This is a genomic window from Streptomyces sp. NPDC051913, assembly GCF_044593635.1.
In the GTDB taxonomy this organism is placed as follows: Bacteria; Actinomycetota; Actinomycetes; order Streptomycetales; family Streptomycetaceae; genus Streptomyces.
Map to the genome: position 1 here is coordinate 390,456 of NZ_JBIUCI010000003.1, position 113,024 is coordinate 503,479.

The window sequence follows — 113,024 nt, forward strand, 5'->3', positions numbered from 1 at the left end:
TAGACGTCGTCCGCGGCCAGCGCCGAGATGCCCTGGAGGATCGCCAGCACCCCGTTGACCAGCATCAGCACACCGGCGAAGACGAGCCCGCCGGTGGCCCACTCCCCGCCGGGGCGGCCAGGCGGCGGCGCGGGTTCGGTCTGCTGGTGGCCCTGGTCCCACACGGGCGGCGTGGTGGGCGTGCTGGGCGGTGTCCTGTGCGGCTGCTGGGTCATGTCCGTACCCCGTCTCTCGCGCGGGTCCGCGCATCGGTGTCGGTGATGCTTCGACCATCCGCGCGAGAAGGGGGCGGCGCCCACGGGGGCTGAGCCGTTCGGGTGACGGCCCGCATGCGACGGCGGGCGCGAGGACCTTCACTGGAGGACATGACCGGTCACCGGACCCACCGCGCCCCCCTCACGACCGTCGCGCTGCTCACCGCGCTGACGGCCCTGACCGCCCTGACGGGCTGCTCCGACGACGACACGCCCTCCTCCGTGGCGAGCAAGGCGGCGTCCATCGCCTCCCAGGCCACGGAGGTGTTCGCGTCGGCCACGGCGGAGGCGGGGCAGAAGTTCGACGACGTCAAGAACGGCGTCGACGTCAAGGACGACGTGACCCTGGGCACCCCCGCGACCGGCTCCGACGGCCGCGCCACGGTCGAGGTCACCGTCGAGAACACCGCCGACTCGCGGAAGTCCTTCCTGGTGCAGGTGAACCTCAAGAACGGCGACGGCGACCTGGCCGACGCCGTCGCGGTCACCGTGAGCGACGTACCGGCGGGCGGCTCGAAGAAGGCCACCGCCCGCGGCAACCGCGACCTGTCCGGCGAGGTGAAGGCCGAGGTCGCGCGGGCCGTCCGCTACTGAGCACGCCCTCGGGAACGGCTCAGGCCATCCAGAAGAAGACCGCCGTCATCCGCTTCTCCTCCAGCGCCGTACCGCAGTAACCGGTCGCACTGTGCACGAGGTTGGCGTTGTAGAGCAGCAGCCGGTTGAAGCGATGCGGGACGCGTACGTCCTCCTCGAAGGCGTCCGCCGCCACGAACCGGGTGCCGAGCGCCTCGACGAGGTTGTTGTGCGGGGCCTGCACGACATTGCCGCCGAGCCGGCCGCCGGGCAGGGACTGGCGGTAGAAGCTGGTCCCGCAGTCCTTGGGGACGTTCGGGTTGAGGTAGAGCACCGCCGCGTACCGGCACAGGGCGCGCGAGTCGGTGTGCGGGCGGGGCGTGCTCTCGCCCTCGCCGACGACCTGGACGCAGTTGTGGTTGAGGGTGCCGCCGCCGGGCGCCGACTGCACCCACAGCTCCTTGGCGCCGGTGGCCTGCCGCACCAGCCGCTCGACCCGGGCCAGCTCGCCCGGCTCCAGGCCGGGCATGGCCCGCAGCCCCGGCCAGCTCTCCGGCCGGTGCGGGTAGCCCTCGACCCAGTCGTCCTTGGCGAGGCACCGCTCCCGTACGGCGTGCGCGTCGGGCAGGACGTCGTCCAGGACCCAGTAGTCGCGGCCCTTGGTGGGCTTGCGGTACGGGAGAACGGGCAAGGTCCGGGAGGGCTGTGGGGGCATGCGCCGAATGTAGGGCCGGGCCGGTTATCGACTCGCCCGCGAATCGGTCCGGAGTCTGCCGCGAACTGGTCAACCGACGGTCAACCGGTGTACGGAATACGGGAGATCAAACACCGGATTGTCCGTATTCCGGAGCCAAAGACTCAGTAATGCGCCAGTAACGCCCGCTGCCTAAGGTCGTTTCCTCGGCCCTGTTCCGAACATTGGCCAGCAGCAGGGCAGGGTCATGCCCCTCGGGACGGGAGCCGCCGTATCCCTCCTGTGGGGGGTAGGGATACACCCGGGGGTCCCGTGCGCCGATGAGGTTGCTCTTCGAGCAAGTAATGCGGGACCCCCACACCTCACTCCCGACCACGAATCCGGCCGCGATCTCGCCGGAACAGGAAGCCGGGCTAGAGTGCCGCCCTCATGAGCAGCGGAAATACGGGAACAGCGGACGGCACGGGCCGGCGTACGACGCCGCCCGGGCTGCGGCTGCACCTGCTCGGCGGCTTCCGTGCCGAACGCGAGGGCGGCGCCCCCGTCGCCGACCGCTGGCCCCGCCCCAGCGCCCGCCGACTCGTCGAGCTGCTCGCCGTCTCCCCGGGCCGTACCCGGCACCGGGAGGAGATCATCGAGATGTGCTGGCCGGAAACGGCCGGCACCCCCGCCGCCCTCGGCAGCCTCCGCGTCGCCCTGCACGCCGCCCGCCGCGCCCTGGAACCCGAGCTGCCCCCGCGCGCGACCTCGGCCTACCTGGTCTCCGAGGGCGCGCTGCTGCGACTGCCGACGGAGACGGTGTGGATCGACGCCGACCACGCCGAAACCCTCGCCGAACAGGCCCTCCACACCACCGACCACCATCCACCACCCAGCACCCCCACCGACCGCCCGCCGCACACCGAAACCCCGGCCAGGCCGACACCCCGCACCGCACACACTCCGCGGGCAGAGAGCCTCGCCGCACGCACACCGCACTCCAGGGGCCGCACCGAACCGGGACCGCACGGCCGGCGCACCACCGCACGGCCACCACACAGCGGGACCACCGACCAGCCATCCCCTGCCGCCCCCTCCGCCGACCAAGCACCCCACACCGGAAACCCCGCCGACCGAACACCCCACACCGGACACCCCACCGAACCCGCGCCACACGCCGGAAACACCCCCAAGCAGGCGCCCCCTGCCAGACCCCCCGCCGAGCAGGCACAGCCTGCCGGAAGCGTCGCCGAGCGGACGTTCTACGCCGGCACCGGCGCCGAGCGGACGCCGTGGGCCGGGAGCACCGTCGAGTTGGCGCGGGCGCTGGAGGCGTTCAGGGGTGAGTTGTTGCCCGAGCACCGGTACACCCCCTGGGTGCAGGCCCGTCGTGAGCGGCTGGACGCGTTGCGGGACTCCGTGCGGCTCGCGCTCGCCGAGGCCTGGCTGGCCGACGGTGAGACCGAGCGGGCCGCGGCCGTCGCGCGGGCCGTGCTGGCCGACAGCGCGGCCGAGGAGCGCGCCCACCGGGTGCTCATCGGCGCCTCGCTCCGCCAGGGCATGCGCCGCCGTGCCCTCGCCCAGTACCACCAGTGCCGGCGCGCCCTGGACGCCGAGTGGGGCGTGCTGCCGGGCCCCGAGACGGAGGCCCTGCACCGCGCGGCCCTCGGCACGGACACGCCCTCGGTGCGACACCACCCGGCCCCCGTGCGGCCCACGCCCCCGCCCGCGGTCCTGCGCTCCCTCTCGGAGGCGCCGTTCGTGGGCCGCCGGGCGGAGCTGGAACGGCTCCTCAACCCCGCCCGGCCCGCCCTGTCGGTGGTCGGGGGCGAGGCCGGCATCGGCAAGACCCGGCTGGCCGCGGAGGCGGCACGACGGGCGGCGGCGAACGGCGCGGCCGTGCTGTGGGGCGCGGGCCACGACGAGGGGCCGCAGGCGCCGTACGGGCTGTTCGTGGAAGCCCTGGAAGGCTGGCTCGCGGGGCGCTCCACGACGGACCGGGCCAGGATCGGCGCGGAGTATCCCGAGCTGGCGGCGCTGCTGCCGGCGCTGGGGCAGGTCGGTCCCGGACCGGGGCGGGCCGGTGGCCCGGAGTACGAGCGGGAACGTATCTTCTCGGCGGTCTCGGGGCTCCTGACGATCGCGGCGGCCCCGGGGACCGCGGGCGGTGCCGGTGCCCTGGTCGTCCTCGACGACGTCCACGCGGCGGACCTGGCCTCCCTGCGGCTGCTGGCCCGCCTGGCCCGTCGTACGCCCTCCCCCTCGGCGCCCCGGCTGCGGTTCCTGGCGACGTACCGGCCCGAGGACCTGCCGGAGACCGACCCGCGTCGCGCTCTGCTCGACACCCTGGTCCGGCAGGGCACGGCCCACCGGCTACGGCTGCGGCGGCTCGGCCGCGGGGAGTGTCTGGCGCTCGCGGCGGGGGCGATGCCGGCGGCGCCGGACACCCAGGCGGCTCTGCACCGGGTGTGGGAGCTGTCGCTGGGCCACCCCCTGTTCGCCCTGGAGCTGGCCAAAGCCCCCGCGCAGTCGCCGGCCGGGCCCGAGGACCTCACCGCGCCGGAGGGCATCCGGCTCCTGGTCGACGCCCGGCTGTCCCGGTTGAGCCCCGCGGCTCGACGGGTGATCGAGGTGGTGGCGGTGGCCTCGGGCGGCGTGGCGACACTCGCGGAGGTGGAGGAACTGGCGGAGGCGGGAGCACCGGGATCCGCGACCGTGACGCCCTCCACCGGCGTCGTCGACGGTATCGAGGCCGCTCTCGCCGCTGCCGTGCTGGAGGAGCGGAGTGTGCCCGCCGACGGGGTCGCCGTCCCCGGCCTGGGGTTCCGGCATCCGCTGATACGGCTGGTGTGCCGGGAGGGGCTCTCGCAGGCGCGACGGCGTCAACTGCACGCCGCGTACGCCGAGTCGCTGCTGCGTCGGCGGCCCGGTGCCGTGGACGCGGTGGCCGCGCATCTCGCGGGCGCCGACGATCCGCGGGCCGCCGACCATCTGCACCGGGCGGCACGCCGGGCCGCGGCGGTCGGCGCCGACGACAGCGCCGACCACTACTACGGCGAACTGACCGCCCGTCTCGACGCGGTGGCCGTGGAGGCCGCCCGTATCCGCCTCGACCACGCGGCCGTACTGCGCCGCATGGCCCGCCACGAGGACGCCGTACGGGTGCTCCGCGAGGCCCTGACCGACCTGCGCCGCCACGGCACCCCCGCCGAACAGGCCGCCGCGGCCGCCCAGTTGGCGGAGTGCCTGGCGAGGACGGGGGCCCCGCGGGAGGGTCTCCGCCTCCTGGACACCCACCGCCCGCCCCAGGACGCGCCCCCGCGCGTCCACGCGGCCCACCACCTGGCCCGCGGCCTCCTGTGCTTCGTGACCGGCGACTACGAAGGTTCCCTGACAGCGGCGAGGACGGCGGAGCGGACGGCCGCGACCGCCGACGGCGAAGCCGGGGCGTCGGCCCACCTCGCCCGCGCCCTCGCCCAGCAGTCCACGTCCCTCGCCCTCACCGGCCGCCTCCCCCAGGCCCGTGCCGCCGCCGACGCCGCCCTCCCGCACGCCGAGGCCCACGGCGACCCCCGCCTCCTCGCCGCCGTCCTGTCCATCCTGCGCGAGCACGCCCGCCGATCCGGCCGTCTGCACGAGGCCGTGGCGACCGGCCGCCGCGCCCTGGACCTCGCCGACCGCTGCGGCGACCCCGAGGCCGCCGCCTTCGAACGGGCCAACCTCGCCGAAGTCCACCTCCTGCTCGGCGAGTTCACCGAGGCCGCCGCCCTGGCCACGGAGGCGGTCGACGAGGCCCAGGCGCACGCCGGCTGGTGTCTGCCGTACGCGCTGACCGCCCTCGCCCGCGTCCAGCTGCGCGGCGGCCCCCGCCGCCCGGGTCTGCCCGGCACCAGAGAGCTGCTGACCCGCGCCGCGCACTGTCTGACCCGCCGCCCCGACCGCCAGGCCGAGTACGAGGTCCGCACCGCCCAGGCCGAGTTGGCCCTGCGCGACGTACGCCCCGACCGCGCTCTCACCCTGCTGTCCGAGGTGTCCGGCACCGGCGTCCCCGTGCTCGCCGCCTGGGCCCACCTCACGGCCGGCGAACCGGCGCGCGCCGCCCAGGTCGCGGCGGCGGAGGCCGCACGGGCCGCCGGTGCGGGCGAGGCGGTCACCGAGTGCGAGGCCCGTACCGCCCAGGCCGCGGCGCTCGCGCTCCTGGGCCGCACCGAGGAGGCCGCCGGCTGCGCGACCCGGGTCCGTGAGCTCGCCGAGACGCTGCCGTACCCGACGGTGCTGCGGCGGGTGGCCTACGCGAAGCCGTAGCGCCGCCTCCCGCCGGCCGCGCTCAGCGTCGCTCGCCCACCACCACGTAGATCTGTTCGCTCACCGCGGCGACCCCGTTGTAGGACGCCGTCGCCTGGAGCCGTCCCGGGCCGGACGGCAGCGCGGTGGCCGGCGCGCAGGACCATGTGCCGTCCGGACCCGCCGTCGCCGTGCACACCTCGGTCCCCAGGTCAGGGCCCTGCCCGGTCACGCCCGCGTCCTGCGTGTCCTCGTACCGGACGGTGATCTGCGCGCCCGGGTAGGCCGTGCCCCCCGCCCCCGGCCGGGCGCCGAGCGCGACACCCGAGGCGGGCCGGGTCAGGGTCGGCTCGGGCAGGCCGACGGTGACCGCGCAGCTCCCCCGTTCCTTGCGGGTGCCCCGTACGTCGGTGAGCCGTACCGCGCAGCCCTCCAGCCGGGTGCCGGGCACGGCGTCGGCGGGCACGGCCAGCACGAAGGGGAACGAACGGCCGTGCCAGGGCCGGCCCTCGACCGCTCCGGTCCAGGTGTACGACGCGCTGTCGCGGTCGGTGTCGACGGTGCCGCGGTAGCCGGACACCGCCAGGGGCGTGTCGGTCACCTCGGCGCCCTCGGGCGCGGTCAGGGTCAGCCGGGACCCGGGGCCGAGCTGGTCCCCCTCGTACCCGGCGATCTGCACGATGCCCGCCCGGCCGGGCAGGATCGTGACGTCGCCCCACAGTTCACGGCCGTGGGCGGCGCCGGGTGTGATCGCGCCGAGGGCGGTGAGCGCGACCGCCGCGACCGCCGGGGCGAGGGTGTTCCTGAACCTGCTCATGGTGTGCGGCTCCCTGTCGAGACGAGATCGGTCGGTCGGTGCCACCCCTGGCTGCGATTGTCGCGGTCCGTCGCCGCCGGGAACGCGCGCTGTGCGGCCGTATGGCGGAAGCCGTCGCCTGATTGATGGGGGCCGTCGCGTGTTCGTCGTGGCCCCGGTCACAGCGTGAACAACCGTGGCCCCTCGTCCGTACACAGGGTCGTACGACCCCCGACCGGACAGGAGCCACGGTGCGCTTTTCGCGGAACGCGACGGGAACGCTCTTCGTGGGCGGTGCGCTCAGCCTGACGATCGTCGCGCTCGCCTACCCCACGATGCTCGGATTCAACCAGGTGTCCACGGCCCAGGACCGCGTCATCGCCCAGACGCAGTGGGGGCCGTTGACCGAGCAGGACCGGGACTTCGTGGTGAAGGTGCGGGCGGCGGGACTGTGGGAGTACCCGCTGGGCAAGATCGCGCAGGAGAAGGGCACGACCCCCGAGGTCAAGGAGGCCGGCCGGCACCTCATCGACGGGCACGCCGCCCTCGACGCCGCCTGCCGCAAGATCGCCCCGATGCTGAACGTCACCCTGCCGAACGTGGCGAGCCCGCAGCAGCAGGGCTTCGTGAACACCATCGACTCCAGCTCCGGCCGGGAGTTCGACTCGAACTTCGCCAACATCCTGCGCATCACCCACGGTTCGATCTTCAACACGATCGCGAAGGTCCGCTCCACCACCAAGAACTCGCTGGTGCGCTCGCTGGCGGACATGGCAAACAACACGGTCCTGGACCACATCACGGTCATGGAGAAGACCGGCTTCGTCAACTTCGACCAGGCCCTCTTCCAGCAGACCACCCCGCCCAAGCTGCCCGCCACCGACCTGACCCCGCCGGCCCCCCAGCCCGGCGCCCCCATGGTCGTCCTGAGCCCGCCGGCGAGCCCGACGTCCACCCCGATCGCCATCCCGGGCGAGGCCGCGGGCGCGGGCACGACCCCGAGCCCGACGATCGGCTGACCGTTCCAGCCGGGCCCTTCTAGGCCAGCCACACCGTGGTGTCCGGTCCCAGCAGCCCGTCCTCCAACGGGCCGCTGGTGACCAGCACTTCACTCTCCGGCAGCGCGACCGCCGTCTGCGACAGGTTCGTCACGCACCGCCAGCCGCCGTGCCGGGCGAAGTCCAGCACGCCGGCCGGGCTGTCGTCGGTCCAGGTCAGCTCCTCCCCCTCCAGCAGCTTGCGGCGCAGCTTCAGGGCCGTGCGGTACAGCTCCAGGGTCGAGCCCTCGACGCCTTCCTGCGCCTCGACGGCGTAGGCCGCGAAGCTCTCCGGCTGCGGCAGCCAGGCGCCGCCCGCGCCGAAGCCGTACGAGGGCCCGGTCCGGGTCCACGGCAGCGGCACCCGGCAGCCGTCGCGGCCCTTGCGGACCCGCCCCGTCTGCTCCCACACGGGGTCCTGGAGCACCTCGACGGGCAGCTCGGCGACCTCGGGCAGGCCGAGTTCCTCACCCTGGTAGACGTACGACGACCCCGGCAGCGCCAGCATCAGCAGCGTCGCGGCGCGAGCCCGGCGCAACCCTTGGGCGGTGTCGATCCCGGGGGCGTGGCCGCCGGACAGCAGCCAGGCGTTCTCGTCGGTGCCGGGCGGGAGCAGCAGGCGGGAGGCGTGGCGTACGACGTCGTGGTTGGAGAGCACCCAGGTGGCGGAGGCGCCCGCCTCGCGGGCGCCGGCGAGGGAGTCGGTGATGACCCGGCGCAGCGCGTCGGCGTCCCACGGTGTCTGGAGGTACTCGAAGTTGAAGGCCTGGCCCAGTTCCTCAGGTCGGGCGTACAGCGCGCGCCTCGTCGCGCTCGGCACCCAGGCCTCGGCGACGGCCATGCGGGGCGGGCGGTAGGCGTCGAGGACGGTCCTCCAGTCGCGGTAGATCTCGTGGACCTCGTCGCGGTCGAAGAAGGGGTGGGTGCCGGGCGGGAACTCGGCGAGCGCGTCCTCGCCGCCGAGTGCGGCGGCGCCCAGGTCGCGCAGGGGCTCGGCGAGGTCCTTGGCGAGCGCGTGGGCGACGTCGACCCTGAAGCCGTCCACGCCCCGGTCGGACCAGAAGCGCAGGGTGGTGCGGAAGTCGGCGCGGACCTCGTCGTTGTCCCAGTCGAAGTCGGGCTGCTCGGGCGTGAACAGATGCAGGTACCACTGCCCGTCGGGGACGCGTTTCCAGGCGCTGCCGCCGAAGACCGACTGCCAGTCGGTGGGCGGGAGTTCGCCGTGCGCGCCGCGTCCGTCGCGGAAGACGTAGCGGGCGCGGGCGGCGGAGCCGGGTCCGGCGGCGAGGGCCTCCTGGAACCACACGTGCCGGTGCGAGCTGTGGTTGGGGACGAGGTCGACGATGAGCTTGAGCCCGAGGCGGTGGGCCTCGGCGGCCAGCGCGTCGAAGTCGTCGAGGGTGCCCAGGCGGGGATCGACGTCCCGGTAGTCGGCGACGTCATAGCCGCCGTCGGCGAGTTCGCTCGGATAGAAGGGGCTCAGCCACAGGGCGTCGACACCGAGGGCGGCGAGGTGGGTGAGGCGTTGGGTGATGCCCTTCAGGTCCCCGAGGCCGTCACCGTCGGCGTCGGCGAAGCTGCGGGGGTAGACCTGGTAGATGACGGCCTGTCGCCACCAGTTCGGGTCCTTGGGGGAGAGGTCGGAGGTCAAGCGGAGCTCCTGGCTGTTCCGTGCGGGCGGAAAAGGCGAACAAAGGGGAATCTGTCCACACAGGTGGAAGGGCGAACCTCGGCCATGGGCGGAGTCTTCCGTTCCCCGTGTGGCGAAATTGTGATGACGGTTGAACAGGGCTTGCATTCCCGCAGGTTGACAGTGTTCCGGGCCGAGATCCACGATGGCCGCACACTGTGGCGCATGTGACCTATGAGCCCAGTGTTTTCTGAGTTTTCTCAGTGCTCTTCTGACCACTCCACCCTGATGGGATCCGCATGTCCATAGCGAGACGTGTCACCGTGCGCCGCCTGCTGGGGACGGGCGCCGCGACGCTCGCCATCTGCGCCTTCACCGCCTCCGTCGCCTCCGCCACCGACTGCCCCGGCGGCAAGGGCTGGGACGACGGCGGCAGCTACAAGCCCGGCACGGGCGCCGGCACCGAGACCGGCACCGAGCTGTGCGAGTTCTCCCTCGACGGCAAGAACTTCTTCCCCTCCGTCAAGGTCGACGACCAGAACCTCAAGCCGACCGACGACGGCAAGGTCCACGTCACGGTCCGCACCGCCGGCAACGCGTCCACCTGCACGGCCTCGCTCGCCTCCTACCGTGCCCACGGTCCGACCTTCGCCACCTCCGGCGAGCAGGTCTTCCACGACTTCGACACCGTGACCGTCAAGGCCGGCCAGAGCGACTCCCTCGACATCGCCATCCCCGACCAGGGCTGCTACGCCCAGATCGACCTCTACCGGGGCAACACGAAGTTCGACGGCAAGCTCGACGCCAACGACGGCTTCCAGCACGGCGACCTGCCCAAGGGCCCGGACCACCCGGTCATCAAGGACAAGCTGATCGCGGCCTGGAACGGCGGCACGAAGGACTGCACCTCGCAGCCGTCCCCGACGCCGACCCCGACCCCGACGGCCTCGGAGTCCACCCCGGCCGAGGAGACCACCCCGCCGGCGTCCGAGTCCGAGACCCCGACCCCCTCCGCCTCGGAGACGCCTTCGGAGTCCGCCTCCGAGCCGGCCCCGTCCGCCTCGGAGTCCTCGACCGCCCCGGCCGCCACCCCGAACGGCGGCGGCGACGACCTCGCCGAGACCGGCGCCAGCAGCAACACCCCGATCATCGCGGGCGGCGCGGCGGCGCTGCTGCTGGGCGGCGGCGCGATCGTCCTCGCCACGCGGCGCCGGAAGGCCACGCGCGCGTAAGCGGTGCTTGAACGGATGCCGGGTGGGCCAGGGGACGGCCCGCCCGGCATTTTCCGTTTCCGCGCCCGGCACCGGAAAACCGTTCGCCGCTCACCCGGCCCCCTGTTACGGTCCCCCCATGAAGCGCGCCAACCCGTCTTCCACGACGACGCCGGACATGGTCCCGGCGCGCTGACACCTGAGCTGACGCGAACCCCGGGGCGAGTGCCCCGGGGTTTTTCGCTGTACGGGGCCCGCCCTCTCGTCCCCACCGGAGAGGAACCCGCCATGCACGACCACCGCCGACTCGGCCGCGAACTCGACCTGTTCGACACCGACCCCCTCATGGGCGCCGGGCTGCCCTACTGGCTTCCGGACGGCGCCGTGGTACGGCACACCCTGGAGGAGTACGTCAGAGAGGCCGAGCGGGCCGCCGGCTACCGGCACGTGTACTCGCCGGTGCTCGGGAAACGGGAGCTGTACGAGATCTCGGGGCACTGGTCGCACTACAGCGAGGACATGTTCCCGCCCATGCAGCTGGGCAGCGAGGAGGTCGTGCTGCGGCCCAGCCTCTGTCCGCACCACGCCCTCATCTACCGGTCGCGATCCCACTCGTACCGCGAACTCCCGCTACGCATGGCTGAGTTGGGCGGCATGTACCGCTCCGAGCTCTCCGGCGTCCTCGGCGGTCTCACCCGCGTCCGGTCCATCCAGCTCAACGACGCCCATGTCTTCTGCACCCTCGACCAGGCCGTCGAGGAGGCCCGCGCCGCCCTCGCCCTCATCCGCCGCGCCTACGCCGACCTCGGCATCCGCGCCGCCAAGTACCGGCTGTCCCTGCCGGGCGAGGGCAACAAGTACGTGGCCGACCCGGAGCTGTGGCGGCGGGCCACCGCGCTCCTCGAAGAGGTGCTGGAGGGGGTGGACTACGAGGCCGTGAAGGGCGAGGCCGCCTTCTACGGGCCGAAGATCGACGTGCAGATCGTCGACCCCGCAGGACGCGAGTCCACCCTCTCCACCGTCCAGATCGACTTCCACCAGCCCGAACGCTTCGACCTGCACTACATCGGCCCCGACGGCGCCAAGCACCGCCCGGTCATGGTGCACCGCAGCATCATCGGCAGCGTGGAGCGCGCCGTCGCACATCTCGTCGAGGAACACGGCGGGGCGTTCCCAGTGTGGCTCGCGCCCGTGCAGCTGGTCGTCCTGCCGGTGGCGCAGGAGCAGTACGCGCAGGCCGCAGGGGTCGTACGGCGCGCTCTCGACCTCGGGCTACGGGCCGAGCTCGCCGGACCCGAGCAGGGCACCCTCGGCGCCCGCGTCCGAGAGGCGCGGCTCGTGCCGTACGTCGCGGTGGTCGGGGCGCGGGAGGCCGACGGCGATCTGGCCGCCGTACGACTCAGGGACGGGCGGCGGCCGGGTGCCGTACCGGTGGACGAACTCCTGGCGAGGGCCGGGGCCGTCGCTCGGACTCGCGGCGCCGAACTGTGGGCGGCTGCGTAAGGTCGGGCACACGACGGAAGGAGTCCCCGTGACCGCCCAGCCCATTCCCGTGATCATCGACTGCGACACCGGGGTCGACGACGCGCTCGCCCTGCTGTTCGCCGTGCGCCACCCGGGCCTCGACGTGCGGGCGATCACCTGCGTGGCCGGGAACACCGACGTGGACGGGGTCGTACGCAACACACTGACCGTGCTGGAGACGGCCGGAGCCGGGGACATCCCGGTCGCGCGGGGCGCCGAGCGGCCGTTGATCGAGCCGGTGCGCACGGCCTCGCACGTCCACGGACAGGACGGCATGGGCGACCTCGGGCTGCCCGCGCCGACCCGGCGCCCGGTCGACCTCGACGCGGTCGCCCTGCTGCGGCGGGAGATCCTCGCCTCGCCGCGGCCGGTGACCCTGATCCCCACCGCCCCCCTGACGAACATCGCGCTGCTGCTGCGCACCCACCCCGAGGTGACCCGCAACATCGAGCGGATCGTGTTCATGGGCGGCGCGGTGGAGGTCGGCAACGCCACGCCGGTCGCCGAGTTCAACGTGTGGCACGACCCGGAGGCCGCCGCGATCCTGCTCACCGCCGGGGTGCCGATCACCATGTACGGCCTGGACGTCTTCCGTCAGGTCATCGTGCCCGCCGCGGACGTCCAGCGGCTGCGCGGCAGTTCCGACCCCCGGCTGCGGCTGGCCGGCGAGCTGCTCGCCCACCGCGACCCGGCCACGTCCGGCGATCCCACGCCGACGGGCGGCCTCGGGGACGCGGGGGCGGTGTGCGCGGTCGCCGACCCCGGCGGCATCACCACCGGCCTCCTGCCTGTCGAGGTCTCCCTCGCCCCCGGCCCGACCCGCGGCCAGACCATCGTCGACCGGCGCCCGCGGCCCGGGGAGGCCGAGATCCACGAGGGCGAGCGTGAACTCCGCATGGTGGACGTGGCGTTGGCCGTCGATGTCGAGCGGTACGTGAAGCTGTGGCTGTCGGTGGTGGAGGGCGGCTGAGCGTACGGCGCCGAGCTGCCGGAGGAACTGCTGGGCGCGAGCCGCGTAACCCATACAGCCCGGACCGGTGGTGGCCTCCCACCCGCGATGCTCCCGTTGAGGCATGACCCGCCGCGCCCTCCTCGCCGTCGCCCTCGTCCTCCCCCTCGCCGCCACCGCCTGCTCGGCCATCCGGACGGAGAAGGCGGCCCCGGCCACCACCTCCGCCAGTCCCTCCGGCTCCCCCACCAGGACCACCGCACCCCCCACCCCCGCCTCCGCGCCCGCCCTCACCCCCTCCCAGGCGCAGGCCGCGCTCATCACCTACACGGACCTGGGGGAGCCCTGGGCCCCCACCGCGGGCGCCGCGACCTGGCGGGACGGGCTGCTCAAGGCCACCACCAAAAAGCCCGACTGCCAGAAGCTGCTCGACGCCCTCTACTCCGAGCGGCTCTTCGGCACGAGCGCCCATGTGCGGGCCGCGACCGGGCTCGACGACACCTGGGACGACGCCCAGCTGCACCACCAGGTCGTCGCGGTGCGGCCCACCGACGCCGACCGGACGATGGCCTGGCTGAAGACCCTGCCCAAGAAGTGCGGGACGTTCACCGCGGCGACCGGCACCGGCGTCGTGCAGAACGCGGCCGTGGTCGACGGCCGGCTGCCGGGGATCGGGGACGCCCGGCAGGCCCTGCGGACGACGCTGACCAGCCAGAACGCGGACGGCGAGGAGACCACGCTCACCCTCGACGTGGCCGCCGTGCGCATCGGCGACGACGCGCTGCTCCTCACCAACGGCGGTCTCGGCGACGTCTACGCCGAGATCACCCAGGCGGTCGCCGAACTCGCCGCCAAGCGTCTGACGGACGTACGCAAGCAGGCCCGCGTGCAGGTGTGAACCGGCGGACGCGCGGCGGGGCGGCGCTCCCCGCGTCGGTCAGTCGCCGTCGAACCTCGTCATGCCGACGGCCTGGTAGACCTCGTCATAGCCACGGACCCGTCCCTGCGTCGCACACGACGTCCATCCCGTGCAGGAGCCGCCCGCACCTCCCCGACCGGGGCGCCTCCCGCCGCCCCGTCACCCGCGCCCCCAGGCCGGTCGGCTCACCGCTTCTCGTACGGGTCCGCCGGCTGCTTCACGCGGACGACCGTCGCGGCGTCCAGCACCGGCGGCCACGCCGAGTCGGTGCCCAGCCCGCCCTCGGGGTGCCAGGTGCCGGTGACGGTGACCCAGGTGTCCGCGGGCAGCGGGTCGGCGTCGCGGATCTCGACCTTGCTGGTGGTGGCGTCGGCGGCGCAGCAGGAGACGAGGAGGCGGGTGACGTACCAGGTGCCGTCGTCACCGTGGGTGACGAACCCGGTCAGCCGCACCGTGCGGCCCTTCAGCGACCGCCCGCTGTCGTAGACGGCCCGGGAGGCGAACTCGCCCACGGTCAGCTCCACCGGGTCCCCGGCGGGCAGCGCCGGGAACGTCCCGACCCCCTGCGCGGCGCGCTGCGCGGCCTCGCGTTCGGCGCTGTAGGAGCCGAGGGCGGGCGGCGGGAAGAGGAGCAGGGCGAGCGCGGGGAGGACGAGCAGCCAAGCGGTACGGGGACCGTGGCCCCCATGGCCGCCCTCGTCCCCATGGCCGCCCTCGTCCCCATGGCCGTCCTCGCGCCCGTGCCCGGTTCGTCGTACGACGGCCATGGCGATGCCCAGCAGGACCAGCGCGGCCCCGGAGACCACCAGGTACGGGCGCAGCCCCGCCCGCACATAGCGCAGATACAGCTCGCCGAACGCCGAGATCCGCAGGATCGCCGCGCCGACCAGGATCAGCAGCAGCGCGGAACCGTACCGCCTCACAGCAGCCACCACCCCACGAGCACGCTGCTCAGGACGGCGACCACCCAGGTCACCGCGGAGAACCTGACCGCGAAGGCCCGCCCGAACGTGCCCGCCTGCAAGGCGATCAGCTTCAGGTCGACCATCGGGCCGACCACCATGAACGCGAGGCGCGCGGTGGGCGAGAAGCCGCTGAGGGAGGCGGCCACGAAGGCGTCCGCCTCGCTGCACACGCACAGGACGACCGCGAGAACGGCCAGCAGCGGCACCGAGAGCCAGGCAGAGCCGGTGAACAGGTCGAGCACGGACCGCGGTACGGCGATGTTGAAGGTCGCCGCGGCCCCCGCGCCGAGCACGAGGAAACCGCCGGCGTGCAGGAAGTCGTGTTCCAGCCCGGCTCCGAAGGCGCGCAGGCCCTTGCCGGAAGGGGCGGCGGGCTTGGGCAGCCGCAGCCACTCCTCCCGCCCGAACCGGGCCCACAGCCAGCCCATCACCACGGCCGTCGCGAGCGAGGCGACGAGCCGGCCGAGGACCATACCGGGCTGGGCCGGGAAGGCGAGGGAGGTGGCGACGAGCACCACGGGGTTGATCGCGGGCGCGGAGAGCAGGAAGGCGAGGGCGGCGGCCGGGGCGACCCCGCGGCGCATCAGGCTTCCGGCCACCGGCACGGACGCGCACTCGCACCCCGGCAGCACCACCCCCGCCGCGCCCGCGAGCGGTACGGCGAGGGCCTGGTTGCGGGGCAGCAGCCGGGTGAAGACCCGCTCCGGCACGAACGCCCCGATGGCCGCGGAGACGACGGTGCCCAGCAGCAGGAACGGCACCCCCTGCACGGTGATCGCGGTGAACACCGTCCACCAGGCGGCGACCGGCGGGGTGTAGAGGTCCAGGGCGAGGGTCGGGCCGAGGACGGAGGCGACGGTCGCGATGGCGAGGAGCGCGGCCCCGCCGACGACGGCGTACACGAGCGCGCGTACGGCGATCCGCAGCCCGTCGGCGGCCATGTTCCGCTGGTTCTCCACACCTGCCCTCTCGTCCTCGCGCAGGCTAACCGGCGGGTCCTGTGCGCAGGATCGGGACGGTCATAGAGGAGGCTGTGCGGGTGCCGGGCCCAGGGTCGTGGTGCCCGGGGCCGTGCGGTGGCCGAGGCCCGTGCGGTAGGCGTCCAGGGCCGCCTCCACCCTGCCCTCGCGGCGGAGCAGATCGCCCAGCAGACGGCACAGGTCGGCCAGGTCGCCGGCGGCGCCCGCGCGTTCCAGCAGGCTCAGGGCGCGGACGTAGTGCTCCTCGGCGGTCTCCGGGTCGCGGGCGTCCTCGGCAATGATGCCGAGCAGCCGGTGCGCGGCGGCGGAGTGGACGGCGCCGCGTTCCGAGGACAGGTCGCCGAGGACGTCGTGGAGGAGGGCCGCGGCTTCGTCGGACTTGCCGCGGCGGTGCAGTACGTCGGCCAGCTCGACGGCGGCCTGACTGGAGTAGAGGGCGGCGCGCTTGGCGGACAGCATGGCGAGCGCCTGTCTCAACTCGCTTTCCGCGCGCTCCAGTTCACCGTTCTGTGCGCAGACGTAGCCGCGCATCCAGTGGCAGTTGGCCAGTTCCGTACGGAGTTGGAGGCCGCGGTAGAGCTCGGCGGCCTTGGCGAGGGAGGCGTCGGCCTCGGCGACGCGGCCCTCGGCGATGAGGGTGCGGGCGACCGAGCGGTGCATCCGGGCGACCAGGGCCGGATCGCCGGCCTGCGGGGCGAGGGCGAGGGCGAGTTCGGCGGCCTGGGCGGCACGGGCGTGGGCGCCCATGTCCATGTACGGGCCGATGATGCTGGCGTACAGGAGCAGAAGGGCGTCGGGGTCGTGGAGGCCGCCGCGGTTGAGTTCGTCGAGGGTGGACTCCAGCAGGTAGACGGCGTAGCGGAGTTCACCGGCCAGGTAGTGGGCGAGGGCGCGGCCGCGCAGGGCGGGCACCCGGGCGGGCAGCGGGGCGTCGGCGAGGACCAGTTCGGCCCGCTCGAAGTACTGCCGCCCCTCGATGAGTTCACCGCTCTCCACGGCCGACTCGCCGAGCCCGATCAGGGCGTCGTAGCGCGCCTCGGCGAGCTGGAGCTCCTCGGCCTCGGCGAGCAGTGCGGCGTAACTGCGGGCCGCCTCCTCGGTGTCACCGGTGGCGAGGGTGCGCTGGGCCTCGATGAGCCGCAGCCGCAGATCGGTGACGAGGCGGGCGGGGCGGCCGGTGGCCAGCTCGTCGAAGCCGACGCCGAGCCGGTCGGCGAGATGGCGCAGCGCCTGGTCGGAGGGGCGTACCCGGCCCGACTCCAGGGTGGAGACGTAGGCGGCGGTGTAGGCGGGCTCGGCCAGCTGCCGCTGGGTCAGCCCGCGTTCGACCCTGAGGTGCTGCACCCTGCGCCCGATGGTCTCCGGGTCGTCACGGTCGGACATGGGCCAACTCCCCCTGTGCCTCTTGCCGTTCGGCTCCGCCGGGCTCTAGGTTAAACGGCGTATTAAGCCTGCTTAATAGGCAGTACGTAAATAGGCGGGGGAAAGCCGTAACCGCTGTCGTCACCGTCGTCACTGCGAGGTCGTCGTGCTCGAACGCAGCACCAGCACCACCGAGCGTTACGCAAGGGGCGTCATAGCCGCCGTGGTCGCCGTGGCGGCCCTGGTCCTGGCGGCGAACGCAGGGCCGGCCCGGGCGTCGGAGGACCACCGGGCCGACCAGGTCGGCCAGGTCCAGCAGCTCCAGCGGGACTAGTTCCCGGTCAGAGCTGGAACTCCGCCGGGTTCAGGTTCAGCGCCGTGCACGCCTCGCGCAGGACCATCTGCTCGGCCTGCGAGAAGTGGCCGTCGGCGCCCGCGATGACGATGCCGGTCTGGACGACCGCGCGCGCCTCGGCCGGCTTCTTGGCAGCCTTGGCGATGTCCTGGAGCGCCTCGGACTTGCCCTGCGCGAAGTTGCGGGTGAGCTGCTCCACATGCTTGTGGAAACGGGTGCGCAGCTGCTCCGGCGGGAAGTTCTGCAGCACCTCGTTGCTGAGGATCATGGACTCCATCTGCTGCATCTCGGACGCGTCCACCTGACCGTCCGCCGCCGCGACCAGCGCGCACATCGCCATGCTCGCGTCCCGGTAGGCGCCGCTCTTCAGCTCGGTCTTGATCGAGCCGAGCTGGGTCTTGAACAGACCGACCAGCTGGGCGCGCGAGCCGCCGCCGTGAGAGCCCCCGCGCGAACCGCTGCCGTGTCCACCGCTCGTGCCGTGTCCGCCGCCCTGCACCTGCTGCTGCAAGCCCTTGGCCTGGTCCTTGAGCCGGTCGAACAGTGCCATTGACGTCACCTCGGTACTCGTCTGAGTGATCTCATCCGCACAACGCCCCTGCCCCGGTAAAGGTTCCATCAAGCCGGGGCGTCAGCGATCGCCGCACACCTCCCGGTACGGCACGTCCGGCACGTACGTCGTCCACCGCGCCCGCGTCAGCCCCGCGCCGCCCGCCCGTGCGCACACCGTCCGCGCCGCCCGCTCCGGATCGACGACGTACCGCTGGAGCGGGACGTGCGGGCTCCCGGCGTACAGCGTCCCGCCGTCGGCCGCGAAGGCCAGGGACTCGATCCGCTCCCCCGGTGTGGTCAGCGGTCCGCCCAGCGGCTGCCGGCTCGGCACGTCCCACAGCTGTACGCCGCCCGCGTCGCCGCCGACCGTGAGCGTGCGGCCGTCGTGGCTGAACGCGAGGGCCGTGACCGCCTCGGGGGTGTCGCCGCGCGGCGCCGGGAAGACGTTGCGCAGGATGCCCGCCCGGTGCTCGACCGCCCCGTCCCACAGCGCGACCCGCCCGGTCTGGTCACCCACGGCCGGCAGGGCGCCGTCGGCGCTGAAGGCGAGGGCGCCGATCTGGTCGCCCTGGACGAGGTTGCGGCCGGTGCTCCTCCCGCCGGAGGCGACGCGGTTGTCGCCGACCAGGAGCCGCCCGTCGGGGCTGACGGCCAGATGGCTGCTGGTCAGCCCGCGCACCGAGGACACCCGGCGATCAGCGAGGTGCCGATGAGCGGCAACCGCGTCGAGATCGTCTACCACAAGGACGGCTCCAGCACCCACGCCTTCCGCTTCGCCAAGTGGGGCGAGGTCCCGCGGGTCTACGGCAACGGCACGTGGGACGAGCCCGCCCTGGTCGACATGAACATGATGGACGACACCCCGCGCAACGCCCTGTGGAACACCAACGCGAAGGACCACAACTACTGGGGCCGGGCCAACTTCCCGCTGACCGGCAACCTCCAGGACAACATCAACAAGGCCCGCGAGGCCGACTCGGCCGCCAAGAACGCCATCCCGGCGTTCTGAGACACGGCCCCTCCCACGGCGGCCGTCGACGCGCACTCCCCCCTCTGCGTCGGCGGCCGCCTCGACGTCGCCCGCCATGACCGCGCCCCTTCAAGGCGCTGCTTGAGGACGCCGGTCGGCATACGCTGCCCCGCATGACCTCCGTCGCCGCTCGTACCGCGCTGGATCTGACCGCCGATCTCGGGCTTCCCGATCTGGAGGAGCTCTATCGGGATCTGCACCGCCACCCCGAGCTGTCGTTCCAGGAGCACCGGACGGCCGCCCGCCTCGCCGAGCGGCTCAGGGCGGCCGGGTACGACACCGTCGAGGGGATCGGCGGCACCGGTGTCACGGGAGTGCTGCGCAACGGGGACGGGCCCGTCGTGCTGCTGCGGGCCGACATGGACGCGCTGCCGGTGCGGGAGGAGACCGGGCTGCCGTACGCCTCGCAGACCGACGGCGTGATGCACGCGTGCGGGCACGATCTGCACGTGACCTGGCTGGCGGGCGCGGCCCGGGCGCTGGCCGCCGGGCGGGACGCCTGGAACGGGACCCTGGTCGTCGTCGGGCAGCCCGCCGAGGAGACCGGCAGCGGGGCGGCGGCGATGGTCGCGGACGGGCTCCACGCGCGCGTACCCCGCCCCGACGTGCTGCTCGGGCAGCACGCGGCACCGGGACCGCTGGGGCTCTATCCACACGTCCCCGGGCTCATCCTGTCCGCCACCACCGACGTCGAGATCGTCGTCCACGGGCGGGGCGGGCACGGGTCACGGCCGGAGACGACCGTCGACCCGGTGGTGACGGCCGCGTACCTCGTCACCCGGCTCCAGAGCGTCGTCAGCCGGGAGATCGCCCCGCGCGAGTCGGCCGTGCTGACCGTCGGCCGCATCGAGGCGGGCAGCGCGCCGAACATCATCCCGTCCACCGCCCGGATCTCCCTCAACCTGCGCACCCGGTCCGAGGCCGTCCGGGACCGGATGCTCGCCGCGATCCGCCGTATCGCCGAGGGCGAGTGCCATGCCGCGGGCTGCCCGCGCGAACCGGAGGTGACGCTCGGCGGCTCCTTCCCCGCGACCGTCAACGACGCCGAGGCCGACCGGCGGGTGGCCGCCGTGCACCGCGAGGTCTTCGGCGACGGCACGGTGTTCGACCCGGGCCCGGCGATGGGCAGCGAGGACTTCTCCCTGCTGGCCGCGGACGGGCAGCCGTACGCCTACTGGTTCGTGACGACGACCCCGGCCGCGACCTGGGACGCGGCGCCCGGCGGCGACGACCTGTTCGCGAAGCTCGACGCGGTCCCCAGCAACCACAGCCCGCACTTCGCGCCGGACCTGTCGGTGGTGGGACCGGGGGTGCGGGCCCTCGTCGCGGGCGCCCTGGCCCACATGTGACCCCTGTGCCGTCGTTGTCCGTGGCATGACTTACTCTTCGCTCACTCGCCACACGCGACGCACAGGTCCCGCACGTGACCTGCCGCGTGCGGCCTCCACATTCGTTCCGGGGGGTTCGAAACCCAAGTGCGTATGCGCTCCCTCTCGGCCGCCACCACACTGGCGGTCCTCTTCAGCTCGGCGGCCCTCACCGCCACTCCGGCGTTCGCCGACTCCGTCAGGCCCGTCTCGGCGATCGAGGACGCGTCCGACACGGTCGTGGACGGCACCCATCAGCGGGTGTTCATCAGCGACCCGTCCACCAACCAGATCGCCGTCACCGACGGCACCGGTGCCGTCGTCGGCACCCTCACCGGTCTGCCCCAGGTCCGCGACCTGACGCTCAGCCCGGACGACAGCACGCTGTACGCCGCGGTCTACGGCGCCGACAAGATCGTCGCGTTCGACACGGCGACCCTCGCGCGGACCGCCGAGTACGCGACCGGCGCCGGGACCATCCCCTCCCATGTCGCCTACGCCGACGGCAAGTTGTGGTTCGGCTACGGCGACCAGTGGGACTCCGGGCTCGGCGTGGTCGACCTGACCGCCGAGACGCCCACGGTCACCCTCGACCTCTCGGCGGGCCACGACTACGCCAGCCCGCCGGTGCTGCTCGCCGACCCGGACAACCCGGGCACCCTCGTCGCCCTAGACGCGGGCATCAGCTCCGGTCCTGTCATCGTCTACGACATCGCCTCCGGTACGCCGGTGATCCGCGTCCAGGACGACAAGGGCGGCTTCCCGCACGACGCGGCCCTCACACCGGACGGACAGAACCTGATCACGGCCGGCAGCGGCCTCGTCGAGTACCGCCTCTCCGACCTGGCCACGGTGCGCACGTTCCCGATCGCCTCCCAGCCGGAGTCGGTCAGCGTCGCCCCGGACGGCACGGTCGCCGCCACCGTCCTCGACACGGACGACGCCGGTGACACGTACGTCTTCGCCACGGACGAGAACCGGCCGGCCAACGTGCGCAACCTGACGAGCGAATGGATGCCGCGCGGCCACCTCACCAACTGGTCGGCGGACGGCAGCAAGCTGTTCCTCGTCACCGACACCTACTACACGCCCCAGTTCCGCGTCATCGACGAGCCCCGCAAGTACGCGGCGACGCTCAAGGTCAACGCCCCCGCCTCCGCGCCCCGGGCCAAGACCCTGACGGTGACCGGCACACTCACCGCCAACCTGGCCCTGCCCGCCGGCACGCCGGTCACGGTCACCCGCACCGACCTGGAGTCGCCGAACGGCAAGTCCCTCGGCACCAAGTCCCTCGGCACGGGCGGCAAGTTCAGCTTCACGGACGTCCCGCCGGCCGGCGCCAAGGTGAAGTACACGGTGACGTACGCGGGCGACGCCACGCACACCGCGGCCACCGCCTCCGACACCGTGGACGTCTCGCGCGCCACCCCGACCCTGACGCTGAACAACAACGGCAAGGTCTACTCGTACGGCCAGGACGTGAAGTTCACCGCGCACCTCGGTGCGACGTACAAGAACCGCACGGTCGAGATCTGGGCCAACCCGTACGGCGCGGACAAGCCCAACACGCTGGTGAAGACCGGCACCGTCAACTCCGACGGCAACCTGTCCGTCGTCGTGGACCTCAAGCGCAAGACCGAGCTGACCGCGAAGTTCGCGGGCGACGCCCGCTACGCGCCGAAGTCGACGCAGAGCACGGTCGGCGCCAAGGTGTCGATCTCCACGTCGGTCAGCGGCGCCTACAAGTCCAAGTACACCTGGAACCACACGTATTTGTTCTTCCGCCAGTCCAAGGACCCGGTCGTCACCGCGACGCTGCCGCCGTACGGGGGCCGCAAGCAGCTCCTCCAGGTCCAGTACTGGTCGGGCACCAGCTGGGTGACGACGTACCGCGAGTACTTCAAGCTCGACTCGGCCGGCAAGTCCGCCGTGCAGCTCACCGGCACCCCGCCCAAGGGCGTCCGCTTCCGGGTCCGCAACTCCTATGTCAGCGGCTCGGGCGACAGCGTCAACACCACGACGTACGGCGGCTGGAAGTACTTCACCTTCACGAGCTGAGCGTCTGCAACTGACTGAGGTGCTTGTGCACATGGTCCAGGGCGCCCTCCCGGCGCCCTGGCACCCGTGCCCTCAACTCCGCCAGCGCGGGCCCCAGTTCGCGGGCCCGCACCGGGTCGTCGATACGGCCCCACTGGTGGTGGGCGCGGTCGGCGGCGGACTCCACGGCGGGCGCGTCCGGCGCCTGCCCGGCCCCGAGCCGCGTGGTGGCCACCGCCAGCCACGCCCGGCAGCTGCGCACCGGGTCCCCGGCGAACATCGCGAGATCGGCCCGCACCTCACTCCAGTGCAGCGCCTCCTCGGAGGCGGGGCCATGTGCCCGTACGGCGTTCAGCTCGTGGTGCGCGGCGAGCGCGTCGGCGTCGCCGTGGCGCCGGGCGGCGACGGCGGCCGAGATCAAGGCGTGCGGGTCGCCGGCCTCGGGGCCCTGCGCGCTCAGGACGTAGCCGACGCTCTCCTGCGGGAGGCGGCTGAGCGCCTGCTGGTGCAACTGGTCCAGCGGCGGCCGGTGCCCACTCCTCAGGATCGTCGCGACCGCCTTCATGTACGCGGGCGTGCCCAGGCTCCGCCGGGACGGCGGCGGCGCGATCCGCCCGTACACCGCGTTGTTGCGGCCGGTCTCCAGCGGGTTGGCCCGCAGCCACTCCCATGTCTCCGTGTCGGCGTGCAGATCGAGGACGAAGGCGGTCGCGCCGGCCGGGCGCAGCCGCAGCTCGTCCTTGAACCAGTGCCAGGGGAACCCGTTGTAGCGGACCGTCGCCGGGGTGGTGCGGGCGAGGGCGAGATGCGGCAGCCGCTGTCGGCGGTCCAGTTGGAGCTGGCCGGTGACGAAGACGGTGAGCGGTCCCGGGGCCGCGGCGGCGGCGCGCAGCCGGGTCAGCACGGCCTGCGGCTCCAACGGGTCCGCGAGCTCGACCACGTTGGCGGTGTCCGCGCCGGACAGCACGGCGGGCGGCACGGCCGCGAGGACGGGCAGGACGGACGCGGCGTCCACCAGACAGCCCTTGCCCGCCGGTGCGACGGCCAGCAGCAGCACGGTTCCGGGCATCGGTCCCTCCCCATCCCCCGTCGATCACGTACGGCAGCACCGTAACCGCTGCGGCTGCAAAGGTGGGCCTCAGGACTGCGAACGTCCCTTTCGGACGGTTCCGGTTCGGCCGGTTCCGGTTCGGCCGGTTCCGGTTCGGCCGGTTCCGGTCCCGCTCGTCGCCGGCGGCGAGCGGCGGACCGCGAACACCGTGGTGTCGTCGGCGAGATGCCCGCCGCTGTGCCGCAGCGTGCCGTCGCGGACATGGGCGACCAGGCGGCGGGGCTCGGAGACCCGCGGATCGGCGGCGACGGCGTCGGCGACCTCGGCGGCGAGCGGATAGAACCGGCCCTGGGCGTCCCGGGCCTCGGTGACCCCGTCGGTGGTGATCAGCAGCGTCTCGGCGGGGCCGAGGGGGACGCGCTGTACGGGCGGCGGCCCGTCGTCGGAGAGTTCGCCGAGGCCGAGCGGCAGTCCATGGCCGGCCGGCAGGTGCCGTACGCCGTCGGGGCCCACGACCAGCGGGGGCTCGTGGCCGAAGACGACGACGTCCACCACGTCCCGTTCGTCGTCGGGGAAACCGATCAGGACGGCGGTGGCGAAGCGGTCGCCGTCGTCGCGGCCGAGGGCGGTGAGATGCCGGCCGTGGCGCAGGATGCGGATCTCCAGGCGCTCGGCCACCGTGCCGAGTTCCTCGTGGTACGCCGCCTCGCGGAAGGTGCCGAGCAGGGCCGCCGCCGCCTCCACCGCGCCGAGCCCCTTGCCCTGGACGTCGCCGACGAGGACCCGGGTGCCGTGCGGGCCCTGCTGGACGTCGTAGAAGTCGCCGCCGACCCGGGCCTCCACGTCGGCGGCCAGATAGACGGCCGCGTGGTCGAGGCCGCCCCAGTCCGGGGGCAGGGGGCGCAGCACGGTGCGGCGGGTGGTGTCGGCGATGTCCCGCATGTGCAGCAGACGCCGCTCGCCGCGGACCCGGACCGCGCAGGCCAGGACGGCGAGGACACCGCCGACGCCGACCAGGATGAAGTCGGGCAGGGAGCTCTCGTACCGGCTGGGGTAGGACGTGTCCGCGAAGAAGTAGGTCACGAGCGCCAGCACGGCGAAGGCCGCGGTGCCCCACACCCCGCAGATCGCGGCGGCGATACCGGGGACCAGCACCACCCAGGAGATCATCCGGAACTCGCCGGCCGTGTTGAAGTCGATCGCCGTGATCGCGACGAGCACCAGCAGCGGCGGCACCCAGGCGACGCTGTGCCCCCGGATCCGCAGCAGCTGGTGGCGGCGCCGGACGTCGTACTCCCCGCCGGGCCGGGACAGCCGGACGACCGGCCCCCGCCGCCGCCCTCTCATCGGCCTAGGGCCTGTCCGGCGGATCGTGCCGCAGACGCGGGGTCCGGCATGCCCGTCGCGCCGAGCCCCGCTCACCGGCGCCACATGCGGTGGCGCCGGTTTCCTGCGGCCTGATCCGCCGGACAGGCCCTCGCCCGTGCTTCATGCACGTCAGCGAAGCACGGGGCGACCGGGCCCGCACTCCGACTTGCCAGGCCCCTCTCCCAGGTGTGCTCTGGTAGGCGGGGGCGAGGAGAGAGGAGTCCTCTCATGGCTCATGCGGCACCCGCGTCCGGCGGCCCGGTCCGAATGGCCGGCGGTTCGCCCGATGTCTTCAGCCCACAGGTCCACCTGGCGGCGCGGTACGGGATTCCCGTCGTCCTGGGGCTCGTCTACGGCTACTGGGCCGCCGCCAACCGGCGCGGCGGCGGCGAGATCACCGGCTGGAACATCCTGTTCGGCTTTGTGACGGCGCTGGCGTTCATCGTGCTGTGCATCGCGGTGGCGACGTTCGCCCCGCTGCTCAAGCGCGAACTGCACTCGCTGGTGAAGTCCGCGTTCGCGGGCGCGGCGGTCGGCTTCCTCTACAGCCAGACCGGCGAGAGCGTGCTGCGGTCCGCGGCGCTCGGACTGGTGGTCACGGCGGGCGTCTTCGCCGTGTTCTTCTACCGCTACTACACGCGCGAGGACGGCGAGGGCAACCGCATCCGCTGACGCCTCGGCGAGCTCGGCAGAAGGGCCCGGCAGCAGCTGCCGGGCCCTTCTGTCTCCCTCTCTCTCATCACCCGCCCGGGGCGAGTACCGAGGACCCGGTCACACTCCAGCTGAAGGAGCCGGAGAAGGTCCAGGTCCCGGAAGCGGACACGCTCCAGGAGTCGTTCTCGTACGGGTCGTCCCAGTTGGTCCAGGAGCCGTCCTTCCACTGGGGACACGGATCGGAGCAGCTCGGCACCCCTTGCCCTCCGGTGTCGACGAACTCGGCGCTCGCCCATCCCTGGGCGCCGACGAGCCAGTACCAGTAAGGGTTGCCGTTGACCCTCTGCCCCTGGACCTTGCAGTCCACGCGGTCCTGGCTCCAGGGTGAGAGCTGGTCCACGACGGGCGAGTGTGTGGTGGGCGCGGCTCTCACATTGAGGTCGACGCCGGAGACGATGGTGCCCCAGATCGGACCGCCGGATCCGCCGCCTCCGCCATGTCCGTCGGCGTAGGTCGGCGGGGTGGCGGCTGCGGCCGTGGTGCCCGCTCCCGCGGCGACGAGAGTGCCGCCGGTGAGCAGGGCCGCGGCCAGGGTCCGCAGGGCCGGAGTGGTGCGCATGAATCGGCCTCCTTCTCCCCAGAACCAGGAAACACCCGTTCGGGTGAACCCTCCACCGGAGAGCGGGAGGGCTTGGGGGGACCGGGGTGTGACGCCGTACGCCCGGATGGAGTCACCCCGCTCGCGGCGGCGTCGCCCGCGCCGTTGCCTGAAGAGGTGCGTCCACGTCTTCGCAACGCCCTCTCGGCCACGCTCATCGCCCTGGCCTGTCTGCTCGTGCCGTTCAGTGTGGTGTCGGCCTGGGCGGCGTACTGGGTGACCGTCGAGCTGGCCCAGGTCAGACGTCAACTCACCGACGCCTATGTGCCGTTCGACCTCGCCGGTTTCTGGCTGCCCGTCAGCGCGCTGGTCCTCGCCGCCGCCGGCATCGCGGTCGCCGCCTGCCGACGCCGCGCGGTGACGGCGACCTCGCTGGGCACGGCGCTCGGCGGCGCGCTGCTCGGGCTCGCGGTCGCCCTCGGCCGCCGGATGACCCTCGCCGACCTGCCCGACGACGACCATCGCGGCGCCGCCGGCGTCATCTACGACGCCCTCACGGCCACCCTGCGCACGGTCTCCTGGCTGCTGGTCGCCCTCGGTCTCACGGCGGCCTGCGCGACCTGGCTCACCGCCCGCTACGCGCGACGTCGGCGAGTGTCCGCAGCGCCCGTCGCAGATCCGGCACCGCGGCCGACGCCAGGCCGAGCCTGACCGCGTCCGGCGTCCGGTGCGGGTCCACGGCGAACGCGGGCCCCGGTGTCACGGCGATCCCGTGCGCCGCCGCGGCGGCCGTGAAGGTGTCGGCCCGCCACGGTGCGGGCAGCTCCCACCAGGCGTAATACACCTGCGGATGGGCCCGTACGGCGAACCCGTCGAGCTCCTCGCCGACGATCCGCTGCCGCAGCGCCGCGTCCGCCCGCTTCGCCTCGACGAGCCGCTCCACCACCCCGGCCGCCATGAGCCGCACGGCCGCCTCCAGCGCGAACCGGCCCGCGCTCCACCCGCCGGACCGGATCGCGGCGGCGACCGCGTCGACCCGGTGCTCCGGTACGACCGCGAACCCGACGGTGAGCCCCGGCGCGACCCGCTTGGACAGGCTGTCGACGACGTGGGTGAGGGCGGGGGCATGGGCGGCGAGCGGGGTGGGGGCGTCGGGGTGCAGGAAGGACCAGATGCGGTCCTCCACGACGGGCAGGCCCAAGTCGCCGACGACCCGCGCGAGTTGCCGCCGCCGCTCGTCGCTCATGGTCAGGGACGTCGGGTTGTGGAGCGTCGGCTGGAGGTAGAGGGCGGACAGCGGGGCCGTGCGGTGGACGGCGAGGACGGACTCGGGCAGCGGCCCGTCCGTGTCGGCGGCCAGCGGCACCAGGACGACGCCGAGCCGGGCGGCGATCTCCTTGACCAGGGGGTAGGTGAGCGGCTCGACGCCGATCCGGCCGCCGGGCCGGACGAGGGAGGCGAGGGTGGCGGCGATGGCCTGGCGGGCGTTGCCGGTGAACAGCACGCGGTGGGGTTCGGGGCGCGGGCCGGTGGGCGCGAGGAGGCTCGCCACGGCCTCCCGCGCGGGCGCGGTGCCGGTCGCCGCGGCCGGGAGCAGCGCCTCGGCGAGGACGTCAGGCCGCAGCAGGGGCGCGAGAAGCGGGGCGAGCAACTCGGACTGCCCGTCCGCGACCGGGTAGTTGAGCTCCATGTTCACCGGCGCGGCACCCGCCCGCTCGATGAGGGCACGGCCGCTGGGGTCGCTCGGGGCGGCCCGCACGAAGGTGCCGCGGCCGACCTCCCCCACGACCAGGCCCCGCCGTACGAGTTCGGCGTACACGCGTCCCGCCGTCGACCCGGCGATCCCGCGCCGTCGCGCGAACTGGCGTTGCGGCATGAGGCGTTGGCCGGGCTTGAGCCGTCCGGCGGTGATGTCGTCGGCCAGCCGGTCGGCGATGGCCCGATAGTCGTCCACACTTCCCCCACTTGCGCTTGCTGCCGTACCACTCGCGATTGCACCGAGGGCAAAGATCTTATTGCACCGAGGTGGGGGAGCGTCCTAGGGTCGGGATCATGACCGATCCCGCGCCTCTGGTGCTGATCCACGGCCACCCCTTCGACCACACCATGTGGGCCCCGCAGATCGAGGCGTTCTCCGGCGGTCGCCGGGTGATCGCCCCCGACCTGCGCGGCTATGGCACCTCCCCGGTCCTCCCCGGGGTGAGCGGGTTCCCCGAATTCGCCCGCGACATCGCGGCGCTGCTGGACGAACTGCGGGTCCCGGCCGCCGTACTGGCGGGCCTGTCGATGGGCGGCCAGGTCGTCATGGACTTCCACCGCCAGTTCCCGGACCGGGTCCGCGGCCTGGTCCTCGCCGACACGTTCACGGCACCCGAGACCCCCGACGGGGTCGCAGCCCGCAACGCGACGGCGGACCGGCTGCTGCGCGAGGGCCTGGACGGATACGCCGAGGAGGTGCTGGAGAAGATGGTCGCCCCGTACGCGACCGCGGAGGTCAAGGCCCACGTCCACCGCATGATGACGGCGACCTCCCCCGAGGGCGCCGCGGCGGCCCTGCGGGCCCGGGCGCTGCGCCCCGACTACCGCGACCTGCTGACCCGGGTGAAGGTCCCGGCGCTGGTCGTGGTCGGCACGGACGACGAGTACACCCCGGTCTCCGACGCCGAGGCGATGCACGCGGCACTCGCCGACTCCGAGCTGCTGGTGGTCTCCGGGGCGGCCCATATGCCGAACCTGGAACGACCTGAGGAGTTCAACGCGGCGCTGGCGACGTTCCTGACACGGATCGACGGCCGATCGTAGTCTCGGGTCCGTGACGTACCAGTCCATCACGGGGGAAACCGATGTACGCGCGATGCCGGAGAAGCGGAGCGGCAGACGGGCCGGGATCTGGCTCGGCGGGCTGCTGTTCGCCGCCGTGAGCGTGGTCGTCGGATGCCGTACCGCCGACACGGACGCCCTCACCCCCGTACCCCAGTTGCTGGCCTTCCTGCCGTGGCTGCTGGTACCGACGGGGCTGGGACTGCTGCTCGCGCTGCTCGCGCGGTGGTGGGTGGGCCTCGTCTGGGGAGTGGCGCTGCTCGGCCTGCTGGCGTGGTTCATCGAGCCGTACGGGAAGATCAGCGAGCCCGACGGCAGGGTGCTCGCCTCGCTCCGCGTCCTCACCTCCAACGTCGAGTTCGGGCGTGGCACGGGCGCCCTGGTGGACGTCGTGCGCCGGGAGAAGCCGGACGTCGTGTTCGTCCAGGAGTGCGAGTACACCTGCGAGGCGGAGCTGAAGCGGACCCTCGGGGTCGCCTACCCGAACCGGTCGACCGTGCCGGGCGCGGGCTCCGACGGCTCGGAGATCCTCAGCCGCTACCCGCTCGCCGCGGCCGCCCCGGTGCCCGGCACGATGGGGATGCCGGGAGCCGTGGCGGACGTGGACGGACACGCCGTACGGCTCCAACTCGCCCATCCGATGCCGCCGTTGCCGGGTCAGGTGGACCTGTGGAAACGGGAGCTGAGGTCGCTGCGGGAGTTCGCGGCACGGCACGCGGACGCACCTCTGCTTCTCGCCGGTGACTTCAACGCCTCCCAGGACCATGCCGCGTTCCGCCGCGTCCTCGACGCCGGTCTCCACGATGCCGCGCGTCTGGCCGGCCACCCCCGCACCCCGAGCTGGCCGGCCCGCACCGCCCCGACGCTGGGCGCGCAGATCGACCACGTCCTGGTGTCGGCGGACTTCTCCTGTGAGCGCGCCCGTTTCCTGGACCTGGCCGACACCGACCACCGGGCGCTGCTGGTGGAGCTGGACCTGCACCAGGGCGGATGACGTGTAATAGGCCCATGTCCAGAGAGTTCCCCATCGGCCTCACCCCTCCCGACTGGCTGGTCAGGAACCTCCGGTCCCAGCCCGCCCCCATCAACTGGGCGGCCGTGGCCCGCGCCTCGATCGCGATGACCCTGCCGCTGGCCGTCGGCCTGGCCATGGGCAAGGTGGAGTACGGCGCCCTGGCCTCCATGGGCGCCCTGTCCGGCGTCATCGGCGACACGGCGGACGCGTACCGCATGCGCATCCTCAACATCGCCATCCCGCAGCTGTTCGGGGCGGTGGGCGTGACGGTGGGCTCCCTGGTGTTCGGCGAGGGATGGCTGGCGGTGGCCGTGGTGACGCTGGTCGCCCTGCTCTCCGGGATGATCTCGACGATCGGCGCGGTGGCGTCGGTGTCAGGGCTCCTGCTGCTGCTCAACTCCGTCGTCGGAGCGGGGCTGCCGATGCCGGGCGAGTGGTGGCTGGCACCGCTGCTGATGACGGGCGGCGGCCTCCTGGTCCTCGCCCTGGCGCTGCTGGCCTGGCCGCTGCGGTCCGGCGTACCGGAACGGGCGGCGGTGGCGGCCACGTACCGCACGGTCGCGACACTGATGGCGGCCTGCGGCAGGGAGGAGTACGACGAGGCCCGGCACACCGTCACCCAGTCCCTGAACCAGTCGTACGACCTCATCCTCGCCCGGCGCGCCCGCCATCACGGCCGAAGCCCCGACCTGACCCGTCTGCTGGCGCAACTGAACGCGATCACGCCGGTGGTGGAGGCGGCCCCGGCGGCGCACGTCACGGGCGAACCGCTCCCGCCGGAGGTCCCCGAAGCGGTGCGCCACCTGGCGTCAGCCGTGGAGACGGGCTACCAGGGCCCGATAGCCCTCCACCTGCCCACCCCCACCTCGGAGACCACCCGCGCGGTGGACCACGCCCTGCGCCACGCGGCGGAGGTGGTCAGGACCCCGGACGTCGACCCCGCCGGCCTCGACGACCGCCTCGGCCGCCCGGCGGCGCTGCGCGTCCGCGCGGCGCGCGCGACCCGCAACGTGGCGCTGTCGGCGGCGTCCTGGCGCTACGGCCTGCGCCTGGCCCTGTGCATCGGCGTGGCCCAGGTCCTGGTGTCGATCCTCCCGGTACCCCGCTCGTACTGGGTGGCCCTGACCATCACGTTCGTCCTGAAACCGGACTTCGGCTCGGTCTTCTCCCGTGCGCTGCTCCGCGCGCTCGGCACGGTGGCGGGCCTGGTGATCGCGGCGGCGGTCCTGGCGGAGGTGCCGAGGGGCTGGTGGGACATCCCGGTGATGCTGCTGCTGGCCCCCCTGATCCCCGCGCTCACCCCCCGGGGCTACGGCTACCAGACAGCCGCGATCACCCCGGTGATCCTGCTCCTCTCGGACATCCTGAACCACCAGGGCACCGCCCTCCTCATGCCCCGCCTCCTGGACTCCCTGATGGGCTGCGGCATCGCCCTGATCGCGGGTTACCTGCTCTGGCCGGAGAGCTGGCACACCCGCGTCGGCGACCGCCTGGCGAAGGCGGTGGACGACACGGCGACGTACGTCGAATCAGCCTTCGGCGGCGACCCGACGGATCCCCCGTCCCGAGCCCGCATGCGCCGCGGCCTCTACCGCGACCTCTCGGTCATCCGCACAGAGTTCCAACGCGCTCTGACCGAGCCACCCCCCACCGGCCGCCGCGCGGCGGCGTGGTGGCCGCTGGTGGTGGCGGTGGAACGCATCGTGGACGCGACGACAGCGGCCCGCGTCCGCACCAAACACGGCGCACCCCTCCCGTCGGAGGCGGAGGTGACCCAAGTGGTGCTGCAACTGCGCGATTTGGCGGAAGGAGTCCGGAAAGCAGAAACCCTCTACGCAGTCCGCACAGACCTGACGGGCCCCTCGGGAAGCGTCCTCGAACCCCTCCGCCAGGAACTGGCAGCGGCTCGGGCCATCGCTTCGCCGCGGTGAGGGGGCCGGGCCCCTGAATCAGCCGAAGAACGATGCGCTGCATGGTGCGAGGCGTAAGTTCCATGCACGCCACAACCCCTGTCACGTACGCATCGCCCGAGTCGGACGCGTCCGGCCCCACAGGTCTGCGTTGAAGACGCCGGCCCCACACACAAGGGTGCGGCCGCCCTGTGCAGGAGGGCGGCCGCACCTGTGGGGGGTGGGGTCAGGTCGGGTGGGTTACTTCTGGAGGGACTTTTCCATCGCCGCGGCCAGGCCGTTGGCCCAGAGCTGGTTGACTCTGGAGCGTTCCGTGGCGTTCGGCTGGGCATTGGTGCAGGACGTGCCCGGGCCGCCGCCGGACATGAGTTCGCTGCACGGGCCGGAGTAGTGGTCGGGGAGGCCGAGGACGTGGCCGGTTTCGTGGGCCGTGACGCGGGTGGAGTTGTACTGCTGGTTCTGGGCGTAGTCGAGGAAGATGTAGCCGCTGCCGTGGCCGTCCGTGGAGGCGTAGGAGCCTCGGGAGTCGTTGCCCTCGCGGTAGGTGAAGTCGGCTGACGACGACGTGCCCGACTGGAGTTTCACGTTCGACACCGCGCTGTTCCATATCTGCGTGCTGCGCGCTATCTGGGTGCTGAACGTCGGGGCGCGGGAGGCGTCGTAGATCACCGTCACGGCTGCCGTGCTGGTCGGGTTCGCGGCGCGCTTCTCCGCGACCGAGGCCAGGACCGCCTGGAAGAAGGCGTCCGTCGTGTCCGTCGACGTGGCCTTCGCCGTGAAACCGGCCGTCGTCGGCGCTGCTGACGCCGACGGAACTGACATACCCAGCGCGGCTGTTGTGAGGACGGCCGCGAGGGCGTACGTGTGCTTGCGCATCGAGGACTCCTTGGTGGGGGGTGAGTCGTCGATGTGAGTCTCGGGGGGCGTGCGGCGGTTGGGATGATGGCAATCGGTGATAGGGCCGGGCTATCGGCAACCTCTGGTGAAAGCTGTGACTCCGCTTTACGCTCCCTGGGCATGGAGCTCGAGGTGAGGCATCTCCGTGCGCTGTGCGCCATAGCCGACACCGGCAGTCTGCACCGCGCGGCGAGACAACTGGGTGTCGCACAGCCCTCGTTGAGCACGCAGTTGAGACGCATCGAGGAAGGGCTGGGCGGGGCGCTGTTCTGGCGGGAGCGTAGTGGGTGCCGGCCGACCCCGCTCGGGCGGCTCGTGCTCAGCCGGGCCCGGCCGCTCGTCGCCGAACTGCGCTCACTGGTCGCCGAGGCGCGGGCCGCCGCCGCGGGAGGGCCACAGCTGCGGGTCGGGTCCACCGCCAGCCGTGCGCTCGCCGGGTGGCTGCGACGGCTGCGGGGACGGGGGCAGGAGCCGACCCTGCACATGGACGTCTCACCCAACGCCCTGCTCCGCATGGTCGCCGACGGGCAGCTGGACGTCGTGTTCGTGCACGAGGTGGAGGGTTCGCCGCTGCGCATCCCGGAGGGGCTGCGGTTGCGGGTGCTGGTGGAGCGGGAACCGCAGTTCGTGTCGCTGCCCGCCGATCATCCGGCGGTCGCGAAGGCCGATGTCGCCCTCGCCGACCTGGCGCACGATCGCTGGATGATCGACCCGACCGTCGACGGCGAATGGGACGCCGTGCAGCGGATGTTCCGGGTGGCCGGAATCAACCCCCGCGTGCTGTACGGGGATTACCACACCGCCGCCGCCCTGGTGGCCACCGGCGAGGTCGTCACCGTGTGCCAGCCGTCCTGTCTGCCCCGCCCCGAGATGGCCGTACGGCGCCTCGACGGCGACCCGCTCGGGGTGCGGCTGCTGCTCGCCGCCCGTACGGAGACGGACCTCGACGGGGTGCATCCCGCGCTGGAGGAGGCGTACTGGGAGGCCGCGCGGGAGGCGCCGGCGTACCGGGAGTGGCTGGAACGGTCCGCTGTCCCGGCCCCAGCCACCCCGATGACCGGCTGACTCAGACGCCGATGTCCTCGCCGTCCTTGCGCCACACGGCGACGACCGCCGGGCGCACGATCTTCCCCGGGCCGTCGGGCCAGGTGCTGGCCGGGTTCTCCACCGTCGCACCGGTGATCTCGCCCGGGTGCTGCACGGCGACCAGGACGCGGCGGTCCTGGATGACCGGGCCGCAGGTCTCCGCGCCGGTCGGCATGGTCAGGAACTGCTTCAGCTCACCGCGCCGGTCCCCCTTGGTCGCGACGCCGAACAGGCCGTCGTGGGAGCCGAGCTGGTTGCCGTCGGTGGAGATCCAGAGGTTGCCGTACGGGTCGAAGGCCACGTTGTCCGGGCAGGAGATCGGGCTGACCCGGTCCTTGGGGAACCCGGCGAAGTAGGTGGCGGGGTCGGTCGGGTCGCCCGCGACCAGGAAGAGCGACCAGGCGAACGCGTCGCTCTCCGGGCGGTTGCGGCGCTCGGTCAGCTCCAGGATGTGCCCGTGCTTGTTGGCGCTGCGCGGGTTGGCCTCGTCGGCCGCCGGGTAGCCGGTGAGGCCGCGGTTGGTGTTGTTGGTGAGGGCGACGTAGACCTTGCCGGAGACCGGGTTGGGCTGGATGTCCTCGGGGCGGTCCATTTTCGTGGCGCCGGCCTTGTCACCGGCGAGACGCGTGAACACGAAGACCTCGTCGGCGGTCATGCCGTCCACATGCGAGACGGCGCCCTTGGCGGTCGCGGTGGCCAGCGGGATCCACACGCCGCTGCCGTCGAACTCGCCGTCGGCCGGGAGCTTGCCGGTGCCGTCGATCTCGATGGTCGGGGAGTCACCGGTCAGCTTGGCGACGTACAGCGTCCCCTCGTCGAGAAGGGAGAGGTTGTGCTCACGGACGGCGCGCGAGGTCCCCTTCTTCACCCGCTTGCTGCTGACGAACTTGTAGAAGTAGTCGAAGCGCTCGTCGTCGCCGGAGTAGACGACGGGGCGTCCGTCGGCGGTCAGCCGGACCGTCGCGGCCTCGTGCTTGAAGCGGCCGAGGGCGGTGTGCTTGCGCGGGGTGGACGTGGGGTCGTACGGGTCGAACTCGACGACGTACCCGAAGCGGTGCACCTCGTTGGGCTCCTGGGCGACGTCGAAGCGCTTGTCGAACCGCTCCCACTTGCGCTCGCTCGCGCCGGTGCCGATGCCGTACCGCTTGTCCGTGGCGCGGCCGCTGTTGGCGAAGTACTGGTTGAAGTTCTCCTCGCCGTGCAGCGTCGTGCCCCAGGGGGTGGTCCCGCCGGAGCAGTTGTTCAGCGTGCCCAGCACCTTGGTGCCGGTCGGGTCGGCGGAGGTCTTCAGGAGGTCCGAGCCGGCGGCGGGGCCGGTGAGCCGGAACTCGGTGGTGGCGGTGACGCGCCGGTTGAGGGGGTGGCGGGGGACGGCGGTGAGCTTGCCGCTCTTCCGGTCCTCCTCGACGACGACCGCCGACAGTCCGTGCGCGGCCCAGGCGATCTCGACCTGCTCGCGGGTGGGGTTGGCGGCGTCGTAACCACGGAACATGAGCACCTCGTCGGTGTACTCGTGGTTGGCGACGAGGAGCTGCTTGCCGTGGCCGAGCGGGAGCAGGGCGAGGAAGTCGTTGTTGTACCCGAACTGGCCGGCCTGCGCGGCGGCCGTCTGCTTCTCCGGGTCGAAGGCGGGCGCGCCCCGCAGAATGGGCTCGCCCCAGCGGATGACGACGTTCTGCGCGTAACCGTCGGGGACGGTCACGGCGTCGGCGGTGTTGGGGGCGACGGGGGTGTAGCGCAGACCGCGGGCCGCCTTGCTGCCGCGACCCGGCCTGTACGAGGTGGCCGGCGCCGTGCCGGTCGCGGCGTGGGCCTGCGGGGCGGCGGCGACGCTCGCGCCGGCCGCGGCGGCCACGGTGACGACGGCGGCGGTCCGCATCATGGAGCGGCGGCTGAGGGCGCCGGCGATGACGTCACCGACGTACTCGTTGCCACTGGTGTTGGGCACCTCGTGGAAACAGGCGTTGCCGCACCGGTAGAGGCAGGTCATGGCGGAACGGCCGCCCTGGTGTCCGTCGGACGACGGCGTACTGATCAACGGCAGCGGTATACGCACTTTGTCTTCCCCTTGCTTCCCCATGGACTCCCCTTGAATCCGCGCCTCGGACGCTAGGGGGGTGGGGGTGCGGGAGCGGGGACTGGTGGTGAACGCGCGGTGAATCCGGAGTTGCCGGGTGGGAGTTGGGGGTGGGTTGCGCAGTAAGACCGAATACGGGCCTTGACTGGAGCGGCCTCCGGTGCCCTCCCCGGCCCAAGATCTCCCTCCGGGGCCGCTAACCTTACGTGTCCGTCCTGGCCAGGGATTTACGGGCATCAACTCATGCGAAGGGTTGCGCACATGGGCATTCTCACTCTCCTGCGGAACGCGTTCGGCCGGTCACGCAAGGGGCGTACCGCCGAGGCAGAGGGTGCGGAGGGGACGCAGCCGACAGCTCAGCCGACGGTGCCCTCCCCGTCCCCCGAGCCGGAGCCGTCCCGGGTGTCGGCGGAGGTTCCGGAGCAGCGTGCGTCGGCAGCGACGTCCGCTTCGACGTCCGCTTCGACGTCGCTCTCGACCAAGGACGAGCACGATCTGGTCTCGGCGGCCTTCGACAACGTCTCGGTGCCTAAGCCGGCGGCGCCGGCGGTTGCCGGGGAGACGGTGGCTGAGGCGGAGACCGAGGCGGCGGAGGCTGAGACTGCGCCGATCGCGGAAGCCGAGGAGACGGTGGCTGAGGTCGTTGAGGCTGAGGCCGAGCCGGTGGGCGTGGTGGCGGAGCCCGCGGCTGAGGTCGAGGGCGCGACCGTGACGGAGGCGGAGACCGTCGAAGAGGCCACCCCCGCCGAGGAGACCACGGCCGCCGCCCAGGAACCCGCGGCGGAGGAGACGCCCGCCGCGGAAACCACGCCTGAGCCGGTCGCCGAGGCGGAGGCGGTCGCGGAGACCGTCAGCGAGCCGGTCGCGGAGACCGTCGCCGAACCGGTCGCGGAGATCCAGCCGGAGCCCGAGGCCGAGCCGGTCGCCGAAGCCGAGCCCGTCGCGGAGACCGAGCCGGAGCCGGAGGCCGCCCCCGCCGACGAGCCCACGGCCGTCCAGGAGACCGGCACGGAGGAGGCGCCCGCCGCCGAGGAGCCGGAGCCGGTCGCGGAGACCGAGCCGGAGACCACGCCGGAACCGGAGCCGATCACCGGGGACGCCCCCGAGCCGGTCGCCGAGGTCACTCCCACCCCCGAGCCGGAGAGCAAGCCCGCCCCGGAGCCGGTGGCCGAAAGCACCCCGGAGCCCGAAGCCGCCGCCGAGGCCGAAACAGCCCCCGCCTCCACCCCCGAACCCACCCCGATCGCCGCAGCCGCCGACGGCGAGGCCGCCCCGCAGGGGCCACCCGCAGTCGACGACGAAAGCGGCACGGACGGTGCGGGTGGGAACACCTCGGACGCCGACGGCGAAGCCGAGGCCGACGCGGACGCGGTCAGCACCGCCCTCGCCAAGGCCGGCCTCACCACCGCCCGCGCCAGGACCTACCTCGTCCTCGACCGCTCCGCGAGCATGCGCGCGTACTACAAGGACGGCTCCGCCCAGGCCCTCGCCGACCAGACTCTCGCCCTCGCCACCCGCCTCACCCCGGCGGACAGCGACCCCTCGGTCCACGTCGTCTTCTTCTCCACGGAAGTGGACGGCACGATCGACCTCACCCCCGCCTCCCCCAAGGACGCGATCGACGAGGCGCACGCCGGCCTCGGCCGCATGGGCCGCACCAGCTACCACGCAGCCGTGGAAGCCGTACTCGCCCACTACGACAAGACGACCACCCCCGACGCGAACGCCCCCGCCCTCGTCGTCTTCCAGACCGACGGCGCCCCCGACGCGAAGACCCCCGCCACCCAGGCCCTGACCGAGGCCGCGAAGAGCCACCCCTCCGTGTTCTTCTCCTTCGTCGCGTTCGGCGAGCACGAGAACAAGGCCTTCGACTACCTCCGCAAGCTGAAGACCGACAACACGGCCTTCTTCCACGCGGGCCCCACCCCCAAGGAGCTCACGGACGCGGAGCTCTACGACGGCGTACTGATCGACTGGCGCCCGTAACAACACTCGTAGCAACACCCGTGCCGCCCGCTTCTCACCCCGTAATACGGGAAGCGGGCGGCATACACATGTCGGCTACGATTTCAAGGTTCGAAAACCCGAAACAGAACCGACCTGGGAGCAGCCCCCGATGGCTCGACACCTCATCACCAGCGCCCTTCCCTACATCAACGGGATCAAGCACCTGGGCAACATGGTGGGGTCCATGCTCCCGGCGGACGTGTACTCCCGGTACCTCCGCCAGCGCGGCCACGACGTCCTCTACATCTGCGCCACCGACGAGCACGGCACCCCGGCGGAGCTCGCCGCGAAGGAGGCCGGACTCAGCGTCGCCGAGTTCTGCGCGCAGGCGCACGACGCCCAGAAGGCGGTCTACGACGGCTTCGCACTCGCGTTCGACTACTTCGGTCGCAGCTCCAGCGAGCAGAACGTCGAGATCACCCAGCACTTCGCCCGCCGCCTCAACGAGAACGGGTTCATCGAGGAGCGGGCGATCCGCCAGGTGTACAGCCCCACCGACGGCCGCTTCCTCCCGGACCGCTATGTCGAGGGCACCTGCCCCCACTGCGGCTACGACAAGGCCCGCGGCGACCAGTGCGAGAACTGCACCCGGGTCCTCGACCCCACCGACCTGATCAACCCGCGCTCCGCGATCTCCGGCTCCACCGATCTGGAGGTCCGTGAGACCAAGCACCTCTTCCTCCTCCAGTCGAAGCTCCAGCACGAGGTCGAGGAGTGGGTCTCCCGGCACGAGGCCGAGTGGCCGCAGCTGGCCTCCTCCATCGCCCGCAAGTGGCTGACCGAGGGCCTGCACGACCGTGCCATCACCCGTGACCTGGACTGGGGCGTCCCCGTCCCCGCCGACACCTGGCCGGAGCTGGCGGCCGAGGGCAAGGTCTTCTACGTGTGGTTCGACGCCCCGATCGAGTACATCGGCGCGACGAAGGAGTGGTCCGACCTGGACCCGGAGAACCGGGACTGGAAGTCGTGGTGGTACGAGGCGGACGACGCGGTTCGCTACACGGAATTCATGGCCAAGGACAACGTCCCCTTCCACACGGTCATGTTCCCGGCGACCGAACTCGGCGTCCGTGAGCCCTGGAAGAAGGTCGACTACGTCAAGGCCTTCAACTGGCTGACGTACTACGGCGGCAAGTTCTCCACCTCCCAGAAGCGGGGCGTCTTCACCGACCAGGCCCTGGAGATCCTCCCGGCCGACTACTGGCGTTACTTCCTCATCGCCAACGCCCCGGAGTCGGACGACTCGTCCTTCACCTGGGAGCACTTCACCGCCACGGTCAACAAGGACCTCGCCGACACCCTCGGCAACTTCGTCAACCGCGTCCTGTCCTTCTCCCGCAAGCGCTTCGGCGACGACGTCCCCGAGGGCGGCACCCCGGGCGAGGCGGAGGCGAAGCTGGGCGAGGAGATCGCCCGCCTCCTCGGCGAGTACGAGACCCAGATGGAGGCCCTCCAGTTCCGCAAGGCCGCGGCGGCGCTGCGCGCCCTGTGGTCGGCCGGCAACTCCTACCTGGAGGAGAAGGCCCCCTGGCTGGAGATCAAGACCGACAAGGACGGCGCCGCGCTCACGCTGCGCACGGCGATGAACCTGATCCACCTCTACTCGGTGGTCTCGGAGCCCTTCATCCCGGCCACGTCCGCGGCCATGCGCCAGGCCTTCTCCCTCGCCGACGACACCGCGACCTGGGTGTCGCAGGAGGAGGCGAAGGCCCTGACCTCCGTCCCGGCCGGCACCCCCTTCACCGTCCCCCCGGTCCTCTTCGCCAAGCTCACGGACGAGGACCTGGAGACGTACAAGGAGCGCTTCGGCGGCACGGCGGAGTAAGCGGGTACCCAGCGGACGGGGGCCGGGAACGTGCTGAAGATCTTCCTCTGTCACTCCTCGGGGGACAAAGAAGACGTACGACGCCTGCGGAGGCAACTGCTGTCCGCGGGCTTCCAGCCCTGGCTCGACGAGGAGGACATCCTCCCGGGCCAGGACTGGGACCGTGAGATCCGCCGTGCGATCCGCGCCTCCGACCTGGTCCTGGTCTGCCTCTCACGGGCTTCGGTCACCAAGACCGGATACGTCCAGAAGGAGATCGGCCTCGTCCTCGACTTCGCCGACCACCAGCCCGAGGGCACGATCTACGTCATCCCGGCCCGCCTGGAGGACTGCGAGGTCCCGGAGCGGTTGCAGAGGTGGCACCGGGTGGATCTGTTCACGGAGGACGGTTTCGGGAGGCTGCTGCGGTCGCTGGCGCTGGTCAGGGGCACCTCCGTCGGCATCCGGTACGACGGGGTCTATGCGCATCCGGATGGGGCGGACTCAGCGTTCACGCAGATGCTCAGGTTCTTCGCAGACGGCACTGTGCGGGGTGTGACGGTCGCCTATCCCCTCGAAAAGGCCCTGACATGGTTCAACCGGCCCCATCCGAGCCCGGGTACAGGGCGATATCAGATCGACGGCGACCGCGTCACGCTCGCGACCACGAACATCTACGGCACGGTCGAACGGAACGGCACCATCCGCGAAGAGGGTGCGGAGCTGCACCTCCACACCCTCAGCCGCATCAACGGCCATCAGTCCGACGGCGTATGGCGGTTCCTACCCCTTCAGCTCACGAAGTGAGAACGCCCGCCCCCGCCGTCTTCCCCAGCGACGTCGGCAGGTTGGTCACCGCCGAGCCCGACTCCAGCCCCGCCGTCAGCGTCGGCGTCCAGTTGACGGTCGTCTTCAGGTCCTTCGACGACGCGGCGTTGTAAGCAGCCACCAGGTCCGTCACCGTGCCGTTGACGAGGTTGCCGCTGCCCTTGATCGAGCCCGTGCCGTCGCCGCTGAGGAGCTTGGCGACCTTCACGCTCGACGGGACCTTCCAGTAGTTGTTCTCGGCCACGACCTGGGCCTTCGCCCGCGAGTTGATGCTGTACTGCACCGCGTATCCGTTCAGCGGCGTGACGTCGTAGTAGTTGTTGTAGATGTGGATCTGGCCGACCCGGGAGAGCGGGGCGCGCTGGACGATGCCCTTGTAGACGTTGTGGTGGAGGGTGACGCGCAGCTTGCCGGCCGGCTCGCTGTCGCTGCTGCCGATCAGGGTCGTCTTGTCGTGGTTGGAGAAGACGTTGCGGGAGATCGTCACCAGGTCCGAGCTCTTCGTGACGTCCAGCTCGCCGTCGTGGATCTGGTACTCGCGGCCGTAGTACTCGGGGTTCGCCGAGTCCAGGTGCGGGGTGTCGGTGAACGTGTTGTGGTCGGCCCAGACATGGGTCGCCCCGCGCAGGGTCACCGCGTCGTAGTTGGAATTCCAGTTGCCGTCGTCGCCGTCGGTCGGGTCCCACTGCGGGAAGCAGTCCTCGGTGGCGGCGAAGGTGAGGTTGCGGACGATGACGTTGTCGACGTTCTGGATCTGGAGCATGGCGCCGCTCAGACCGGGGTTCGAGCCCGGGACGCCGACGATCGTCGTGTTCGCCGGGACCTTGAGGACGACGTTCTTGGCCTGCTTGGTCTGGGCGGCGGCGCGGGCCTTCTCCTGGGTGCCGGAGGGGAGCTTGGAGCGGCCGTAGGTCGAGGGGTCGTACGCCTTCAGGTACGAGGTGAGGGAGTAGCCGGTGCCCGAGGCGTAGTCGGCGCAGGTCAGCTTCTTGCCGGCGTCGTCGGTGTTGGCGTCGATCGTGCCCTTGACCTTGATGATCCGGGGGGTGGTGTCCGACGCCGAGCCCAGCGCCTTCACCAGCTGGGCGTGGGTGGAGACGGTGAAGGTGTGCGCGGCGTCGGCCTTCGTGCCGCCGGTCGTGCCGGTGCCGGAGGACGCCCAGCCGTCCTTCGCGGCGAGCGTCTGGTGGTACAGGTCGGCGGCGGCGGTGGTCCCGGCGTTCGCGTTCATCACTACGACACCGGCGCCGACGCCCGCGGCCACGGCGGCGGCGGTGACGACGAGGGTGCGCCGCTTGCGCAGGGAACGGCGGTGGGAAGGAGCAACCACAGGTGAGTCCTTACGTACTTGGGGGGGTACTTCCGACTGTTCTGTGGTCGTGGAGATCCAAAAGGTTGCCGTAAAACTTTGGGTCGGTCGGTGATCAAGTTGTGGCCAGGGGGCGGAACTTGCCAGGAAACATACGTATGGTTTGCGCCATGGCAGTACCTGGGATCATCCCGATCGCCTACGAGCCGCACGGCCGTACCGAGGCCATCGGGCTTTACACGGAGGGGCAGTTCCTGGGGTCGGTCACCTACGCCTTCCCCAAGGGCTTCCGGCCGGACGACGGCTGGGAGGAGCAGAAGCGCCTCTACTCCGTGCTGCACACCTTCGACGCCGAGGGCGGTTACCGCGACTCGGAGATCTGGTGTGCCGGGACCTGGGCCGAACAGCAGCGGGACGGCTCCGTGCTGGCGCGCGCCCGGGCCCATCTGGCGACGCGGCTGCGCAGCCTGCCCCGGCGGACCTACACCGACATCGCGATACGGCCCTTCGAACTCGTCGTGGACGGCGTGCTGTTCGGGCTCGTCACCGGGGAGGAGGACGGGGAGGGGTGGGCCGAGCTGTATCCCGACCGGCTGGGCTTCGGGGCGCCCTGGGACGGGAGTTACGACGCGTGACGATCACTATTCCTCCACATGTTCTAGGCAGGGGCCCCGGCAACGCGCTATACATGCCCGAAGATCACTAGTGGGGGGTTTCATCCATGGCACTTTTCGGCAACGCGCACACCATCGACCCGGGCCAGGCGGCCTCGGACTTCGCCAAGCTGCTGGGCGCGGGTGAGGGCGTGCAGGCGGCGTACCAGCTGGTGCGCGACGTCATCATGTTCACCGACCGTCGGCTGATCCTGGTCGACAAGCAGGGCATCACCGGCAAGAAGGTCGAGTACCACTCCGTCCCGTACCGCAGCATCACGCACTTCGCGGTGGAGACGGCCGGCACCTTCGACCTCGACGCCGAGCTGAAGATCTGGGTCTCGGGCCAGTCGGTGCCGATCCAGAAGACGTTCACCAAGGGCGTCGACATCTACGAGGTGCAGGCGATCCTCACGCAGTACGTCGCGCGCTGACATCCGGCTCGCGTGTCCCGACGCCCCCGAAGTCCTCTTCGGGGGCGTCGGCATGTACCCGGGTGAGGTCGGGTCAGGGGCACCGCGGCGACTTTAGGAAGTCTTGGTAATATCCGGCCACTTGTGCGAGGGCAGGGGCTCTCGCAGGGGAGGGAACCTCACGTGGGCAGACACGCCCTGAGACGGGGCGGCCTGGCCGCTGCCGTCTCCTCGCTCGCGGTCGCCGTCGCGGCCGCATCCGTGGTCGTCCTGTCGGAGGGCGGCGATTCCGCGGAGGCGGCCGAGGCCGCCGGCACCACCACGGTCACCCTGACCGACCCCAGCAGCACCACACCGCGCACCGACCGCCCGTACGTCGACGGCGACACCGGCTTCCTGCACCGGCAGACCGGCCGGAACGGGCTGCTGTGGACCGACTTCGCGACCGGCGCGACCGTCACGGTCGAGAACGCCGACGGCGTCTACACGCCGGGCACCGGCTGCACCGTCATCGGCTCGGAGTGCCGTACGGCCTGGTACGGCGTGGACGCCGACCTGGTCGCCCTGCCGGCCACGGCCACCGACGCGTACGCCACCCTCTGGGACCCGGCGACGGCCACCTCGAAGAAGGTGAGCTGGAACAGCTCGCTCCAGTACGGCCAGGGCTACTACCGGGCGCTGGCCGGCGACACGATCGTCACCACCAACTCCCTGATCGACCGGGTCGACGGCGAGTGGCGCACCCGCAAGGTCACCGGCGACACGGTGAACATCCAGTCCGAGGGCGTCCTCGCGGCCGACGCCTCCGGGCTGCTCGTGCAGAACAGCACCTTCGGCTCGCTCCACTACATCGACCTCGCGTCGGCCGTGAGCACCCAGGCCTTCGAGAGCGGCACCAGCAACGCGACGTACCTGATGAGCGGGGACCGTGTCGGCTGGTACTACAACGGCACCGCCGAACTGCACCTGAAGTCCCGCACCGACCTCACCGCCGCCGAGCAGGTGATCACCCTGCCCGCCAACCCCGGCGCCCTCGACGGCGACCCGGTCCTGGTCGGCGACTGGCTGGTGCTGCCGCTGTCCTCCAGCGCGCTCGGCTCGAAGCTGATCGCGGTGAACATCACCGACCCCACCCAGCAGCGGACGCTGCTGGAGAGCGCCGGCGCGTACACGCTGGCCGCCGGTGACGGCACCGCGCTGGTCAGCGGCGGCACCGACGCCACCGACTGGTGGGTGCGGCGGGTGAGCCTGGCCGAGGACGGCACGCCCGCCCTGGAGAAGGTGTCGCAGGCCCCGGCGCTGGAGAACGCCAAGACCGGCATCGCGCTCAGCCGCGGCAGCCTGCGCGTCGCCGAGTCCGACCGCACGACGTCCGTGCGCGAGCTGTCCACCAACGGCTCCACCGCGCTGAAGGCGTACGACGCCACCGCCGACGCCTCCTACAACTCCATGGCCGTCTGCCCGTACGCCGACACCACCTGCGCGCCGCTGTGGGGGAACGTCAACGGCGAGGACGTCTACCTCGACACCAACGGCGGCACCGACGAGGGCGAGGGCCTGGGCGACGACCGGCTGGTCGCGATCGGCGGCCACGAACTGGACTTCGGCGGCCGGGACGGCGCGATCGTGGACGTCTCCGACGACTACGCCGTCTACGACTCCGGCGGTACGTCGCCGGTGCAGTACGTCGGCGAGTTCGGCCAGGGCGAGAGGCTCAAGCGGTCCGTGCGGGCCGCGGCCCTCAACGGCTCCACCCTCTGGAGCGCCACCTCCACCGCCGGCAAGCTCACCTCGTACAGCATTCCGCTGGCGAAGACGCTCTCCACGGTGACCGTGCCGGGCCTGGCCTGCGTGCCGAGCGAGCTCCAGGCGGCGGGCCGCTGGGTGTACTGGGCGTGCGGCACGGACTCGGCGGGCGTGTACGACACGAAGGCCGCCACGGCGACCGCGGTCGCCCCCGGTGACGTGCTCCTCGGGGACGGCTTCACGGTCCGCCACGACCACGCCGCCCGCACCCTGGTGCTCACCGAGGCGGCCACCGGCACCACCCGCACGGTCGCCTCCGGCCTGCCCGACAACGGCCTGACCGTGGACCGGCGCTACCGCTGGACCGTGGACGAGTACTCGGGCCTGGTGGCCTGGTTCGACGAGTACGAGCGCACCCATGTCGCCACCGCGGGCGTCACCCCGTCCGCGCTGACGGTCTTCGAGACGCAGACCGGCGACTACGTCTCCTCCGGGACGAAGTTCGAGGGACTGTGGCTGCTGTCCCGCCCGGTCAGCTCCTGGTCGGTGACCTTCACCTCGGTCCAGAGCGGCGCGAAGGGCAAGGTCACCACCACCGTCAAGGGCGCCGGGGCCAAGGCGTGGGTGACGACCAACTGGTACGGCACCACGGTGACCGGGGACCGCTTCCCGAACGGTGCCTTCACCTGGACCCTGAAGGGGACCGCGCTCGGCACCTCGACCGAGGTCACGGCGGCCACCGGCAAGGGCTTCCTCCAGAACGGGGCGGCGGTCCGGCGCGACTTCGTCAGCCCCGACGGCCCCGACGGCCGCGGCGATCTGCTCACCCTCAACTCCTCCGGCGGCCTGACCTTCCAGTCCGGCACCGGCACCGGCAAGTTCGGCGACAAGTACACGGGCACCGGCTGGGCCACGTCCGTCAAGGCGATCCCGTTCGGCGACCTGAGCGGCGACCGCTGCAACGACGTCCTGGTCCGCTACAGCTCCGGCGCACTGCGCCTGTACAAGCCGGGCTGCGGCAAGGCGGTCAAGCCCTCGACCTCCTACACCACGCTCGCGACCAGCGGCTGGACGCAGTACGACGTGCTGACCTCGCCCGGCGACATCAGCGGTGACGGCCGCCCGGACCTGATCACCCGCAACGCGTCGACGGGAACCGTGTACCTCTACAAGGGCACCGACACCGGCAAGCTGTCGTCGCGCGTCAAGCTCTACGACAACTGGAAGGGCTACAAGAAGATCGTCGGCGCCGGCGACCTCAACGGCGACGGCATCGGCGACCTCCTCGCCCAGGACAAGTCCAACGTCCTGTACCGCTACGACGGCAAGGGCGACGGCACCTTCAAGGCCCGCGTGAAGCTCTTCACCGACTGGGGCGGCTCGTACAACGTCGTGGTCGGCGTCGGCGACATCACCGACGACGGCAAGCCGGACATCGTGTCCCGCGACACGAGCGGCAACCTGTACCGCAACAGCGGTGACGGGAAGGGGTCGTTCGGGGCTCGGGTGAAGATCGCGACCGGGTTCGGCGGGTACAAGTCGCTGTCGTAGGACGGTGGTTCGTGCATAAAAGCGCCCGGGGCCCTGTGGTCCCGGGCGCTTTCACATCGCGGCCACCGGCGTTGCCGCCGCCCACCAGGGGGCGCTGTACCAGCCCCCGGGCAGCCGGCGCCCGGCCACCTCGCCACCGGCGTAGTAGTAGGGCGTCGCGTCCTGCCAGCGGTTGGAGACGACGTAGGTGACCGTCGCGACGACCACCCGCCCGTCCCGCGCCGTCACGGCGGGGGTGCCGAGGCCCGGCAGCACCGGCCCGGGGTCGAGGCGCAGGGCGGTACGGGCGGCGCGGACGTAGTGCAGGCCTTCCAGGGCGGTGTGCCCCACCTGCGCGTACCGGCCGTCCACGAGCTGCTCCCGGGCCGCCCGGCAGCGTTCGGCGGCGTCGGCGAGGGCCTGCGCGGCGGCGCGGTCGCCTCCGGCATCGAGTCCGGCCAGGCTTCCGCCGAGCCGGTCGAGCAGTCGCTCGGCGGCAACGCGCCCCTCATGCCGCGGGGGGTCGGGGGACCGCGGTGCCTCGGCGGGGTCCGGATCACGCCGCCGCCGCTGCGCGACGACCGCGAACACCGCTCCGACGATCAGCAACAGTGCGAGCGGCACGGCGACAACCATCGCTACCTCCAGGCTTCCGGTGAGTACGTACGTCTCCATCAGACCCACGGCCGCTGTGCGCAGCCGTCGGGACGCCTGTACGGCTCCTGTGAGCCCGCCATGATCGACAACCTTGGCGGGTGCAGCTGGCTGGCCCAGAAGATGAAATGCGGGTGAACAGGCGAAGGGGCCCGGAACCGTGTGGCGGTTCCGGGCCCCTTCTGTGTGGTGCCGGTGTGGACTAGGACCAGCCCGGGTCGGTGACCGTCGCGGTCGCCACGGTGGTCGTCTGCGCGTCGGCGCCGGAGTCGCTCGCACCGAGGACGGCGATCAGGGCGGCGGCGGTGACGGCGACGATCGTGGCGAGCATGCGGCGCATTTGGTTCCCCCAAGTATTGGTGTTTTAGCGGGAGTTGGGCCGTTCCGGGCGGTTCGGCGTGACTCCATACTGGGGTTCGAGTGATCCTCGAGTCGCGTGTTTTCCGTGGCACGAAACGATCTGGCACATGTGTGCCAGCGGGCGGTCCGGACGGCCCGACGTGCGAACACGGGATCTTCACACTTTCCCGGGGTGATCTCGGTGAACCGCCACGAGCATGATCACGTCATGCTGCTGACCTGCGCGTCCATCCCCCGGACAGGCTTGTGGTGGGACCCCGCGGAGCGGCACAATCCCTCCGCATGACTTGACCCACGGAGTGGCCGCGCCGGGGCTGGGACGAGCCCGTTCCCCAGGTGCCGCCAGCGTTGTCGGGACCCGCTGCCCCTCCGTGACACGAAGCTGGGGGGCTTGCGTGCTGGTTTCTCTCGGACTGACCGAGCAGTCCGACCGTCTGTACCGCGCCATTCTCAGACGGCCGGACCTGGCCGTCGCGGATGCCGCCAAGGAACTCGGCGTCACCGAGGACGTAGTGCGCGAGGAGCTGGAGGAACTGACCCGTCTCTCCCTGCTCACCCCCACCTGGCGCCGGGACGGCCGACTGCGGGTGGTCGCCCCCAAGGCGGCCCTCGACTCCCTGCTCGCCCACCAGCAGGCCGAGATCGTCGAGCGGCAGCGCGCCCTCGCCGAGAGCCAGGCCGCCGCCGACGCACTGCTGACCCAGTACGCCGAGCTCCACCCCGAGGAACCCGAGCACGAGGCGGAACGATTCCTCGGGGTCGAGGCGGTCCGCGCCAAGATCACCGAGCTGACCGCCGACGTCCGCACGGAGATCATCAGCTTCCACCCCGGCGGCCCGCAGCCCGCGGCCCAGTTCGAGGCCAGCGAACCGATCACCACCGGGCTCCTCGACCGCGGCGTCACGGTCAAGGGCGTCTACCAGGACTCCATCCGCAACGACCAGGTCAGCGTCGAACACGCCCGCTGGCTCACCGAGCGCAGCGGCGAACTGCGCACCGTCCCCGCCCTGCCGATGCGGATGATCATCCTGGACCGGCAGAAGGCCCTGGTGCCGATCGACCCGGACGACAGCTCCCTCGGCGCGGTCCTGCTGCGCGAGCCCGGCGCGGTCGCCGCGTTCTGCGCCCTCTTCGACGCCGTGTGGGACACCGCCACCCCGTTCGGCGAACCGGCCCGCCGCAGCCTCGACGACCCCGGCTCCCAGCCCCGCGAACTGCTCCGCCTGCTCGCCCAGGGCTACACCGACGAGGCCGCCGCCCGCCGCCTCGGCATCTCACTGCGCAGCGAACGGCGCCTGATCTCCGAGCTGATGGAGAAACTGGACGCGCAGAGCCGCTTCCAGCTGGGCCAGCGAGCCGTCGAACACGGGTTGCTGTAGGGGGACTTCAGCGGGGGCGGCGGGCTGCCGACGCCGACCGCGGCACAGGGACTCCGGCGCGGCCAACGGGGCTACCGACACCGACCGCGGCACAGGGACTCCGGCGCAGCCAACGGGGCTACCGACGCCGACCGCGGCACAGGGACTCCGGCGCAGCCAACGGGGCTGCCGACACCGACCGCGGCACAGGGACTTCGACGCGGGCAACGGGGCTGCCGACACCGACCGCGGCACAGGGACTTCGGCGCGGGCAGCGGGCTGTCCGGCGCGGGCTGTTCCAGGGGATGCGGCTGGGGACCTCAGCAGGGGCGGCGGGCTGTCCCGGACGGGCTGCTGCGGAGCGACTTCGGCAGGCGCAGCGGGCTGTCCGACGCGGGATGGTGGCATACGGACTTCAGCAGGCGCAGGCGATGCCGCTGACCGGGGCCGTCAGCGGGTCGATCGCCTGCCGGCGGACGCCGGCCGCGTCCTGGACCTCGAAGCCCTCGCGGGACCAGTACTCGAAGCCGCCCAGCATCTCCTTGACCGGGTGGCCGAGGCCCGCGAAGGCGTACGCGGCACGGGTGGCCCCGTTGCAGCCCGGCCCCCAGCAGTAGGTGACGACCATCGCCCCGGCCGGCACCAGCTCGGCGGCCCGCTCGGCGATGTCGTCGGTCGGCAGATGGACGGCCCCCGGGATGTGTCCCTGCTCCCACGCCTCGGCGCTGCGCGTGTCGATCAGCACGAACCCCTTCGCGCCGGACTCGATGTCGGCGTGCACGTCGGAGGCGTCGGCCTCGAAGGACAGCCGTCCACGGAAGTGGGCGAGCGCCTCGGCGGGGTCAGCGGCGGGAACGCGCAGCACCTTCGAGGGGGCGGCGGTGGTGGTCGTGGTCATGGGAGGTCTCCTTGGATCGGTTCGTGAGGGTGTGGACGGCGGCACAGGCGACGGCCGTGAGGATGGCCGCGGTCGCGGTGCCGGGAAGCAGGAGCAGGACGGCGGTGCCGCCGCCCGCGAGATGGGCGAGGGTGAGGGTGACGAGGGCGAGGGTGGCGGCAGCCGCGGCACCCTCCGCCTGCGGACGGCTGGTCAGTTCGTGCCAACGGGTTCCGGTGGCCTGGAGGTTGGTGCGGCAGTAGAGGGCGAGCGTGAGGGCACTGAGCGCGGCGAGGGGTGCCAGGGGGAGGTCGGCGAGGGGAGCGGGCGGGCGCAGGAGTACGGCGTACAGGGCGGCGGCGGCCGTGACGCCGAGCAGCGTTCCGGTCAGGCCCGCCCGGCCCGGCACCGAGCCTTCGACGCCGACCCAGCCGAAGAGCAGCGGGAGCAGCGCCCACCAGGACGCGGTGGCGTCGGGGACCCCGCCCAGCGCCCACCATCCCCCGGCCGCCGCCAGCACCGCCGCCAGCCGCAGCCGGCGTACCGGTGTCGACAGCGGGCGGGGGCGATAGGTGGCCCAGGTGGCGGCGGCGAGCAGAACGGCGACCGACCACGCGTACGCGTCACCCCACCGCCGGGCCGCGAACTCCCCGGCCGTCAGGGCGACCGCGGCCTGCCCGGTGGCGAACCCGGCGAAGTACAGGCCGGTGACGGCCCGTGCGGCCCCGAACCCCAGTCGCCGCCGCACGAAGCCGACCGCGCCGCCCTGCGCGGTACCCCCCGCCCAGGCGACCAGCAGGCACCAGGCGGCCACCACGAGCGCGACCACCGCGGAGTACCCGACCGGGACGGGGGCGAGGGCGGCGGGCAGCAGCAGGGCACCGGCGCCGAGGACGGCGGCGAGGGTGCGGACCGCGGCCGCCGTCACGTCCTTCATGACAGCTCGTGGAAGAACAGCGGTGCCGCGTCCGGCAGTTGGGTGCCCGCCGGGACCAACCGGGCTTCGAGGCGGTCCCACTGGGGCATCTGCGTCGTCATGTCCACCGGCACGCCCAGCTGTCCGGCGAGGTGGGCGGACCAGCCCGGCATCAGGGGGGCCGAGGTGACCGCGACCGCCGCGAGGAGTTCGAGGTGGGCGACGAGGCGGGCGGCGTACTCCTCGCGGGGGCCCGCGGCGCGTACGAGGGACAGCTGGCGCAGGTCGTCCACGGCACGGTCGACGACCACGGCCAGTTCGGCGGCGGCCTTCTGCGGGGAGAAGGTCTCCGCACCGAGCGCGGCGGCGATACGGTCCGGCAGTTCGGCGCGGTCCTCGTCGAGGAAGGTGACGGAGAGGGGCGTGGCGGGGACCGTCGACTGGAAGTCCTGGGAGAGCAGGTCGAGGACGGTGTCCGTCCAGCGCTCGATGCCACCGGCGAGGACCGTGCTGACGGTGTCGGCGAACTCCTTCATGGAGAAGTTGTTCTGCTCCCGCTCGGGGCCGGTCAGGGCGAGGTGGAAGCGCAGCGCGTCGGCGTTGACGCGGCGCAGGAACTCGCCGCCCCAGATGGCGTGGCCGCGGCTGGTGGAGAACTTGTCGCCCTCCAGCCGGTAGAACTCGTTGATCACGACCTGGGAGGGCAGCGTCAGCGTGCCCTGGGCGAGCAGGAGGGCCGGCCACAGGACGGCGTGGGAGAAGGAGCAGTCGAAGCCGATGAAGTTGATGATCCTCGTGTCGGGGTTCGTCCACAGGCGCTCCCACTCGCCCTTGTCGCCGTGCGCCTCCGACAGCCGGGCGGTGGCGGCGGCGTAGCCGAAGATGCCGCTGAACCAGGTGTCGAGGATGTGTCCCTCCCAGCCCTCCAGCGGGACCGGGATGCCGTAGTCGGCCTCGCGGGAGATCGGGGTGTCGGGGAGCGTCCGCTCGAACAGGCCGTCCAGGTAGGAGATCAGGCGCGGGCGCCATTCCGCCTTCGACTGGGCTTCCGTGTAGTAGGCCTGGAGGCGGTCGCGGTAGTCGTCGAGCGGGAAGACGATCCGGCGCAGGGTGGTCAGGCCCGGCTCCTGCCAGCAGGACGTGCACTTGGGGTTGGCGACGCCGGCCGGGTCCTGGGCGAGACCGCAGGCCTCGCAGTAGATGCCGTCGGAGGGGTCGGCGCAGAACTGGCACTCGCCGCGCACCTCGGCCTCGTACAGATAGCGGTCGCAGGGCTCGCAGCGGAAGACGGGCAGCTCCTCGACCTTCAGCGCGCCCGCGTTCCACAGCTCAAGGAAGAAGCGCTGGACGAACTCGGTGTGCGTGGAGTCGGTCAGCGGGCGGGTGAACCAGTCGTGGTGCATGGAGCCCAGCGACAGCGTCTGCTCCATGCGGTCGCCGAACAGCTTGGCCGTCGGGTACGCGGTGGAGCCGATCTCGGCGGCGCGGCGCGGGACGTAGCAGGAGTGCTCGTCGGAGTAGCCGACGTAACGGACGTCGTTGCCGCGCTGGCGGAGGTGCCGGCTGAGGATGTCGGCGCCGAGGAACGGGCCGGAGAGATGGCCGAGGTGGAGGTCGCCGTTGGGGTTGGGCGGGGCGCTGGTGACGACGTACGAGGTCATGGTCGTGAAGTCCTTAGAAGGCTTAGGAGGCGAGCTGGTTGAGGGCGGGCTCCGGGACGGCGCCGGTGTCGAGCGCCGGGAGCACCTCGCAGGTCGGGGCCACCACGCGGCTGTGCGGCGGGAGGTCGTCCAGGACGATGGCGTGGGCGCCGACGCGGGAGTCGGAGCCGACGGTGACCGGGCCCAGCACGCTGGCGCCGGTGCCGATGATCACGCGGTCGCCGACGACGGGGTGGCGGCGGGATCCTGCCGGGCGCCGCAGGTCCTTCCACCAGCCGACCGAGCCGAGCGTCACCTGGTGGTACAGCATCACGTCGTCGCCGATGCGGACGGTCTCGCCGATGACGACGGCGGTGCCGTGGTCGACGAAGAAGCGGCGGCCGATCCGCGCCCCCGGGTGGATCTCGATGCCGCTCACCGCGCGGGCCAGCAGCGACAGGGCGCGGGCGGTGAAGCGGTGCCCGCGCCGCCAGAGGCGGTGCGCGATCCGGTACGTCCACAGGGCGTGGATGTGCGGGTAGAGCAGCACCTCGGCGCGGGAGGAGGCGGCGGGGTCCTTGGCGAGGACGGTGGCGATGTCCTCGGCGAGCAGCGCCCGCAGTCGCGGCCCTGGCTCACATGTGGTCATACGGCGCCTCCGGTCTGACCGGCCGGCCCGCGAGGAACCGCTGCGGCCGGTAGGGCTCCAGGAGTTCCTGGACCGCCTTGCCGGGTACGGCACCGCCGTCGATGATCTCCCGCGCGGCGAGCTCCGCGACGGCGGGCGCCATCTTGAAGCCGCCGCCGCTGAAGCCGAGGGCGAGGTAGAGCCCGTCGGGCCCGGCGGCGCCCACGACGGGGCGCTTGTCCGGCGTGTAGCCGTCGAGGCCTGAGCGGGTGCCGGCCAGCGGGGCCGTGGCGGCCTGCGGGACCCGGACCGCGATCGCGTTGATCGCCGCCTCCAGTTCGGCCTGCGTCAGCGGCTCCACGTCCCGGCCCAGCTCGGTGTCGGGCTTGCTGGGCACACCGAAGTAGAAGCGGTCCAGGCCGTCGGGCCGGAAGTAGGAGCCGGTGGTGTCGTCGATGCAGGTGGGCACCGAGGCCCGCGAGCCGCGCCGCCCGGCACCCGGCAGCTCGGCCTGCGCGAGGCCGATCCGGCGGGCGGTCACCGGGATGTGGACGCCGAGGTACTCGGCGGGAGCGGACCCCCAGGCGCCGCCCGCGAGGACGACCAGCGGGGAGTCGATACGGCCGATGGAGGTGAGGACGCCGGTGACGACACCGGCGTGCTCCAGGACCTTCATCGCCCGGATGCCCTCGGACGGGGAGACCCCGAGCCGGTAGGCGGCGGCCAGCAGCGCCCCGGAGGCCATCATCGGGTCGGCGTAGCCGCCCTCGGGCTCGTAGGCGGCCAGCGCGATGTTCTCGGTGCTGAGCCCGGGATAGATCTCCTTCAGCTCGCCCGGCTCGACGATCTCGACGCGCCGGTGCCCGGCGGCGTCCGTCGTCGCGTCGGCGTTCTGCCGCAGGTCCTCGGCGTGGTTGTCACCGACGATCATCACGAACCCGGTGCGCCGGTAGCCGCAGTCCCCGCCGATGACATCGGCCCACTGCTCGAAGACCGGCAGGGAGCGTGCGGCCAGCCGTGTGTCGGCGACGGACGTGTGGTGCAGCCGCAGCAGACCGCCCGAACGGGACGTGGCGCCCTGGGCGTTGACCCGGCCCTGGTCGCACAGCACGATCCGGCCGAGCCCGGCCAGCGCGAGCTGGTGCGCGATGGCCGCGCCGATCACCCCGCCGCCGACGACCACGGCGTCGGCGTGCGCGTGCACGATGGGACTCATCAGACGGACACCCCTGCCACCACACGGGAGTTGACCGGGCCGGACGGGTCGTCGATCTCGAACACCGAGGCCCACTTGGCGCGTTCGCGGGCGACCGCCTCGGCGCCGCCCCACCAGATGGTGACGAACCGCAGCCGGGTCTCGCCGTCGTTGGTCAGGTCGTGGTCCTGGTACGGCGTGATGAACACCGTCTCCCCGGCCCGCACCCGGCGCGTCTCCTCGCCGATGCGCATGACGCCGCTGCCCTCGGTGATGAAGAACATCTCGTTCTCGTCGTGATGGTGCGCGGTGGACGTCTCACCGGGCGCCACGTCCACCCAGGCGCCGCCCCAGAAGGGCTCCTCGACCGCGCCGGGCCAGGGGAAGATGCGTCGGCCACTGACGTTGTACGGCTCCTCGAAGACCATGTCCTCCTCGTGCGCGGTGAACACGTGCATCAAGCTCTTCTTCTGCTCGCTCATGGGGTCCCCCCGTTCATGCGGCGACGGGCTGCCGCAGTCGGCTGCGCAGGTCGCGGTGGATGGTGTCGGCCTTGGCGGCCATCTGGCTGAAGGAGGTGGCGGAGCCGATGCCGTGCCGCCACTCGGTGAGGCCGTCGAGGTAGAGACCCACCTCGCAGTCGTCGGTGGTCTCGGCGCGATAGGCGCGGGTCACCTCCGGCCGCCCCTGCGCGTCCACCTTCAAGTAGGGCTTGAACGCCTCCAGTTGACGGGGGAAGGCAGGCTCGCGGTAGCCGGTGCAGACGATGACGGCGTCGGCCTCGATGACGCCGCGCTCCCCGGTGAAGACCTCTTCGGTCTCCAGGCGTACGGCGTCCCCGACGACGGAGACCTCCCGGACATCGGTCCGCCGGTGCATGTGCAGCCGCTGCCGCCCGGTGAGCCGGTCCTGGTAGACCGCCTGGTACAGCCCGGTCGAGACGTCCGGGTCCACGGCGGCGTAGTTGGTGGCCCGAGCCTGGTTCAGGGCACGCTCGCGCTCGTCGTCGCCGAGGGCGTAGAAGTAGTCGGTCTCGTCGGGGAAGTACACCTCGTTGCTGAAGTGGCCCAGCTCGTACATCCGGAAGCCGGCGTGCCGGACCAGGGAGTGGATGTGGGCGTCGGGGTTCTGCCCGGCGAGATGCAGCACGATCTCACCGGCGGTCTGCCCGGCGCCGATGACGGCGACACGGTCCAGGGAGCCGAGGGCGGCGAGCTTGGGCAGCAACTGGGAGGCGTGGAACACCCGTTCGCCGAGCGCCCCCCGGAACACCTCGGGGACGTAGGCCACATGCCCGGTGGCGAGGGCGATGTTGCGCCCCTCGACGCGGTGCACGGACCCGTCGCGAGGATCACGCGAGACGACCCGGGCACTGAGCACCCGCCCGCCGTCCCCCACCACGGGCTCCACCGCGAGCACCTCACGGTGGTAGTCGACCCGGCCGCGCACCTGCCCGGCCGCCCACTGCACGTAATCCGACCACTCCAGGCGGCTCGGGTAGCCGCCCATCAGCGTGAACGGGTAGAAGCGGCCGGTCTGGTGGATGTAGCTCGGGAACCCGAAGCGGGAGCGCGGGTCACGGGGTGTGGCGAAGTCGCGCAGGAAGTGGTGCTGGATGTCGGTGCCGGGCAGAACGAGGTTGGGCTGCCAGGCGGAGTCGCCGGCCTTCTCCAGGTAACGGGCGCTGAGCACACCCCCGTTGGCGTCGTCGTGGTCCTCGACGGCGGCGGCGAGGGCGATCCCGGAGGGCCCGAACCCGGCGACGACCAGGTCATGGACGTCGTGAGCGCTCATCGGAGGGCCTCCTCGGCGGCGGTGAGGGCCTCGCGCAGGATGCGTCCGGCGATGTCGATCTCCTGCTCGGAGCAGTTCAGGGGCGGCAGCATGCGCACGACGCAGTCGTCACGCCCGCCGAGTTCGAGGATCAGCCCACGGCTGACGGCCTCCCACTGCACCCGCTTGGCGAGCTCGCTGGCGGGCTGCCCGGTGACGGGGTCGTTGAGCTCGACACCGGTCATCAGCCCGAGCCCGCGCACATCGGCGACGTACGGGCTCACGCCTCGCAGCCCCTGGAGATGAACCATCAACTGCTCGGCCCGGGCACGGACGTTCTCCAGCACCCGGTCCCGCGCGACGACCTTGAGGGTGGCCACGGCGGCGGCGAAGGCGGGCTGGTTGCCGCGGAAGGTGCCGCTGTGGGCGCCCGGCGCCCAGGCGTCCAGCTTCTCGTCGTAGAGGATCACGGAGGCCGGCAGCCCCATGCCGCTGAGCGCCTTGGAGGCGCACACCACATCGGGCTCGATGCCGTACTGCTCGAAGGCGAACCAGGTACCGGTACGCCCGCACCCGCTCTGCACCTCGTCGACGATCATCGGAATCCCGAGCCGCCTGGTGACCTCACGCACCCGCCGCACGAACTCCACGTCGGCCGGAATGACGCCGCCCTCGCCCTGCACCAGCTCCATGATCACGGCGGCGGGAAGGGTGATGCCGCCGTTGACGTCGGTGAGGGCACGCTCCAGGAAGGTGGCGCAGTTGACCTCGCAGTTCTCCCGCTTCAGCCCCAGCGGGCAGCTGTGGCAGTTGGAGTACGGGAAGAAGTGCACGCCAGGCATCCGGCCACGCACCGGTTCCTTCTGCTCGACGAGCCCGGTGACGCTCATCGCGGCCATGGTCGCGCCGTGGAACCCGCCCTGGAAGGTGATGATCTCCTCACGCCCGGTGGCGGTCTTGCACAGCTTCAGCGCCGCGTCCACGGCGTTGGCGCCGGTCGGCCCACAGAAGTGGATCTTCGTCCGCTCCCGCATCGGCGCCGGCAGCATCCCGATGGTCAGCGAGGTGAACTCGTCCTTGATGGGGGTGGGGAAATCCAGCCCGTGCACGAACTCGTCGAGCTGGCGGTGGGCGGCGGCGAGAGGTTCGGGGTGATTGTGTCCGAGGGAGAGCACCCCGGCCCCGGAGAGAAAGTCCAGGAAGACGTTTCCGTCGAGATCTTCCACATAGCTCCCCTTGCCACGTCGTATGGCTATGGGAAGTTTTCGCGGATAGGAGCGTGAGTTGGACTCGCGGGCGGCCTGCCGGTCGAGCAGCTCGGCACTGAGGGGCCCGGGGAGGGTGCCGGAGACGTAGGGACCGGGGTACCCGGGGGAGGTGGGGGCGGCGTGATCAATGGTTGCGGTCATGGAGGGTAGTGCCTTCCAAGGGGTAAGGGAGACGCCTGTCTTTTAGGGGCACGGGGCTGTGTCGATTTGCGGCTCCGCCGCGTGGGCGCGACCAGCCACAACGGACTGGCAGCGACACTCAGGCCGCAGCCAGAACGGCGCTCCGGTCGTTACTCGAAAGCACCGCACTCAACGAGTCCGTCAACGTCGCCGCCCGAAGAGACAGCAAGCTGAACGACCCGGCGTCACCGATCCCATGGCTCGACTCGCACAGCCCGTTCAGGAACAGCGGCGGCGTCCCGTCCGCCACAGCCTTGAGCGCGTAATCGACACCCACCTCAAGCCGCCCGTCCGCCTCCTTGGCGAACAGCCCGGCCAGCCCGGCCATAAGAGGCGGGCACAACTCCTCGTGCGCCCCCGGCCCCATGTTCCGGAACCCGGTGGCCAGCACGGCGAAGTCGACCGAGTCCGTCACCGTCTCCCCGGTGTTGCGCTCCAGGAAGTCGATGTTCACCCGCCCGTCCGCCTCGGCCACCGACACGGCCTGCAGGTTGCCGCGCACGAACAGCCGCTGGTCCCCGTCGAGCTCCTGCTCGTAGATCTCCAGGTACAGCTCACGCAGCACGTCGATGTCGGCGGACGAGTAGTTCGTCGGGTGCATGAACGCGTCGAGGGCCTTCTTGCCGTCCCGCGAGGCACGGAAGTAGTAGTCGGTGAACTCGGGGAAGTACCCCTCCTCGCTGAACGGGCTGGTGTCCTTCTGTCGCAGCGAGTGCGACCGCGTGTAGGTGGTCACCCGAGCCCGCGGGAAGCGCCGCCCGAGGTCCAGCGCCAGCTCCACCGCACTCTGGCTGCCGCCGATGACCGCGACAGAGGCCGGCTCACCGGAAGCCGTCAGCGAGGCGAGCTTCGGCAGGTACTGGGTCAGATGGAACACCCGCTCGCCGCGGAGCGAGTCGTACGGCGCCGGGATGTAAGGCGTCCGCCCGGGACCCATCACCAGCGTGCGGCCGAGGTACCGCTGCCCCGACATGGTCGTCACCTCATACAGCCGCTCCCCGTTCTCCTCCACGACCTGGAGGCCCTCGGCCCGCTGGTTGCAGTCGACGAGGTGGGAGAAGAAGCCGGCGGCCCAGCGGATGTACCCGGCGTACTCCTTGCGCAGCGGGAACTCCGAGGGGAGGTTCAGGTGGCGCAGCAGCCGGCCCTGCTCGTGCAGGTAGTTGAGGAAGCTGTAGCGGGAGCGCGGGTTGCGCAGGGTCACCAGGTCGCGGCTGGGGTGGTTCTGGATGTCGGAGCCGTCCAGGAGCATCCCCGGCTGCCACTCCGGGCTCGGGCGGGCCTCCAGGAAGCGTGCGGTCAGCGGGGAGTTCCGCTCCTCCAGGGCGATGGCGAGGGCGAGGTTGGCGGGCCCGAAGCCGATGCCGAGGATGTCGTACACGGGAGTGGTGCTCATCGCTGGGTGCTCCTTGCGGTCACGGTCGTGAAGGTCGGGTTGCCGTCGAAGTCGATGCGCAGACCGCCGATGCGGTCGGCCGCGTACACGCGCTGGTCGGTGCGGTACCAGAGGGGGACGAGGGCGAGGTCGCGGATCGCGATCCGGTCGGCCCGCCGCCAGGCGTCGACGCGTTCGGCGGGGTCGGTGGCGGCGCGGGCGCGGGCCACCAGGGCGTCGAACTCGGCGTCCACGTACCGCCCTTCGTTGTCGCCGTGGGCGGTGCCCTCGGCGTCGGGCGCGGTGCACGAGGAGTGCAGCAGCGGGAAGAGCATGTTGTCGGGGGTGGGGTAGTCACAGGCCCAGCCGGCCCGGCACAGCCCCGCCGCCGCCACCGACGTACGGTGGTCGACGAGGCCGCGCGCGTCGGTGCGCAGCAACTCGACCTGCCAGCCGTGGACCTGCTCCAGCCCCTTGGCGAGGGCGATGACCCAGTCGTCGTGCCCGGCACCGGTGTTGTAGGCGAGGTCGACCCGCGTACCGGGACCGAGTCCCGCTCGCGCGGCTGCTTCCCGCGCCTTCTGCGGGTCGTACGCCGTCCAGTCCTCCTCCCCCATCTCCCCGCGCGGTGTGTGCGCCTTGCCGAACCACGGCGACAGCAGCGAGTGCGCGGCCGTACGGCTGCCGTGGAAGTAGGTGTCGATGAGGCCCTGCCGGTCGATGGCGGCCGACACAGCGCGCCGCGCCTCGACGGAGTCCATCGGCGCCTGGTGACAGAACGGAATGAGGTAGAAGAGCCCGGCGCCCTCCTGCTCCAGGTAGCCGGCCCGCTGAGCCGCCTCCCGCGTCTTCGCCGGGGGAATCCGGGCGTAGTCGTAGGTACCGTCCACGAACCGGGCGTACTCGTCGTCCAGGGCGGTGACCGGGTCGAGGATGTCGAAGTGGATCTCCTCGATCTCCGGAGCCGGTCCGAACCACCGCTCGTTGCGCCGCAGCCGGATCGACTCGCCGTGCCGCCAGGGTCCGTCCATCACGAAAGGTCCGTTGCCGACGGGGAGATCGTTGTACGACGCCTCCAGCGCGGCCGGCGTCCAGGACGGCACCGGGAAGAAGATCGGCTGGAGCGTCTTGAGGTCGAACTGGACGTCGGGCTCGGCGAGTTCGACGACCAGCGTGGCGTCGTCCACGGCCGTGAAGTCCCGTACGCCGGCCAGATGGTAGGCGGTCTCGGTGTTGGCCTCCGGGTCGAGGGCCCGGCGCCAGCCGCGCACGAAGCTGTGCGCGGTGACCGGCTCACCGTCGCTGAAGACGGTGTCGGTGCGCAGCCGGAACGTCCAGGTGGTGGCCGTCGGGTCGGACTCCCACGCGGTCGCCGTGGCCGGGATCAGCTCCCCGGCCTCGTCCAGGGCCAGCAGGCCGGTGAACAGCGCCTTGCAGACCTGGATGCCCTCGCCCTCCTGGGCCTTGTAGGGGTCGATGGCGGTGGGCTCGGTGATGCCCGCACGGAAGATCACGCGGCGCCCCTGACGACGGGCGGCACCATCACGACGTCGAGCTGCTCGTCAAGGTCGGCCGCGATCCGCTCCACCCGGTCGACGTCCTCCACGCCTCGGTAGGGCGCGGCGACGGCGAGCGAGCCGGCGATCTCGTACCAGCCCTCGGGGGCGCGGCGCAGCCGGTCGCCGGGCTTGGAGGCGGGGATGTAGGAGCGGAAGTAGGGGGAGTGGTAGGCGTCGCCGGGGTTGTTGCGGACCAGCGTGCCGGTCCGGTAGGCGAACTTGATGCAGGTCGCGGCGCGGGGGGTGGCGGCGCGGCGGACCTCGCCGTCGAGCACGGCGGCCCGCTTCTCGGCGTCGTCACCGGCGAGCACGGCCTTGGCGTAGAGCCGTACGGCGTCGATGCCGTGCACCTCGCGCAGGTTGCGGTAGTTCTGGCCGCCGCTCATGCGGGTGGCGAACTCCACGACCCGGTAACGGCCCTGGGCGTCCTGCCGGAACTCGGCGTTGAACAGGCAGTTCCTGACCCCGAGTCCGGCGACGATGCCCTCGGCGACCGCGACCAGGCCCGGCTCCTCCTCCGGAGTGCGGAAGGGCAGGGTGTAGAAGTCCTCCTCGAAGTAGGGGCCGGGCATCTGCATCTTGTTGGTGACGCCGACGAGGTGGAACGCGCCGTCGACGACCACGCCGTCGAGGGTGACCTCCTTGCCGGGCAGGAACTCCTCGATGAGGGCGATCTCGGGGCCGTCGCTCGGGAAGTAGCCGCCCCACTCCTCGGCGAGGCGCGCCACGTCGGTGAGCGCCCGCTCCAGCTCGTCGCGGTCACGGACCAGGCTGACGCCGATGCTCGCGGCGAGGGCGCTGGGCTTGACGATGAAGGGGAAGGAGAAGTCCTCGGCGGCCTTGAGGCCCGTCTCCACGCCGGTCACTCCGGCGAACTGCGGTGCGGGCAGGCCGTGTTCGGTGAGGAAATTGCGCTGGAGCTGCTTGTCGCGGGAGATCGCGTCGGCCTCGGGGCGCGGCCAGGAGTGGCCGAGCAGCTGGTTGGCGCGGGAGGTGACGGCGATGTCGCTGTCGTAGAAGGTGATCGCCGTGTCGATGCCCAGCCTGCCGGCCTCCTCGGCGCAGAAGCGGGCCATCGACTCGCCCTCCAGCTCCTCCGGGATCGGCACCACGGAGGCGAAACGGCCGTCGTCGGCGGCCTGCTTGACGCCGGTGGCCAGGTGGATCTCCAGACCCATCCGCTCCAGCGTCTCGATGTGCTCGCGGTGCCACGCGTAGGTGTTCCGCATGATCAGCAGGATCTTGTTGCTCATGCCGCGACCTTCTGCTCCAACTCGACGGTGACTACGGTGACTTGCTCCAGCAGGGCCTCGGCGGTGGCGATCGCCGCCGTGGTGTCCGGGCCGGTGGTGAGGACCTGGCCCGCGCGGTCCCAGTTGCCGCGCAGCTCGCCCAGGACGTCGCCGGGCTTGACGGTGGTCTCGACGTCGATGACGTCGGCCAGCTCCTTGGCCTCCTCGGCGCCCTGCACCTCGACGACCGTGCCGGGGCGGGCGGACAGGAAGCGGGTGGCGGCGGAGCGCTCCGGCACCGGGCGGGCGTCCAGGACCGGGATCAGCTCGAACTGCCAGGCCACGATCCACTCTTCGATGTCGATGCCGTAGGCGGCGTTGAGCAGGTCGAAGATGCGGTCGCCGCCCATGCGGTTGTGGCTCTCGATGATCTTCGGGCCGGTGGGGGTGAGACGCAGCTCGGTGTGGGCGGCGCCGTCGGTGAGGCCGAGGGCGTCCAGGAAGCGGGCGACCGTGTCCTCGACGCTGCGCTCCTGCTCGGGGGTGAGGCGGGCCGGCAGGGCGTGCCCGAATTCGATGAACCCGTTCTCGCCACCGGTCAGCTTCTCCGTGATCGCGAGGACGATGTGCCGGCCCGCGAAGGAGAAGGACTCCACGCTGAACTCCGGCCCGGAGATGTACTGCTCGACCAGGAAGCGCTCGATGTGGAAGAAGTTCCCCCACTGAAGGTCGGTGCGGGCCCGCAGCGCCTCCACGTTCGCCCACGCGGCGGCGGCCTGCTCGGGGCCGTCGATGCGCTCGACACCGAGGCTGGCGGTGGCGTCGGCCGGCTTGAGCACGAACGGGTAGCCGTGCTCGGCACCGAAGGCGACGAGGTCCTCCGCGCTCGTGACCTCGGCGGCGGCGACCGACAGGTCCCGGGTGCCCTCCGAGGCGGCCAGCAGATCGCGCATCGCCCGCTTGTCGTGCAGGAGTTCGGCGGTGCGCTCGGTGGTGCCGCCCAGGCCCAGGTGGTCGCTGATCCGCGCGGCCGGCACCAGACCGGGCTCGGTGATCGACACGACCCGGGTGAAGCCGTACGCGACATGCGCGGCCTCGATCAGCGGGCGGGTGGTCTCCCAGTCGGTGTAGTCGGCGATGATCACGGCCTCGGCGAGCTTGGCCGCCTCCGGCACGAAGTGGTCCTGGTGCTGGATCAGCACGAAGCGGATACCGAGGGCGGCCGCCTTGCGCAGCGTCTGGATCCGGCCGCCCACGACGAGAAGCGTGTGGTCACCGGTGGACCGCGAGGTCGTTGATTGCTGGGTCATGCCGAGAACTCTGTGTCATGAATTCCCGTGGGAAAATACTTTCCGGGTGGCACAAGAATGCCCGGCACAAAAGACGCAGCAGACCTTCGGAAAAGGGTCGCTGGCACTTTCGTGCCACGCACTTTGGTGCCCGCCCGATTCCCTTCCCCGGCCGTCTCCCGGCCGGGAACATCGAGGTCATGCGGCCAATGTACGAGCCCCGCACCCGGGCATTCCTCATCGTTCTCAGCACCATGGCGTTTCTGCTCACGCTCGTCGGCGCGGGGCTGAAGATCACCCTCCAGACCTATTTCGTGGCGGAGACCGACAGCTACGGCTACGCGACCGGCGCGCTCGACCAGCTGACCACGTTCTTCGCCGTCGTCATCGCGGCGCTGTGCGGGGTGCTCGCCTCCGTGCTGGTGGCGGCGCGCCGCGTCCCCCAGCCGGCCGAGACCGCATCCGACCTTCCCTCCTGAACAAGGCAGTTGGCGTCCGCCTGCTGACCGAATCCCCAAGGCCCCCAAGGAGAGCCCCTCATGGCGGACACCGCCCCCCTGCACCGACGCCTGCGCCAACTGCCCCGCAGCGCCTGGGTGATCTTCGCGGGGATGTTCCTGATCAAGTTCGGGAACTTCCTCAACGTCTTCCTCGTGCTCTTCCTGGTCGCCCAGGGCTTCTCCGCCGCCCAGGCGGGCCTCGCGCTGGCCGTGGTCGGTCTCGGCACGTTCGTGGGCAACATGATCGGCGGCACGGTCGCCGACAGGTTCGGCCGGCGCAGCGCCATCGCCGTGTCGATGTTCGGCTCGGCGGCGGCCACCGCCGCGGTGCCCTTCACCGACGGCCTCGTCACCACCACCGCGCTGGTCGGCCTGGTCGGTGTCTTCGCCCAGCTCTACCGCCCGGCGGCCGGCGCCCTGCTCGTCGACGTCGTCGAGGGCGAGCAGCGGGTGATGGCCTTCGCGGTGCTGCGGCTCGCCGTCAACGTCGGCATGGCGGTCGGCCCGCTCGTCGGCGGTCTGCTCAGTGCGGCCTCGTACACGTACCTGTTCGCGGGCGACGCCATGTTCTCCTTCGCCTTCGGCACCCTGGCCCTGCTGCTCCTGCCCGCCGGCCGACCCCCGAAGGCGGCGGTCACCGTCTCCGAGGCGACCGGCAAGGGCGGCTACCGCGAGGTCTTCACCGACCGCCCCTACGTCCTGTTCCTGCTCTCGATGGTCGCCGCCACCTTCGTCTACGGCCAGGCCACCGCGACCCTCCCGCTGCACGTCACCGACGCCGGCCTGTCCAACACGGCCTACGGTCTCCTCCTCGGCCTCAACGCCCTGCTCTGCGTGGTCATCGAGCTGCCCCTGACCAAGCACACCGAGCGCCGCGACCCGCGCCGCGTCATCGCCCTCGGCCTGCTGCTGCTCGGCGCGGGCATGGGCCTGACCGGTGCCGTGAGCGCCGTGTGGCTGCTGGCCCTGACGGTCGTCGTGTGGACCGTCGCCGAGACGATCTACACCCCGATCGCCAACGCCTACCCGGCCGAGTTCTCCCCGGCCCACCTCCGTGGCCGCTACCAGGGCGCCGAGGGCCTCGCCCACACCCTCGGCGGCACCCTCGGCCCGGCCGTCGGCGGTCTGCTCTACGGCATCAACGCCCCGCTGCACTGGATCGTCTGCGCCGCCGTCGCCGCCCTCGGCGCGGCCCTGGTCCTCGGCGCCAAGCCCGGCGTACGGCAGACCGAGGCACCGGCGGCCGAGACGCCGGAGCCCGTGGCCGCCGCCAACTGACCTTCTTCCTCCGCCACTTCACACCTGAGAGACCTCAATGACCATCACCAGCACCGAAGTCCCCCGCATCGACATCCCCTCCGCCACCAAGGAACCGGCCGCCTACGTCACCGCGCTCCTCGAAGTCGCCGCCGAGCGCGACCCGTTCGATGTCCTCGCCAAGACCCCGGTATGGGCCGCCCGGCTCTTCGCCGACCTGCCGACCGAGCTCGCCGAGACGGTCCCGGAGGAGGGGGAGTGGCCGGCCGCGTTCACCGTCGGGCACCTCTTCGACGTCGACATCGTCTACGGCTTCCGCTGGCGCCTGGTCGCCACCGAGGACGCCCCGGTCTACCCCGGCTACGACGAGGAGAAGTGGGCCCCGCTGCCCCGCCTCCCGTTCCGTCAGATGCTCGACGCCTGGACCGGCCTGCGCGCCTCCAACGTGGCCCTCCTCGCGGCCCTCACCCCCGAGGACTGGCAGCGCACCGGCCACCACGGTGAGCAGGGCGGCGAGACCATGGAGGTCATGATCAAGAAGGTCGTCGGCCACGACATCGCCCACATCAACCAGATCTACCGCGCGATCCGCCTGGTCCGTGAGGCGGCGGGCCTGGACGTGGCGGAGCTGGACGCGACGTACCTGGCGCTGGGCCTGTAGGCCTGCCGCGTACGACGAAGGGCGCCCGGGACCTGACCGTCCCGGGCGCCCTCGCTCATGCCCCGTGTCACATCGTGGTGTTGTCGTTCTCCGCGTCCGGGTCGACGCCCATCGTGATCGATCCGACGACGCCCCCCGCGATGTTCTTCTTGTTGTACTTCAGCTTGAGGAGACCGCCCGTGGTGCCGCTCTGGTCGTAGATGGTGTCCTCGGTGAGCGTGGTGCGGGTGGTGGTGCTGGTGGAGTACGGCTCGACCTCGGCGGAGGCGAGCACGGACTCCTCGGAGAAGAAGAACTGGCCGGTGTGGCAGGTGTTGCCGCCCTCGTACCCGGCGTCCGTCCACTCGCCGTTGACATGCACCTTGGTGTGGATGTGCACACAGCGGCCCTGGTACCAGCCCGGGAAGATGGTCCTGAAGGTGACCTTGCCGTGCTTGTCCGTCTTCCAGGTGCCCCGCAGATAGCGCTCGTCGTCGGTGGGCTCCTGGTGGATGGAGCCACCGGTGCCGCCGGAGGGCGCCCCGGACGGCGGCTCACCGGTGGGCGTGGCACCGTCGGTGGGGGCGTCGGTGGGGGCGCCGCTGGGGATGCCGCCACCGCCCGTGGACATGCTCTCGTACCCGGAGTAGATGCCCAGCGCGTCGCAGTGCCAGATGTCGACGGCGGCGTTCGCGATCGGCTTGCAGGTCTCGGCGTCGATCACCTTGAGGTCCAGGACGAGCGGGATGCCCTCCTTGTCCTCGGTGATGTCCCGGCGAAGCTTGTCGGCGTCGATGTAGTACGGCCCCTCGGTGGTCTCCGAGGTGAGCTTGTAGCAGGCCTCCGCACTGGAACTGCTGCTCGCGGAGGCGGTGGTGCCCGTCGCGTCGTCCGCGAAGGCGCCTGATACGAGGGTCGCGCCCGCGCCCACGGCCACGGCGGCACCCGCCCCCGCCACGACCACCTTGCGGCGCGTCAGATCCTTTTTGTGCTTCGGTTCGTTGCTCTGCAGGTTTCCCGTCATGGGCGACGAACGTAGGTAAGAAAGCTGGGAGGGCCACTGGTGAGAGCTGTGACCCTCCCACAGGAACTCACGAACCGTCGTTGGTCGCCTCGGGATCCACACCGACCGTGATCGAGCCGCGCACGCCCTTGGCGATGTGGTCCTTGCGATAGCGCAGCTTCAGCAGACCGCCCGCGGTGCCGGTGCCGTCGTAGATCGTGTCCTCGTCGAGCGTGGTGCGTTCGGCGGCGTTGGAGGCGTACGGCTCCACGGCCGCCGAGGCGAGCACCGACTCCTCGTCGAAGAAGAACTGGCCGGTGTGGCAGGTGTTGCCGCCCTCGTACCCGGCGTCCGTCCACTCGCCGTTGACATGCACCTTGACGTGGATGTGCACCGTACGGCCTCGGTACCAGCCCGGGAAGACGGTCTTGAAGGTGACGTGTCCGTGCTTGTCCGTCCGCCAGGTGCCGCGCAGATAGCGGGTGTCGTCGGTGGGCTCCTGATGGCCGCCGCCACCGCCCGGGGGAGGGCCGGTGGGGACGTCCGTGGGAGTGCCGGTCGGCGAGTCGGTCGGCGCCGGTCCACCCCCGCCACCCCCGTTGCCCATCCCCTCGTACCCGGAGTACACGCCCACCGCGTCGCAGTGCCAGATGTCCACGGCCGCGTCGCGGACCGGTCGGCAGGTCTCGTTGTCGATCACTTTGAGGGCGAGGAGCAGCGGGATGCCCTCCCGGTCCTCGGTGACGTCCCGGCGGATCTTGTCCGCGTCGATGTAGTACGGCCCCTCGGTGGTCTCCGAGGTGAGCTTGTAGCAGGCCTCGGCCGCCACCCGCTCCTCACCCGCGGACGCGTTGACGGCGAAGGCGCCGCCCACCCCCACCGCGGTCACCGTGGCACCGCCGGCCGCCAGGACCGTACGACGCCTCAACTGGCCTGTTTCATCGGCTTTCTGATGTCCCGTCATGCCACGGGACGCTAGAGCCGGGAAAACCTGAGAGAACATCGGAATGAGCTGTGAATCGTGGTGCGCAAGGGAAAGGGCTCGAAACCGACGCCGGTTTCGAGCCCTCCTACCCCAACTGCCTTACTTGGGCTGCGCCTTACTTCGGCTGCGGCTTGCGCACCGACAGGTGCAGCTCCTTCAGCCGCGCCTCCTCCAGCTCCGTCGGCGCGCCCATCATCAGGTCCTGGGCGTTGCCGTTGAGCGGGAAGGCGATGGTCTCGCGGATGTTGGGCTCGTCCGCCAGCAGCATCACGATGCGGTCGACGCCCGGGGCGATGCCGCCGTGCGGCGGGGCGCCGAAGCGGAACGCGCGCAGCATGCCCGCGAACTTCTCCTCGACCGTGTCACGGTCGTAGCCCGCGATCTCGAAGGCCTTCAGCATGATCTCGGGCTCGTGGTTCCGGATCGCGCCGGAGGACAGCTCCACACCGTTGCAGACGATGTCGTACTGCCAGCCGAGGATGTCCAGCGGGTCCTGGGTCTCCAGGGCCTCAAGACCACCCTGCGGCATCGAGAACGGGTTGTGCGAGAAGTCGATCGCGCCGGTGTCCTCGTCCTTCTCGTACATCGGGAAGTCGACGATCCAGCAGAACCGGAAGACGTTCTCCTCGAAGTGCCCGGCACGCTTGGCGGCCTCGACCCGCACCGCGCCCATGATCTTCGAGACCTCGTCGAACTCGCCCGCGCCGAAGAACACCGCGTGCCCGGCGGCCAGCGACAGGCGCTTGGTCAGCTCGGCGACGTTCTCCTCGGTGAGGAACTTGGCGATCGGCCCGGACAGCGAACCGTCCTCGGCCACGCGCACCCAGGCCAGGCCCTTGGCGCCCTGCGAGACGGCGAAGTCACCGAGCTGGTCGAAGAACTTCCGCGGCTGTGCGGACACGTCCGGCACGGCCAGCGCACGCACGTGCTTACCGGCGAAGGCCTTGAACTCCGAGCCCTCGAAGACATCGGTGATGTCGACGAGCTCCAGCTGGGCCCGCAGGTCCGGCTTGTCGGAGCCGTACTTCAGCATCGCCTCACGGAACGGGATCCGCGGGAACGGAGAGGTGACATGACGCCCGTTGCCGAACTCCTCGAACAGCTCGGTCATGAGCTTCTCGATCGGCTGGAAGACGTCCTCCTGCTCGACGAAGCTCATCTCGACGTCGAGCTGGTAGAACTCGCCCGGCGAACGGTCCGCACGCGCGTCCTCGTCACGGAAACAGGGCGCGATCTGGAAGTAGCGGTCGAAGCCCGAGATCATCAGCAGCTGCTTGAACTGCTGCGGCGCCTGGGGGAGCGCGTAGAACTTGCCCGGGTTCAGACGGGACGGCACGACGAAGTCGCGCGCACCCTCGGGAGAGGTCGCCGACAGGATCGGCGTGGCCATCTCGTTGAACCCGAGAGCCACCATCTTGGAGCGGATCGAGGCGATCACCGACGACCGCAGCATGATGTTCTTGTGCATCCGCTCGCGGCGCAGGTCCAGGAAGCGGTACTCAAGACGCCGCTCCTCGTTGACCCCGTCCTCGGCGTTGATCGTGAACGGCAGCGGGGCGGCGGCGCCGAGCAGCTCGACCTCGCTCACCTCGACCTCGATCTCACCGGTGGGCAGATCCGGGTTCACGTTCTCGGTTCCACGTGAAACAACGCGGCCGTCGATCCGTACCGTCGACTCCTTGGAGACCTTGTCCAGGGCCTCGTAGGCGTCCGTGCCCGGGCGGGCGACCAGCTGCGTGATGCCGTAGTGATCGCGCAGATCGATGAAGAGGATGCCACCCAGGTCGCGCCGATTGTGCAGCCAGCCACTCAGCCGGACGTCGGTGCCGACGTCAGAGGAGCGGAGCTCGCCGCAGGTGTGGGACCTGTACCGATGCATCGTCGTTCATCGTCCTTACAGTGTGGGCGTGTGCCGAGGGTCACTCCCCGACAGGAACGGGCCATGGTGCCCGGACCTCCCAAGGGTACCGGCCACCCCAAGATCGGCTCTCCACCCTTTACGTCGTATGCATGCATGGGCCATCAGTGGCACGGTGCGATCACCTCTTCTTACAGTGGGGCAATGCGCACTGGTGAGCCCCTGCCCGCCGTGGGGGAGGTACTCGCCGCCCTCGCTACCGGCCTGTGGCACTGGGACACCGCGACGGGCCTGGTCACCGTGGACGCCGAGGCCGCCCGGCTGCTCGGGCTGCGGGCCGAGGCGACCACCCTCACCGAGGTCCAGGCACGCGCCCGGATGCACCCCGTGGACTGGAACGAGATCACCGGGGTCATCCAGCTCGCCGTCGCCGAGGGCACCCTCGCCGAGGTCCGCATCCGGATCATGGACGAGCAGAACCGGGTCGTCCGGGTCGTCCGCAGCCGTTCCAAGCCGTCCTACGACCCCGAGCGCCGCGCCTTCGTCCTGATCGGCGCGATGCAGGAGGTCACCGAACCCTCACCGACCACCGCGGCGGCCCGCAGCAGCACCGCGGTCACCGGCGACTGGCGTCGCTCCCGAGAGGCGTTCCTGCTGGACGCGGGCCGCGCCCTGGCCGAGGCCCGCTCGACGGAAGAGGTCCTGCGCGTCGCCGCCGGCCTCTCCATGCCCGGCTTCTCCCCCGACGGCCTGGCCGTCTTCGGCGTCGAGGGCGACCGTCTGAAGATCATCGGCCACCACGGCCAGCAGCCCGGCGACGAGGACCCCTTCACGCACATGTCCCTGGCGACGGACTACCCGGCGGCGGAAGTGGTCCGCACCGGCCGAGCGGTCTACCTCTCCACCCCCGAACGCTATCGAGACCGCTACCCGGTCACCTGGCCGCTCGCCGCCCACTTCGGCCGCCAGTCCTGGGCGTTCCTGCCGCTCACGGTCGCCGGCCGCACGATGGGCGCCTGGATGGCCGCCTTCGCCTACCCGGTGGCCTTCACCCCCGACGAACGCTCGGTCCTGACCACCGTCGCCCGCATGCTCGCCCAGGCCCTCTCCCGAGCCGAGGCCGCGGAATCCGCCCGCGAGCTCACCGACGGCCTCCAACGCTCCATGCTCCCCAAACTGGGCCCCGAGATACCCGGCATGAGCGTCGCCGCCCGCTACGTCCCCACCGGCGGCGGCCTCCAGGTCGGCGGCGACTGGTACGACATGATCCCGCTCCCGAACGGCCGCCTGGCCCTCGTCATCGGCGACGTCCAGGGCCACGACGTCCGCGCGGCGGGCCTGATGGGCCAGCTCCGCATCGCCCTGCGCGCCTACGCCTCCGAGGGCCACCGCCCCGACGCTGTCCTCTCCCGCGCCTCCCGCTTTCTGCACGGCATGACGTACGACGACGACCAGAACCCCGGCGACCTGCGCTTCGCGACCTGCCTCTACGCCGAGGTCGACCCCAAGACCGGCGCCCTCGACATCGCCCGCGCCGGCCACCCCGACCCGGCGATCCGCATGGCCGACGGCACGGTCATGACCCGCCGCACCGACGGCGGCCTCCCCCTCGGCATCGACCCGGACGCCGACTACCCGACCACCCGGCTCACCCTCGAACCCGGCGAGACGATGATGGTCTGCACCGACGGCCTCCTGGAAACCGGCGGACACGACCTCGACACGGGCTGGCAGCGCGTCCGCACCATCCTCGAAGCCCACCGGGGCGACGACCTGGAAGAACTCGCCGACGCCCTGGTCCAGGCGGTCCACGGCCCCTCCTCCCACCACACCCCGGGCCCCCTGGCCGACCGGCGCGAGGACGACATAGCGGTCCTGCTGCTGCACCGCGAGGGAGACGGCTGCGGCTGCGGCGACACCGTCCCCGTGCCCCAGGTCCGCCGCACGATGCTCTCGGTGGCCCAGGCGGAACCGGAACGCGTGGCCGTGGCCCGCGAACAGCTGCGCGACCTCCTCCACGACTGGCCCTCCCCGGACCAGGTCGACTCCGCGGTCCTGCTCCTCTCCGAGATGCTGACCAACGTCCTCGTCCACACGGACGCCGACGCGCTGCTCCTCGCGGAGATCCACGGCGCAGGCCCCGGCGCCCGCCGCCTGCGCATCGAGGTCACCGACACCAGCGACGACCTCCCCCACAAACGCCGCCCCGGCGAACTCGCCTCCTCCGGCCGCGGCCTGATGCTCATCGAACTCCTCGCGGACGCCTGGGGAGTGGACCCGCGGGGCGAGGGCAAGAGCATCTGGTTCGAGCTCTACGAGTCGGCGACCGGCGAGTCCTCCGCGCCCTCGTAACGCTCCCGCAGCTCGTGCGCGATCCCGAACGCGGCGGCGGTGAGCGGCACGGCGAGCAGCATCCCGAGCACCCCGGAGACGGACGCCCCGGCGGTGATGGCGACCATCACCGCCGCCGGATGCATCTGCACGGTCCGACTCTGGATCACGGGTTGCAACACATGCCCTTCGAGCACCTGCACGGCCAGCACGACCCCCAGCGCCCACAGCGCGATGACGAACCCACGATCAGCCAGCGCGACGAGGACGGCGACAGCTCCCGAGATGAAGGCGCCGAGATAGGGGATGTAGGCCCCGACGAACACGAGCGCCCCCAGCCCCACGGCCCCCGGAACATCCAGGATCAACAGTCCGACGCCGATACAGGTGGCGTCGATGAGAGCGATGATCGTGGTCCCTCGCATGAACCCCTCCACCGCCTCGAAGGCCCGCCGCGCCATGGCCTCGACGAGATCACCGGCCGAGGAGGGCACCAGCGCCCGCAACGCACCGACGGCCAGATAGGAGTCCCGCAGAAAAAAGAAGACAAGAAACAGCGCGAGAACAGCCATGGCAAGGGCCTCCCCCACCACACTGACCCCACTGATGACCCCGGAAGCGGCGGTCCCCCCGAACTTCCCGAGCAGGTCCTTGGCGTTGGACGCCAGATCGTCCAACGAGGTCCCGGCAGCCCCGAAGTGATCCGCGATCCCCTGGGCCGCGTCCTTCAACGAGGCGACGATCTCATCCCCGGTATCGATCAGCGCGGCGACGACGATGTACACGGCCCCACCGACAACCCCGACAACCGCCACACAGGTGAGCCCGGCCGCCGGCGACCGCCCCACCCCGACCTTGATGAGCCACCGGTGAAGCGGCCCGAGCAACGCGGTCCCGAGCAACGCCAGCAGCACGGGCACGACAGCGGTCCTGAACTCCGCACAGAGCCGAATCCCGACGTAGCCGACCCCGGCGACGAGAAGCGCCACGGCACACCAGGCGGCGATGCGGCGGACAGGGGCGGGAAGCAGCGCTGTTGACGGTTCCTGCATGCTCCCATCTGGCCATACGTCAGTTCCGGTGTCGCGCAGGCTCAGCCGAACGAGGCCGGCGGAGCGGCGGGCTGGACCCCGGACGAAGTCGACACCACACATCCTGGCCCTCACCCCGTAGGGCTGATCACTTTTCGCAATCGGCTGCGACACTCCGTAGTGATCACTTAGCGTTCGCGACAACAAACAACCCCGGCCGGGTGTTCGCAGCACCCGCCGGGGTCTCACCACAAGATCGAACGGACCGATCTGATGGATATCAGCGACTCTAATGCCGCCCTGCCCGCTCCCGCACACCTGAGCGCTCCCAGCAGGCCAGGAATCGTCACCGGAATGGCGATTCACGCCGGGATCTACGTGCGCCAGTCAGAACGTCGCGCCACCGGCAGCGAAGCCAGCACCGCCGCACAGCGCGCAGAGTGCCTCGGGGCCATGGAGCTGTGGGACGTTCCACCAGCGCACATCGAGGTCTACGAGGACCTGGGCATGAGCGCCTTCAAGGACGTCAAACGCCCCGCATACGAACGCTTGCTGCGCGATGTCCGAGCAGGCCGCATCAACGTGATCGTGGTGCACTACATGTCGCGGCTCAGTCGCAAAACCGCCACGGAGACGATCGACGAGCTCCGTCCTCTTCTCATGAACCGGGTTCGCGTCGTCAGCGTCGGCGAGCGTCGCGAGTTCCACGCCGACAACCAACTCGCCCTCACGGAACTGCTGTTCAAGCTCCAGGCCAGCCACGACGAAAGCCTGAACAAGAGCAACGCGATCCGGGCCGCCAAGGCACTGGAGGCCAGCTTGGGCGGCTACACGGGCAAGGCCCCCTTCGGCTTCACTCTCGTCCACGAGACGCGCAGGTCAGCCGGTGGAAGGCCGGTCAACGTCAAAGTCCTTACCCCTGATGCGGAGCACGAGGCACCGATCGTCCGCCGCATGGTGGAGATCGTCGAGGAGTGGGTCGCCAGGGGCGACAAGTCCGGCTCCTGCTGGAAACTCGCCCGCCGGCTCGAAGCCGAAGGGCACCTGACACGCGGTAGGAGGACTGCACAGCAACACGCGGACGCCCCCTGGGACGCGGCCACCACCAAGCGCATCCTGATCGACCCGCGTATCGCCGGCTTCGCTTGTGAAAGCGTGTATGGCAAGCGTCGGGACGGCACACTGAGCAGAAGGATCGCCGAGTATCGGATCATCCGTGACGACAGCGGCAACCCCATTCCGGCGTACGAGCCGATCGTCAGTCCTGAACGGTGGTACCGCGTTCAGAGGTGGTTCACCGACCGGCACCCCGGCGGCGAGGGCTGGCAGGGCCGCCCCTCAGGGATCCTGTCCGCGATGAAACTCCTTTACTGCGAGTGCGGCGCCTCCATGACGCACGGCGGAACAGGCGCCAAGAAGCACTACCGATGCCGCCGCCGGACCGCGAAGCCGGACCAGCACATGGGAGAGGTGACCATCGGGGCGAAGGGGATCGAGGAGTACCTGGCCCGCCGGATTCTCGCCATGCTCACGGCTCCTCAAGGCAATGAAGGGGCCGCAACGGTTCTCGCCAACGCGTCGGCGCGCTATGCGCGTGCACAGGAGCAGCAGGAATCCCCGGAGGTCACCGAGGAGCGGGACCGGCTCTTGGCCGAGCGGGCGAACCTTTGGCACGCACGGCAACAGCAGCACGCGGACGAGCGAGAGTCACGCGTCAGTGTCACCTGGGCAGGCGGCATCCACCTCGACGTACTGCCGTAACAGCGGACAGAAGGGCTCGAAGCCGCACATCAGCCTGCGGCTTCGAGCCCTGCACACCTGCCGGATCGGCCTGCCCCTACAGGCCACCCTCCGACATTCCATGCACCGCGGGAATCGTCCCCAGTCGGCCCTTCTGGAAGTCGTCGAACGCCTGCTGGAGTTCCTCACGGGTGTTCATGACGAACGGGCCGTAGTGGGCCATGGGCTCACGGATCGGCTGGCCGCCGAGGATGACGACCTCGAGGTCCGGGGTGTGCGAGTCCTGCTTCTCGTCCGCGCGGACCGTCAGGGACGAACCCGTGCCGAAGACCGCGGTCTGGCCGAGGTGGACGGGGCGTCGTTCCGTGCCGACCGAGCCGCGACCGGCCAGGACGTACGCCAGCGCGTTGAAGTCCTCACGCCACGGCAGCGTGATCTCCGCGCCCGGCGCGAGCGTCGCGTGGATCATCGTGATCGGCGTGTGCGTGATGCCAGGGCCTTCGTGGCCGTCCAGTTCGCCCGCGATCACCCGCAGCAGGGAGCCACCGTCCGGTGATGTCAGAAGCTGGACCTGGCCACCGCGGATGTCCTGGTAGCGCGGGTCCTTCATCTTGTCCTTGGCCGGGAGATTCACCCAGAGCTGGAGACCGTGGAAGAGACCGCCGGACATGACCAGCGACTCGGGCGGGCTCTCGATGTGGAGGAGGCCCGAGCCGGCCGTCATCCACTGGGTGTCCCCGTTGGTGATGGTGCCGCCACCGCCGTTGGAGTCCTGGTGGATGAAGGTGCCGTCGATGATGTACGTGACGGTCTCGAAGCCCCGGTGCGGGTGCCAGGGGGTCCCCCGCGGCTCGTTGGGACCGTAGTCCACCTCCCCCATCTGATCCATCATGATGAACGGATCCAGATGCCGGTAATTGATCCCGGCGAACGCACGGCGCACCGGAAAGCCCTCGCCCTCGAAGCCGCTCGGTGCGGTCGTGACGGTGAGTACGGGACGGGCCACGGCGTCTGCCGGTGCGGCGACGCGGGGCAGTGTCAGCGGGTTCTCGACGGTCACTGCAGGCATGTCGGTACCTCCTTGGTGCGTCCAGTTTAGTTGAGCATTGAACTTCCTGCCACCCCTAACGGCAGAAGCCCGGAGGGCATTCCCTCCGGGCTCCGCCGCACGGGTCAGCCCCGCGTCAGTTGCTGAAGTACAGGTACTTCCAGGATCCGTACGTCGTCGAGTTCACCGTGTCACCGGACGAGCTGTTGACGTACACCGAACGCATCCGCGCCCGGATGCCCGACTCACCGGGCGCCCCGAGGGAGACGGCCGACTTGCCGTTCGTGCCGAGCGGGAAGTACTCCGAGTCCGTCGAGTACCACGAGCCCTGGTAGTAGACCTGGAGGTCGAAGCGCTGCTCACGGCCCGGGTAGTAGGTCATCGTCGTGGTGAGCAGCGGGTCGGTGTTCTTGTGGAACCAGTAGTACGACGTCGAGCCGATCTTCGCCGTCTTGTAGTGCTTCGAGACGGCGGTGGAGATCTTCACCTTGGCGTAGGCCGTGGACTTGACCGTCTTCGGCTTGTAGCGGGCGTCGCCCGAGAAGACCGCGGTGACGGCCGTGTCCCGGGTCATGTCGACCCAGGCGCTGATGTTGCCGTCGGCGTTGACCGTGCCGGCCTTGATCAGCTTCTTGCCCTTGTCGCCGCCGAAGGGGTCGGCGTAGATCGAGACCGAGCGGCCCTTGTAGGTCGTACCGAGGTGCGCCGTGAACTTCACGTCGGTGCCGTACGAGTAGAGCTTGCCGTTGTTGTTCAGGCTCAGGGAGGTGGACGCGCGGGAGACCTCGACGGTGTCGGAGGCGGTGGTCGGCAGGTGGTCGGCGTCGCCTGCGTACGTGGCCTTGTAGGTGACCTTGCCGCCGGCCGGTGGGGTGTCGGTGAAGGAGTAGGTGCCGTCGGACTTCACCGTGACGGACGCCAGCGCCTTGCCGTTCGGGCTCTCCAGGTCGGTGCGGGTGACGGCGAGCTGAGTGCCGGCGGCGAACGGGACCGATGCCGTGAGCCTCCCCTTGACGGTGAGCTGCTTGGCGCGGGTGGCCGTCGCGGGAGCGTTCACCTCGAGGATCGACACACTGCGGGCCGGGTCGGTCAGCGCCTTGAGCGTGTAGCCGCCGCTCGGGGTGGATACCAGCGCGAAGATCCGGGAGGCGTCCGGGCTCCAGACGAAGTCGCTGGCGTCGACGGGGTAGGTCCTGATGGGTGTGGTCGCGCCGGGCGCGTAGACCGAGACACCGGAGACCAGCAGTTCGGTCTGAGCGACGAGGCCGTTCGGCGCGATGTCGGCCCATCGGCCGGTCCGGTAGGAACCCGCCGTGGTGAACGTCCCGTCCGCGTAGGCGTATCGGTTGGTGCCGTCGACGAGGACCTGCGAGGTGCCCGGCACCAGGTCGATGTCCTCGTGCGGGGACGGCTTCGGGGACGCGCCGTCGTACGAGGCGATCAACCGGGGTGTGTCCCCGGAGACGTCGAGGACGGCCATCAGCTGCTTGCCGGAGTCCCAGTAGTCGACCGCGCCCAGGGCCAGCAGTCCGGGTCGGGACGGGTCGGTGTCCAGCAGGGCGGTGCTGGAGACGCCGTGGTTCTCCAGCGGGAGCTGCCCGAGCGTTACCGGGTCGGTGCCGCTCGCCGGGTCGACGGCCGGGTCGACGGAGCCCAGATTGCTTTCCGTCCCTGCGGCGTACTCGCCGTAGGTGAACCAGACCTTGCCCTCCGTGACCTCCAGGTACACCGGTCCGATGCCGGCTGCCACGGGATACCGGGCCTTCACATCGAGGGTGGCCGCGTCCAGGGCGACGATCTCGTGGCTGACGCGCGCCGCCGCGTACAGGGTGCTGCCGTCTTCGGACAGCGCCAGGTCGAAGACGCCGTCGATGCCCTCCACCGAGTCGACTCGGTTGCCGTTGTAGTCGGCGGCGATGATCCGGTCGTTGGCGTCGTCACCGACGAAGACCCGCTTGAGCACGTCGTCCACGACGATGCCGCCCTGCGAGCCCACGACGAACGAGGCGGCCGAGGCCGGACCGGCCGATCCCGCGGTCAGCGCCACCGAGCCGAGAAGGACCGCGAGTGCCGTCGCGGTCGAGGTGCTGCGCATGCGCACAGTGATGAAACCCCCACAAGGAATCCCGGGGTCGCCGGGAGATGAGAGCGCCGCGCGGCACCCGGACGCGATGTGGCGTGCGGGGCGCGGCTGCCAAGGGGGAACTCTATGGCATGGCTGTGACAATCAAGTGAGGATTTTCCTGCCGCCGGGCACCGGTCAGCCGTACATCCGCCGCATCGCGAACTCGACCATCTGTTCGACCGCCTTGGCGTCGAACACCATCCGGTGTTCGCCCTCCATGTCGAGGACGAAGCCGTATCCGGTCGGCAGGAGGTCGATCACCTCGGCGCCGGTGATCACGAAGTACTTGGACTCCTTGCCCGCGTACCGGCGCAGTTCCTTCAGCGAGGTGAACATCGGGATCACCGGCTGCTGGGTGTTGTGGAGGGCGAGGAAGCCGGGGTTGTCGCCGCGTGGGCAGTACACCTTCGACGTGGCGAAGACCTGCTGGAAGTCCTCGGCGGCGAGCTGTCCGGTGGTGAAGGCGCGCACCGCGTCCGCGAGGGACGGCGGGGACGGCTCGGGGTACAGCGGCGGCTGCTGGCCGTACCCGCCCGGCATCTGCTGCTGTGGCGTGGCGTACTGCTGCTGCGTACCCGCGCTCTGGTCGTAGCCGTACATGGGCGCAAGCGTACCGAGCGGGGCGGGGGCGGTGGGCGGCTACGGGTGTCCGGGAAACCGACAGGGACTCGACAGCGGTCGGCCGTGGCTTTGGACGGTCGGCGCTCATAGCGTCTGCGACATGCGCGACCACCACGGCCACGAGGCCGATGAGCACGACCGGGGACTCTCCCACGACCTCCCCGTCCTCGCCCGTCGCCGGATGATCCGGCTGATGGCGGGGGCGGGTCTGGTGCCGCTGGTGGGCTGCTCCGCCGAGGACGGTTCCACCGACTCCGCGTGCGCCGCCATCCCCGAGGAGACCGCCGGCCCTTACCCGGGCGACGGTTCGAACGGGGTGAACGTCCTCAAGGAGAGCGGTGTCGTGCGCGGCGACCTCCGGCGCAGTTTCGGCGATTCCGCGGGCGGTACCGCCGAGGGGGTCCCGTTGACCGTCACCCTCACCGTCGTCGACGCGGACTCCGGCTGCGCTACGCCGAGGAAGGGCGCCGCGGTGTATCTGTGGCACTGCGACCGGGAGGGCCGCTACTCCCTCTATACGGAGGGGGTCACGGACGAGAACTATCTGCGGGGCGTGCAGGAGACCGACGAGAGGGGTCAGGTCACCTTCACCAGCGTCTTCCCGGGCTGCTACACGGGCCGCTGGCCGCACCTCCACTTCGAGGTCTACGACAGCCTCGCGGACGCGACCGCCGCGACCGACATCACCAGCACCTCGCAGCTGGCCTTCCCGAAGGGCGTCTGCGACACGGTGTACGCCACCGAGGGCTACGAGGCGAGCGTGAGCAACCTCGGCAGCCTGTCCCTGGAGAGCGACAGCATCTTCAGCGACGGCCACGACCGGCAGCTCGCGACCATGAAGGGCAGTGTGGACGCGGGATACACGGCCACCCTCACCGTTGCGGTGTGAACCGTCACAGATGGCCGGATCGGGGTTGCGGCTTATTACCGGCGGGTAGCATCATCGTATCGAAGCTACTTGTCGGTACGTGAACTAGCGCGAGGATCCAGTGCCTCGCCCGTCTCTCCAGGGAGCCGTCGCCATGGGGCACTACAAGTCGAATCTCCGCGACATCGAGTTCAACCTCTTCGAGGTACTCGGCCGCGACAAGGTGTACGGCACGGGTCCGTTCGAGGAGATGGACGTCGAGACCGCGAAAAGCATCCTCGACGAGATGACGCGCCTCGCGGAGAACGATCTGGCCGAGTCCTTCACGGACGCCGACCGCAACCCGCCGGTCTTCGACCCTGAGACCAACACCGCGCCGGTCCCCGCGTCCTTCAAGAAGAGCTACAAGGCCTTCATGGACTCCGAGTACTGGCGCCTCGGCCTGCCCGAGGGCATCGGCGGCACGACGGCGCCCTCGTCGCTGATCTGGGGGTTCGCGGAGCTGATCCTCGGCGCCAACCCGGCCGTGTGGATGTACTCCTCCGGCCCGGCGTTCGCCGGCATCCTCTACGACGAGGGCAACGACGTACAGAAGAAGATCGCCCAGATCGCCGTGGAGCGGACCTGGGGCTCGACCATGGTGCTCACCGAGCCGGACGCCGGTTCGGACGTGGGCGCCGGTCGCACCAAGGCCGTGCAGCAGGAGGACGGCTCCTGGCACATCGAGGGCGTCAAGCGCTTCATCACCTCCGGTGAGCACGACATGGAGGAGAACATCCTTCACTACGTGCTCGCGCGTCCCGAGGGCCACGGCCCGGGCACCAAGGGGCTGTCCCTCTTCCTCGTCCCGAAGTACCTCTTCGACTTCGAGACCGGCGAGCTGGGCGAGCGCAACGGCGTCTACGCCACCAACGTCGAGCACAAGATGGGCCTCAAGGCCTCCAACACCTGCGAGATGACCTTCGGCGACCAGCACCCCGCCAAGGGCTGGCTGATCGGCGACAAGCACGACGGCATCCGCCAGATGTTCCGGATCATCGAGTTCGCCCGCATGATGGTCGGCACGAAGGCCATCTCGACGCTGTCGACCGGCTACCTGAACGCCCTCGAGTACGCCAAGGAGCGCGTCCAGGGTTCCGACCTCGCCGCCTTCGGTGACAAGGCCGCGCCCAAGGTCACCATCACGCACCACCCGGACGTCCGCCGCTCGCTGATGACGCAGAAGGCGTACGCGGAGGGCATGCGCGCCCTGGTGCTGTACACCGCGTCGATCCAGGACGCGATCGCCGTCAAGGAGGCCGCGGGCGAGGACGCGAAGGCCGAGCACGCGCTCAACGACCTGCTCCTGCCGATCGTGAAGGGCTACGGCTCCGAGAAGGGCTACGAGCAGCTCGCCCAGTCGCTCCAGACCTTCGGCGGCTCCGGGTTCCTCCAGGAGTACCCGATCGAGCAGTACATCCGGGACGCCAAGATCGACACCCTGTACGAGGGCACGACCGCGATCCAGGGCCAGGACTTCTTCTTCCGGAAGATCGTCCGCAACCAGGGCGCCGCCCTGAACAGCCTCGCCGAGGACATCAAGAAGTTCCTGGCGCTCGGCACCGGCGGCGAGGAGCTCTCCGCCGCCCGTGAGCACCTCGCCAAGGCCGCCGTCGAGCTGGAGGCCATCGTCGGTCTGATGCTGACCGACCTCGCGGCCACCGAGCAGGACGTCAAGAACATCTACAAGGTCGGCCTCAACACGACCCGGCTGCTGCTCGCCTCCGGTGACGTGGTCGTCGGCTATCTGCTCCTCAAGGGCGCCGCGGTCGCGGCCGAGAAGCTGGAGACGGCTTCGGCGAAGGACAAGGCGTTCTACACGGGCAAGATCGCGGCGGCGAAGTTCTTCGCGGCCAACGTCCTGCCGGGTGTCACGGGTGCGCGCAAGCTCGCCCAGGGCGTCGAGCTGGACCTGATGGAACTGGACGAGGCCGCGTTCTAGGACACATCAGCACAGCTCTCCCGAGGGCCCGCTTCCATCGCCGGGAGCGGGCCCTCGTACGTCGTCTAGGTGAACCCCTTCGTCGTTAAGGTGAACCCCATGAGCGAACCCTCCCGCTTCGACCGCGGCCACACCGACGACCTCATGTCCTTCCTGGCGGCCAGTCCCTCGCCGTACCACGCCGTGGCGAACGCCGCCGAGCGGCTGGAGAAGGCCGGGTTCCGGCAGGTCGCCGAGACGGACGCCTGGGACGGGACGAACGGCGGCAAGTACGTGCTGCGCGGTGGCGCGATCGTGGCCTGGTACGTCCCCGAGGGCGCCGAGGCGCACACACCGTTCCGCGTCGTCGGCGCGCACACCGACTCCCCCAACCTGCGGGTCAAGCCGCTGCCCGACGCGGGGGCGCACGGCTGGCGGCAGGTGGCGGTGGAGATCTACGGCGGGCCGCTGCTGAACTCCTGGCTCGACCGTGACCTGGGCCTGGCGGGCCGGCTGACCCTGCGGGACGGTTCGACACGGCTGGTGAACGTGGGCCGGCCGCTGCTGAGGGTCCCTCAGCTCGCCATCCACCTGGACCGCTCGGTGTCGGCGGAGGGTCTCAAGCTCGACAAGCAGCGGCATCTCCAGCCCATCTGGGGGCTCGGCGACGACGTCCGCGAGGGCGATCTGATCGCGTTCCTGGAGGAGGAGGAAGGGCTCGCCGCGGGTGAGGTCACCGGCTGGGACCTGATGGTCCACTCCGTCGAACCGCCCGCCTACCTGGGCCGCGACCAGGAGCTGGTGGCCGGTCCGCGCATGGACAACCTGCTCTCGGTGCACGCCGGGGTGGCCGCGCTGACCGCCGTCTCGGCCGGCTCGGACCTCGGCTGCATCCCCGTACTCGCCGCCTTCGACCACGAGGAGAACGGCTCGCAGTCCGACACCGGCGCGGACGGGCCGCTGCTCGGCAGTGTGCTGGAGCGTTCGGTGTTCGCGCGCGGAGGGTCGTACGAGGACCGGGCGAGAGCGTTCGCGGGCACCGTCTGTCTGTCCTCCGACACGGGCCACGCGGTCCACCCCAACTACGCCGAGCGCCACGACCCGACGCACCACCCGCGCGTCAACGGCGGCCCGATCCTCAAGGTCAACGTCAACAACCGGTACGCCACCGACGGTTCGGGACGTGCGGTGTTCGCCGCCGCCTGCGAGCGGGCCGACGTGCCCTTCCAGTCCTTCGTCTCCAACAACTCCATGCCGTGCGGCACCACCATCGGCCCGATCACCGCGGCCCGGCACGGCATCAAGACGGTCGACATCGGGGTGGCCATCCTGTCGATGCACAGCGCCCGCGAGCTGTGCGGCGCGGACGACCCGCATCTGTTGGCCAACGCACTGGTGGCGTTTCTGGAGGGATAGTTTCCGCACGCCTGGTTACCCGCCCCTGACGGAAACTTCATGCAGGGGAGGCGACACTCATGGGCCTCGGCGGATGCATCATCCTCATCGCCGCGGGAGCCATCCTCACGTTCGCGACCGACTGGGACATGCAGGGGGTCAACCTCGATCTGGTCGGGATCATCCTGATGATCGTCGGACTGATCGGGGTCAGCACCTTCAGCAGCATCGCGCGGCGCAGGCGGGTCGTGGTGCCGCCCACCACGCCGGTCATCGACGAGGAGGGGCGTCAGCGCAGGGACTTCTGACAGCTCGTCACCAATTGGACTCACAGGAAATATCCAGACAACCGTGAGCAGTCCGTTACACCGGACTGCTTGTCGGCTTGTATGGGTTTCGTGAAGACTTGTGAGGACTTGGAGGCCCGGGGGGTGAGTGGTACCGGGCCTCTTCCTCGCAAGACTTCGCACCAGGGGGCCCGCCGTGCTCGACCTCGCGGCGCCCAGCGGTCGCCACGCGGCCCGCCGCGCCCACGCGGCCCCCGAGGAGCCGGCGCCCCGTCCCCGGCTCGCCGTCCTGATCCCGGCGCACAACGAGGCCGACCGCATCGGCGCCGCCATCGACGGCCTGCGCGACCAGACCCGGCGGCCCGACCTCGTGGTCGTGGTCTGCGACAACTGCACCGACGACACCGCCGAGATCGCCGTCGCGCACGGCGCCCAGGTGTTCCACACCCAGGGCAACACCCACAAGAAGGCCGGCGCCCTCAACCAGGCCATCGCCTGGATGCTGCCCCACCTCGACGACCGCGACCTGCTGCTGGTCCAGGACGCCGACACCGTCCTCGACCCCTCCTTCGCCCACACCGCCCTCGCCACCTTCAACCGCAAGGTCGGCGCCGTCGGCGGGGTCTTCTACGGCGAGGAGGGCGGCGGACTCCTCGGGCTGCTCCAGCGCATGGAGTTCCACCGCTACGCCTGGGAACTGGAGCGCACCGGCGGCAAGGCCCAGGTCCTCACCGGCACCGGCACCATGTTCCGCGCCCGGGTGCTGCGCGAGGTGCGGGCGGCCCGCCGCGCGGGGGTGATCGGCGGCGGCAGCGGCTACTACAGCCTCGCCTCGCTCACCGAGGACGACGAGATGACCAAGGCGGTCAAGACCCTCGGCTACCGGGCCATGTCCCCGGCCGGCTGCGCGGTCACCACCGAAGTCATGCCGACGCTGGGCAAGCTCTGGCACCAGCGGCTGCGCTGGCAGCGCGGCGCCCTGGAGAACCTGCGCGACTACGGCTGGACCAAGGTCACCGCCCGCTACTTCGCCCAGCAGTTCCTGATGGGCTTCGGCGCGCTGTCGTTCCTGGTCTACCTCGTCTACATGACCACGTTCACCACGCTGTACGGCTGGCCGGGCTTCTCCCCGTTCTGGACGGGGATCGGTCTGATCTTCGTCGTCGAGAAGACGGTCTCCGTACGGCGGGCCGGCCCGAAGGCCGTCCTGCTCGCGGCGCTGATGGTCCCGGAGATGCTCTACGACCTCTTCCAGCACGCCGTCTACTTCACCTCGCTGTGGGGGATGTTGCGCCGCAGCGAGGAGAAGTGGGTCGCCACATGATCCCCAACTAGGAGAAGCACGATGTACGGACGAGTGATCGGCGCGGGCACCACCGGTGCCGGAGGCGCCACCCTGGCCGCGACCGGCCTGTGGATGAACAGCATGGCCCTGGTCGTCACGGCCACCACCCTGGCGGCCGCGGGCGTGGCCCTCTACAAGCTGGCCCCGCGCCCGCGTCGCCGATAGTGGCCTTATCGGCCTACTGGTCGCTCCGGTCGGGGTCCATCCCGGCCAGCACCAGGGGCAGCCGGTCCGCCCCGCCCTCGACGAGGCGGACCGGGACTCCCCAGTCCTGCTGGTGGACATGGCAGGCGGGGTACTCGATCTCCGGGTCGTCGTCGCAGGACGCCGCCATCGCGGAGACGTGCAGCACGCCCTCCCCGACGGCCGGATCGAGGCGCAGGACGCGGGAGAGATCGGTGCCCGCGCCCTCTCCCTCTCCGTCGAGCAGCAGCTCGGGCGGGGTCGACGAGACCAGCAGCCGGGTCGAGGGGCCGTAGCGGGTGTCGAGCTTCTGCCCGGCCGGTGCCTGGAAGACGACGTCCAACCGGAGCTCACCGGGGGCGACTTCGGTGGCCGCGCGCTGGGTGCGATGGGCGACGGAGGCCACCTTCACGGCCTCCTCCGGCAGCCGCAGCCGGGTCAGCCGGTGCCGGGCGGACTCCACGACCACGATGTCGTCGCCGACGAGCACGGCGTCGCTCGGTTCGCGCAGATCGGTGGCGAGGGTGGTGACCTCGCCGGTCGCCGGGTCGAAGCGGCGCAGGGCGTGGTTGTAGGTGTCGCTGACGGCGACCGAGCCGTCGGGGAGGGCGGTAACGCCCAGCGGGTGCTGGAGCAGCGCCTGTTCCGCGGTGCCGTCGCGGTGGCCGAAGTCGAAGAGCCCGGTTCCCACGGCGGTGTGGACGGTGCCGTCGAGGTCGACCCAGCGCAGGGCGGACGTCTCGGAGTCGGCGAGCCAGAGCCGGTCCGGGGTGGCGGCGAGCCCGGAGGGCTGGGCGAACCAGGCCTCGGCAGCGGGGCCGTCGACGAGACCCTCGTTGGTGGTACCGGCGGCGACGGCGACGGTCCCCTCCTGGGGGTCGTACGTCCACAGCTGGTGGACGCCGGCCATGGCGATCCACACCTCGCCGTTCCAGTGGGCGAGGTCCCAGGGCGAGGAGAGGTTCACCTCGCGGGCCGGGCCCGCGGTGGCGTCGCCCTGCATCCACTGCTTCCCGGTGCCGGCGAGCGTGGTCGTCCGACCCGACTCCGGGTCGTAGCGGCGCACGGCGTGGTTCACGGTGTCGGCGACCACCACGGACCCGTCCGGCAGCAGCGCCAGTCCCTGCGGCTCGCTGAAGGCGGCCACGTCGGCGGAACCGTCCTCGAAGCCGCGCCGCCCGGACCCGATCCGGCGCACGACGCTCTCGCCGTCCGCCGCCAGCTCGACGAGCTGATGCCGGGTGGTGTCGCTGACCAGGAAGTGACCCGAGGGCAGCAGCAACGCCTTCCCGGGGAAGCGCAGCACGGTCGGCTCGGGTTCCGGCGCCACGTACGGCCCGTCCCCGCGCCGCAGCGTGCCCTTCGCCTCGTGCTCCGCCTCCAGCTCGGTCACCAGCCGCTCGATGGCGTGCACATGCCCCTCACCGGCGTGCTGCGCGACGACATAGCCCTCCGGGTCGATCACGACCAGCGTCGGCCAGGCCCGCACCGCGTACTGCTTCCAGGTCGCGAGCTCCGGATCGTCCAGCACCGGATGCTCCACCCCGTACCGCTCCACGGCGTCCACCACCGCCGCGTGCTCGGCCTCGTGCACGAACTTCGGCGAGTGCACCCCGATGACGACGACGGTGTCGCGGTGCTGGTGCTCCAGGGCGCGGAGTTCGTCGAGGACATGGAGGCAGTTGATGCAGCAGAACGTCCAGAAATCGAGAATGACGATGCGTCCCCGCAGGTCGGCGAGGCTGTACTGCTTCTCGCCGGTGTTCAGCCAGCCCCCCTTGCCGATCAGCTCGGGGGCGCGGACACGGACGCGGCGGGGTGCGGAGTCACTCATGGATCAAGGGTGCCACCCGGCACCGACAGTCACCTCAGCGCATGCCCCGTCGTCGCGTCCACGTGGTCCGGTACGTCGTCGTGGCGGTCGCCGACCGTGAGGGTGCCGGTGGGTTCGAACAGGAGGATGGCGGTCGGGGTGGGGGCGTAGGGCTTGTGCTCGGTGCCGCGGGGGACGGTGAAGACCGAGCCCTTCGGCAGGGTCACCGTGCGCTCCCCCGTCGACTCCCGCAGGGAGATGTGCAGTTCGCCCTCCAGGACCAGGAAGAACTCGTCCGTGTGGTCGTGGACGTGCCAGACGTGGTCGCCCTCGACCTTGGCGATACGGACGTCGTAGTCGTTGACGGCCGTGATGATGCGGGGGCTCCACTGCTCGGTGAAGGAGGCGAGTGCGGCGGAGAGCGCGATGGGTTCCATGAGGTCATCGTGCGGGGTACCGCCGACGGTTCACGAGTGCTAGGAATCGCGTATGCCGCAAGGATCCTCTCAGCGCCCGCATCGGGTGGTCCTCGTCGTCGACGAGAACTCCAACCCGTTCGAGATGAGCTGCGCCATCGAGATCTTCGGTCTGCGCCGGCCCGAACTGGGGCGGACGCTCTACGACTTCGCCCTGTGCGCCGCCGGACCGCGCACCCGGATGCGGGACGGCTTCTTCACTCTCACCGAGGTCGCCGGGCTGGAGGCGGCCGAGGAGGCGGACACCCTGATCGTGCCGAACCGGCCCGACACCGACACCCCTCGCTCACCCCGGGTGCTGGACGCCGTACGCCGGGCACACGCGCGTGGCGCCCGGCTGCTCGGCTTCTGCTCGGGTGCGTTCACGATGGCGGAGGCCGGACTGCTGGACGGGCGCAGGGCGGCCTGCCACTGGATGTGGGCGGAGTCGTTCCGGACCCGGTTCCCCCAGGTGCGGCTTGAGCCGGACGTGCTCTTCGTGGACGACGGCGACATCCTCACGGCGTCGGGCAGCGCCTCCGCGCTCGACCTGGGCCTGCATGTCGTACGGCGTGACCATGGCGCCGAGATCGCCAACGCGGTGTCGCGCCGGCTGGTCTTCGCCGCCCACCGCGACGGCGGGCAACGCCAGTTCGTGGAGCGCCCGGTGCCGGAGGTGCCGGACGAGTCCCTCGGCCCGCTGCTGGCCTGGGCGCAGGAGCGGTTGGGCGAGCCGCTGACCGTGGCCCACCTCGCGGCCCGCGCGGCCGTCTCGCCCGCCACCCTGCACCGCCGCTTCCGGGCCCAGCTGGGGACGACGCCACTCGCCTGGCTGACCGGGGAACGGGTGGCGCTGGCCTGCCGACTGATCGAGCGCGGCGAGGAACGGCTCGACGTGGTGGCCGCGCGGAGCGGACTCGGCACGGCCGCGAACCTTCGCGCGCGCGTGCGGCGCGAGACCGGCCTCAGCCCGTCGGCCTACCGGCGGCGTTTCGGACCGGCTGCCGGGGAAGCGGTCATGGCATGAGATTCCTCGTACGCGACCGGCTGCTCGGCTTCGGTGACGACTACTGGATCGAGGACGACCAGGGCAACAAGGTCTTCCTCGTCGACGGCAAGGCCATGCGGCTGCGCGACACCTTCGAGCTGAAGGACACGCGCGGGCGCGTCCTCATCGACATCCGGCAGAAGATGTTCGCTCTGCGCGACACCATGCTCATCGAGCGGGACGGCGAGCCGCTGGCCACCATCAAGCGCAAGCGTCTGTCCCTGCTCCGCAACCACTACCGCGTAGCCCTCGCCGACGGCAGCACCGAACTCGACGTGAGCGGCAAGATCCTCGACCGGGAGTTCGCCGTCGAGTACGACGGTGAGCTCCTCGCCGTCGTCTCGCGCCGCTGGCTGCACGTCCGGGAGACGTACGGCGTGGACGTCGTACGCGAGGACGCGGACCCGGCGCTGCTGATCGCGGTGGCGGTGTGCGTGATCCACCTGGCGGAGAAGGAACGCGGGGAGGACTGACGGCCGTCGGCTACGGCCTGCGCGGGGGCTCCAGGCCCAGCACGCGGTCCTTGAGCGCGGGGAACTGCTCGCGCGTCGCCGCGACCTTCCCGGGGTCGAACTCGACCGTGAGGATCTCCTCGCCGGCCCCCGCCTGGGCCAGCACCTCGCCCCAGGGGTCGACCACGATCGAGTGACCGGCCTGCGGAACTCCCGCGTGGGTCCCGGCCGTTCCACACGCGAGCACGAACGCCTGGTTCTCCACCGCCCGCGCCTGAGCCAGCAGCGTCCAGTGCGCCCGGCGGCGCTCCGGCCAGCCCGCGGGGAGGACCAGGGTCTCGGCGCCTGCGTCGACGAGGCCGCGGAAGAGTTCGGGGAAGCGGAGGTCGTAACAGGTGCCCAGACCGAGGGTGGTCCCGGGCAGACGGACCGTCACCAGCTCCTGGCCCGCGCCCATCAGCACGGCCTCGCCCTTGTCGAAGCCGAAGCGATGGATCTTGCGGTAGGCGGCGATCAGATCACCGGAGGGGGAGAAGACGAGCGAGGTGTTGTAGAGCGCCCCGTCCTCGGCGCGCTCGGGGATCGAGCCCGCGTGCAGCCACACGCCCGCGTCGCTCGCGGCCTTCGCCATCGCCTCGTGCGTCGGCCCGTCCACCGGCTCGGCCTCGCTGCCGAACCCCTCGTAGGCGAACGCCCCCGTGGTCCACAGCTCGGGGAGGACGACGAGATCGGCGCCCGCCTGCTCCCGTACCAGCGAGGCCACTCGCAGCCGACGTGACTCGACCGATTCGTCCTCGTTCACGTCGATCTGGATCAGAGAGGCGCGCACACTACCACCGTCCTGGCATTCGAGCCGTCCACACGGGCCTACGATCGTCACACGAAAGCACTGCCGGGGTGCCTCACAGCAGCGTAACTTAGCGTTTCGAGACACCCGCCGAGTGCAGCCACCTCCCGCTGGCAACGCCGCCACCACCTGCCCGTGTACCGACCGCCGAGGGGTCCCGTTCCGTGAGTCTGCATCCCACCCTCCAGCCCTACGCCGACGCCTGGACCCACTCCATCGAAGCGATATCCGAGCTGGTGACCCCGCTCGTGGAAGGAGAGTGGAACCGGCGTACACCGTGCCCGGGCTGGTCGGTCCGTGACGTGGTCTCCCATGTCATCGGTCTGGACTGCGAGATGCTCGGCGACCCGCGCCCGATCCACACGCTCCCGCGCGACCTGTACCACGTGACGAACGAACAGCAGCGGTACACGGAGATGCAGGTCGACGTCCGCCGTCATCACACGGCGCCGGAGATGACGTCCGAGCTGGAGTACGTGATCATCCGCCGCAACCGCCAGCTGCGCAACGAGTCGCGCGACCCGGGCGCGAAGGTGCGCGGCCCCTACGGCAGCGAACTGACGCTCGAGGAGTCCATGCGCCGGCACGCCTTCGACGTCTGGGTCCACGAGCAGGACCTGCGCGCCGCACTCGGCCGCCCGGGCAGTCTGGACTCGCCCGGCGCGCACATCGCGCGGGACTACCTGCTGGCCGAACTCCCCGCCGTGGTCGCGGAGAAGGCCGACGCCCCGCGCAGTTCGGCCGTCGTCTTCGACGTCCACGGCCCCATCGAGTTCCTGCGCACGATCCGCGTCGACATCCAGGGCCGCGGCACCCTCGAAACGGCCCCCGCCCTCGGCCCCGCCGCCACCCTCACCCTCGACTGGGAGACCTACGTCCGCCTGGCCTGCGGCCGGGTGACCCCGGACGCGGTGGCGGACCGGGTGAAGGCGGAGGGCGAACCCCAGCTGACGGCGGCGATTCTGAGCAACTTCACGGTGACGCCGTAGGTAGGGATCTGGGGGCGAGAGCCCCCAGCTCTACGCCGGTACGTGGACCGTCTCCACCCGGCTGGCGACCAGCCGCTCCCGCTCCCTGCGAATCGCCCGCTTCCGCAGCCGCAGGATCTGACTGACCCCCACCGCCTGCAACACGAACACCACGGAGAACGCGATCCGGTAGTTGTCCCCGGTCGCGTCCAGCAGCACGCCCACCGCGAACAGCGTCGTCATCGAGGCGACGAACCCGCCCATGTTGGTGATCCCGGACGCCGTCCCCTGCCGCTCCGGCGGATTCGCCGGGCGGGCGAAGTCGAAGCCCAGCATCGAGGCCGGCCCACAGGCTCCGAGCACCGCGCACAGCACCACCAGCAGCCACATCGGCGCGTGCGCGCCGGGGTACGCCAGCGTCACGGCCCACACCAGCGCCGTCGCGCCCACGGTCCCGAGCGCCAGCGGCAGCCGCGCCTCGTGGTGCCGGGCGACGACCTGGCCGTAGACGAGCCCGACGAGCATGTTGGACAGCACGACCAGGGTCAGCAGCTCGCCCGCGGTCGCCCGGGACAGCCCCTGTGCCTCGACCAGGAACGGCAGGCCCCACAGCAGCAGGAACACCATCGCCGGGAACTGGGTCGTGAAGTGCACCCACAGCCCGAGCCGTGTCCCCGGCTCCCGCCAGGACGCGGCGATCTGGCGTCGTACGTAGGTCGCGCCCTGGTGGGGAAGCGGCTCGGGCTCGTAGCCCTCGGGGTGGTCCTTGAGGAAGAGGAGCAGCAGCACCAGCACCACCACGCCCGCGAGCGCGCTGCCCGCGAAGGCGGCCGTCCAGCCGACGCCGTGCAGCAGCCTGGCCAGCACGAGGGTGGAGACGAGGTTGCCGGCCATGCCCGCGAGCCCGGCGAGCTGGGCGACCATCGGGCCGCGCCGGGCGGGGAACCAGCGGGTGCCGAGCCGCAGCACGCTGATGAACGTCATCGCGTCACCGCAGCCGAGCAGCGCGCGCGAGGCGAGGGCCATGCCGTACGAGGGGGAGAAGGCGAAGCCGAGCTGTCCCGCCGTGAACAGCACGACCCCGATGGTGAGCACCTTCTTGGTGCCGAGCCGGTCGACGAGCAGGCCGACGGGTATCTGCATGCCCGCGTAGACCAGCAGCTGGAGGATGGAGAAGGTGGACAGCGCGGAGGCGTTCACCTGGAAGCGGTCGGCGGCGTCGAGGCCGGCCACTCCCAGCGAGGTACGGAAGATGACGGCGACGAAGTAGACGGAGACGCCGATGCCCCAGACGGCCATCGCACGCCGGCCGCCGGGAGGATCAGCGGGCAGGGCCGGGGACCTCATCGGACCTCACCCCGCGCGAGGTGCGAGAACCACTCCACGTGCCCGTGGATCAGTCCGACGACCGCCTCCGCGTCGCCGGAGCGCAGCGCGTCGAGGATCTGCTCGTGCTCGGCGAGGGTCTTGGTGATGCGGTCGGGGTGGGCGTGCATGACCGCGACACCCATCCTCAGCTGCCGGTCGCGGAGCTGGTCGTAGAGCCTGGAGAGGATCTCGTTGCCGCCGCTGCGGACGATCTCGGCGTGGAAGCAGCGGTCGGTGACGGCGGCGCCGGCGAGATCCCCGGCGGCGGCCTGCTCCTTCTGCCGCGCGAGCAGCTCCTCCAGTCGGGCGATGAGCTGCGGGGACGCCGGTACGGCCTTCCGCGCGGCGTGCTCCTCGACCAGCTGGCGGGTCTCGACCACGTCCGCGATCTCCTGCGCGGAGACCGGCAGGACCAGCGCGCCCTTCTTGGGGTAGAGCTTGATCAGCCCTTCCACCTGAAGCCGCAGCAGCGCCTCCCGCACCGGGGTCCGCGACACCCCCACGGCCTCGGCGAGCTCGCCCTCGGTGAGGAGGGTGCCGCCCTCGTAGCGGCGCTCCAGGACGCCCTGTTTGACGTGGTCGTAGACACGGTCGGCGGCGGGCGGCTGCTTGGCGGGGGTGGGGGTGACGGCGTCGGTGGGGACGGGGGCGGCGGGTGGGGCGGAAGGCATGCGCACAGCATAGATACAACACGTACGCATAAGAGATCCGTTCCACCATGCGGACCGCATGCGGGCTCCAACATTTACCCCAGCCGCCGCACAACCTTCTGTGCTACTTACGTGTCACACACATGCGGCCCCTCCGTCTTTCCCCTCCAACTCGGCCGCATCACAGGCGAATTCGACGTATTCGGGGTATTTCAGTTGACAACCGCTACCAAGGGCCTCCGTGTCCGCAGAGCCGCAGCCGTCGCCCTCACGACCGGCGCGATGCTCGCCACCGGAGCCCTCACCGCGGCGCCGGCGCAGGCTGTGACCACGCCCACCATCACCGCCAAGGGCGGGTACCTGATGAACAGCGCCACGGGCAAGACGCTCTTCACCAAGGCCGCCGACACCAAGCGGCTCACCGCGTCCACGACCAAGGTCATGACGGCGAAGGTCGTGCTGTCGCAGTCGAACCTGAACCTGGACTCCAAGGTCACGATCAAGAAGGCGTACAGCGACTACATCGTCGCCAACGGCGCCTCGTCCGCGGGTCTGATCGTCGGTGACAAGGTCACCGTCCGTCAGCTCCTCTACGGGATGATGCTGAAGTCCGGCTGTGACGCCGCGATGGCGCTGGCCGACAAGTACGGTTCCGGCACCACGGTCGCCGCCCGCACCAAGAGCTTCATCGGCAAGATGAACACCATGGCCAAGAGCCTGGGCATGACCAACACGCACTTCGACTCGTTCGACGGCATCAGCAAGGGCTCCAACTACTCGACGCCGCGCGACCTGACGAAGGTCGGACGCAGCGCGATGAAGAGCTCCACCTTCAAGACCGTCGTCAAGACCAAGTCGTACACGGCCAAGACGATCACGAAGACCGGTTCCACCCGCACCATGGCGGCGTGGAAGAACACCAACACCCTGCTCGGCTGGAACGGCACGCTCGGTGTGAAGACCGGCTCCGGCACCGAGGCCAAGTACTGCCTCGTCTTCGCCGCCACGCTCAACGGCGAGTCGGTGATCGGCGCGGTCCTCACCGCGTCCTCCGAGGCCAACCGCACGGCGGACGTGAAGAAGCTGATCAACTACGGCTACGCGAAGATCAGCTGACGCGTGGACGTGGAGTGAGCGGGGGGCCTGCGGCGGCGGGCCCCTTTCTCATGTCCCGGGGTCGCTCAGCCGGCCGGCCAGAAGAACCGCCGCTTGTCCTTGGACGTGGCGCCGATCCGCCCGTAGAACCGGATCGCCCCGTCGTTCCACACCGGCGTCTGCCACTGCACATGCCCGAGCCCGAGCCGCCGCGCCTCCCCGCGCACGGCGTCCATCAGCAACTCCCCGACACCGAGCCCCCGATGCCCGTCCCGCAGGAACAGACAGTCCATGTGGAGGTACTCGACCCCGTCCCAGGTGGACACCTCGGCGGAACAGGTGGCGTACCCGACGACGGGCCCGCCCTCCCCCAACTCGGCGACCAGCCCGATCAGTCGGGGCTCCGGCTCCCCGAACAACAAGGGCCCCAGCCGCTCGGCCAGCCCCTCGCCGGGCGGGTCGGCCTTCTCGTAGACGGCATGCTCGGCGATGAGGGCGACAAGCTCCGGAAGATCCCCGACACGCGCCCGCCTGACGTTGGTCATCGGACCATGATGCCTGGTCGCGGTCAGGCCGGGTTGCCCGTGGAGATGTCGAACTGGATGTCCACGTCCTTCGGGTAGACGTCCGTGCCGGCCTTGGGCGACTGCCGGATCACGATGCCCTCGCCCCAGGTGTTCTCGTCCACGGCGTTCTTGTCGTAGTGCCAGCCGACGGACTTCAGGCAGGAGAGGACCGAGTCCCAGTTCTTGTAGGTGAAGTCCGGCACCTGGATCTTGTCCGGGTCGTCGTACGACTCCTGCGGGTCGGTGCACTCGGTCTTCTCGATCGTCCGGTTCGCGTCACCCTTGCGGTACCCCGTCGGATGCGAGGAAGCAGAAGTGCTCGCGCCGTCGCTGCCCTTGGCGTCGTCGTCCGAGCCGCCGTTCATCAGCAGGGCCGCGATGAGGCCGCCGACCGCGATGACGGAGACGATGATCGAGCCGAGGATCACCGGCTTGTTGTTCTTGCCGCCGGAGGAAGCCGCCGGGGCCTGCTGGGGCGTGATGTTGTACGGCGGCGGGGTGCTCGGCGCGTAGGCGTTGGGGGTCGGGGTCTGGTAGCCGGCCTGCTGCGGGTAGCCGTAGGCGGGCGCCGGGGTCGGGGTGCCGTACGGGTTCGGGGTGGGGGCCGGCTGGTACGGCGTCTGGACGTTGTTCGTGGCCGGCGGGGGCGTCTGGCCGACCGGCGGGAAGACCGCCGAGCCGACACCCGCGCCGCTCGCGGTCTGGGCGCCCGGGACGATGCTCGGCGGGGCCGCCTGGAAGGAGGCCGCGACCCGCAGGCACTCGTCACGCATGGCCTCGGCGCTCGGGAAGCGCTCGTTCGGGTTCTTCTTCAGGGCGCGCGCGATCAGGGCGTCCACGGAGGGCGGGAGCGCTCTGTTGATCGAGGAGGGGGCGACCGGCTCCTCCTGCACATGCGCGTACGCGATCGCCAGCGGCGAGTCCGCCTCGAACGGGAGGCGTCCGGTGACCAGTTGGAAGAGCATGATGCCGACCGAGTAGAGGTCGGAGCGGGCGTCCACCCCGCGGCCCAGGGCCTGCTCGGGCGACAAGTACTGGGGCGTACCCACCACCATGCCGGTCTGCGTCATCGACGTGACACCCGACTGCATGGCGCGCGCGATGCCGAAGTCCATGACCTTGACCACGCCGCGCTTGGTCATCATCACGTTGCCCGGCTTGATGTCGCGGTGGACCAGGCCCATCTCGTGGCTGATCTCCAGCGCCGCCAGCACATCCGCGGTGATCTTCAGCGCCTTGTCGGCGGGCATCGCGCCGAACTGCCGTACGTCCTCGTCGAGCACCGAGCCCAGCGGGCGGCCCTCGACGTACTCCATGACGATGTAGGGCATCGTCGTGCCGTCGAGGCTGTCCTCGCCGGTGTCGAAGACGGAGACGATGTTGGTGTGCGTGAGCTTGGCCACGGCCTGGGCCTCGCGGCGGAAACGCTCGCGGAAGGCCTGTTCCCGGCCCAGCTCGGTGTGCAGGGTCTTGATCGCGACGGGACGGTCGAGCATGGTGTCGTGCGCCAGGTGCACCGAGGCCATGCCGCCTTCGCCGAGCAAGTCACGCAGCTGATAGCGGTTGTTGGCGAGTGCCCGCCCCGCGTACCGGCCGTGCGCGCCGTCCTGGCTCATGTTCTGCGTCCCCCATCGGCCTTCAGGCGCCGGCCCGACTGTCGTTGATCGAATGGCTCATTCCCGGCCAAGTCTGCCCCACGGCACTGACAGGTCAAGCCGGGTGCCCGTTCCGTGACCGTACGCGAAAGAAGCGTCGCGGAAGCGTTACAGGTGCCGTACGGCCGGTACACAGAATTTGCACGACAGCGCGTGCTACCGCTTTTATGACCGGTCCGTCTCGGACCGGCCCCCGGGGTCTTCCCGGACCGGAGGCTTGCGCGGAGGCTGTAGCGTGGCCGACGGAGACCGTAACAACACCGCGCGCACCGCGGGCAGAAACGACGGCGAGGACTGATGGCACAGCAGCAGCGCGCTCAGGGCCCGTCCGACCCCGAGGCGACTGGCGGCGGGATGTCGGATGCGCCGGAGCTGTGGGGTAACGGCGGACTGGTGGGGGACGGCCGCTATCGGCTGACCCGCAGACTCGGCCGGGGCGGCATGGCCGAGGTGTTCGCGGCCGAGGACGTACGCCTTGGCCGCACCGTCGCGGTCAAGCTGCTGCGCGCCGACCTCGCCGAGGACCCCGTCTCCAAGGCCCGCTTCACGCGCGAGGCCCAGTCGGTGGCCGGTCTCAACCACCACGCGATCGTCGCCGTGTACGACTCGGGCGAGGACTACGTGAACGGCCAGGCCGTTCCGTACATCGTCATGGAGATCGTGGAAGGCCGCACGATCCGGGACCTGTTGATCAACGCCGAGGCGCCCGGGCCCGAGCAGGCCCTGATCATCGTCTCCGGTGTCCTGGAGGCGCTCGCCTACTCGCACCAGCACGGCATCGTGCACCGCGACATCAAGCCGGCCAACGTGATCATCACGCACAACGGCGCGGTGAAGGTCATGGACTTCGGCATCGCCCGCGCGCTGCACGGCGCGCAGTCGACGATGACGCAGACCGGCATGGTCATGGGCACGCCCCAGTACCTGTCGCCGGAGCAGGCCCTCGGCAAGGCCGTCGACCACCGTTCCGACCTGTACGCCACGGGCTGCCTGCTCTACGAACTCCTCGCGCTGCGGCCCCCGTTCACGGGTGAGACCCCGCTGTCGGTGGTCTACCAGCACGTCCAGGACATCCCGACCCCGCCGTCCGAGGCCTCCGACGCCTCGCCGCCGGAGCTCGACGGCCTGGTCATGCGCTCGCTCGCCAAGGAGCCGGACGACCGGTTCCAGACGGCCGAGGAGATGCGCGGTCTCGTCCAGTACGGGCTTCAGATGCTGTACGAGCAGGGCGGCCACACCGGCACCTGGAACACCGGCCCGGTCGCGATGCACGAGGGCCGGCACACCCCGGCCGCGGGCTTCGCGAACACCACGGTCATGGGGCACCCCGACCCTGCCTCCGGTACGACGCAGATCCCGCAGCAGATCCTGCCCCAGGGCTACGGCGGCGGGGACGACGGCGGCTTCGAGGGGCACGGCAACCGGGGCAGCGGCCGCGGCAAGCTGTGGATCCTCGCGGTGTTCGCGGTGATCGCCATCGCGGCGGGCGTCGCGCTGGCCCTGAACGGCGGCAGCGACAAGGGCGGGGGCGGCACCACGCAGTCGCCGACCACCTCGCAGACCAAGGACGACGAGACGGCCAGCGAGTCGCCGAGCGACGAGCCGACGGACGAGGCCACCGAGGAGCAGACGGACGACGGCACGAGCAACGGCGGCTCCTCCTGGACCCCGTCGTCGACGCCGTCGTACACACCGTCGGTGACGCCTTCGGAGACGGCGACGGAGCCGACGGACGAGCCGACGACCGAGGAGCCGACGGACGAGCCGACGGACACCGCCGAGCCCACCGACACGGCGGAGCCGACGGACACCAGCGGCGGCGACACGGGCAACCCCGACGGCACTTGAAGGCCAGGCCTGCCGACCGGCGGCCTCTGACCCGACCTCCACGCGCGCGTACGGACCAAAGACGGTCCGCACGCGCGCGTGCTGTTTCCCGAGCCTGCGGGCCCTCACCCCGCGAACGCGTCGCACACCGCCTCGTACTCCCGTGTCCACCACACGGCCAGCGCCGACGACGCCGGGAACTGCGGGTCCGCGCGGGTGTCGCCGCGCTCGTAGTGCCAGCGCAGCATCCAGAAGTCGTTGAGCCGCTCCCACCACACCCGGTGCACGGCCGCCACCAGCTCCGAGGGCGCGGCCCCGGCCGCGCGCCGGTACGCGTGCGCGTACGCCCGTACCTTCGGCAGGTCGAGCGCTCCCGCGGGCCGTACGAAGAAGATCGCGGCGGCGCGTACGACCTCCTCCGCGCGGGGCTGCACGCCGAGCCGGTCCCAGTCGACGATCGCGGCGGGCGCGTCCCCCTTGTAGAGCAGGTTGAACGGGTGGAAGTCGCCGTGCACCCAGCCCGTGGCGGCCCCGCGCGGCGGCCTGCGGTGGGCGTGCCGCTCCAGGAGGGCCCGCCGTTCCAGGAGGCGGTGGCGGGCCAGCTCGTCGAAGGAGTCGGCGGGGCGGTGGCGGCGTACGCGGGTGAGCAGGTCGTCGATGACGGCGAAGGTGTCGGTGGGGTCCGCACTGCGCACGGGGTGGGGGCTCGTGGCCGGACGGGTGCGCGCCTTGGGTGGCATGACGCGCTCCAGGGCGGCGTGCACGGCCCCCAGCAGGGCGCCCAGGCGTGCGCACTGCTCCGGGGTGAGCTGGCCGCCGTGACGGTGGCGGCCCTCGACCCAGGGGTGCAGGGCGTAGGCGTGGCCGCCGACGACGGCGACCGTACGGCCGTCTCGGCCGGCCAGCGGAGGGGCGACGGGGACGCCGAGGTCGGCCAGGCGCTGGGTGGCGCGGTGCCGGCGTTCGATGGCGGCGGGGTCGGCGGTGTCGGGGTCGAAGTGGTGCTTGAGGAAGTAGCGGCCGCGGGTGGTGCGGAGCCGGTAGCCGCGGTTCAGCAGCCCTTGTTCGACGGGTTCGCAGGTGACGGCGGAGCCGGCGGCGTAACGGCTCAACAGGGCGCTCAGCGGGGGCGCGTGGGAAACGGGGGGTGGTACACAAGGGCGCGGCACGCGCCAGATGCTAGGGCACCGAACGAGGCTGTGAGCTGGGCGTTGTCACAGACAGTCGCTTTCGATCACGGCATGTGCGCGAAGTGACTTTCCAGGGCGCCGTCGGTGGAGTGCACGGTCCCGAACTGTGGCTCGACGCGCAGATAGACGGGCTCGTACGGCTCGCCGTCGACGACACGGGGCGCCGGGCCGAACCGTTCGAGTTCGGCGGGTGTCGGCTCGTGCGCGCTGCACTCCCCGACGATCTGCGCCGACCACAGCCCCTCCCCGGGCCGGGCCGTGCTCAGGTTGTCCGCTCCGTAGGCGACGACGTGCCCGGTGCACGCCCGGTGGTAGCCGCAGCTCCTGGGCAGCCGCAGCAGCACCCGGCCGTCGGCCACGAGGTGGCGGGCGAAGGCGAGGAAGGGCAGGGCGCGCATGCTGGTGGCCACCCGGCCGTAGTCGGTACGGGCGAGCAGGTCGACGGCGCGCTGTTCGTCGGAGGGCATACGACCACTGTCGGCCGCGGACGCCTCCCGGGACAGGGGTCTTTGGTCCCTGATGCCGCCGCGGGCCTCAGCGCCGCTCCCGCTCCACCTGCATCCGCGCCACGTACGCCGCCGCCTGCGAACGCCGCTCCATGCCGAGTTTGGACAGCAGACCGGACACATAGTTCTTGATCGTCTTCTCGGCGAGGTGCAGCCGTTCGCCGATCACGCGGTTGGTGAGGCCCTCGCCGATCAGATCGAGGATCCTGCGCTCCTGCTCGGTGAGGTGCGCGAGCCGGTCGTCGCTCCTGGCGCCGCCGTCCCGCAGTCGCTCCAGCACGCGCGCGGTGGCCACCGGGTCGAGCAGGGACCTGCCGGCCGCGACGTCCCGCACGGCGGAGAGCAGCTCGTTGCCCCGGATGGCCTTGAGGACGTATCCGGCGGCGCCCGCCATGATCGCGTCGAAGAGCGCCTCGTCGTCGGCGAACGACGTCAGCATCAGGCACTTGACGTCCTCGTCGCGCGAGCGGATCTCCCGGCAGACCTCCACCCCGCTGCCGTCCGGCAGGCGCACGTCCAGGACGGCGACATCGGGCCGGGTGGCCGGGATCCGCACCAGCGCGTCGGCCGCCGTACCGGCCTCGCCGACCACCTCGATGTCGTCCTCGACGGAGAGCAGCTCATGGACGCCCCGGCGGACCACTTCATGGTCGTCGAGCAGAAATACGGTGATTTTTCCGTCTTCGCGCACGCGGCAAGTCAAACACAGAAAGTCTTCCGGTGACCTGGGTCGCCGGGATAACGTGCCGTTGCTCCGGCCTCCTGCAAGGCTGTGACCAGCAGCTGTTCCCGAATTCCGCGACCTAGTAGGAAATCCAAGCATCGACTTACTTGGAAATCCAAGCAAAATCGCAGGTCAGAAGGGGTTTCACAGAAATGTGCAGCACTGGGTAACGTGCCTTTTGCAGGGCGCTCGCCGGGGCACCTTGTCACGCCTGATCCCGACCGGTCCGCACCCACCCCGTGCGTCCGCAGGGCCTCAGGTGAGCCGCACTGGCACCCGGCGAACCCGGATGCCGGACCGACGGAGGAGCACACGTGACCGTGGAGAGCACTGCCGCGCGCAAACCGCGACGCAGCGCCGGGACCAGGAAGTCCCCGAGCACCGAGCCCGAACTGGTTCAGCTGCTGACGCCCGAGGGCAAGCGCGTCAAGAACGCCGCGTACGACAAGTACGTCGCCGGTATCACCCCCGAAGAGCTCCGTGGTCTGTACCGCGACATGGTGCTCACCCGCCGTTTCGACGCCGAGGCCACCTCCCTTCAGCGCCAGGGCGAGCTGGGCCTGTGGGCCTCGCTGCTCGGCCAGGAGGCCGCCCAGATCGGCTCCGGGCGGGCCACCCGCGAGGACGACTACGTCTTCCCGACCTACCGCGAGCACGGCGTCGCCTGGTGCCGCGGCGTCCCGCCGGAGAACCTGCTGGGCATGTTCCGCGGCGTGAACAACGGCGGCTGGGACCCCAACAGCAACAACTTCCAGCTCTACACGATCGTCATCGGCTCCCAGACCCTGCACGCCACGGGCTACGCGATGGGCATCACCAAGGACGGCGCCGACAGCGCGGTCATCGCGTACTTCGGTGACGGCGCCTCCAGCCAGGGCGATGTCGCCGAGTCCTTCACCTTCTCCGCGGTCTACAACGCCCCCGTGGTGTTCTTCTGCCAGAACAACCAGTGGGCGATCTCCGAGCCCACCGAGAAGCAGACCCGCGTCCCGCTCTACCAGCGCGCGCAGGGCTTCGGCTTCCCGGGCGTCCGGGTCGACGGCAACGACGTGCTGGCCTGCCTCGCGGTGACGAAGTGGGCGCTGGAGCGCGCCCGCAGCGGCGAGGGCCCCACCCTGGTCGAGGCGTTCACCTACCGGATGGGCGCCCACACCACCTCCGACGACCCGACCCGCTACCGCGGTGACGAGGAGCGCCAGGCCTGGGAGGCCAAGGACCCGATCCTGCGCCTGCGCCGGTACCTGGAGGCCTCAAACCACGCGGACGAGGGCTTTTTCGCGGAACTGGAGGCCGAGAGCGAGGCGTTGGGCAAACGAGTGCGCGAAGCGGTGCGTGCCATGCCGGACCCGGACCGCTTCGCCCTCTTCGAGCACGCGTATGCGGACGGACACGCGCTGGTCGACGAGGAACGAGCCCAGTTCGCCGCCTACCAGGCGTCGTTCGCCGACGGAGAGGGGGCCTGACATGGCGACCGAGACTTCCCCGAAGATGCCGCTGGCCAAGGCGATCAACGAATCGCTGCGCCGCGCCCTGGAGGCCGACCCCAAGGTCCTGGTCATGGGCGAGGACGTCGGCAAGCTCGGCGGCGTCTTCCGCGTGACGGACGGCCTCCAGAAGGACTTCGGCGAGAGCCGCGTCATCGACACCCCGCTCGCCGAGTCGGGCATCGTCGGCACCGCGATCGGCCTCGCACTGCGCGGCTACCGCCCGGTGGTGGAGATCCAGTTCGACGGCTTCGTCTTCCCGGCCTACGACCAGATCGTCACCCAGCTCGCGAAGATGCACGCCCGCTCGCTGGGCAAGGTCAAGCTCCCCGTCGTCATCCGCATCCCCTACGGCGGCGGTATCGGCGCGGTCGAGCACCACTCGGAGTCGCCGGAGGCGCTCTTCGCGCACGTGGCGGGCCTGAAGATCGTCACGCCCTCCAACTCCTCCGACGCGTACTGGATGATGCAGCAGGCCATCCAGAGCGACGACCCGGTGATCTTCTTCGAGCCCAAGCGGCGCTACTGGGACAAGGGCGAGGTCAACACCGAGGCCATCCCGGGCCCGCTGCACAAGGCCAAGGTGGTCCGCGAGGGCACCGACCTGACCCTGGTGGCCTACGGCCCGATGGTGAAGACCTGCCTGGAGGTCGCGGACGCCGCGGCCGAGGAGGGCCGCAACCTGGAGGTCCTGGACCTGCGCTCGGTGTCCCCGCTGGACTTCGACGCGATCCAGGCCTCGGTGGAGAAGACCCGCCGTCTGGTCGTGGTCCACGAGGCGCCGGTGTTCTTCGGCTCGGGCGCCGAGATCGCCGCCCGCATCACGGAGCGCTGCTTCTACCACCTGGAGGCCCCGGTGCTCCGGGTCGGCGGCTACCACGCCCCCTACCCGCCGGCCCGCATCGAGGAGGAGTACCTGCCGGGCCTGGACCGGGTACTCGATGCCGTCGACCGTGCCCTGGCGTACTGAGGAGAGGGTCGTGACGACGATGACTGAAGCGTCCGTACGCGAGTTCAAGATGCCCGACGTGGGCGAGGGACTCACCGAGGCCGAGATCCTCAAGTGGTACGTCCAGCCCGGTGACACGGTCACCGACGGCCAGGTGGTGTGCGAGGTCGAGACCGCCAAGGCGGCCGTCGAGCTGCCCATCCCCTACGACGGTGTCGTCCGGGAACTCCACTTCCCCGAGGGCACCACGGTCGACGTGGGCACGTCGATCATCGCGGTGGACGTGTCGGGCGGGGCGGCCGCCCCGGCCCCTGAGGCGGCCCCCGTGACCTCTGCGGCTCCCGAGCCCGAGAAGAAGCCCGAGGGACGCCAGCCCGTCCTGGTCGGCTACGGCGTCGCCGCGTCCTCGACCAAGCGCCGCCCCCGCAAGGGGCCCCAGATCCCGGTCCAGGAGGCTTCGGCGGCGATCCAGAGCGAGCTGAACGGCCACGGGGGCGCGGTGGCCACCCCGGCCGCCCCGGTGGTTCAGGAGCGTCCGCTGGCGAAGCCGCCGGTGCGCAAGCTGGCCAAGGACCTCGGCGTCGACCTGGCGACGGTCGTCCCGTCCGGCCCGGACGGCATCATCACGCGCGAGGACGTCCACGCGGCGGCGGCCCCGGCCCCGGAGGCCGTAGCGGCACCGGCGCCTGTCCAGGCTCCCGCGCCCGTGCCGACGTACGACACCGCGCGCGAGACGCGTGTCCCGGTCAAGGGCGTGCGCAAGGCGACCGCGGCGGCGATGGTCGGCTCGGCGTTCACAGCCCCGCATGTCACGGAGTTCGTGACCGTCGACGTGACCCGGACGATGAAGCTGGTCGAGGAGCTCAAGCAGGACAAGGAGATGGCGGGGCTGCGGGTCAACCCGCTCCTCCTCATCGCCAAGGCCCTGCTGGTCGCGATCAAGCGCAACCCCGACGTCAACGCCTCCTGGGACGAGGCCAACCAGGAGATCGTGCTCAAGCACTATGTGAACCTGGGCATCGCCGCGGCCACCCCGCGCGGCCTGATCGTCCCGAACATCAAGGACGCCCACACCAAGACGCTGCCGCAACTGGCTCAATCGCTCGGTGAGTTGGTGTCGACGGCTCGGGACGGGAAGACCTCCCCGGCCGCGATGCAGGGCGGCACGGTGACGATCACCAACGTCGGCGTCTTCGGCGTCGACACCGGTACGCCCATCCTCAACCCCGGCGAGTCCGCGATCCTCGCGGTCGGCGCGATCAAGCTCCAGCCGTGGGTCCACAAGGGCAAGGTGAAGCCGCGTCAGGTCACCACGCTGGCGCTCAGCTTCGACCACCGCCTGGTGGACGGGGAACTCGGCTCCAAGGTGCTGGCGGACGTGGCCGCGATCCTGGAGCAGCCCAAGCGGCTGATCACCTGGGCGTGAGACATGAGTGAAGGGGGCCGGCGTCCACGGACACCGGCCCCCTTCTCGCTGACCGTCTCGTCGCTGGGTTGCTACTGGCTGACCGTCTAGAGGTACGGCCCGCCGGAGCGTGCGCCCGGGTGCCCGTCCTCGCCGTCGTGGCCCACGCCCGGCGGCAACGCCCGGCGCATCTGCTCCAACTGGGCCCGCGCGGCCATCTGCTGGGCGAACAGCGTGGTCTGGATGCCGTGGAAGAGGCCCTCCAGCCAGCCCACCAACTGGGCCTGCGCGATCCGCAGTTCGGCGTCGCTCGGGGTCGCCCCGTCCGAGAAGGGCAGGGAGAGCCGCTCCAGCTCCTCGACGAGCTCCGGCGCCAGACCGTCCTCCAGCTCCTTGACGGAGCTGCGGTGGATCTCCTTCAGCCGGACCCGGCTCGCCTCGTCGAGAGGAGCCGCGCGCACCTCCTCCAGCAGCTGCTTGATCATGCTGCCGATCCGCATGACCTTGGCGGGCTGCTCCACCATCTCCGTCACCGGAAGCTCGCGGGAGTCCTCGTCCCCGGTGCCGCCGAGCGCCATCCCGTCCTGGCCCACGACCAGGATCTGCGGCTGTTCGGACGACCGTTCGTTCCTCGGCATCTCCATGCCGCCATTCTCTCGCACCCGTACACCTCATCAGTGGGGTGCCCCCGGTGGAGGGTGATCCACCGTTTACGGTGCGGCCGATTCCGTGGGGGTTGGACCCGGCGGCGGTACCCGTGATGCCGGAATCGTGGGGCGATGTGACGCTGGTGCTGTGACGCGATGGCTGCGCACCGTGCGCACTACGGGACTGGTGATCGCCCTGGGAACGGGTGGGGCGGTGCTGCTGCCGTACGACGCGGTGGCAAAGGTGGCGCAGGTGGCGGCGATGAGCGCCGGGCCGACGCCGGGAGTGCACGCGTCGGAGGGTACCGCCACCCATGTATCCGAAGGGGCCGCCACCCACGTACCCGAAGGGGCCGCGACCCACGTACCGCATTCACCTCGGGAAACGGCCTCCCCGGCACCGTCCGCGGCATCCCCGCGCCCCGGCCGGCACGCTCCCGCCCCGCACGCCGAGCCGTCCCGGGCAGGGAGCCTGGCGGGCGAGGGGCGCGAGCGCCCGGGGCGGCGGATGGAGGACGACGGGGCGACAGAGGAAGCGGACAGCGGGACGCAGGACACAAGGCCGGAGGACACGGGAGCGGAGGACACAGAGCCGGAGGACACAGGAGCGGAGGACTCGGCGGCGACGGACGAGGGCGCGGAGCATGCGGCCGACGGCGCCGCCACCGCCGTACCGGAGGCGTCGCGGCGGCCCGTCGCGCCGTCGCGGCAGCCGGTCGAGCAGTCCGTCACAGAGGCCACGCACCCCACCGAGCCCGTCCTGCGCGTCCTGCCGCTCGGCAGCGGACTGGTCCTGATCGGTCTGGGTCTCGCGCTCGCCCTGCTGGGCATGCGCCTACGCCGCGGCTGACAACCAAGGGCTGAGCAGCCGACCCAAGGGGCGCGGGGAACTGCGCGACCAGCCCCCACGACCCGCGGCCGAAACGGATCCCCCTGCCCCCGCCTACTCCACCACCAGCAGCACCTTGCCCACGTGGCCGCTCTCCTCCACCACCCGGTGGGCCTCCGCCGCGTCGCCCATGGGGATCTGCCGGTCGACGACCGGGCGGACGTGGCCGCCGTCGAGGAGGGGCCAGACGTGTTCGCGTACGGCCGCCACGATCGACGTCTTCTCGCTCAGCGGGCGCGCGCGCAGCGAGGTCGCGCTGACGGCGGCGCGCTTGGAGAGGAGCATGGCGATGTTCAGCTCGCCCTTGATGCCGCCCTGCATGCCGATGATCGCGAGACGGCCGTTGACCGCGAGGGCCCTGACGTTGCGGTCCAGGTACTTCGCGCCCATGTTGTCGAGGATGACGTCGGCGCCCGCGCCGTCCGTGGCCTTCCTGATCTCCTCGACGAAGTCCTGCTCCTTGTAGTTGACCAGGATGTCCGCGCCCAGCTCGGCACACCGGTCGAGCTTGGCCCGGGTGCCCGCCGTCACGGCGACCTTCGCGCCGACGGCCTTCGCGAGCTGGATCGCCATCGTGCCGATGCCACTGGAGCCGCCGTGCACGAGCAGGGTCTCGCCGGGGCGCAGGTGGGAGACCATGAAGACGTTGGACCAGACCGTGCAGGTCACCTCGGGCAGCGCGGCGGCCTCCCGCAGGTCGAGCCCCTTGGGCACGGGCAGCAGCTGACCGGCCGGGACGACGACCTTCTCGGCGTAACCGCCGCCCGCCAGCAGCGCGCACACCTCGTCGCCGACGGCCCAGCCGGAGACGCCGGTGCCGAGCGCGGCGACCCGGCCGGAGCATTCCAGGCCGGGGTAGGGGGAGGCGCCGGGCGGGGGATCGTAGAAGCCCTGCCGCTGAAGGATGTCGGCCCGGTTGACGGCACTGGCCACCACCTCGACCAGTACCTCGCCCTCGCCGGGCACCGGATCGGGGACCTCGCTCCAGACCAACGCCTCGGGCCCACCGGGTTCGGGAATCGTGATCGCTCGCATGGGGGCGACGCTACTCCTCGGTCTCCGGTCCCCTGCCGATCGGCCTTCGGACGGCCCCGCATCGGTCTCAGGTCGGGGCCGCATCGGTCTCAGGTCGGGGCCGCATCGGCCTTTGGGCGGGGCCGCCCGGAAATCCCTGTGCGTCACCGATGAGTTTGCGCGACGGTAAAGGTCTCCCCATGCGTAGCCCAAGCACGCGCACGCGACCCGCACGCGGAAGGACACCCCGTCATGAGCCCCACCCCGAGCCGGAGCACCTCCGGCCTGGCCATCGAGACCGCGGGACTGGTGAAGACGTTCGGCGAGACCCGGGCCGTGGACGGAGTCGACCTCGCCGTCCCGGCGGGGACGGTCTACGGCGTCCTCGGTCCGAACGGCGCCGGCAAGACCACCACCGTGAAGATGCTCGCCACCCTGCTGCGCCCCGACGGCGGCGAAGCCCATGTCTTCGGCCACGACGTCGTCCGCGAGGCCGACGAGGTACGCGGCCGGGTGAGCCTCACCGGCCAGTACGCCTCGGTCGACGAGGACCTCACCGGTCTGGAGAACCTGATCCTGCTCGGCCGTCTCCTCGGCCACCACAAGAAGTCCGCGCGGGTGCGGGCCGGGCAGTTGCTGGAGGCCTTCGGTCTCACGGACGCGGCCGGAAAGCAGGTCAAGCACTACTCGGGCGGCATGCGGCGCCGTATCGACATCGCCGCGTCCATCCTTAACACCCCCGATCTGCTGTTCCTCGACGAGCCGACGACCGGGCTCGACCCGCGCAGCCGCAACCAGGTGTGGGACATCGTGCGCGCGGTCGTCGCGCAGGGCACCACCGTGCTGCTGACCACGCAGTATCTGGACGAGGCCGACCAGCTGGCGTCGCGGATCGCCGTCATCGACCGCGGAAAGGTGATCGCCGAGGGGACCAAGGGCGAGCTGAAGGCGTCCGTGGGCGCCGGGTCCGTGCATCTGCGGCTGCGTGATCCGGCGCGGCGGCCGGAGGCGGAGCGGGTGCTGAGGCTCGCGCTCGACACGGACGTACAGCAGGAGCCGGACCCGGTGGCGCTCACGGCACGGCTGTCCGGGGCCAACGACTCCGCGGCGGAGCAGGCCTCCCGCGCGCTCGCCGAACTGGCCCGGGCCGGCATCACCGTCGACAACTTCTCGCTGGGCCAGCCCAGCCTGGACGAGGTGTTCCTCGCCCTCACCGGACACGACACCCACGAAGCCCCCGACGCGAAGGAAGAGGCGGCGGCATGAGCACCGCGACCACCACCGAGGCCAAGGACCTCGCCCCCGTCAGCGCCGAGTCGCTGGCCGCGCTGCTGGTCGCCGGGGAGCGGCCACCGCGGCCCAGCGCGCTGTCCGCCTCCCTCACCTTCGGCTGGCGGGCGATCCTGAAGATCAAGCACGTCCCCGAGCAGCTCTTCGACGTGACCGCGTTCCCGATCATGATGGTGCTGATGTACACGTACCTGTTCGGGGGCGCCCTGGCCGGCTCCCCGAAGGAGTACATCCAGTTCCTGCTGCCGGGGATCCTGGTGATGTCGGTCGTGATGATCACGATGTACACGGGTGTCTCCGTGAACACCGACATCGAGAAGGGCGTCTTCGACCGGTTCCGGTCACTGCCCATCTGGCGGCCGTCGACGATGGTCGGCTATCTGCTGGGCGACGCCCTGCGCTACACGATCGCCTCGGTCGTGATGCTCGTCGTCGGCATGATCATCGGCTACCGCCCGGACGGCGGGGTCGGCGGTGTGCTCGCCGGGATCGCCCTGCTGGTCACGTTTTCCTTCGCGTTCTCGTGGATCTGGACCATGTTCGGGCTGATGCTGCGCACGGAGAAGTCGGTGATGGGCGTCAGCATGATGGTGATCTTCCCGCTGACCTTCCTGTCCAACGTCTTCGTCGACCCGAAGACCATGCCGGGCTGGCTCCAGGCGTTCGTCAACAACAGCCCCATCACCCATCTTTCCTCGGCCGTACGAGGGCTGATGGCGGGCGACTGGCCGGCCGACGAGATCGCCTGGTCGCTGGGGTGGGCGGCCCTGTTCGTGCTGGTCTTCGGCCCGATCACCATGCGTCTCTACAACCGCAAATGAGGTGTCTCAGTCCTGCGGCAGCGGCCGGACGTCGGGTGCCACCTGGGCGCCCGGCGACGCCCGCACGATGGTGATCAAACGGTCGGTCAGCTCCAGCGCCCCGATGGCCGGATCGTCGTAGCCGAGCACCCGATGCCCTCGTACGACACTCACCACCAGGTCGGAGGTCTCCCGCGGGCCCATGCCCACCTCGGCCTTTATGACCGGCCGTTCGATGATGTCGAGGCCGCTGCCCTGCTGGACGAGGTCCTCCATCACCATGCCGGCAGCCGGGCTCAGCACGGACAGCCCGAGCAGCCGCCCGGCCGCGCTCGCACTGGTGATGACGGCGTCCGCGCCGGACTGCTTGAGCAGCGGGGCGTTCTCCTCCTCGCGCACCGCGGCCACGATCTTGGCGCTTTTGTTGAGCTGCCGTGCGGTGAGGGTGACAAGGACGGCGGTGTCGTCCCGCTGCGTCGCGATGATGATCTTCCGCGCCTTGTGGACCTCGGCCCGCTTCAGCACATCGCTGCGCGTCGCGTCCCCGATGACCCCCGCGAAGCCTTCGGCGGTCGCGGCGTCGATCACCTTGGAGCTGGGGTCGACCACGACCACCTGCTCCTTCTTCAGTCCCGTGGCACAGACGGTCTGGATCGCCGACCGCCCCTTGGTCCCGAAGCCGACGACGACGGTGTGCTCACGCAAGGTGGACCTCCAGCGGTTGAGCCGCCATTCCTCCCGGGTGCGTTCGGTGAGGACTTCGAGCGTGGTGCCGACCAGGATGATCAGGAACAGCACGCGCAGGGGCGTGACGACGAAGATGTTGGTGAGCCGGGCGGCGTCGCTGACCGGGGTGATGTCGCCGTATCCGGTGGTGGAGAGGGTGACGGTCGCGTAGTACCAGGCGTCGAGGAAGTCGACCGAGCCATCGGAGGTGTCGTTGTAGCCGTCGTGGTCGAAGTACACGAGCAACGCGGTCGCCGACAGCACCAGCAGCGCCATGAGGACCCGCTTGGCGACCTGCCGGAACGGGTGCTCCACCACCTTCTTCGGGAGCTTCACCCGATGGGTCACGAGATGCTCGTCCGCCTGGCGGGCGATCGCGTCATGGCCCGGAAGTTTCACGTGAAACACACCCCGATCCCGGCGGACGCCCAGGGCAGATCGAGAAGTTCCAGCTCCTGACCCGCCCGCGCACCACCGGGCGGTACGACGGCCAGGGCGTCGGCCGCCGCGATACCGCGCAGCATGGCCGGACCGTTGTAGTGCAGCGGGACGGCACTGTCACCGCGCAGGACGACGGGAATGAGCCGGGTGTCGTGCGGGTGGCCGTGGACCTCGTCCCGCAGGGGAAGCCCGTACGCCTCCGGAGCGGGATGGGCGGCGAGCGTCCGCAGCAGCGGCTCGGCGAGGGTGAGCAGGCCGGAGACGGCGGCGAGGGGGTTGCCGGGCAGACCGACGAGGTGCTGGTTCTCCTTGATACGGGCCAGCAGCATCGGATGGCCGGGGCGCACCTTCACGCCGTTGACGAGGAGTTCGGCGCCGATCCGCTGCAAGGTGGGGTGGACGTGGTCGACGGGGCCGGAGGCGGTGCCGCCGGTGGTGACGATGAGGTCGGCGTCGGAGCCGGTGATCGCCTTGTGCAGGGCGCTCGCGTCGTCGCCGAGTCGGCGTACGGCGATGACCTCGGCGCCGAGTGCGCGCAGCCAGGGCGGCAGCATGGGGCCGAGCGCGTCCCGGATGAGGCCTTCACGCGGCCGCCCCTCGGTGAGCAACTCGTCGCCCAGGACGAGGACTTCGACGCGGGGGCGGGGGACCGCGATGAGGGTGTCGTACCCGGCGGCCGCGGCGAGCCCGAGGACGGCCGGGGTCACGAGGGTGCCCACGGGCAGGAGTTGGTCGCCTTCGCGGCATTCCTGGCCGCGCGGGCGGATGTCCTGGCCGTGCTTGGTCGCGTGCAGGGCGTGCAGCCGGCCCTGGTGGTCGGTACGGCCGTGCTCGCTGCGCAGGACCGCGGTGGTGTCCGGCGGGATACGGGCGCCGGTCGCGATCCGGACCGCCTCGCCGTCGCTGAGCGGCTGGGGCTCGGCGTGCCCGGCCAGGACACCCTCGTCCCGTACGTCCCATGGTCCCGGCCCGGCGACCGCCCAGCCGTCCATCGCCGAGGTGTCGAAGGAGGGCAGATCGGTGAGGGCGGTGAGGGGGGCGGCCAGGGTGAGGCCGAGGGCTGTGTCCAGGGGCACGGAGACGGGGGTGCGGTGGGCGGTCCGACTGCCGGGGCGGGCCGCGCGGGCCGCTCGGGCCGCTCGGGCCGCTCGGGCGGCGATGGCACGGGCCTCGGGCCAGGGGGTGGCGCGGTGGTGGGTGTCGGGCTTGCCCGCGGTATCGCTCTGCGTCGGCGCGGTGGGCGGGGGCACCGGCGGCGGTGTCTCGCCCTGGGTGCGGCCCGCGTCTCGGTGGTCGTTCACGAGGGCGAGCACCTCCTCGACGTCCAGATCCTCGGCGTCGTCGGTCTCGGCGCCGGTCCGGGCGGAGCGGGCGGTCATCCGGCGTCCGTGCCGGAGGCCGTGCTGGTGTCGCCGGGCTTGGGATCGGCCGTTTCCTCATCGGGCCAGGCGAGGGCGAGGGCGGTGGCCTTTCGGGCGGCTTCGGCGACCGCCTCGGGCCCTCCCCCGGCCTGCGCGGCGGCATAGCCGACGAGGAAGGTGGTCAGCGGCGCCCCGGGCCTGGCCACGTTGTGGGCGGCGTCGCGGGCGAGGTCGAGCAGGACGCCGGTGTCGACGTCGAGATCGATGCCCAGCTCGTCCTTGACTGCGGAGATCCATTCATCCAGCACGGGTCCATGCTCCCTGATACGTGCCCTGGCGGCGGCGATGTCGTCCCAGGTGTCGCAGTCGAAGGACGCGACGGGGTCCGGGACACGGGTGAGGTGGAGTCCTGCGGTGAGCCGGCGCAGGGGCAGCCCGGTGAGGCCGTCGTGCGCTTGCGTGAGCGTGGTGAGCTCGCGGCGCAGTGCGGAGGCGCGGTAGGCGGCGACGAGGGGTTGGTCGCGGCCGTCGGCGTCGGTGAGCAGCGCTCCCTCGGTGCCGGCCGCGCGCAGGGCGGTCAGCAGCCGGCGGACGGTGTCCGCCGTGAGGAACGGCAGGTCGGCGGAGAGGACGACGACGTCCCGCGCCGTGGTGGGGCGCAGCCCGGCGCCGAGCGCGGCGAGGGGGCCGCCGCCGGGTGGCTCCTCGCGGGCCCAGGTGACGGGCCGGGCGGTGGGCCGGGGGTCGGCGACGACGACGGTGGTACGGGCGTCGGCACAGGCGGCCAACACCCGCTCCAGCAAGGCCCGCCCGCCCACGCGCACGCCGGGCTTGTCCACGCCCCCGAGCCGCCGAGCGGCACCCCCGGCAAGCACGACGACGTCGTACCCGAGGTCGGCACCGGGGGAGCCCACGGGCTCGTACGAGGTCACCCTCCGAGTATGCGGTCCGCAGCGATCACAGGGAACGCGCGGGGGCTCCGCAATCACAGGGTGCACCGGGGGGCACCGCGCGACGCGTGACGGGTCACCGCGGGGTGCGCGTGGGGCGCCCGGTCAGAGCGTGCGCAGGAGCACCGCCGGTTGTTCGACGCAGTCCGCCACGTAGCGCAGGAAGCCGCCCGCCGTGCCGCCGTCGCAGACGCGGTGGTCGAAGGTGAGCGACAGCTGGACGACCTGTCGTACCGCCAGCTCTCCCTCGTGCACCCACGGCTTGGGAATGATGCGGCCGACGCCGAGCATGGCGGCCTCGGGGTGGTTGATGATCGGCGTGGAACCGTCGACGCCGAAGACGCCGTAGTTGTTCAACGTGAAGGTCCCGCCGGTGAGTTCCCCGGGCGTGAGACCTCCCGTGCGGGCGGCCTCGGTCAGCCGGGCGAACTCCGCGGACAGCGACTCGGCGTCCCGCGCGTGCGCGTCCCGGACGACGGGCACGACGAGGCCGCGCTCGGTCTGGGCGGCGAAGCCGAGGTGCACCTCATCGAACTGGACGACCTCCCTGGCCGCCATGTCGACCGTGGAGTTGAGCTCGGGGTGGCGGGCGAGGGCCGCCGTGCAGATGCGGGCCAGCAGGGCGAGCAAGGAGATCTTCGGTCCCCCGGCCGCGTTCATCGCGGCACGCGCGCGCATGAGTTCGGTCGCGTCGGCGTCCACCCAGCAGGTGGCGTCCGGGATCTCGCGCCGGCTGCGGGACAGCTTGTCGGCGACGGCACCGCGGATGCCCTTGAGGGGGGTGCGGATGCCTCCGGCGGCGGGGCCGGTGAGGGACGTGGGCGTGGGCGTCGGTTCCGGGACGTGCGCGGCGGCCGTCGGCTGGGAGGCGGGACGCCCTTGGGTCGTGGCCGCCTTCAGCGCGTACTCCACGTCCGCCCGCAGGATCAGCCCCTCAGGTCCTGACCCGGTCAACTCCCGCAGATCGAGGCCGTTCTCCCGGGCAAGCCTGCGCACCAGCGGCGAGATCACCGGAACCGGCCCCTCCACCACTTCGGGAACGGCAGGGCGCCCGTTGGCCGCCTTGGGCGCCGCAGGCGTCCGTACCCTTCTGCGCCGCGCCGGTGCCTCCGAGGTGCCGTATCCCACCAGCACGTTGCCGGAACCCTCGGTCTTCGCGTCGGCCTCCTCCGCCGAACCGTCGGAGGCGGAGGCGGGCGCCCCCACCGCGACCGTGATCAGCGGCGCCCCGACGGGCAGTTCCGTGCCCTCCTCGCCGAAGCGGGCCGTGACGACACCGCCGTAGGGGCAGGGCACGTCGACCAGCGCCTTGGCGGTCTCGACCTCGACGACCGGCTGGTCGACGGCGACGACGTCACCGACCTCCACCAGCCAGCGGACGATCTCCGCCTCGGTGAGCCCCTCCCCGAGGTCGGGGAGCTTGAACTCCAACACCTGTGCCATCAGTTCTCGGCCTCCCACTGCAGACGCCCCACCGCGTCCAGGATCCGGTCCACGCCGGGCAGGTGGTGACGCTCCAGCATCGGCGGCGGGTAGGGGATGTCGAACCCGGCCACGCGCAGCACCGGCGCCTCCAGATGGTGGAAGCAGCGCTCCGTGACACGGGCCGCGATCTCCCCGCCCGGGCCGCCGAACCCGCCCGACTCGTGTACGACGACCGCGCGTCCGGTCCGCCGTACCGAGGCGCAGACCGTCTCGTCGTCGAACGGCACCAGGGAGCGCAGGTCGACGACTTCGAGGTCCCACCCCTCGGCCCGGGCCGCCTCGGCGGCTTCGAGGCAGACGGGTACGGACGGCCCGTACGTGATGAGCGTGGCGCTCCGGCCCGAGCGCCGCACCACCGCGCGGCCTATCGGCTCAACGCTCTGCGGCTCGTCCGGGTTCCAGGAGTCCTTCGACCAGTACAGGCGCTTGGGTTCGAGGAAGACGACCGGGTCGTCGGAGGCGATCGAGGCGCGCAGCAGGCCGTAGGCGTCGGCGACCGTGGCCGGTGTGACGACATGGAGCCCCGGGGTCGCCAGGTAGTACGCCTCGGAGGAGTCGCTGTGGTGCTCGACGCCGCCGATGCCGCCGCCGAAGGGGACCCGGATGGTGATCGGCAGGGGCATCGCGCCGCGCGTGCGGTTGCGCATCCGGGCGACATGGCTGATCAGCTGCTC

100 protein-coding genes (2 of these 100 cut by a window edge) are annotated in these 113,024 nt (G+C 71.2%); 46 read left to right on the top strand and 54 right to left on the bottom strand.

The genetic code is table 11. The features are described from left to right. A protein-coding gene (locus ACIHIX_RS10835) for a hypothetical protein (RefSeq protein WP_399952907.1) crosses the window boundary here: on the bottom strand, positions 1 to 215 show its start. Its footprint begins 280 nt before the window's first position; only the first 215 of its 495 coding nucleotides appear in the window; its start codon is at positions 213 to 215; its stop codon lies off the left edge, out of view. A gap of 150 nt (positions 216 to 365) precedes the next feature. On the opposite strand from ACIHIX_RS10835, the gene ACIHIX_RS10840 reads away from it, so the two are divergent. Then, the gene (locus ACIHIX_RS10840; protein WP_399952910.1) at positions 366 to 848 is read left to right on the top strand and encodes a hypothetical protein; all 483 of its coding nucleotides are present in this window, start codon (positions 366 to 368) and stop codon (positions 846 to 848) included. A gap of 19 nt (positions 849 to 867) precedes the next feature. On the opposite strand, the gene ACIHIX_RS10845 is transcribed toward ACIHIX_RS10840, so the two are convergent. Then, positions 868 to 1,542 (bottom strand): DUF6445 family protein, encoded by a 675-nt coding sequence (locus tag ACIHIX_RS10845; protein WP_399952913.1) that lies wholly within the window; start codon positions 1,540 to 1,542, stop codon positions 868 to 870. A gap of 408 nt (positions 1,543 to 1,950) precedes the next feature. On the opposite strand from ACIHIX_RS10845, the gene ACIHIX_RS10850 reads away from it, so the two are divergent. Continuing rightward, the gene (locus tag ACIHIX_RS10850) at positions 1,951 to 5,805 is read left to right on the top strand and encodes an AAA family ATPase (protein ID WP_399952916.1); all 3,855 of its coding nucleotides are present in this window, start codon (positions 1,951 to 1,953) and stop codon (positions 5,803 to 5,805) included. A gap of 22 nt (positions 5,806 to 5,827) precedes the next feature. Here ACIHIX_RS10850 and ACIHIX_RS10855 read toward each other — a convergent pair whose 3' ends face one another. Next, positions 5,828 to 6,601 carry a carboxypeptidase regulatory-like domain-containing protein gene (locus tag ACIHIX_RS10855; protein WP_399952919.1) on the bottom strand — a complete coding sequence of 258 codons (774 nt, stop codon included), beginning with the start codon at positions 6,599 to 6,601 and terminating at the stop codon, positions 5,828 to 5,830. 266 nt (positions 6,602 to 6,867) lie between these two features. Between ACIHIX_RS10855 and ACIHIX_RS10860 the strand changes: the two genes are divergently transcribed. Beyond that, positions 6,868 to 7,599, top strand: coding sequence for a DUF4142 domain-containing protein (locus ACIHIX_RS10860; protein ID WP_399953779.1), 732 nt, complete (start codon positions 6,868 to 6,870; stop codon positions 7,597 to 7,599). A 19-nt stretch (positions 7,600 to 7,618) separates the two neighbouring features. Here ACIHIX_RS10860 and ACIHIX_RS10865 read toward each other — a convergent pair whose 3' ends face one another. Beyond that, complete coding sequence (locus ACIHIX_RS10865) at positions 7,619 to 9,268, bottom strand: alpha-amylase family glycosyl hydrolase (protein ID WP_399952922.1); 1,650 nt, start codon at positions 9,266 to 9,268, stop codon at positions 7,619 to 7,621. Positions 9,269 to 9,546: 278 nt separating this feature from the next. On the opposite strand from ACIHIX_RS10865, the gene ACIHIX_RS10870 reads away from it, so the two are divergent. From ACIHIX_RS10870 to ACIHIX_RS10885, 4 genes are all read left to right on the top strand, one after another. Then, positions 9,547 to 10,479 carry an LAETG motif-containing sortase-dependent surface protein gene (locus ACIHIX_RS10870; RefSeq protein ID WP_399952925.1) on the top strand — a complete coding sequence of 311 codons (933 nt, stop codon included), beginning with the start codon at positions 9,547 to 9,549 and terminating at the stop codon, positions 10,477 to 10,479. A gap of 267 nt (positions 10,480 to 10,746) precedes the next feature. Continuing rightward, positions 10,747 to 11,961, top strand: coding sequence for a threonine--tRNA ligase (gene thrS, locus ACIHIX_RS10875; protein ID WP_399952928.1), 1,215 nt, complete (start codon positions 10,747 to 10,749; stop codon positions 11,959 to 11,961). A gap of 28 nt (positions 11,962 to 11,989) precedes the next feature. Beyond that, positions 11,990 to 12,952 (top strand): nucleoside hydrolase, encoded by a 963-nt coding sequence (locus ACIHIX_RS10880; protein ID WP_399952930.1) that lies wholly within the window; start codon positions 11,990 to 11,992, stop codon positions 12,950 to 12,952. Between the two features lie 103 nt (positions 12,953 to 13,055). Next, on the top strand, positions 13,056 to 13,829 hold the full coding sequence (locus tag ACIHIX_RS10885; RefSeq protein WP_399952933.1) for a hypothetical protein: 774 nt from the start codon (positions 13,056 to 13,058) through the stop codon (positions 13,827 to 13,829). Between the two features lie 206 nt (positions 13,830 to 14,035). Here ACIHIX_RS10885 and ACIHIX_RS10890 read toward each other — a convergent pair whose 3' ends face one another. The 3 genes from ACIHIX_RS10890 to ACIHIX_RS10900 form a co-directional block, all read right to left on the bottom strand. Continuing rightward, positions 14,036 to 14,773 carry a TIGR03943 family putative permease subunit gene (locus ACIHIX_RS10890; protein ID WP_399952936.1) on the bottom strand — a complete coding sequence of 246 codons (738 nt, stop codon included), beginning with the start codon at positions 14,771 to 14,773 and terminating at the stop codon, positions 14,036 to 14,038. Beyond that, the gene (locus tag ACIHIX_RS10895; protein ID WP_399953782.1) at positions 14,770 to 15,756 is read right to left on the bottom strand and encodes a permease; all 987 of its coding nucleotides are present in this window, start codon (positions 15,754 to 15,756) and stop codon (positions 14,770 to 14,772) included. Before ACIHIX_RS10895 ends, ACIHIX_RS10890 begins: the two co-directional genes overlap by 4 nt. 78 nt (positions 15,757 to 15,834) lie before the next feature. Further along, on the bottom strand, positions 15,835 to 17,178 hold the full coding sequence (locus ACIHIX_RS10900; protein WP_399952938.1) for a tetratricopeptide repeat protein: 1,344 nt from the start codon (positions 17,176 to 17,178) through the stop codon (positions 15,835 to 15,837). A 145-nt stretch (positions 17,179 to 17,323) separates the two neighbouring features. Here ACIHIX_RS10900 and ACIHIX_RS10905 point away from each other — a divergent pair, with 145 nt between their 5' ends. Then, positions 17,324 to 17,491, top strand: coding sequence for a hypothetical protein (locus tag ACIHIX_RS10905; RefSeq protein ID WP_399952941.1), 168 nt, complete (start codon positions 17,324 to 17,326; stop codon positions 17,489 to 17,491). Between the two features lie 7 nt (positions 17,492 to 17,498). On the opposite strand, the gene ACIHIX_RS10910 is transcribed toward ACIHIX_RS10905, so the two are convergent. Continuing rightward, positions 17,499 to 18,062 carry a tellurite resistance TerB family protein gene (locus tag ACIHIX_RS10910; protein WP_399952944.1) on the bottom strand — a complete coding sequence of 188 codons (564 nt, stop codon included), beginning with the start codon at positions 18,060 to 18,062 and terminating at the stop codon, positions 17,499 to 17,501. An 81-nt stretch (positions 18,063 to 18,143) separates the two neighbouring features. Continuing rightward, positions 18,144 to 18,743, bottom strand: a complete 600-nt coding sequence (locus ACIHIX_RS10915; protein WP_399952946.1) for a WD40 repeat domain-containing protein — start codon at positions 18,741 to 18,743, stop codon at positions 18,144 to 18,146. Positions 18,744 to 18,773: 30 nt separating this feature from the next. On the opposite strand from ACIHIX_RS10915, the gene ACIHIX_RS10920 reads away from it, so the two are divergent. From ACIHIX_RS10920 to ACIHIX_RS10930, 3 genes are all read left to right on the top strand, one after another. Beyond that, positions 18,774 to 19,073 carry a hypothetical protein gene (locus tag ACIHIX_RS10920; protein ID WP_399952949.1) on the top strand — a complete coding sequence of 100 codons (300 nt, stop codon included), beginning with the start codon at positions 18,774 to 18,776 and terminating at the stop codon, positions 19,071 to 19,073. A 134-nt stretch (positions 19,074 to 19,207) separates the two neighbouring features. After that, complete coding sequence (locus ACIHIX_RS10925) at positions 19,208 to 20,443, top strand: amidohydrolase (RefSeq protein ID WP_399952952.1); 1,236 nt, start codon at positions 19,208 to 19,210, stop codon at positions 20,441 to 20,443. Between the two features lie 132 nt (positions 20,444 to 20,575). Beyond that, positions 20,576 to 22,519 carry a YncE family protein gene (locus tag ACIHIX_RS10930; protein WP_399952955.1) on the top strand — a complete coding sequence of 648 codons (1,944 nt, stop codon included), beginning with the start codon at positions 20,576 to 20,578 and terminating at the stop codon, positions 22,517 to 22,519. Here the strand turns inward: ACIHIX_RS10930 and ACIHIX_RS10935 are convergent. Then, positions 22,509 to 23,567: a hypothetical protein gene (locus ACIHIX_RS10935; RefSeq protein ID WP_399952957.1), complete on the bottom strand. Its 1,059-nt coding sequence runs from the start codon at positions 23,565 to 23,567 to the stop codon at positions 22,509 to 22,511. The genes ACIHIX_RS10930 and ACIHIX_RS10935 overlap by 11 nt on opposite strands. A 69-nt stretch (positions 23,568 to 23,636) precedes the next feature. Then, complete coding sequence (locus ACIHIX_RS10940; RefSeq protein ID WP_399952960.1) at positions 23,637 to 24,896, bottom strand: PP2C family protein-serine/threonine phosphatase; 1,260 nt, start codon at positions 24,894 to 24,896, stop codon at positions 23,637 to 23,639. Positions 24,897 to 25,145: 249 nt separating this feature from the next. On the opposite strand from ACIHIX_RS10940, the gene ACIHIX_RS10945 reads away from it, so the two are divergent. Next, on the top strand, positions 25,146 to 25,589 hold the full coding sequence (locus ACIHIX_RS10945; protein WP_399952962.1) for a hypothetical protein: 444 nt from the start codon (positions 25,146 to 25,148) through the stop codon (positions 25,587 to 25,589). 67 nt (positions 25,590 to 25,656) lie between these two features. On the opposite strand, the gene ACIHIX_RS10950 is transcribed toward ACIHIX_RS10945, so the two are convergent. Next, positions 25,657 to 26,190, bottom strand: a complete 534-nt coding sequence (locus ACIHIX_RS10950) for an SH3 domain-containing protein (RefSeq protein ID WP_399952965.1) — start codon at positions 26,188 to 26,190, stop codon at positions 25,657 to 25,659. A gap of 156 nt (positions 26,191 to 26,346) precedes the next feature. On the opposite strand from ACIHIX_RS10950, the gene ACIHIX_RS10955 reads away from it, so the two are divergent. Beyond that, entirely contained in the window at positions 26,347 to 26,880 is a 534-nt protein-coding gene (locus ACIHIX_RS10955) for a hypothetical protein (RefSeq protein WP_399952968.1), read from the top strand. Here the strand turns inward: ACIHIX_RS10955 and ACIHIX_RS10960 are convergent. Continuing rightward, positions 26,795 to 28,123 (bottom strand): PLP-dependent aminotransferase family protein, encoded by a 1,329-nt coding sequence (locus tag ACIHIX_RS10960; protein WP_399952971.1) that lies wholly within the window; start codon positions 28,121 to 28,123, stop codon positions 26,795 to 26,797. The genes ACIHIX_RS10955 and ACIHIX_RS10960 overlap by 86 nt on opposite strands. Positions 28,124 to 28,221: 98 nt before the next feature. Here ACIHIX_RS10960 and ACIHIX_RS10965 point away from each other — a divergent pair, with 98 nt between their 5' ends. The 3 genes from ACIHIX_RS10965 to ACIHIX_RS10975 are packed head-to-tail and all read left to right on the top strand — an operon-like array spanning position 28,222 to position 31,935. After that, positions 28,222 to 28,971, top strand: a complete 750-nt coding sequence (locus ACIHIX_RS10965; RefSeq protein WP_399952974.1) for an alpha/beta fold hydrolase — start codon at positions 28,222 to 28,224, stop codon at positions 28,969 to 28,971. Between the two features lie 52 nt (positions 28,972 to 29,023). Continuing rightward, positions 29,024 to 29,983 (top strand): endonuclease/exonuclease/phosphatase family protein, encoded by a 960-nt coding sequence (locus ACIHIX_RS10970; RefSeq protein ID WP_399953784.1) that lies wholly within the window; start codon positions 29,024 to 29,026, stop codon positions 29,981 to 29,983. Positions 29,984 to 29,997: 14 nt separating this feature from the next. Then, positions 29,998 to 31,935: an FUSC family protein gene (locus ACIHIX_RS10975; protein ID WP_399952977.1), complete on the top strand. Its 1,938-nt coding sequence runs from the start codon at positions 29,998 to 30,000 to the stop codon at positions 31,933 to 31,935. Between the two features lie 219 nt (positions 31,936 to 32,154). On the opposite strand, the gene snpA is transcribed toward ACIHIX_RS10975, so the two are convergent. Further along, a complete protein-coding gene (gene snpA, locus ACIHIX_RS10980) occupies positions 32,155 to 32,790 on the bottom strand; it encodes a snapalysin (protein WP_399952979.1) in 636 nt (211 codons plus the stop codon). 141 nt (positions 32,791 to 32,931) lie between these two features. On the opposite strand from snpA, the gene ACIHIX_RS10985 reads away from it, so the two are divergent. Beyond that, entirely contained in the window at positions 32,932 to 33,876 is a 945-nt protein-coding gene (locus ACIHIX_RS10985; RefSeq protein WP_399952982.1) for a LysR family transcriptional regulator, read from the top strand. A gap of 1 nt (position 33,877) precedes the next feature. Here the strand turns inward: ACIHIX_RS10985 and ACIHIX_RS10990 are convergent, their stop codons facing one another. Then, the gene (locus ACIHIX_RS10990) at positions 33,878 to 35,953 is read right to left on the bottom strand and encodes a PhoX family protein (protein WP_399952985.1); all 2,076 of its coding nucleotides are present in this window, start codon (positions 35,951 to 35,953) and stop codon (positions 33,878 to 33,880) included. Positions 35,954 to 36,235: 282 nt separating this feature from the next. Between ACIHIX_RS10990 and ACIHIX_RS10995 the strand changes: the two genes are divergently transcribed. The 3 genes from ACIHIX_RS10995 to ACIHIX_RS11005 all read left to right on the top strand — a co-directional run bounded on the left by ACIHIX_RS10995 (position 36,236) and on the right by ACIHIX_RS11005 (position 40,592). Then, entirely contained in the window at positions 36,236 to 37,960 is a 1,725-nt protein-coding gene (locus ACIHIX_RS10995) for a VWA domain-containing protein (RefSeq protein ID WP_399952988.1), read from the top strand. A 130-nt stretch (positions 37,961 to 38,090) separates the two neighbouring features. Beyond that, positions 38,091 to 39,806, top strand: a complete 1,716-nt coding sequence (gene metG / locus ACIHIX_RS11000; protein WP_399952990.1) for a methionine--tRNA ligase — start codon at positions 38,091 to 38,093, stop codon at positions 39,804 to 39,806. 30 nt (positions 39,807 to 39,836) lie between these two features. Then, complete coding sequence (locus ACIHIX_RS11005) at positions 39,837 to 40,592, top strand: toll/interleukin-1 receptor domain-containing protein (protein ID WP_399952993.1); 756 nt, start codon at positions 39,837 to 39,839, stop codon at positions 40,590 to 40,592. Here ACIHIX_RS11005 and ACIHIX_RS11010 read toward each other — a convergent pair. Continuing rightward, positions 40,582 to 41,943, bottom strand: a complete 1,362-nt coding sequence (locus tag ACIHIX_RS11010; protein ID WP_399952996.1) for a polysaccharide lyase family 1 protein — start codon at positions 41,941 to 41,943, stop codon at positions 40,582 to 40,584. The two genes, ACIHIX_RS11005 and ACIHIX_RS11010, sit on opposite strands and share 11 nt — an antisense overlap. 149 nt (positions 41,944 to 42,092) lie before the next feature. On the opposite strand from ACIHIX_RS11010, the gene ACIHIX_RS11015 reads away from it, so the two are divergent. The 3 genes from ACIHIX_RS11015 to ACIHIX_RS11025 all read left to right on the top strand — a co-directional run bounded on the left by ACIHIX_RS11015 (position 42,093) and on the right by ACIHIX_RS11025 (position 46,285). After that, positions 42,093 to 42,557 (top strand): hypothetical protein, encoded by a 465-nt coding sequence (locus ACIHIX_RS11015; protein WP_399952998.1) that lies wholly within the window; start codon positions 42,093 to 42,095, stop codon positions 42,555 to 42,557. An 86-nt stretch (positions 42,558 to 42,643) separates the two neighbouring features. Beyond that, positions 42,644 to 43,009, top strand: coding sequence for a PH domain-containing protein (locus ACIHIX_RS11020; RefSeq protein WP_329336908.1), 366 nt, complete (start codon positions 42,644 to 42,646; stop codon positions 43,007 to 43,009). A gap of 162 nt (positions 43,010 to 43,171) precedes the next feature. Next, entirely contained in the window at positions 43,172 to 46,285 is a 3,114-nt protein-coding gene (locus ACIHIX_RS11025) for an FG-GAP repeat domain-containing protein (RefSeq protein WP_399953001.1), read from the top strand. A gap of 51 nt (positions 46,286 to 46,336) precedes the next feature. Here ACIHIX_RS11025 and ACIHIX_RS11030 read toward each other — a convergent pair whose 3' ends face one another. Together ACIHIX_RS11030 and ACIHIX_RS11035 are read right to left on the bottom strand one after the other, a co-directional pair. Continuing rightward, positions 46,337 to 46,939, bottom strand: a complete 603-nt coding sequence (locus tag ACIHIX_RS11030; protein WP_399953003.1) for a hypothetical protein — start codon at positions 46,937 to 46,939, stop codon at positions 46,337 to 46,339. Between the two features lie 181 nt (positions 46,940 to 47,120). Beyond that, positions 47,121 to 47,258: a hypothetical protein gene (locus ACIHIX_RS11035; protein ID WP_399953006.1), complete on the bottom strand. Its 138-nt coding sequence runs from the start codon at positions 47,256 to 47,258 to the stop codon at positions 47,121 to 47,123. 415 nt (positions 47,259 to 47,673) lie between these two features. Between ACIHIX_RS11035 and ACIHIX_RS11040 the strand changes: the two genes are divergently transcribed. Beyond that, positions 47,674 to 48,657 (top strand): DUF6879 family protein, encoded by a 984-nt coding sequence (locus ACIHIX_RS11040; RefSeq protein WP_399953009.1) that lies wholly within the window; start codon positions 47,674 to 47,676, stop codon positions 48,655 to 48,657. 394 nt (positions 48,658 to 49,051) lie between these two features. On the opposite strand, the gene ACIHIX_RS11045 is transcribed toward ACIHIX_RS11040, so the two are convergent. The 12 genes from ACIHIX_RS11045 to ACIHIX_RS11100 form a co-directional block, all read right to left on the bottom strand. Then, complete coding sequence (locus tag ACIHIX_RS11045) at positions 49,052 to 49,534, bottom strand: rhodanese-like domain-containing protein (protein WP_399953011.1); 483 nt, start codon at positions 49,532 to 49,534, stop codon at positions 49,052 to 49,054. Next, the gene (locus ACIHIX_RS11050) at positions 49,479 to 50,450 is read right to left on the bottom strand and encodes a hypothetical protein (RefSeq protein WP_399953014.1); all 972 of its coding nucleotides are present in this window, start codon (positions 50,448 to 50,450) and stop codon (positions 49,479 to 49,481) included. Before ACIHIX_RS11050 ends, ACIHIX_RS11045 begins: the two co-directional genes overlap by 56 nt. Continuing rightward, entirely contained in the window at positions 50,447 to 52,090 is a 1,644-nt protein-coding gene (locus ACIHIX_RS11055) for a methionine--tRNA ligase (protein ID WP_399953017.1), read from the bottom strand. Before ACIHIX_RS11055 ends, ACIHIX_RS11050 begins: the two co-directional genes overlap by 4 nt. Before the next feature lie 22 nt (positions 52,091 to 52,112). Next, positions 52,113 to 52,718 carry a serine O-acetyltransferase EpsC gene (gene epsC / locus ACIHIX_RS11060; RefSeq protein WP_399953020.1) on the bottom strand — a complete coding sequence of 202 codons (606 nt, stop codon included), beginning with the start codon at positions 52,716 to 52,718 and terminating at the stop codon, positions 52,113 to 52,115. Continuing rightward, complete coding sequence (locus tag ACIHIX_RS11065; RefSeq protein ID WP_399953023.1) at positions 52,705 to 53,913, bottom strand: NAD(P)/FAD-dependent oxidoreductase; 1,209 nt, start codon at positions 53,911 to 53,913, stop codon at positions 52,705 to 52,707. Before ACIHIX_RS11065 ends, epsC begins: the two co-directional genes overlap by 14 nt. Further along, complete coding sequence (locus ACIHIX_RS11070; protein ID WP_399953024.1) at positions 53,913 to 54,374, bottom strand: cupin domain-containing protein; 462 nt, start codon at positions 54,372 to 54,374, stop codon at positions 53,913 to 53,915. Before ACIHIX_RS11070 ends, ACIHIX_RS11065 begins: the two co-directional genes overlap by 1 nt. A 13-nt stretch (positions 54,375 to 54,387) precedes the next feature. After that, on the bottom strand, positions 54,388 to 55,686 hold the full coding sequence (locus tag ACIHIX_RS11075; protein ID WP_399953027.1) for a SidA/IucD/PvdA family monooxygenase: 1,299 nt from the start codon (positions 55,684 to 55,686) through the stop codon (positions 54,388 to 54,390). Beyond that, positions 55,683 to 57,074 carry a diaminobutyrate--2-oxoglutarate transaminase family protein gene (locus tag ACIHIX_RS11080; RefSeq protein WP_399953029.1) on the bottom strand — a complete coding sequence of 464 codons (1,392 nt, stop codon included), beginning with the start codon at positions 57,072 to 57,074 and terminating at the stop codon, positions 55,683 to 55,685. Before ACIHIX_RS11080 ends, ACIHIX_RS11075 begins: the two co-directional genes overlap by 4 nt. 118 nt (positions 57,075 to 57,192) lie before the next feature. Further along, positions 57,193 to 58,509 carry a lysine N(6)-hydroxylase/L-ornithine N(5)-oxygenase family protein gene (locus tag ACIHIX_RS11085; protein ID WP_399953032.1) on the bottom strand — a complete coding sequence of 439 codons (1,317 nt, stop codon included), beginning with the start codon at positions 58,507 to 58,509 and terminating at the stop codon, positions 57,193 to 57,195. After that, the gene (locus tag ACIHIX_RS11090; RefSeq protein ID WP_399953035.1) at positions 58,506 to 60,002 is read right to left on the bottom strand and encodes an ABC transporter substrate-binding protein; all 1,497 of its coding nucleotides are present in this window, start codon (positions 60,000 to 60,002) and stop codon (positions 58,506 to 58,508) included. Before ACIHIX_RS11090 ends, ACIHIX_RS11085 begins: the two co-directional genes overlap by 4 nt. Then, positions 59,999 to 61,300, bottom strand: coding sequence for an acetyl-CoA carboxylase biotin carboxylase subunit family protein (locus tag ACIHIX_RS11095; RefSeq protein ID WP_399953038.1), 1,302 nt, complete (start codon positions 61,298 to 61,300; stop codon positions 59,999 to 60,001). The genes ACIHIX_RS11090 and ACIHIX_RS11095 overlap by 4 nt, the downstream gene beginning before the upstream one ends. Then, positions 61,297 to 62,589 carry an ATP-grasp domain-containing protein gene (locus tag ACIHIX_RS11100; protein WP_399953040.1) on the bottom strand — a complete coding sequence of 431 codons (1,293 nt, stop codon included), beginning with the start codon at positions 62,587 to 62,589 and terminating at the stop codon, positions 61,297 to 61,299. Before ACIHIX_RS11100 ends, ACIHIX_RS11095 begins: the two co-directional genes overlap by 4 nt. Before the next feature lie 179 nt (positions 62,590 to 62,768). On the opposite strand from ACIHIX_RS11100, the gene ACIHIX_RS11105 reads away from it, so the two are divergent. From ACIHIX_RS11105 to ACIHIX_RS11115, 3 genes are read left to right on the top strand one after another with little or no spacing between them, the layout of a single operon-like run. Next, entirely contained in the window at positions 62,769 to 63,047 is a 279-nt protein-coding gene (locus ACIHIX_RS11105; RefSeq protein ID WP_399953042.1) for a hypothetical protein, read from the top strand. Between the two features lie 60 nt (positions 63,048 to 63,107). Then, positions 63,108 to 64,346 (top strand): MDR family MFS transporter, encoded by a 1,239-nt coding sequence (locus ACIHIX_RS11110; protein WP_399953044.1) that lies wholly within the window; start codon positions 63,108 to 63,110, stop codon positions 64,344 to 64,346. Positions 64,347 to 64,383: 37 nt separating this feature from the next. After that, positions 64,384 to 64,986 (top strand): DinB family protein, encoded by a 603-nt coding sequence (locus tag ACIHIX_RS11115; RefSeq protein ID WP_399953047.1) that lies wholly within the window; start codon positions 64,384 to 64,386, stop codon positions 64,984 to 64,986. A gap of 67 nt (positions 64,987 to 65,053) precedes the next feature. Here the strand turns inward: ACIHIX_RS11115 and ACIHIX_RS11120 are convergent, their stop codons facing one another. The 3 genes from ACIHIX_RS11120 to aspS all read right to left on the bottom strand — a co-directional run bounded on the left by ACIHIX_RS11120 (position 65,054) and on the right by aspS (position 68,832). Then, positions 65,054 to 65,989 carry an intradiol ring-cleavage dioxygenase gene (locus tag ACIHIX_RS11120; RefSeq protein WP_399953050.1) on the bottom strand — a complete coding sequence of 312 codons (936 nt, stop codon included), beginning with the start codon at positions 65,987 to 65,989 and terminating at the stop codon, positions 65,054 to 65,056. 67 nt (positions 65,990 to 66,056) lie between these two features. Next, complete coding sequence (locus ACIHIX_RS11125; RefSeq protein ID WP_399953053.1) at positions 66,057 to 66,932, bottom strand: intradiol ring-cleavage dioxygenase; 876 nt, start codon at positions 66,930 to 66,932, stop codon at positions 66,057 to 66,059. A gap of 136 nt (positions 66,933 to 67,068) precedes the next feature. Next, complete coding sequence (aspS, locus tag ACIHIX_RS11130) at positions 67,069 to 68,832, bottom strand: aspartate--tRNA ligase (RefSeq protein ID WP_399953056.1); 1,764 nt, start codon at positions 68,830 to 68,832, stop codon at positions 67,069 to 67,071. A gap of 183 nt (positions 68,833 to 69,015) precedes the next feature. Here aspS and ACIHIX_RS11135 point away from each other — a divergent pair, with 183 nt between their 5' ends. Further along, positions 69,016 to 71,163 carry a SpoIIE family protein phosphatase gene (locus tag ACIHIX_RS11135; RefSeq protein WP_399953059.1) on the top strand — a complete coding sequence of 716 codons (2,148 nt, stop codon included), beginning with the start codon at positions 69,016 to 69,018 and terminating at the stop codon, positions 71,161 to 71,163. Here the strand turns inward: ACIHIX_RS11135 and ACIHIX_RS11140 are convergent. Then, positions 71,124 to 72,194 carry an AI-2E family transporter gene (locus ACIHIX_RS11140; RefSeq protein ID WP_399953062.1) on the bottom strand — a complete coding sequence of 357 codons (1,071 nt, stop codon included), beginning with the start codon at positions 72,192 to 72,194 and terminating at the stop codon, positions 71,124 to 71,126. The two genes, ACIHIX_RS11135 and ACIHIX_RS11140, sit on opposite strands and share 40 nt — an antisense overlap. A gap of 252 nt (positions 72,195 to 72,446) precedes the next feature. Between ACIHIX_RS11140 and ACIHIX_RS11145 the strand changes: the two genes are divergently transcribed. Continuing rightward, entirely contained in the window at positions 72,447 to 73,934 is a 1,488-nt protein-coding gene (locus ACIHIX_RS11145) for a recombinase family protein (protein ID WP_399953065.1), read from the top strand. Positions 73,935 to 74,010: 76 nt separating this feature from the next. Here the strand turns inward: ACIHIX_RS11145 and ACIHIX_RS11150 are convergent, their stop codons facing one another. The 3 genes from ACIHIX_RS11150 to ACIHIX_RS11160 all read right to left on the bottom strand — a co-directional run bounded on the left by ACIHIX_RS11150 (position 74,011) and on the right by ACIHIX_RS11160 (position 77,686). Next, positions 74,011 to 74,982 (bottom strand): pirin family protein, encoded by a 972-nt coding sequence (locus tag ACIHIX_RS11150; protein WP_399953068.1) that lies wholly within the window; start codon positions 74,980 to 74,982, stop codon positions 74,011 to 74,013. Between the two features lie 115 nt (positions 74,983 to 75,097). After that, a complete protein-coding gene (locus ACIHIX_RS11155) occupies positions 75,098 to 77,056 on the bottom strand; it encodes a YncE family protein (RefSeq protein ID WP_399953070.1) in 1,959 nt (652 codons plus the stop codon). A gap of 165 nt (positions 77,057 to 77,221) precedes the next feature. After that, positions 77,222 to 77,686, bottom strand: a complete 465-nt coding sequence (locus ACIHIX_RS11160; RefSeq protein ID WP_059194285.1) for an SseB family protein — start codon at positions 77,684 to 77,686, stop codon at positions 77,222 to 77,224. A gap of 121 nt (positions 77,687 to 77,807) precedes the next feature. Here ACIHIX_RS11160 and ACIHIX_RS11165 point away from each other — a divergent pair, with 121 nt between their 5' ends. From ACIHIX_RS11165 to ACIHIX_RS11190, 6 genes are all read left to right on the top strand, one after another. Next, positions 77,808 to 78,596, top strand: a complete 789-nt coding sequence (locus ACIHIX_RS11165) for an intradiol ring-cleavage dioxygenase (RefSeq protein WP_399953073.1) — start codon at positions 77,808 to 77,810, stop codon at positions 78,594 to 78,596. A gap of 133 nt (positions 78,597 to 78,729) precedes the next feature. Further along, positions 78,730 to 80,556: an acyl-CoA dehydrogenase gene (locus tag ACIHIX_RS11170; RefSeq protein ID WP_399953076.1), complete on the top strand. Its 1,827-nt coding sequence runs from the start codon at positions 78,730 to 78,732 to the stop codon at positions 80,554 to 80,556. Positions 80,557 to 80,655: 99 nt separating this feature from the next. Continuing rightward, a complete protein-coding gene (locus ACIHIX_RS11175) occupies positions 80,656 to 81,951 on the top strand; it encodes a M18 family aminopeptidase (RefSeq protein ID WP_399953079.1) in 1,296 nt (431 codons plus the stop codon). 59 nt (positions 81,952 to 82,010) lie between these two features. Further along, positions 82,011 to 82,238 carry a DUF6458 family protein gene (locus ACIHIX_RS11180; RefSeq protein WP_329336944.1) on the top strand — a complete coding sequence of 76 codons (228 nt, stop codon included), beginning with the start codon at positions 82,011 to 82,013 and terminating at the stop codon, positions 82,236 to 82,238. A gap of 175 nt (positions 82,239 to 82,413) precedes the next feature. Beyond that, positions 82,414 to 83,541, top strand: a complete 1,128-nt coding sequence (locus ACIHIX_RS11185; RefSeq protein ID WP_399953082.1) for a glycosyltransferase — start codon at positions 82,414 to 82,416, stop codon at positions 83,539 to 83,541. Positions 83,542 to 83,562: 21 nt separating this feature from the next. Next, positions 83,563 to 83,727: a hypothetical protein gene (locus ACIHIX_RS11190; protein ID WP_165951232.1), complete on the top strand. Its 165-nt coding sequence runs from the start codon at positions 83,563 to 83,565 to the stop codon at positions 83,725 to 83,727. 13 nt (positions 83,728 to 83,740) lie between these two features. On the opposite strand, the gene ACIHIX_RS11195 is transcribed toward ACIHIX_RS11190, so the two are convergent. Together ACIHIX_RS11195 and ACIHIX_RS11200 are read right to left on the bottom strand one after the other, a co-directional pair. After that, positions 83,741 to 85,579 carry a thioredoxin-like domain-containing protein gene (locus ACIHIX_RS11195; protein WP_399953084.1) on the bottom strand — a complete coding sequence of 613 codons (1,839 nt, stop codon included), beginning with the start codon at positions 85,577 to 85,579 and terminating at the stop codon, positions 83,741 to 83,743. Between the two features lie 29 nt (positions 85,580 to 85,608). Beyond that, entirely contained in the window at positions 85,609 to 85,995 is a 387-nt protein-coding gene (locus tag ACIHIX_RS11200; RefSeq protein ID WP_399953086.1) for a cupin domain-containing protein, read from the bottom strand. Between the two features lie 52 nt (positions 85,996 to 86,047). On the opposite strand from ACIHIX_RS11200, the gene ACIHIX_RS11205 reads away from it, so the two are divergent. Both ACIHIX_RS11205 and ACIHIX_RS11210 read left to right on the top strand, forming a co-directional pair. After that, on the top strand, positions 86,048 to 87,040 hold the full coding sequence (locus ACIHIX_RS11205; RefSeq protein ID WP_399953088.1) for a helix-turn-helix domain-containing protein: 993 nt from the start codon (positions 86,048 to 86,050) through the stop codon (positions 87,038 to 87,040). Then, on the top strand, positions 87,037 to 87,534 hold the full coding sequence (locus ACIHIX_RS11210) for an LURP-one-related/scramblase family protein (RefSeq protein ID WP_399953090.1): 498 nt from the start codon (positions 87,037 to 87,039) through the stop codon (positions 87,532 to 87,534). The genes ACIHIX_RS11205 and ACIHIX_RS11210 overlap by 4 nt, the downstream gene beginning before the upstream one ends. Before the next feature lie 10 nt (positions 87,535 to 87,544). Here ACIHIX_RS11210 and ACIHIX_RS11215 read toward each other — a convergent pair whose 3' ends face one another. Beyond that, a complete protein-coding gene (locus ACIHIX_RS11215; protein ID WP_399953092.1) occupies positions 87,545 to 88,342 on the bottom strand; it encodes a carbon-nitrogen family hydrolase in 798 nt (265 codons plus the stop codon). A 182-nt stretch (positions 88,343 to 88,524) separates the two neighbouring features. Between ACIHIX_RS11215 and ACIHIX_RS11220 the strand changes: the two genes are divergently transcribed. Then, on the top strand, positions 88,525 to 89,349 hold the full coding sequence (locus ACIHIX_RS11220; RefSeq protein WP_399953094.1) for a maleylpyruvate isomerase family mycothiol-dependent enzyme: 825 nt from the start codon (positions 88,525 to 88,527) through the stop codon (positions 89,347 to 89,349). Between the two features lie 30 nt (positions 89,350 to 89,379). Here ACIHIX_RS11220 and ACIHIX_RS11225 read toward each other — a convergent pair whose 3' ends face one another. Both ACIHIX_RS11225 and ACIHIX_RS11230 read right to left on the bottom strand, forming a co-directional pair. After that, positions 89,380 to 90,675, bottom strand: a complete 1,296-nt coding sequence (locus ACIHIX_RS11225; RefSeq protein WP_399953096.1) for a nitrate/nitrite transporter — start codon at positions 90,673 to 90,675, stop codon at positions 89,380 to 89,382. Continuing rightward, a complete protein-coding gene (locus ACIHIX_RS11230; RefSeq protein ID WP_399953098.1) occupies positions 90,672 to 91,367 on the bottom strand; it encodes a GntR family transcriptional regulator in 696 nt (231 codons plus the stop codon). Before ACIHIX_RS11230 ends, ACIHIX_RS11225 begins: the two co-directional genes overlap by 4 nt. 195 nt (positions 91,368 to 91,562) lie before the next feature. Between ACIHIX_RS11230 and ACIHIX_RS11235 the strand changes: the two genes are divergently transcribed. Beyond that, a complete protein-coding gene (locus ACIHIX_RS11235) occupies positions 91,563 to 92,462 on the top strand; it encodes a D-alanyl-D-alanine carboxypeptidase family protein (protein ID WP_399953100.1) in 900 nt (299 codons plus the stop codon). Positions 92,463 to 92,527: 65 nt separating this feature from the next. On the opposite strand, the gene ACIHIX_RS11240 is transcribed toward ACIHIX_RS11235, so the two are convergent. Together ACIHIX_RS11240 and ACIHIX_RS11245 are read right to left on the bottom strand one after the other, a co-directional pair. Continuing rightward, the gene (locus tag ACIHIX_RS11240) at positions 92,528 to 92,986 is read right to left on the bottom strand and encodes a GNAT family N-acetyltransferase (protein ID WP_399953102.1); all 459 of its coding nucleotides are present in this window, start codon (positions 92,984 to 92,986) and stop codon (positions 92,528 to 92,530) included. 23 nt (positions 92,987 to 93,009) lie between these two features. Further along, complete coding sequence (locus ACIHIX_RS11245) at positions 93,010 to 94,623, bottom strand: protein kinase (RefSeq protein WP_399953104.1); 1,614 nt, start codon at positions 94,621 to 94,623, stop codon at positions 93,010 to 93,012. 336 nt (positions 94,624 to 94,959) lie between these two features. Between ACIHIX_RS11245 and ACIHIX_RS11250 the strand changes: the two genes are divergently transcribed. Next, positions 94,960 to 96,510, top strand: coding sequence for a protein kinase (locus ACIHIX_RS11250; RefSeq protein WP_399953106.1), 1,551 nt, complete (start codon positions 94,960 to 94,962; stop codon positions 96,508 to 96,510). Between the two features lie 104 nt (positions 96,511 to 96,614). Here the strand turns inward: ACIHIX_RS11250 and ACIHIX_RS11255 are convergent, their stop codons facing one another. From ACIHIX_RS11255 to ACIHIX_RS11265, 3 genes are all read right to left on the bottom strand, one after another. After that, positions 96,615 to 97,658, bottom strand: a complete 1,044-nt coding sequence (locus ACIHIX_RS11255; RefSeq protein ID WP_399953109.1) for a phosphotransferase — start codon at positions 97,656 to 97,658, stop codon at positions 96,615 to 96,617. Between the two features lie 65 nt (positions 97,659 to 97,723). Further along, positions 97,724 to 98,146, bottom strand: a complete 423-nt coding sequence (locus ACIHIX_RS11260; protein ID WP_399953112.1) for a pyridoxamine 5'-phosphate oxidase family protein — start codon at positions 98,144 to 98,146, stop codon at positions 97,724 to 97,726. A gap of 67 nt (positions 98,147 to 98,213) precedes the next feature. Further along, positions 98,214 to 98,876 carry a response regulator gene (locus ACIHIX_RS11265; RefSeq protein ID WP_399953115.1) on the bottom strand — a complete coding sequence of 221 codons (663 nt, stop codon included), beginning with the start codon at positions 98,874 to 98,876 and terminating at the stop codon, positions 98,214 to 98,216. Positions 98,877 to 99,223: 347 nt separating this feature from the next. On the opposite strand from ACIHIX_RS11265, the gene pdhA reads away from it, so the two are divergent. The 3 genes from pdhA to ACIHIX_RS11280 are packed head-to-tail and all read left to right on the top strand — an operon-like array spanning position 99,224 to position 102,768. Further along, on the top strand, positions 99,224 to 100,372 hold the full coding sequence (gene pdhA, locus ACIHIX_RS11270; RefSeq protein ID WP_399953118.1) for a pyruvate dehydrogenase (acetyl-transferring) E1 component subunit alpha: 1,149 nt from the start codon (positions 99,224 to 99,226) through the stop codon (positions 100,370 to 100,372). A 1-nt stretch (position 100,373) separates the two neighbouring features. Further along, positions 100,374 to 101,363 (top strand): alpha-ketoacid dehydrogenase subunit beta, encoded by a 990-nt coding sequence (locus ACIHIX_RS11275; protein WP_399953121.1) that lies wholly within the window; start codon positions 100,374 to 100,376, stop codon positions 101,361 to 101,363. 10 nt (positions 101,364 to 101,373) lie between these two features. Next, positions 101,374 to 102,768 carry a dihydrolipoamide acetyltransferase family protein gene (locus tag ACIHIX_RS11280; RefSeq protein ID WP_399953124.1) on the top strand — a complete coding sequence of 465 codons (1,395 nt, stop codon included), beginning with the start codon at positions 101,374 to 101,376 and terminating at the stop codon, positions 102,766 to 102,768. Positions 102,769 to 102,854: 86 nt separating this feature from the next. Here ACIHIX_RS11280 and ACIHIX_RS11285 read toward each other — a convergent pair whose 3' ends face one another. Beyond that, entirely contained in the window at positions 102,855 to 103,391 is a 537-nt protein-coding gene (locus ACIHIX_RS11285) for a bacterial proteasome activator family protein (protein ID WP_399953127.1), read from the bottom strand. A gap of 151 nt (positions 103,392 to 103,542) precedes the next feature. On the opposite strand from ACIHIX_RS11285, the gene ACIHIX_RS11290 reads away from it, so the two are divergent. Beyond that, entirely contained in the window at positions 103,543 to 104,244 is a 702-nt protein-coding gene (locus ACIHIX_RS11290; RefSeq protein WP_399953129.1) for a hypothetical protein, read from the top strand. Positions 104,245 to 104,337: 93 nt separating this feature from the next. Here ACIHIX_RS11290 and ACIHIX_RS11295 read toward each other — a convergent pair whose 3' ends face one another. Then, the gene (locus tag ACIHIX_RS11295; RefSeq protein ID WP_399953132.1) at positions 104,338 to 105,318 is read right to left on the bottom strand and encodes an NAD(P)H-quinone oxidoreductase; all 981 of its coding nucleotides are present in this window, start codon (positions 105,316 to 105,318) and stop codon (positions 104,338 to 104,340) included. Positions 105,319 to 105,549: 231 nt separating this feature from the next. On the opposite strand from ACIHIX_RS11295, the gene ACIHIX_RS11300 reads away from it, so the two are divergent. Both ACIHIX_RS11300 and ACIHIX_RS11305 read left to right on the top strand, forming a co-directional pair. After that, a complete protein-coding gene (locus tag ACIHIX_RS11300; RefSeq protein WP_399953134.1) occupies positions 105,550 to 106,563 on the top strand; it encodes an ATP-binding cassette domain-containing protein in 1,014 nt (337 codons plus the stop codon). Continuing rightward, positions 106,560 to 107,408, top strand: coding sequence for an ABC transporter permease (locus tag ACIHIX_RS11305; RefSeq protein WP_399953137.1), 849 nt, complete (start codon positions 106,560 to 106,562; stop codon positions 107,406 to 107,408). Before ACIHIX_RS11300 ends, ACIHIX_RS11305 begins: the two co-directional genes overlap by 4 nt. Before the next feature lie 6 nt (positions 107,409 to 107,414). Here ACIHIX_RS11305 and ACIHIX_RS11310 read toward each other — a convergent pair whose 3' ends face one another. From ACIHIX_RS11310 to ACIHIX_RS11330, 5 genes are all read right to left on the bottom strand, one after another. Continuing rightward, positions 107,415 to 108,512 carry a potassium channel family protein gene (locus tag ACIHIX_RS11310; RefSeq protein WP_399953139.1) on the bottom strand — a complete coding sequence of 366 codons (1,098 nt, stop codon included), beginning with the start codon at positions 108,510 to 108,512 and terminating at the stop codon, positions 107,415 to 107,417. Then, on the bottom strand, positions 108,509 to 109,933 hold the full coding sequence (locus ACIHIX_RS11315) for a molybdopterin molybdotransferase MoeA (RefSeq protein ID WP_399953142.1): 1,425 nt from the start codon (positions 109,931 to 109,933) through the stop codon (positions 108,509 to 108,511). Before ACIHIX_RS11315 ends, ACIHIX_RS11310 begins: the two co-directional genes overlap by 4 nt. Then, positions 109,930 to 110,847 carry an NTP transferase domain-containing protein gene (locus ACIHIX_RS11320; RefSeq protein WP_399953144.1) on the bottom strand — a complete coding sequence of 306 codons (918 nt, stop codon included), beginning with the start codon at positions 110,845 to 110,847 and terminating at the stop codon, positions 109,930 to 109,932. Before ACIHIX_RS11320 ends, ACIHIX_RS11315 begins: the two co-directional genes overlap by 4 nt. 123 nt (positions 110,848 to 110,970) lie before the next feature. After that, complete coding sequence (locus ACIHIX_RS11325; protein ID WP_399953147.1) at positions 110,971 to 112,308, bottom strand: dihydrolipoamide acetyltransferase family protein; 1,338 nt, start codon at positions 112,306 to 112,308, stop codon at positions 110,971 to 110,973. Beyond that, positions 112,308 to 113,024 carry the 3' portion of an alpha-ketoacid dehydrogenase subunit beta gene (locus ACIHIX_RS11330; RefSeq protein WP_399953150.1) on the bottom strand. Its footprint extends 288 nt past the window's final position, so only the last 717 of its 1,005 coding nucleotides appear in the window; the start codon falls outside the window, past its right edge — the gene reads right to left on this strand; it ends in the stop codon at positions 112,308 to 112,310. Before ACIHIX_RS11330 ends, ACIHIX_RS11325 begins: the two co-directional genes overlap by 1 nt.

Coding starts and splice junctions, on each gene's coding strand:
- ACIHIX_RS10995 (WP_399952988.1), top strand. CDS start 36,236: ATGGGCATTCTCACTCTCCTGCGGAACGCGTTCGGCCGGTCACGCAAG.
- ACIHIX_RS10910 (WP_399952944.1), bottom strand. CDS start 18,062: ATGGCACTGTTCGACCGGCTCAAGGACCAGGCCAAGGGCTTGCAGCAG.
- ACIHIX_RS11150 (WP_399953068.1), bottom strand. CDS start 74,982: ATGCCTGCAGTGACCGTCGAGAACCCGCTGACACTGCCCCGCGTCGCC.
- ACIHIX_RS11275 (WP_399953121.1), top strand. CDS start 100,374: ATGGCGACCGAGACTTCCCCGAAGATGCCGCTGGCCAAGGCGATCAAC.
- ACIHIX_RS11175 (WP_399953079.1), top strand. CDS start 80,656: ATGAGCGAACCCTCCCGCTTCGACCGCGGCCACACCGACGACCTCATG.
- ACIHIX_RS10985 (WP_399952982.1), top strand. CDS start 32,932: ATGGAGCTCGAGGTGAGGCATCTCCGTGCGCTGTGCGCCATAGCCGAC.
- ACIHIX_RS11160 (WP_059194285.1), bottom strand. CDS start 77,686: ATGTACGGCTACGACCAGAGCGCGGGTACGCAGCAGCAGTACGCCACG.
- ACIHIX_RS11325 (WP_399953147.1), bottom strand. CDS start 112,308: ATGGCACAGGTGTTGGAGTTCAAGCTCCCCGACCTCGGGGAGGGGCTC.
- ACIHIX_RS10970 (WP_399953784.1), top strand. CDS start 29,024: ATGCCGGAGAAGCGGAGCGGCAGACGGGCCGGGATCTGGCTCGGCGGG.
- ACIHIX_RS11295 (WP_399953132.1), bottom strand. CDS start 105,318: ATGCGAGCGATCACGATTCCCGAACCCGGTGGGCCCGAGGCGTTGGTC.
- ACIHIX_RS11250 (WP_399953106.1), top strand. CDS start 94,960: ATGGCACAGCAGCAGCGCGCTCAGGGCCCGTCCGACCCCGAGGCGACT.
- aspS (WP_399953056.1), bottom strand. CDS start 68,832: ATGCATCGGTACAGGTCCCACACCTGCGGCGAGCTCCGCTCCTCTGAC.
- ACIHIX_RS11110 (WP_399953044.1), top strand. CDS start 63,108: ATGGCGGACACCGCCCCCCTGCACCGACGCCTGCGCCAACTGCCCCGC.
- ACIHIX_RS11180 (WP_329336944.1), top strand. CDS start 82,011: ATGGGCCTCGGCGGATGCATCATCCTCATCGCCGCGGGAGCCATCCTC.
- ACIHIX_RS10950 (WP_399952965.1), bottom strand. CDS start 26,190: ATGCGCACCACTCCGGCCCTGCGGACCCTGGCCGCGGCCCTGCTCACC.
- ACIHIX_RS10895 (WP_399953782.1), bottom strand. CDS start 15,756: ATGGCCGCCGACGGGCTGCGGATCGCCGTACGCGCGCTCGTGTACGCC.
- ACIHIX_RS11015 (WP_399952998.1), top strand. CDS start 42,093: ATGGCAGTACCTGGGATCATCCCGATCGCCTACGAGCCGCACGGCCGT.
- ACIHIX_RS10845 (WP_399952913.1), bottom strand. CDS start 1,542: ATGCCCCCACAGCCCTCCCGGACCTTGCCCGTTCTCCCGTACCGCAAG.
- ACIHIX_RS10900 (WP_399952938.1), bottom strand. CDS start 17,178: ATGTCCGACCGTGACGACCCGGAGACCATCGGGCGCAGGGTGCAGCAC.
- ACIHIX_RS10975 (WP_399952977.1), top strand. CDS start 29,998: ATGTCCAGAGAGTTCCCCATCGGCCTCACCCCTCCCGACTGGCTGGTC.
- metG (WP_399952990.1), top strand. CDS start 38,091: ATGGCTCGACACCTCATCACCAGCGCCCTTCCCTACATCAACGGGATC.
- ACIHIX_RS11305 (WP_399953137.1), top strand. CDS start 106,560: ATGAGCACCGCGACCACCACCGAGGCCAAGGACCTCGCCCCCGTCAGC.
- ACIHIX_RS10855 (WP_399952919.1), bottom strand. CDS start 6,601: ATGAGCAGGTTCAGGAACACCCTCGCCCCGGCGGTCGCGGCGGTCGCG.
- snpA (WP_399952979.1), bottom strand. CDS start 32,790: ATGCGCAAGCACACGTACGCCCTCGCGGCCGTCCTCACAACAGCCGCG.
- ACIHIX_RS10940 (WP_399952960.1), bottom strand. CDS start 24,896: ATGAGAGGGCGGCGGCGGGGGCCGGTCGTCCGGCTGTCCCGGCCCGGC.
- ACIHIX_RS11285 (WP_399953127.1), bottom strand. CDS start 103,391: ATGGAGATGCCGAGGAACGAACGGTCGTCCGAACAGCCGCAGATCCTG.
- ACIHIX_RS10850 (WP_399952916.1), top strand. CDS start 1,951: ATGAGCAGCGGAAATACGGGAACAGCGGACGGCACGGGCCGGCGTACG.
- ACIHIX_RS11200 (WP_399953086.1), bottom strand. CDS start 85,995: ATGGAACCCATCGCGCTCTCCGCCGCACTCGCCTCCTTCACCGAGCAG.
- ACIHIX_RS11170 (WP_399953076.1), top strand. CDS start 78,730: ATGGGGCACTACAAGTCGAATCTCCGCGACATCGAGTTCAACCTCTTC.
- ACIHIX_RS11155 (WP_399953070.1), bottom strand. CDS start 77,056: ATGCGCAGCACCTCGACCGCGACGGCACTCGCGGTCCTTCTCGGCTCG.
- ACIHIX_RS11030 (WP_399953003.1), bottom strand. CDS start 46,939: ATGGAGACGTACGTACTCACCGGAAGCCTGGAGGTAGCGATGGTTGTC.
- ACIHIX_RS10965 (WP_399952974.1), top strand. CDS start 28,222: ATGACCGATCCCGCGCCTCTGGTGCTGATCCACGGCCACCCCTTCGAC.
- ACIHIX_RS11095 (WP_399953038.1), bottom strand. CDS start 61,300: ATGAGCAACAAGATCCTGCTGATCATGCGGAACACCTACGCGTGGCAC.
- ACIHIX_RS11035 (WP_399953006.1), bottom strand. CDS start 47,258: ATGCGCCGCATGCTCGCCACGATCGTCGCCGTCACCGCCGCCGCCCTG.
- ACIHIX_RS11120 (WP_399953050.1), bottom strand. CDS start 65,989: ATGACGGGAAACCTGCAGAGCAACGAACCGAAGCACAAAAAGGATCTG.
- ACIHIX_RS11260 (WP_399953112.1), bottom strand. CDS start 98,146: ATGCCCTCCGACGAACAGCGCGCCGTCGACCTGCTCGCCCGTACCGAC.
- ACIHIX_RS11300 (WP_399953134.1), top strand. CDS start 105,550: ATGAGCCCCACCCCGAGCCGGAGCACCTCCGGCCTGGCCATCGAGACC.
- ACIHIX_RS11050 (WP_399953014.1), bottom strand. CDS start 50,450: ATGAAGGACGTGACGGCGGCCGCGGTCCGCACCCTCGCCGCCGTCCTC.
- ACIHIX_RS11240 (WP_399953102.1), bottom strand. CDS start 92,986: ATGACCAACGTCAGGCGGGCGCGTGTCGGGGATCTTCCGGAGCTTGTC.
- ACIHIX_RS10885 (WP_399952933.1), top strand. CDS start 13,056: ATGACCCGCCGCGCCCTCCTCGCCGTCGCCCTCGTCCTCCCCCTCGCC.
- ACIHIX_RS11065 (WP_399953023.1), bottom strand. CDS start 53,913: ATGAGTCCCATCGTGCACGCGCACGCCGACGCCGTGGTCGTCGGCGGC.
- ACIHIX_RS11125 (WP_399953053.1), bottom strand. CDS start 66,932: ATGACGGGACATCAGAAAGCCGATGAAACAGGCCAGTTGAGGCGTCGT.
- ACIHIX_RS11135 (WP_399953059.1), top strand. CDS start 69,016: ATGCGCACTGGTGAGCCCCTGCCCGCCGTGGGGGAGGTACTCGCCGCC.
- ACIHIX_RS11115 (WP_399953047.1), top strand. CDS start 64,384: ATGACCATCACCAGCACCGAAGTCCCCCGCATCGACATCCCCTCCGCC.
- ACIHIX_RS10925 (WP_399952952.1), top strand. CDS start 19,208: ATGACCTCCGTCGCCGCTCGTACCGCGCTGGATCTGACCGCCGATCTC.
- ACIHIX_RS11190 (WP_165951232.1), top strand. CDS start 83,563: ATGTACGGACGAGTGATCGGCGCGGGCACCACCGGTGCCGGAGGCGCC.
- ACIHIX_RS11225 (WP_399953096.1), bottom strand. CDS start 90,675: ATGAGGTCCCCGGCCCTGCCCGCTGATCCTCCCGGCGGCCGGCGTGCG.
- ACIHIX_RS11105 (WP_399953042.1), top strand. CDS start 62,769: ATGCGGCCAATGTACGAGCCCCGCACCCGGGCATTCCTCATCGTTCTC.
- ACIHIX_RS10930 (WP_399952955.1), top strand. CDS start 20,576: ATGCGCTCCCTCTCGGCCGCCACCACACTGGCGGTCCTCTTCAGCTCG.
- ACIHIX_RS10945 (WP_399952962.1), top strand. CDS start 25,146: ATGGCTCATGCGGCACCCGCGTCCGGCGGCCCGGTCCGAATGGCCGGC.
- ACIHIX_RS10920 (WP_399952949.1), top strand. CDS start 18,774: ATGAGCGGCAACCGCGTCGAGATCGTCTACCACAAGGACGGCTCCAGC.
- ACIHIX_RS11245 (WP_399953104.1), bottom strand. CDS start 94,623: ATGAGCCAGGACGGCGCGCACGGCCGGTACGCGGGGCGGGCACTCGCC.
- ACIHIX_RS11140 (WP_399953062.1), bottom strand. CDS start 72,194: ATGCAGGAACCGTCAACAGCGCTGCTTCCCGCCCCTGTCCGCCGCATC.
- ACIHIX_RS11315 (WP_399953142.1), bottom strand. CDS start 109,933: ATGACCGCCCGCTCCGCCCGGACCGGCGCCGAGACCGACGACGCCGAG.
- ACIHIX_RS11055 (WP_399953017.1), bottom strand. CDS start 52,090: ATGACCTCGTACGTCGTCACCAGCGCCCCGCCCAACCCCAACGGCGAC.
- ACIHIX_RS11195 (WP_399953084.1), bottom strand. CDS start 85,579: ATGAGTGACTCCGCACCCCGCCGCGTCCGTGTCCGCGCCCCCGAGCTG.
- ACIHIX_RS11210 (WP_399953090.1), top strand. CDS start 87,037: ATGAGATTCCTCGTACGCGACCGGCTGCTCGGCTTCGGTGACGACTAC.
- thrS (WP_399952928.1), top strand. CDS start 10,747: ATGCACGACCACCGCCGACTCGGCCGCGAACTCGACCTGTTCGACACC.
- epsC (WP_399953020.1), bottom strand. CDS start 52,718: ATGACCACATGTGAGCCAGGGCCGCGACTGCGGGCGCTGCTCGCCGAG.
- ACIHIX_RS11230 (WP_399953098.1), bottom strand. CDS start 91,367: ATGCCTTCCGCCCCACCCGCCGCCCCCGTCCCCACCGACGCCGTCACC.
- ACIHIX_RS11085 (WP_399953032.1), bottom strand. CDS start 58,509: ATGAGCACCACTCCCGTGTACGACATCCTCGGCATCGGCTTCGGGCCC.
- ACIHIX_RS11075 (WP_399953027.1), bottom strand. CDS start 55,686: ATGAGCGCTCACGACGTCCATGACCTGGTCGTCGCCGGGTTCGGGCCC.
- ACIHIX_RS11045 (WP_399953011.1), bottom strand. CDS start 49,534: ATGACCACGACCACCACCGCCGCCCCCTCGAAGGTGCTGCGCGTTCCC.
- ACIHIX_RS10935 (WP_399952957.1), bottom strand. CDS start 23,567: ATGCCCGGAACCGTGCTGCTGCTGGCCGTCGCACCGGCGGGCAAGGGC.
- ACIHIX_RS11145 (WP_399953065.1), top strand. CDS start 72,447: ATGGATATCAGCGACTCTAATGCCGCCCTGCCCGCTCCCGCACACCTG.
- ACIHIX_RS10840 (WP_399952910.1), top strand. CDS start 366: ATGACCGGTCACCGGACCCACCGCGCCCCCCTCACGACCGTCGCGCTG.
- ACIHIX_RS10870 (WP_399952925.1), top strand. CDS start 9,547: ATGTCCATAGCGAGACGTGTCACCGTGCGCCGCCTGCTGGGGACGGGC.
- ACIHIX_RS11070 (WP_399953024.1), bottom strand. CDS start 54,374: ATGAGCGAGCAGAAGAAGAGCTTGATGCACGTGTTCACCGCGCACGAG.
- ACIHIX_RS11165 (WP_399953073.1), top strand. CDS start 77,808: ATGCGCGACCACCACGGCCACGAGGCCGATGAGCACGACCGGGGACTC.
- ACIHIX_RS11020 (WP_329336908.1), top strand. CDS start 42,644: ATGGCACTTTTCGGCAACGCGCACACCATCGACCCGGGCCAGGCGGCC.
- ACIHIX_RS11100 (WP_399953040.1), bottom strand. CDS start 62,589: ATGACCCAGCAATCAACGACCTCGCGGTCCACCGGTGACCACACGCTT.
- ACIHIX_RS11205 (WP_399953088.1), top strand. CDS start 86,048: ATGCCGCAAGGATCCTCTCAGCGCCCGCATCGGGTGGTCCTCGTCGTC.
- ACIHIX_RS11080 (WP_399953029.1), bottom strand. CDS start 57,074: ATGACCGCAACCATTGATCACGCCGCCCCCACCTCCCCCGGGTACCCC.